108 protein-coding genes, 1 tRNA gene, 1 other RNA gene and 1 pseudogene (2 of these 111 cut by a window edge) are annotated in these 113,608 nt (G+C 59.6%); 47 read left to right on the forward strand and 64 right to left on the reverse strand.

The annotated features are described in order from the left end of the window. A protein-coding gene (gene lgt / locus PAF20_RS11555; RefSeq protein ID WP_271070786.1) for a prolipoprotein diacylglyceryl transferase crosses the window boundary here: on the reverse strand, positions 1–671 show its 5' portion. It extends 193 nt beyond the left edge of the window; the window shows 671 of its 864 coding nt (coding positions 1–671); it begins with the start codon at positions 669–671; its stop codon lies beyond the left edge, outside the window. A gap of 109 nt (positions 672–780) precedes the next feature. On the opposite strand from lgt, the gene PAF20_RS11560 reads away from it, so the two are divergent. Next, positions 781–1,032 (forward strand): accessory factor UbiK family protein, encoded by a 252-nt coding sequence (locus tag PAF20_RS11560; RefSeq protein WP_271070787.1) that lies wholly within the window; start codon positions 781–783, stop codon positions 1,030–1,032. Here PAF20_RS11560 and PAF20_RS11565 read toward each other — a convergent pair. Next, positions 1,023–1,352, reverse strand: coding sequence for a DUF6476 family protein (locus tag PAF20_RS11565; RefSeq protein WP_271070788.1), 330 nt, complete (start codon positions 1,350–1,352; stop codon positions 1,023–1,025). The genes PAF20_RS11560 and PAF20_RS11565 overlap by 10 nt on opposite strands. On the opposite strand from PAF20_RS11565, the gene PAF20_RS11570 reads away from it, so the two are divergent. The 3 genes from PAF20_RS11570 to PAF20_RS11580 are packed head-to-tail and all read left to right on the forward strand — an operon-like array spanning position 1,351 to position 4,414. After that, positions 1,351–2,394 carry an RluA family pseudouridine synthase gene (locus tag PAF20_RS11570; RefSeq protein ID WP_271070789.1) on the forward strand — a complete coding sequence of 348 codons (1,044 nt, stop codon included), beginning with the start codon at positions 1,351–1,353 and terminating at the stop codon, positions 2,392–2,394. The two genes, PAF20_RS11565 and PAF20_RS11570, sit on opposite strands and share 2 nt — an antisense overlap. Positions 2,395–2,413: 19 nt before the next feature. Then, the gene (rpoH, locus tag PAF20_RS11575; RefSeq protein WP_271070790.1) at positions 2,414–3,319 is read left to right on the forward strand and encodes an RNA polymerase sigma factor RpoH; all 906 of its coding nucleotides are present in this window, start codon (positions 2,414–2,416) and stop codon (positions 3,317–3,319) included. Between the two features lie 51 nt (positions 3,320–3,370). After that, positions 3,371–4,414, forward strand: coding sequence for a hypothetical protein (locus tag PAF20_RS11580; protein WP_271070791.1), 1,044 nt, complete (start codon positions 3,371–3,373; stop codon positions 4,412–4,414). Positions 4,415–4,463: 49 nt separating this feature from the next. Here the strand turns inward: PAF20_RS11580 and PAF20_RS11585 are convergent, their stop codons facing one another. From PAF20_RS11585 to PAF20_RS11610, 6 genes are all read right to left on the reverse strand, one after another. Next, positions 4,464–5,510, reverse strand: coding sequence for an SPOR domain-containing protein (locus PAF20_RS11585; protein WP_271070792.1), 1,047 nt, complete (start codon positions 5,508–5,510; stop codon positions 4,464–4,466). A 114-nt stretch (positions 5,511–5,624) separates the two neighbouring features. Beyond that, a complete protein-coding gene (gene upp / locus PAF20_RS11590) occupies positions 5,625–6,257 on the reverse strand; it encodes a uracil phosphoribosyltransferase (protein WP_271070793.1) in 633 nt (210 codons plus the stop codon). Positions 6,258–6,273: 16 nt separating this feature from the next. Further along, a complete protein-coding gene (locus PAF20_RS11595) occupies positions 6,274–7,254 on the reverse strand; it encodes an adenosine deaminase (RefSeq protein WP_271070794.1) in 981 nt (326 codons plus the stop codon). 29 nt (positions 7,255–7,283) lie between these two features. Next, a complete protein-coding gene (locus PAF20_RS11600) occupies positions 7,284–8,462 on the reverse strand; it encodes a phosphopentomutase (protein ID WP_271070795.1) in 1,179 nt (392 codons plus the stop codon). After that, positions 8,459–9,817, reverse strand: coding sequence for a thymidine phosphorylase (locus PAF20_RS11605; RefSeq protein ID WP_271070796.1), 1,359 nt, complete (start codon positions 9,815–9,817; stop codon positions 8,459–8,461). Before PAF20_RS11605 ends, PAF20_RS11600 begins: the two co-directional genes overlap by 4 nt. A 2-nt stretch (positions 9,818–9,819) precedes the next feature. Beyond that, positions 9,820–10,212, reverse strand: coding sequence for a cytidine deaminase (locus PAF20_RS11610; RefSeq protein ID WP_353620589.1), 393 nt, complete (start codon positions 10,210–10,212; stop codon positions 9,820–9,822). Positions 10,213–10,446: 234 nt separating this feature from the next. Between PAF20_RS11610 and PAF20_RS11615 the strand changes: the two genes are divergently transcribed. Together PAF20_RS11615 and PAF20_RS11620 are read left to right on the forward strand one after the other, a co-directional pair. After that, positions 10,447–12,726 (forward strand): NADP-dependent malic enzyme, encoded by a 2,280-nt coding sequence (locus tag PAF20_RS11615; protein WP_271070797.1) that lies wholly within the window; start codon positions 10,447–10,449, stop codon positions 12,724–12,726. Positions 12,727–12,798: 72 nt separating this feature from the next. Then, positions 12,799–14,685, forward strand: a complete 1,887-nt coding sequence (locus PAF20_RS11620) for a propionyl-CoA synthetase (protein ID WP_271070798.1) — start codon at positions 12,799–12,801, stop codon at positions 14,683–14,685. Between the two features lie 219 nt (positions 14,686–14,904). Here the strand turns inward: PAF20_RS11620 and mgtE are convergent, their stop codons facing one another. The 3 genes from mgtE to PAF20_RS11635 form a co-directional block, all read right to left on the reverse strand. After that, positions 14,905–16,353 carry a magnesium transporter gene (mgtE, locus tag PAF20_RS11625; RefSeq protein WP_271070799.1) on the reverse strand — a complete coding sequence of 483 codons (1,449 nt, stop codon included), beginning with the start codon at positions 16,351–16,353 and terminating at the stop codon, positions 14,905–14,907. A gap of 92 nt (positions 16,354–16,445) precedes the next feature. Then, complete coding sequence (gene hisN, locus PAF20_RS11630) at positions 16,446–17,228, reverse strand: histidinol-phosphatase (RefSeq protein ID WP_271070800.1); 783 nt, start codon at positions 17,226–17,228, stop codon at positions 16,446–16,448. A gap of 61 nt (positions 17,229–17,289) precedes the next feature. Further along, positions 17,290–17,649: a helix-turn-helix domain-containing protein gene (locus PAF20_RS11635; RefSeq protein ID WP_271070801.1), complete on the reverse strand. Its 360-nt coding sequence runs from the start codon at positions 17,647–17,649 to the stop codon at positions 17,290–17,292. A gap of 377 nt (positions 17,650–18,026) precedes the next feature. On the opposite strand from PAF20_RS11635, the gene PAF20_RS11640 reads away from it, so the two are divergent. Then, positions 18,027–18,782, forward strand: a complete 756-nt coding sequence (locus PAF20_RS11640; protein ID WP_271070802.1) for a Bax inhibitor-1/YccA family protein — start codon at positions 18,027–18,029, stop codon at positions 18,780–18,782. Positions 18,783–18,861: 79 nt separating this feature from the next. Here the strand turns inward: PAF20_RS11640 and paaZ are convergent, their stop codons facing one another. From paaZ to guaB, 10 genes are all read right to left on the reverse strand, one after another. After that, a complete protein-coding gene (paaZ, locus tag PAF20_RS11645; protein WP_271070803.1) occupies positions 18,862–20,907 on the reverse strand; it encodes a phenylacetic acid degradation bifunctional protein PaaZ in 2,046 nt (681 codons plus the stop codon). A gap of 11 nt (positions 20,908–20,918) precedes the next feature. Further along, positions 20,919–21,668, reverse strand: coding sequence for a Phenylacetic acid catabolic protein (locus PAF20_RS11650; RefSeq protein WP_434802919.1), 750 nt, complete (start codon positions 21,666–21,668; stop codon positions 20,919–20,921). Positions 21,669–21,677: 9 nt separating this feature from the next. After that, positions 21,678–22,754 carry a 1,2-phenylacetyl-CoA epoxidase subunit PaaE gene (gene paaE, locus PAF20_RS11655; RefSeq protein ID WP_271070804.1) on the reverse strand — a complete coding sequence of 359 codons (1,077 nt, stop codon included), beginning with the start codon at positions 22,752–22,754 and terminating at the stop codon, positions 21,678–21,680. 10 nt (positions 22,755–22,764) lie between these two features. Further along, positions 22,765–23,274, reverse strand: a complete 510-nt coding sequence (gene paaD, locus PAF20_RS11660; protein ID WP_271070805.1) for a 1,2-phenylacetyl-CoA epoxidase subunit PaaD — start codon at positions 23,272–23,274, stop codon at positions 22,765–22,767. 1 nt (position 23,275) lies between these two features. After that, positions 23,276–24,121, reverse strand: a complete 846-nt coding sequence (paaC, locus tag PAF20_RS11665; RefSeq protein WP_271070806.1) for a 1,2-phenylacetyl-CoA epoxidase subunit PaaC — start codon at positions 24,119–24,121, stop codon at positions 23,276–23,278. Then, the gene (gene paaB, locus PAF20_RS11670; RefSeq protein ID WP_271070807.1) at positions 24,121–24,405 is read right to left on the reverse strand and encodes a 1,2-phenylacetyl-CoA epoxidase subunit PaaB; all 285 of its coding nucleotides are present in this window, start codon (positions 24,403–24,405) and stop codon (positions 24,121–24,123) included. The genes paaC and paaB overlap by 1 nt, the downstream gene beginning before the upstream one ends. Positions 24,406–24,446: 41 nt before the next feature. After that, positions 24,447–24,794, reverse strand: a complete 348-nt coding sequence (locus tag PAF20_RS11675) for a VOC family protein (protein ID WP_271070808.1) — start codon at positions 24,792–24,794, stop codon at positions 24,447–24,449. 4 nt (positions 24,795–24,798) lie between these two features. Continuing rightward, positions 24,799–25,785, reverse strand: coding sequence for a 1,2-phenylacetyl-CoA epoxidase subunit PaaA (paaA, locus tag PAF20_RS11680; RefSeq protein ID WP_271070809.1), 987 nt, complete (start codon positions 25,783–25,785; stop codon positions 24,799–24,801). Between the two features lie 12 nt (positions 25,786–25,797). Continuing rightward, complete coding sequence (gene pcaF / locus PAF20_RS11685) at positions 25,798–27,003, reverse strand: 3-oxoadipyl-CoA thiolase (RefSeq protein ID WP_271070810.1); 1,206 nt, start codon at positions 27,001–27,003, stop codon at positions 25,798–25,800. A 249-nt stretch (positions 27,004–27,252) separates the two neighbouring features. Beyond that, positions 27,253–28,701, reverse strand: a complete 1,449-nt coding sequence (gene guaB, locus PAF20_RS11690) for an IMP dehydrogenase (RefSeq protein WP_271070811.1) — start codon at positions 28,699–28,701, stop codon at positions 27,253–27,255. Positions 28,702–29,030: 329 nt separating this feature from the next. On the opposite strand from guaB, the gene PAF20_RS11695 reads away from it, so the two are divergent. The 8 genes from PAF20_RS11695 (at position 29,031) to PAF20_RS11730 (ending at position 36,525) form a co-directional block, all read left to right on the forward strand. Next, positions 29,031–30,170 carry an OmpP1/FadL family transporter gene (locus tag PAF20_RS11695; RefSeq protein WP_271070812.1) on the forward strand — a complete coding sequence of 380 codons (1,140 nt, stop codon included), beginning with the start codon at positions 29,031–29,033 and terminating at the stop codon, positions 30,168–30,170. A 96-nt stretch (positions 30,171–30,266) separates the two neighbouring features. Beyond that, a complete protein-coding gene (locus tag PAF20_RS11700; protein WP_271070813.1) occupies positions 30,267–31,166 on the forward strand; it encodes an ATPase in 900 nt (299 codons plus the stop codon). Positions 31,167–31,168: 2 nt separating this feature from the next. Continuing rightward, positions 31,169–32,098, forward strand: coding sequence for a homoserine O-acetyltransferase MetA (gene metA / locus PAF20_RS11705; protein ID WP_271070814.1), 930 nt, complete (start codon positions 31,169–31,171; stop codon positions 32,096–32,098). Continuing rightward, positions 32,043–32,882: a hypothetical protein gene (locus tag PAF20_RS11710; RefSeq protein ID WP_271070815.1), complete on the forward strand. Its 840-nt coding sequence runs from the start codon at positions 32,043–32,045 to the stop codon at positions 32,880–32,882. Before metA ends, PAF20_RS11710 begins: the two co-directional genes overlap by 56 nt. A gap of 30 nt (positions 32,883–32,912) precedes the next feature. Beyond that, positions 32,913–33,806 carry a polyphosphate kinase 2 gene (gene ppk2, locus PAF20_RS11715; RefSeq protein ID WP_271070816.1) on the forward strand — a complete coding sequence of 298 codons (894 nt, stop codon included), beginning with the start codon at positions 32,913–32,915 and terminating at the stop codon, positions 33,804–33,806. Positions 33,807–33,892: 86 nt separating this feature from the next. Then, positions 33,893–34,813 (forward strand): TPM domain-containing protein, encoded by a 921-nt coding sequence (locus PAF20_RS11720; protein WP_271070817.1) that lies wholly within the window; start codon positions 33,893–33,895, stop codon positions 34,811–34,813. Between the two features lie 132 nt (positions 34,814–34,945). Beyond that, positions 34,946–35,986, forward strand: coding sequence for an ABC transporter substrate-binding protein (locus PAF20_RS11725; protein ID WP_271070818.1), 1,041 nt, complete (start codon positions 34,946–34,948; stop codon positions 35,984–35,986). Positions 35,987–36,147: 161 nt separating this feature from the next. Beyond that, positions 36,148–36,525, forward strand: coding sequence for a cytidine/deoxycytidylate deaminase family protein (locus PAF20_RS11730; protein WP_271070819.1), 378 nt, complete (start codon positions 36,148–36,150; stop codon positions 36,523–36,525). A gap of 32 nt (positions 36,526–36,557) precedes the next feature. Here the strand turns inward: PAF20_RS11730 and PAF20_RS11735 are convergent. The 3 genes and pseudogenes from PAF20_RS11735 to PAF20_RS11745 all read right to left on the reverse strand — a co-directional run bounded on the left by PAF20_RS11735 (position 36,558) and on the right by PAF20_RS11745 (position 41,271). Next, positions 36,558–37,561, reverse strand: a pseudogene (locus tag PAF20_RS11735) (transposase). Between the two features lie 97 nt (positions 37,562–37,658). Then, on the reverse strand, positions 37,659–38,519 hold the full coding sequence (locus PAF20_RS11740; protein ID WP_271070820.1) for an ATP-grasp fold amidoligase family protein: 861 nt from the start codon (positions 38,517–38,519) through the stop codon (positions 37,659–37,661). Between the two features lie 160 nt (positions 38,520–38,679). Next, on the reverse strand, positions 38,680–41,271 hold the full coding sequence (locus tag PAF20_RS11745) for a Hint domain-containing protein (protein ID WP_271070821.1): 2,592 nt from the start codon (positions 41,269–41,271) through the stop codon (positions 38,680–38,682). 200 nt (positions 41,272–41,471) lie between these two features. Here PAF20_RS11745 and ssrA point away from each other — a divergent pair. Beyond that, positions 41,472–41,826, forward strand: a transfer-messenger RNA (tmRNA) gene (ssrA, locus tag PAF20_RS11750). A 14-nt stretch (positions 41,827–41,840) separates the two neighbouring features. Here ssrA and PAF20_RS11755 read toward each other — a convergent pair. Next, positions 41,841–43,064, reverse strand: coding sequence for a cation:proton antiporter (locus PAF20_RS11755; RefSeq protein WP_271070822.1), 1,224 nt, complete (start codon positions 43,062–43,064; stop codon positions 41,841–41,843). Positions 43,065–43,199: 135 nt separating this feature from the next. On the opposite strand from PAF20_RS11755, the gene PAF20_RS11760 reads away from it, so the two are divergent. From PAF20_RS11760 to PAF20_RS11790, 7 genes are all read left to right on the forward strand, one after another. Continuing rightward, positions 43,200–43,664: an SspB family protein gene (locus PAF20_RS11760; protein WP_271070823.1), complete on the forward strand. Its 465-nt coding sequence runs from the start codon at positions 43,200–43,202 to the stop codon at positions 43,662–43,664. 171 nt (positions 43,665–43,835) lie between these two features. Then, the gene (gene fumC / locus PAF20_RS11765; RefSeq protein WP_271070824.1) at positions 43,836–45,230 is read left to right on the forward strand and encodes a class II fumarate hydratase; all 1,395 of its coding nucleotides are present in this window, start codon (positions 43,836–43,838) and stop codon (positions 45,228–45,230) included. 221 nt (positions 45,231–45,451) lie between these two features. Next, positions 45,452–46,129: a putative glycolipid-binding domain-containing protein gene (locus tag PAF20_RS11770; RefSeq protein WP_271073319.1), complete on the forward strand. Its 678-nt coding sequence runs from the start codon at positions 45,452–45,454 to the stop codon at positions 46,127–46,129. Positions 46,130–46,189: 60 nt separating this feature from the next. Next, entirely contained in the window at positions 46,190–46,366 is a 177-nt protein-coding gene (locus PAF20_RS11775; RefSeq protein ID WP_271070825.1) for a DUF4169 family protein, read from the forward strand. Positions 46,367–46,376: 10 nt separating this feature from the next. After that, positions 46,377–46,595 carry a ribbon-helix-helix domain-containing protein gene (locus PAF20_RS11780; RefSeq protein WP_271073320.1) on the forward strand — a complete coding sequence of 73 codons (219 nt, stop codon included), beginning with the start codon at positions 46,377–46,379 and terminating at the stop codon, positions 46,593–46,595. 29 nt (positions 46,596–46,624) lie between these two features. Then, a complete protein-coding gene (gene purB, locus PAF20_RS11785; RefSeq protein ID WP_271070826.1) occupies positions 46,625–47,935 on the forward strand; it encodes an adenylosuccinate lyase in 1,311 nt (436 codons plus the stop codon). Positions 47,936–47,992: 57 nt separating this feature from the next. After that, a complete protein-coding gene (locus PAF20_RS11790) occupies positions 47,993–49,039 on the forward strand; it encodes a FliG C-terminal domain-containing protein (RefSeq protein WP_271070827.1) in 1,047 nt (348 codons plus the stop codon). Positions 49,040–49,285: 246 nt separating this feature from the next. Here the strand turns inward: PAF20_RS11790 and PAF20_RS11795 are convergent, their stop codons facing one another. The 3 genes from PAF20_RS11795 to pyrC all read right to left on the reverse strand — a co-directional run bounded on the left by PAF20_RS11795 (position 49,286) and on the right by pyrC (position 52,664). Next, positions 49,286–50,773, reverse strand: a complete 1,488-nt coding sequence (locus PAF20_RS11795; protein WP_271070828.1) for a replicative DNA helicase — start codon at positions 50,771–50,773, stop codon at positions 49,286–49,288. A gap of 173 nt (positions 50,774–50,946) precedes the next feature. Beyond that, complete coding sequence (locus PAF20_RS11800) at positions 50,947–51,618, reverse strand: orotate phosphoribosyltransferase (protein WP_271070829.1); 672 nt, start codon at positions 51,616–51,618, stop codon at positions 50,947–50,949. After that, positions 51,615–52,664: a dihydroorotase gene (gene pyrC, locus PAF20_RS11805; protein ID WP_271070830.1), complete on the reverse strand. Its 1,050-nt coding sequence runs from the start codon at positions 52,662–52,664 to the stop codon at positions 51,615–51,617. Before pyrC ends, PAF20_RS11800 begins: the two co-directional genes overlap by 4 nt. Before the next feature lie 229 nt (positions 52,665–52,893). Between pyrC and PAF20_RS11810 the strand changes: the two genes are divergently transcribed. Further along, positions 52,894–53,109, forward strand: coding sequence for an antifreeze protein (locus PAF20_RS11810; protein ID WP_271070831.1), 216 nt, complete (start codon positions 52,894–52,896; stop codon positions 53,107–53,109). Positions 53,110–53,186: 77 nt separating this feature from the next. On the opposite strand, the gene gap is transcribed toward PAF20_RS11810, so the two are convergent. Continuing rightward, complete coding sequence (gene gap, locus PAF20_RS11815; protein ID WP_271070832.1) at positions 53,187–54,188, reverse strand: type I glyceraldehyde-3-phosphate dehydrogenase; 1,002 nt, start codon at positions 54,186–54,188, stop codon at positions 53,187–53,189. Between the two features lie 514 nt (positions 54,189–54,702). Between gap and PAF20_RS11820 the strand changes: the two genes are divergently transcribed. After that, positions 54,703–55,953: a DUF5930 domain-containing protein gene (locus tag PAF20_RS11820; RefSeq protein ID WP_271070833.1), complete on the forward strand. Its 1,251-nt coding sequence runs from the start codon at positions 54,703–54,705 to the stop codon at positions 55,951–55,953. Continuing rightward, positions 55,943–56,455: a bactofilin family protein gene (locus PAF20_RS11825; protein WP_271070834.1), complete on the forward strand. Its 513-nt coding sequence runs from the start codon at positions 55,943–55,945 to the stop codon at positions 56,453–56,455. The genes PAF20_RS11820 and PAF20_RS11825 overlap by 11 nt, the downstream gene beginning before the upstream one ends. A 48-nt stretch (positions 56,456–56,503) precedes the next feature. On the opposite strand, the gene PAF20_RS11830 is transcribed toward PAF20_RS11825, so the two are convergent. The 4 genes from PAF20_RS11830 to PAF20_RS11845 all read right to left on the reverse strand — a co-directional run bounded on the left by PAF20_RS11830 (position 56,504) and on the right by PAF20_RS11845 (position 59,369). Next, positions 56,504–57,313, reverse strand: a complete 810-nt coding sequence (locus PAF20_RS11830) for a DUF2189 domain-containing protein (protein ID WP_271070835.1) — start codon at positions 57,311–57,313, stop codon at positions 56,504–56,506. A 65-nt stretch (positions 57,314–57,378) separates the two neighbouring features. Next, entirely contained in the window at positions 57,379–57,879 is a 501-nt protein-coding gene (gene coaD, locus PAF20_RS11835) for a pantetheine-phosphate adenylyltransferase (protein ID WP_271070836.1), read from the reverse strand. Between the two features lie 78 nt (positions 57,880–57,957). Then, positions 57,958–58,401: a CBS domain-containing protein gene (locus PAF20_RS11840; protein WP_271070837.1), complete on the reverse strand. Its 444-nt coding sequence runs from the start codon at positions 58,399–58,401 to the stop codon at positions 57,958–57,960. A 50-nt stretch (positions 58,402–58,451) separates the two neighbouring features. Then, the gene (locus PAF20_RS11845; protein ID WP_271070838.1) at positions 58,452–59,369 is read right to left on the reverse strand and encodes a LysR family transcriptional regulator; all 918 of its coding nucleotides are present in this window, start codon (positions 59,367–59,369) and stop codon (positions 58,452–58,454) included. A 104-nt stretch (positions 59,370–59,473) separates the two neighbouring features. Between PAF20_RS11845 and PAF20_RS11850 the strand changes: the two genes are divergently transcribed. The 5 genes from PAF20_RS11850 (at position 59,474) to PAF20_RS11870 (ending at position 64,436) form a co-directional block, all read left to right on the forward strand. Further along, entirely contained in the window at positions 59,474–60,973 is a 1,500-nt protein-coding gene (locus tag PAF20_RS11850; protein WP_271070839.1) for a CoA-acylating methylmalonate-semialdehyde dehydrogenase, read from the forward strand. A 62-nt stretch (positions 60,974–61,035) separates the two neighbouring features. Beyond that, positions 61,036–62,181 (forward strand): acyl-CoA dehydrogenase family protein, encoded by a 1,146-nt coding sequence (locus tag PAF20_RS11855; protein ID WP_271070840.1) that lies wholly within the window; start codon positions 61,036–61,038, stop codon positions 62,179–62,181. Continuing rightward, positions 62,181–63,182 carry an enoyl-CoA hydratase/isomerase family protein gene (locus PAF20_RS11860; protein WP_271070841.1) on the forward strand — a complete coding sequence of 334 codons (1,002 nt, stop codon included), beginning with the start codon at positions 62,181–62,183 and terminating at the stop codon, positions 63,180–63,182. The genes PAF20_RS11855 and PAF20_RS11860 overlap by 1 nt, the downstream gene beginning before the upstream one ends. Positions 63,183–63,191: 9 nt before the next feature. Continuing rightward, positions 63,192–64,067 carry a 3-hydroxyisobutyrate dehydrogenase gene (gene mmsB / locus PAF20_RS11865; protein WP_271070842.1) on the forward strand — a complete coding sequence of 292 codons (876 nt, stop codon included), beginning with the start codon at positions 63,192–63,194 and terminating at the stop codon, positions 64,065–64,067. 84 nt (positions 64,068–64,151) lie between these two features. Next, entirely contained in the window at positions 64,152–64,436 is a 285-nt protein-coding gene (locus PAF20_RS11870) for a hypothetical protein (RefSeq protein WP_271070843.1), read from the forward strand. A gap of 1 nt (position 64,437) precedes the next feature. Here the strand turns inward: PAF20_RS11870 and recN are convergent, their stop codons facing one another. The 9 genes from recN to PAF20_RS11915 all read right to left on the reverse strand — a co-directional run bounded on the left by recN (position 64,438) and on the right by PAF20_RS11915 (position 75,148). After that, entirely contained in the window at positions 64,438–66,078 is a 1,641-nt protein-coding gene (gene recN / locus PAF20_RS11875) for a DNA repair protein RecN (RefSeq protein ID WP_271070844.1), read from the reverse strand. Positions 66,079–66,112: 34 nt separating this feature from the next. Then, positions 66,113–66,961 (reverse strand): outer membrane protein assembly factor BamD, encoded by an 849-nt coding sequence (locus tag PAF20_RS11880; protein WP_271070845.1) that lies wholly within the window; start codon positions 66,959–66,961, stop codon positions 66,113–66,115. A gap of 139 nt (positions 66,962–67,100) precedes the next feature. Beyond that, complete coding sequence (gene lpxC, locus PAF20_RS11885; protein WP_271070846.1) at positions 67,101–68,039, reverse strand: UDP-3-O-acyl-N-acetylglucosamine deacetylase; 939 nt, start codon at positions 68,037–68,039, stop codon at positions 67,101–67,103. 229 nt (positions 68,040–68,268) lie between these two features. Next, positions 68,269–69,867 (reverse strand): cell division protein FtsZ, encoded by a 1,599-nt coding sequence (gene ftsZ / locus PAF20_RS11890; protein ID WP_271070847.1) that lies wholly within the window; start codon positions 69,865–69,867, stop codon positions 68,269–68,271. Positions 69,868–70,088: 221 nt separating this feature from the next. Continuing rightward, positions 70,089–71,423 carry a cell division protein FtsA gene (ftsA, locus tag PAF20_RS11895; protein WP_271070848.1) on the reverse strand — a complete coding sequence of 445 codons (1,335 nt, stop codon included), beginning with the start codon at positions 71,421–71,423 and terminating at the stop codon, positions 70,089–70,091. Between the two features lie 15 nt (positions 71,424–71,438). After that, positions 71,439–72,425, reverse strand: a complete 987-nt coding sequence (locus PAF20_RS11900; RefSeq protein WP_271070849.1) for a cell division protein FtsQ/DivIB — start codon at positions 72,423–72,425, stop codon at positions 71,439–71,441. Continuing rightward, complete coding sequence (locus PAF20_RS11905) at positions 72,413–73,336, reverse strand: D-alanine--D-alanine ligase (protein ID WP_271070850.1); 924 nt, start codon at positions 73,334–73,336, stop codon at positions 72,413–72,415. The genes PAF20_RS11900 and PAF20_RS11905 overlap by 13 nt, the downstream gene beginning before the upstream one ends. 109 nt (positions 73,337–73,445) lie before the next feature. Beyond that, positions 73,446–74,318, reverse strand: coding sequence for an NAD-dependent epimerase/dehydratase family protein (locus tag PAF20_RS11910; RefSeq protein ID WP_271070851.1), 873 nt, complete (start codon positions 74,316–74,318; stop codon positions 73,446–73,448). Next, positions 74,315–75,148 carry a glycosyltransferase gene (locus PAF20_RS11915; RefSeq protein WP_271070852.1) on the reverse strand — a complete coding sequence of 278 codons (834 nt, stop codon included), beginning with the start codon at positions 75,146–75,148 and terminating at the stop codon, positions 74,315–74,317. The genes PAF20_RS11910 and PAF20_RS11915 overlap by 4 nt, the downstream gene beginning before the upstream one ends. 95 nt (positions 75,149–75,243) lie before the next feature. Between PAF20_RS11915 and PAF20_RS11920 the strand changes: the two genes are divergently transcribed. After that, positions 75,244–75,903: a MarC family protein gene (locus tag PAF20_RS11920; protein ID WP_271070853.1), complete on the forward strand. Its 660-nt coding sequence runs from the start codon at positions 75,244–75,246 to the stop codon at positions 75,901–75,903. Positions 75,904–75,912: 9 nt separating this feature from the next. Here PAF20_RS11920 and murB read toward each other — a convergent pair whose 3' ends face one another. The 5 genes from murB to ftsW form a co-directional block, all read right to left on the reverse strand. Then, the gene (gene murB / locus PAF20_RS11925; protein WP_271070854.1) at positions 75,913–76,836 is read right to left on the reverse strand and encodes a UDP-N-acetylmuramate dehydrogenase; all 924 of its coding nucleotides are present in this window, start codon (positions 76,834–76,836) and stop codon (positions 75,913–75,915) included. A 39-nt stretch (positions 76,837–76,875) separates the two neighbouring features. Further along, positions 76,876–77,337, reverse strand: a complete 462-nt coding sequence (locus tag PAF20_RS11930) for a hypothetical protein (RefSeq protein ID WP_271070855.1) — start codon at positions 77,335–77,337, stop codon at positions 76,876–76,878. A 129-nt stretch (positions 77,338–77,466) separates the two neighbouring features. Then, positions 77,467–78,894 (reverse strand): UDP-N-acetylmuramate--L-alanine ligase, encoded by a 1,428-nt coding sequence (gene murC, locus PAF20_RS11935; RefSeq protein WP_271070856.1) that lies wholly within the window; start codon positions 78,892–78,894, stop codon positions 77,467–77,469. Next, entirely contained in the window at positions 78,891–79,973 is a 1,083-nt protein-coding gene (locus PAF20_RS11940) for a UDP-N-acetylglucosamine--N-acetylmuramyl-(pentapeptide) pyrophosphoryl-undecaprenol N-acetylglucosamine transferase (protein ID WP_271070857.1), read from the reverse strand. Before PAF20_RS11940 ends, murC begins: the two co-directional genes overlap by 4 nt. Further along, on the reverse strand, positions 79,973–81,136 hold the full coding sequence (gene ftsW, locus PAF20_RS11945) for a putative lipid II flippase FtsW (protein WP_271070858.1): 1,164 nt from the start codon (positions 81,134–81,136) through the stop codon (positions 79,973–79,975). Before ftsW ends, PAF20_RS11940 begins: the two co-directional genes overlap by 1 nt. A gap of 204 nt (positions 81,137–81,340) precedes the next feature. Between ftsW and PAF20_RS11950 the strand changes: the two genes are divergently transcribed. The 5 genes from PAF20_RS11950 to PAF20_RS11970 all read left to right on the forward strand — a co-directional run bounded on the left by PAF20_RS11950 (position 81,341) and on the right by PAF20_RS11970 (position 84,955). Continuing rightward, positions 81,341–81,538 (forward strand): twin transmembrane helix small protein, encoded by a 198-nt coding sequence (locus PAF20_RS11950; protein ID WP_271070859.1) that lies wholly within the window; start codon positions 81,341–81,343, stop codon positions 81,536–81,538. Beyond that, positions 81,538–82,119, forward strand: coding sequence for a cob(I)yrinic acid a,c-diamide adenosyltransferase (locus PAF20_RS11955; RefSeq protein WP_271070860.1), 582 nt, complete (start codon positions 81,538–81,540; stop codon positions 82,117–82,119). The genes PAF20_RS11950 and PAF20_RS11955 overlap by 1 nt, the downstream gene beginning before the upstream one ends. A 106-nt stretch (positions 82,120–82,225) precedes the next feature. Next, positions 82,226–82,984, forward strand: a complete 759-nt coding sequence (locus tag PAF20_RS11960) for an electron transfer flavoprotein subunit beta/FixA family protein (protein WP_271070606.1) — start codon at positions 82,226–82,228, stop codon at positions 82,982–82,984. Continuing rightward, positions 82,984–83,910 carry an electron transfer flavoprotein subunit alpha/FixB family protein gene (locus tag PAF20_RS11965; protein WP_271070861.1) on the forward strand — a complete coding sequence of 309 codons (927 nt, stop codon included), beginning with the start codon at positions 82,984–82,986 and terminating at the stop codon, positions 83,908–83,910. Before PAF20_RS11960 ends, PAF20_RS11965 begins: the two co-directional genes overlap by 1 nt. A gap of 169 nt (positions 83,911–84,079) precedes the next feature. Then, entirely contained in the window at positions 84,080–84,955 is an 876-nt protein-coding gene (locus PAF20_RS11970; RefSeq protein WP_271070862.1) for a 3-hydroxybutyryl-CoA dehydrogenase, read from the forward strand. A gap of 72 nt (positions 84,956–85,027) precedes the next feature. On the opposite strand, the gene PAF20_RS11975 is transcribed toward PAF20_RS11970, so the two are convergent. The 6 genes from PAF20_RS11975 to PAF20_RS12000 all read right to left on the reverse strand — a co-directional run bounded on the left by PAF20_RS11975 (position 85,028) and on the right by PAF20_RS12000 (position 88,331). Beyond that, on the reverse strand, positions 85,028–85,447 hold the full coding sequence (locus tag PAF20_RS11975) for a DUF2852 domain-containing protein (protein WP_271070863.1): 420 nt from the start codon (positions 85,445–85,447) through the stop codon (positions 85,028–85,030). A gap of 151 nt (positions 85,448–85,598) precedes the next feature. Next, positions 85,599–86,213, reverse strand: a complete 615-nt coding sequence (locus tag PAF20_RS11980) for a TetR/AcrR family transcriptional regulator (protein ID WP_271070864.1) — start codon at positions 86,211–86,213, stop codon at positions 85,599–85,601. A 3-nt stretch (positions 86,214–86,216) separates the two neighbouring features. Next, the gene (locus PAF20_RS11985; protein WP_271070865.1) at positions 86,217–86,495 is read right to left on the reverse strand and encodes an HPr family phosphocarrier protein; all 279 of its coding nucleotides are present in this window, start codon (positions 86,493–86,495) and stop codon (positions 86,217–86,219) included. Continuing rightward, positions 86,492–86,908, reverse strand: coding sequence for a PTS sugar transporter subunit IIA (locus PAF20_RS11990; protein WP_271070866.1), 417 nt, complete (start codon positions 86,906–86,908; stop codon positions 86,492–86,494). The genes PAF20_RS11985 and PAF20_RS11990 overlap by 4 nt, the downstream gene beginning before the upstream one ends. Next, positions 86,905–87,858, reverse strand: coding sequence for an RNase adapter RapZ (gene rapZ / locus PAF20_RS11995; RefSeq protein WP_271073321.1), 954 nt, complete (start codon positions 87,856–87,858; stop codon positions 86,905–86,907). The genes PAF20_RS11990 and rapZ overlap by 4 nt, the downstream gene beginning before the upstream one ends. Before the next feature lie 8 nt (positions 87,859–87,866). Further along, complete coding sequence (locus PAF20_RS12000) at positions 87,867–88,331, reverse strand: HPr kinase/phosphorylase (protein WP_271070867.1); 465 nt, start codon at positions 88,329–88,331, stop codon at positions 87,867–87,869. A 151-nt stretch (positions 88,332–88,482) separates the two neighbouring features. On the opposite strand from PAF20_RS12000, the gene PAF20_RS12005 reads away from it, so the two are divergent. Continuing rightward, positions 88,483–90,081: a phosphoenolpyruvate carboxykinase gene (locus PAF20_RS12005; RefSeq protein WP_271070868.1), complete on the forward strand. Its 1,599-nt coding sequence runs from the start codon at positions 88,483–88,485 to the stop codon at positions 90,079–90,081. A gap of 121 nt (positions 90,082–90,202) precedes the next feature. After that, entirely contained in the window at positions 90,203–91,516 is a 1,314-nt protein-coding gene (locus PAF20_RS12010) for a short-chain fatty acid transporter (protein ID WP_271070869.1), read from the forward strand. 27 nt (positions 91,517–91,543) lie between these two features. Here PAF20_RS12010 and PAF20_RS12015 read toward each other — a convergent pair whose 3' ends face one another. From PAF20_RS12015 to cobS, 3 genes are all read right to left on the reverse strand, one after another. After that, positions 91,544–93,334 carry an aminopeptidase P family protein gene (locus PAF20_RS12015; RefSeq protein WP_271070870.1) on the reverse strand — a complete coding sequence of 597 codons (1,791 nt, stop codon included), beginning with the start codon at positions 93,332–93,334 and terminating at the stop codon, positions 91,544–91,546. Positions 93,335–93,426: 92 nt separating this feature from the next. Next, positions 93,427–95,298, reverse strand: coding sequence for a cobaltochelatase subunit CobT (gene cobT, locus PAF20_RS12020; protein ID WP_271070871.1), 1,872 nt, complete (start codon positions 95,296–95,298; stop codon positions 93,427–93,429). Positions 95,299–95,401: 103 nt separating this feature from the next. Further along, a complete protein-coding gene (gene cobS, locus PAF20_RS12025) occupies positions 95,402–96,379 on the reverse strand; it encodes a cobaltochelatase subunit CobS (RefSeq protein WP_271070872.1) in 978 nt (325 codons plus the stop codon). Positions 96,380–96,522: 143 nt separating this feature from the next. On the opposite strand from cobS, the gene PAF20_RS12030 reads away from it, so the two are divergent. The 5 genes from PAF20_RS12030 (at position 96,523) to PAF20_RS12050 (ending at position 100,458) form a co-directional block, all read left to right on the forward strand. Beyond that, on the forward strand, positions 96,523–97,548 hold the full coding sequence (locus PAF20_RS12030; protein ID WP_271070873.1) for a DUF808 domain-containing protein: 1,026 nt from the start codon (positions 96,523–96,525) through the stop codon (positions 97,546–97,548). A gap of 238 nt (positions 97,549–97,786) precedes the next feature. Then, positions 97,787–98,290, forward strand: coding sequence for a type III secretion system chaperone family protein (locus tag PAF20_RS12035; protein ID WP_271073322.1), 504 nt, complete (start codon positions 97,787–97,789; stop codon positions 98,288–98,290). A 38-nt stretch (positions 98,291–98,328) separates the two neighbouring features. Further along, a complete protein-coding gene (gene proC / locus PAF20_RS12040) occupies positions 98,329–99,132 on the forward strand; it encodes a pyrroline-5-carboxylate reductase (protein WP_271070874.1) in 804 nt (267 codons plus the stop codon). A gap of 87 nt (positions 99,133–99,219) precedes the next feature. Continuing rightward, entirely contained in the window at positions 99,220–100,173 is a 954-nt protein-coding gene (locus tag PAF20_RS12045) for a 2-hydroxyacid dehydrogenase (protein WP_271070875.1), read from the forward strand. Positions 100,174–100,257: 84 nt separating this feature from the next. Beyond that, a complete protein-coding gene (locus PAF20_RS12050; protein WP_271070876.1) occupies positions 100,258–100,458 on the forward strand; it encodes a CsbD family protein in 201 nt (66 codons plus the stop codon). Between the two features lie 419 nt (positions 100,459–100,877). On the opposite strand, the gene PAF20_RS12055 is transcribed toward PAF20_RS12050, so the two are convergent. After that, positions 100,878–101,588: a DUF1045 domain-containing protein gene (locus PAF20_RS12055; protein WP_271070877.1), complete on the reverse strand. Its 711-nt coding sequence runs from the start codon at positions 101,586–101,588 to the stop codon at positions 100,878–100,880. Positions 101,589–101,609: 21 nt separating this feature from the next. Here PAF20_RS12055 and PAF20_RS12060 point away from each other — a divergent pair, with 21 nt between their 5' ends. Then, complete coding sequence (locus tag PAF20_RS12060) at positions 101,610–102,746, forward strand: alpha-D-ribose 1-methylphosphonate 5-triphosphate diphosphatase (protein ID WP_271073323.1); 1,137 nt, start codon at positions 101,610–101,612, stop codon at positions 102,744–102,746. A gap of 115 nt (positions 102,747–102,861) precedes the next feature. Next, positions 102,862–104,811, forward strand: a complete 1,950-nt coding sequence (locus PAF20_RS12065; RefSeq protein WP_271070878.1) for a cation:proton antiporter domain-containing protein — start codon at positions 102,862–102,864, stop codon at positions 104,809–104,811. Between the two features lie 134 nt (positions 104,812–104,945). Here the strand turns inward: PAF20_RS12065 and PAF20_RS12070 are convergent, their stop codons facing one another. Continuing rightward, positions 104,946–106,034, reverse strand: coding sequence for a Hint domain-containing protein (locus PAF20_RS12070; protein WP_271070879.1), 1,089 nt, complete (start codon positions 106,032–106,034; stop codon positions 104,946–104,948). 331 nt (positions 106,035–106,365) lie between these two features. On the opposite strand from PAF20_RS12070, the gene PAF20_RS12075 reads away from it, so the two are divergent. Then, positions 106,366–108,519, forward strand: coding sequence for an esterase-like activity of phytase family protein (locus tag PAF20_RS12075; RefSeq protein ID WP_271070880.1), 2,154 nt, complete (start codon positions 106,366–106,368; stop codon positions 108,517–108,519). Between the two features lie 137 nt (positions 108,520–108,656). On the opposite strand, the gene PAF20_RS12080 is transcribed toward PAF20_RS12075, so the two are convergent. From PAF20_RS12080 to gltX, 6 genes are all read right to left on the reverse strand, one after another. Next, positions 108,657–109,382 carry an ABC transporter ATP-binding protein gene (locus tag PAF20_RS12080; RefSeq protein ID WP_271070881.1) on the reverse strand — a complete coding sequence of 242 codons (726 nt, stop codon included), beginning with the start codon at positions 109,380–109,382 and terminating at the stop codon, positions 108,657–108,659. Then, the gene (gene cysW / locus PAF20_RS12085) at positions 109,372–110,181 is read right to left on the reverse strand and encodes a sulfate ABC transporter permease subunit CysW (RefSeq protein ID WP_271070882.1); all 810 of its coding nucleotides are present in this window, start codon (positions 110,179–110,181) and stop codon (positions 109,372–109,374) included. Before cysW ends, PAF20_RS12080 begins: the two co-directional genes overlap by 11 nt. A gap of 3 nt (positions 110,182–110,184) precedes the next feature. Next, entirely contained in the window at positions 110,185–111,027 is an 843-nt protein-coding gene (gene cysT, locus PAF20_RS12090; protein ID WP_271070883.1) for a sulfate ABC transporter permease subunit CysT, read from the reverse strand. A 74-nt stretch (positions 111,028–111,101) separates the two neighbouring features. Further along, positions 111,102–112,124, reverse strand: a complete 1,023-nt coding sequence (cysP, locus tag PAF20_RS12095; protein ID WP_271070884.1) for a thiosulfate ABC transporter substrate-binding protein CysP — start codon at positions 112,122–112,124, stop codon at positions 111,102–111,104. Positions 112,125–112,385: 261 nt separating this feature from the next. Then, positions 112,386–112,462 (reverse strand) — tRNA-Met (locus tag PAF20_RS12100). 533 nt (positions 112,463–112,995) lie between these two features. Further along, positions 112,996–113,608, reverse strand: the 3' end of a protein-coding gene (gene gltX / locus PAF20_RS12105; protein ID WP_271070885.1) for a glutamate--tRNA ligase. 710 nt of this gene lie beyond the right edge of the window; 613 of the gene's 1,323 nt are visible here — the last part of the coding sequence; its start codon lies beyond the right edge, outside the window; its stop codon occupies positions 112,996–112,998.

Raw genomic sequence — 113,608 nt, forward strand, 5'->3', positions numbered from 1 at the left:
GTGCCAAGTGCCAGTCCCGGCCGTCGCAAACCACCGGCCAGCACAAGTGTAAGAAGCACAAGCCCCAGCAGAAGCCCCTCCAGCCCGGCTTCATACAACTGGCTGGGATGCCGCGCACAAAGCCCCTCGACCCCCGGACAGTTCTGCGCCGCTTCGCCGGGGAAAATCACACCCCAGGGCGCATCCGTCGGCCTTCCCCACAGTTCCGCATTTATGAAGTTGGCGATCCGGCCGAAGAACAACCCGATGGGCGCGACAACCGCCAACGCATCGGCCAGCCTCAAGGGTTGCACGTCATTGCGTCGCGCCCACCACCATGCCGCTAAAACGACACCCGCAAAGCCACCGTGGAACGACATGCCACCGCGCCAGACCATAAAGATTTCCAGCGGGTTCTGCATGTAATAGGCAGGCTGATAAAACAGCACAAAGCCAAGACGCCCGCCGATGATCACGCCGGCTACGATCCATGTCAGTAGATCCTCGACCTTCGCGGCGGGCATCGGCGCGCCGTCGCCCCAGATCCGGTCGGATTTCATCAGCCGCCAGACAGCCAATGCACCCAGAACGAGACCAGCAAGATAGGCAACGGCATACCAGCGGATCGGAAGCCCCTGCTCTCCGATGGGAATCCGGAAGATGTCGGGCGAAATATCGGGAAAAGGGATCATGTCAGTCCTTCAAGCTCGGCGGCACGCTAGTCGCAGAACGACCGGTGTCAACATTGAACCCGGCGGCCCACTGCCCCATATACGACAAAAGCCTGTGCTGGAGTATGTAATGTCTACGCAAAACAAATTCTTCGACGACATGTCACGGATGATGACAAACGCGATGGGGGTTGCCCAGGGCGCGAAAGACGAAGCTGGCAATGCCTTCAATTCCTGGATCGACCGCTGGCTGGCCGAACGTGACCTGGTCACGCGCGAGGAGTTCGACGCTGTGCGCGACATGGCCATCAAAGCCCGGACCGAGAATGCCGAGTTGAAGGCGCGGATCGACGCGCTCGAAAACGCGCAAAATCAGGGCTGAGTCAGCATAACCGACTGCAGGAGTGCGCCTTTCCCGTCATAGACCAGCACCTGATCGCTTTCCGTGAGCACGATCAGCCGGTCTGAGGCAAATGTCACCGCTTTCGCGGTGGCACCATCCGGAAGCGTGACGTCATCAGGCAATTGCGGCAGCTCTGCCGTTCCAAGCCTTACCCAGAGGATCACCACGATGGCCGCAAGGCCCAGTACCATCGCGACAGCCAAAGCGGCGACAAGTGTTTTCAAAAACCGCAGATGGGGGATGAATTCCGCTGACATCGCCTCGTCCTGCCTGTTTTGCTGATCCGAATCGCTTTGCATGGCTGAACTGATCCTGACAATTCCCGACGGTATGACCGAGCGCCTTGATAAAGCGCTTGCCGAACTTGTGCCAGCAGAAGCCGCCCTGTCGCGGTCGCGCATCGCGAAGCTGATCGGCGATGGAGCGGTCAGCGGGGTCGATGGTGTAGTCGGCCAACCCAAGCACAAGGTCGCCGCCGGCGAGACCTACCGGATTTCTCTGCCGGAACCTGAGCCAGTCGAAACGCTGCCGCAGGACATACCGCTTAACGTGGTTTTCGAAGATGATGCACTGATCGTCATAGACAAACCCGCCGGAATGGTCGTTCACCCTGCGCCAGGCAGCCCGAACGGGACGCTGGTGAACGCGCTTTTGCACCATTGCGCCGGCAGCCTCTCGGGGATCGGCGGAGAAATGCGTCCGGGCATCGTGCATCGGATCGACAAGGAAACCTCTGGCCTGCTGGTTGCTGCGAAATCGGACCTCGCACACCATGCCCTCGCCGCCCAGTTTGAGGCCCATAGTGCTGATCGGGCCTATCTTGCATTGGCGCACGGCCACATGGATGCGGCTGACGCGCGTCTGCGTGGCACGCGCGGTGTCAGTTTTGAACCGGGCAGCGTGCTGAAAGTCAGCTCTCGGCTGGACCGCCACCCCACGGATCGTCAAAAGCAGGCGGTTTACTTTGAGGGAGAGCGTGGCCGGCACGCCGTGACGCGGGTGCGTATGCTGGAGAGTTTCGGTAGCCCACCCGCGGCCATGCTTGTCGAATGCCGGTTGGAAACCGGCAGGACCCATCAAATTCGCGTGCACATGGCCCATGCGGGGCTTGGGCTGATCGGCGATCCTGTCTACGGTGGTTCCAGAAAGGCATCCGCGAAATCGCTTGGAGCGGCGGCGGTCGCCGTGCAAGCTTTCCCCCGACAGGCCCTTCATGCCGCACGTTTGGGTTTCCGGCACCCCGTTACCGGCGAACAGTTGGAATTCACTTCACCCCTTCCTGCCGATATGCAGGATTTGCTGACCAGCCTGCGCGGAACTGGTGGTTCACAATCGCGTTGATCTGGCGAGAGGACAGGACATGGCCAATTATACGAATCTTCCCGCCCCAAGTCCCGAACAGGGCCTTAACCGCTATCTTCAGGAAATCCGGAAGTTTCCGCTTCTGGAGCCGGAAGAGGAATATATGCTGGCCAAGGCATGGGTCGACCATGAGGACAGCGAGGCCGCTCATAAGATGGTGACATCGCACCTGCGCCTCGCCGCGAAGATCGCCATGGGCTATCGCGGCTATGGCCTGCCTCAGGCAGAGGTTATTTCCGAGGCCAATGTCGGCCTGATGCAGGCTGTCAAACGCTTCGATCCCGAAAAGGGCTTTCGTTTGGCGACCTATGCGATGTGGTGGATCCGCGCCTCGATCCAGGAATATATCCTGCGATCATGGTCTCTGGTGAAGATGGGCACGACCTCTGGCCAGAAGAAGCTGTTCTTCAACCTGCGCAAGGCCAAGAACCGCATCGGCGCGATGGAAGAAGGTGATTTGCGTCCTGAAAATGTCGCTCAGATCGCCAATGATCTGAATGTGACCGAACAGGAAGTGATCGACATGAACCGCCGCATGGCCGGTTCTGATGCGTCGTTGAACGCAACCGTCGGTTCCGGTGACGGCGAATCTACCGCCCAGTGGCAGGATTGGCTGGAAGATGAAGACGCTAATCAGGCCGAAGCCTATGCCGAGGCGGACGAACTGAATCAGCGTCGCGATATGCTCATGCAGTCGATGGATGTGCTGAATGACCGCGAGAAAGACATCCTGATGGAGCGTCGCCTGCGCGACAATCCGATGACGCTGGAGGAGCTTTCCGAACGTTATGGCGTGTCGCGTGAACGCATCCGGCAAATCGAGGTGCGCGCTTTCGAAAAGCTGCAAGAGCGCATGCGGAACCTTGCCCGTGACAAGGGCATGACGATCGAGGACGCCAGTTGACGCGAAGCCGTCGGACGCACATCCTGTCAAAGGGTTATCTGGCGGGCTGACATGAGATCGACGGCGCTGAAGCAATTCCAACGGCTGGAAGCGCCGGGAAGCTGGCGCTCGTCGCCCGATGAGCAATTGCGCGAGGTGATCGTGTCAATTGGCGAGGCGACGCTGATCCTCAGCGATCCGAAATCGGATGAGCCGCTGACCCATTGGTCACTGCCCGCTGTCGAGCGGACGAACCCTTCGTTGACGCCCGCTATCTACACGCCTGCTGCGGGCGCTGATGATGAGCGGCGCGAGACATTGGAGATTGAAGAGCCTCTGATGATCGAGGCGATCTCGCGGGTGCAGGCCGCGATTGCCGCAAGACGCCCGCATCCGGGGCGGTTACGCAACCGGCTGACATTGCTGGCGTTCGTCATAATGGTCGTCGCGGCACTGATTTGGGTCGTTCCGGCACTGCGTGATCACGCGGCGAAGATTACACCACAGGCGGAGCGCGAAAGGATCGGGCAGGCGATCCTCGCGGATATGGTCCGCTCGACCGGCCAACCCTGCCGTGAGCCCGCAGGCGAGCAGGTTCTGACGACACTCGCGCAGCGGGTCCCAATGCCTGATGGCACGCGCATCGTCGTACTGCCCGACGGGCCCGGCGGCGCGATCGTGTTGCCAGGCAATCTGACGGTGATCGACAGCGCATTGATCACCGGGGAAGATGGGCCAGAGGCTGCAGCGGGTCACCTGCTCACCGCTGCATTGGCAGCGCGGCAGGTGGAACCGATGCACCTTGTCATGCAGAGGCAAGGCTTTCTGGATGTGCTGGGGCTTCTGACCCGCGGGTCTTTACCGGCAGAAAGCTTGCAGGGGTTCGGAGGCGACCTTCTGGCCTCGCCGCCGCCCGCACCGGATGATCAGACTTTGCTGGCTGGATTCGCAAATGCCCGCATCCCCTCGACACCCTATGCCGAAACGCTGGGTGAGGCGGCTGCACGGGCGGTTCCGCTGGTCGAAGCCGATCCGTTCCGATCACAACCCTATCCGGAGATACTTGACGAGCGTGACTGGGTTACATTGCAGCAGATCTGCATCGACCGAGACTGATCAATGTTTTCCTGAATAGGGCGGGCGACCCTTCGTTCAACCGCCATATTCAGCGTGCGATGGCTGATCGGTAACCCAGTTTGCGTAGCGACTCCAACGCGGCCGACAGTTTCCGCGCGTCCTTAAACGGGCCAGCCATGACATATCTCTTACCGTCCACGCCGACCACCTTCTCCCTTACGACCGGGTAGCCCAAGCGGTGCAGCGCAAGAACCGCGATCTTGGCGCCTTCTATATCGAACCGTCCGATCTGGACATATTTCGCGTCTTGCGGGACGTTTGTGGCCGAGTTCTGTTCATCGACCGTCTTGTCTGTGCGATCATTCTTGCTTGATGCCTGATCGACCTTCGTTGAAGATTGCTTGGCCGCTTTCACTTTGGCGCGTTCTTTGTCTGCGGCCTGCCGGGGGGCAGCTTGATCGCCACTCGACCCGGCGGCACCGATTGCCGTCTTGGGCGCGGCTTTTTCCGCCTGCCCGACCGCTTCGTCGGCAACTTCCGCCGAGGCGACGTTACGGCCATCACTCTTTGCCGATTTGCCGCGTGTGGCGCTTTTCGGGCGCGCTATCCCGCTGCAAAGCCCACCGGTGGGGTCTTCCAATGCCGGTCCACCGTCACCACTGGCTGGCTTCAGCCCAAGCAGATCGCACAACCGATCATCGCGCGACCAATCGCCTGCTCTATGCCCCGCAATCCGTCTGCGAAGCGTTAATCCGCGCGTTATTTCGCCGGTGGACATTTCTTCGACGTTCTGCTGACGTCGCTCGTGTTGCTGACTTGCGGGGCGGGCATTGTCCTTCATTTCGGTCCGAACGGCCTGCGTCAGCCTGACGTCTTCGTCAGTCAGTGTTTTCAGCGTCAGCTCGCGCTCTATCGAACCGCCACCCTGCCGTACAATTGGCAGGCTGATACTGTCCTGGCCTCCCCACACTGCACGGCTTGGCGGGAATCCGCAGACCTGTGTCTGATCGTCATCTATCAGGGCTGTCCAACCCCTGTCGTTGCGCAGGAATACACAGCCGGCACTGTCGATATACTGGTTGCCGATAAACCCGTCAGGCGCGGGCTCCGCCGGCTGCAACGTTTGTGCTGCCAACGGCAACGCAACGGCCTGCCACACGATCAATAACCAAAGATGCCGCCGCATATGCCCGCCGAATCGATCCATATGCCGGTTCTAGCGCCAAGGGATTGACGGTCCGTAAACGGCCTACTTCGTGCCGAACATCCTGTCACCGGCATCGCCCAGACCCGGCACGATATAGCCGTGATCATTCAGCCTTTCGTCCAGTGCGGCCGTGACGACTGGCACATCAGGATGGGCTTCCTTCATCCGCGCGACACCTTCCGGCGCGGCCAGAAGGCACAGGAACCGGATATTTGACGCACCAGCCTGTTTGATAAGATCAATGGCCGCCGCGGAAGAGTTCCCGGTCGCCAGCATCGGGTCGACGACAATCGTCATCCGCTCTTCCAAGCCGTTGGGCAGCTTCGAGTAATACTGAACCGGCTGCAAGGTGTCGGGATCACGATAGAGGCCAACAAAGCCCACCCTTGCGGACGGAATCAGTTCCAATATCCCATCGAGCAAGCCATTTCCTGCCCGCAAAATAGAGACAAGCGCCAGCTTTTTGCCCTCCAACACGGGGGCATCCATCGGTTGCAACGGTGTGTCGATCCGCTGGGTCGTCACCGGCAGTTCGCGCGTGATTTCATATGCAAGAAGCAGGCTGATCTCTCTCAACAGCTGACGAAAACCCGCGGTAGACGTGGATTTGTCGCGCATCAGCGTCAGTTTGTGCTGAACAAGCGGGTGTTCGACGACGGTCAGATGAGGGGTCATGGCGTGCTCCGGTTGGTCATGCAAAGGCGGATAACAGCCTGTCGCGGGTTTTTACATCGCAGAAAGCTGCTTCGGCGGCATTGCGATTCATGGCTTCGAATTCCGCGTCACCCCAACCGAAAGCATCGGCAAGGCGATCATATTCGTGGCTGAGGGTCGTATGGAAGAAGGGCGGATCATCGGTCGAAACGGTCACTTTGACCCCGGCATCGGCCAGTCGCGCAATGGGGTGTGCGGACCAGTCGGGGTAGATGCCAAGTGCGATATTCGATCCCGGACAAACTTCCAGAACAATCCCCTGCTCTGCAAGATCGCGCACCAATTGCGGGTCTTCAGTCGCCCGGACACCGTGGCCGATCCGGCTGACCCCGAGGCTCAGCGCGTCGCGAATGGATTGCGGGCCACCCCACTCTCCGGCATGGCAAGTCAGACCCAGCCCGGCTTCGCGTGCGCAATCAAAGCTCCACGCATAATCCTGTGCGCGTCCCACGGCTTCCGCCCCGCCCATGCCGAGTGCGGTGACCCAGCCTGTGCCATCGGCGCTGCCGGTTTCTGCGGCACATATGGCCGATCTGCGTGCCCGTTCGGGTCCGAAATGGCGGATTGGCGTGACAATTGCGCGGCTGTCCACGCCCTGTGCCGCCATTGCAGCGGCGGTTTCTTCCATCGCCGCAAGATAATCACGCCAGGCGGCAAGATCGCCGCCGCCGCAAAATTCGGGGGATACGAACAACTCGACGTAGATTGCACCCTGTTCAGCGCAGTTTTGCAGGACCTCTCTAAGGAGGCGCGCGTAATCCTGCGGGGTCGTAATGACCGAAGTCGCAGCTTCGTAGACCCGCAGGAAATCGTCGAAATCAATGTATTTGTAGTCGCCACGCTCATCAAAAATCGCAGGCAGATCGGCCTGTTTCTCTGCGGCAAGGCTACGGATAAAGGACGGTGGCGCGGCGCCTTCAAGGTGAAGATGCAGTTCAATTTTCTTGATGTCTTTCATCAGAGACTGTCCTAAGCGTTGATCTCGGTTCAAAGAAAACTGGCACCATGAGCCGGCGCGTCCAATCCAAGATGCGCGGCGACACTTGCGCCGATATCCGAGAAACCGACCTGGCCAATCTCGCGCAGCCCTTTCCCCGCCCCCAGAACCGGCACACGCTCTCGGGTATGGTCAGTGCCAGTCCATGACGGATCATTCCCGTGATCGGCTGTGAAGATGATCAGATCGTCTGGTTTCAGCCGATCCATCGCCTGGCCAACAATACCGTCGAACCATTCCAGATGGTTGCCATAGCCGTCTACGTCGCGGCGATGACCGTAAAGGCTGTCAAATTCGACGAAATTGGCGAAGGTCAGGCTTCCATCCTCTGCTTCATCCAAAAGACGTAGCAGGTGATCCGCGAGATCCGCGTCGGATTTGCCCTTGTGCAGCATTGTGATCCCGCGATGGCTGAAGATATCGCCGATTTTACCGATTGCATGGGTCACGCGGCCGGCATTTTCAGCGATATCCAGGATTGTATCGGCAGGCGGCGGCACCGCGTAGTCACGACGGTTCGCGGTGCGCGTGAAGTTTCCGGGTGATCCGACAAATGGGCGGGCGATCACGCGGCCCACACGCATCTTGTGCAGCATTGGCGCAAGGTCTTCACAAAGTGTCAGCAGGCGATCCAGCCCAAATGCCTGTTCATGCGCGGCGATCTGGAAGACACTGTCGGCAGAGGTATAGCAGATGGGCCAGCCGGTGCGCAGATGTTCGTCGCCGAGTTCCTCCAGGATGAGCGTGCCGGAGGCGTGCTTGTTGCCCAATATGCCATCGGTTCCCGCCAGTTCGCAGGCGCGGGCCGTGACGTCTGCCGGAAAGGCAGGCTGGGCGTCAGGAAAATAGTGCCAGTCCCAAGGCACTGGAACCCCAGCGATTTCCCAGTGGCCGGACGGCGTGTCCTTTCCCGGCGAAATCTCTGTCGCCGCACCCCACAGCCCCTGCGGTTGCGTGCCAAGGCCGGGGGCATCCTGGCCGCTCGCAAGCCGGACGGCAGCACCCAATCCTAACCCGTCCAGATTGGGAACATGCAGGCCGCGTTGTTGCGCGATATGCAGCACGGTGTTCGATCCGGTATCGGGCCGGTTGTCATTGAAAAACTCTGAAGCATCGGGCGCACCGCCAATTCCGACGGAATCCATTACAACAAGAAAAGCACGGCTCATTTCGGATTCCAGCGATCCCGCTGCTCCTCAGTATCAGATTGTTCAGCGACAGCGCGGGCACGGATCAGCTTCTGTGGCGCAGGTGCCTTATCGGCAAGGTGATAAGATTTCTGCACTGCCGCTATCGCAATGTCGGCATCAGCCTCTGTCGCGGCATGGACAAGCGCCAGCTGGCCCCCGGTTGCCTCACAGCGACGCCGCAATTCGCTAAGCCCGACGCGGTGGTCGATCTTCTGGCCAGCACGCACCCGTCCCCCGCCGAGCGCGACGACTGCCTGCCCAAGTGCTGTTGTGTCGATCGCCTCGACAAAGCCCGGTGGCGCGGGGACGGGTCGGGTGATCGGCGCGGTTTCCAGATGCGCGGCAGGATTATCCAGTAAATCAGACGGCCCGCCCTGCGCCACGACCATGCGGGCAAGCACCTCTGCCGCGCGGCCGGATTGCAGCGCGTCCGCGGCCAGAGAGTAGGCGTCATCCTGCCCCGTCAGCCGCAATGCTTCCGCCGAAAGGGCAAGGGAAAGTTCACGCAGCGCTGATGCCTCGCCCCGCAAACATCTGATCGCTTCCGCAACTTCCAGAGCGTTGCCGGCTGCACGGGCAAGCGGCTGATCCATATCCGTGATCAGCGCGGATGTGCGGCAACCTGCAGCCTCGGCAGTTTCAACCAGCGAAACGGCCAGTGCCTCGGCCTGCTCTGGCGTACCCATGAATGCGCCGGACCCGGTCTTCACGTCCAGCACCAACGCATCGGGGCCGACTGCTAGCTTTTTGGACAGGATCGACGCGGTGATCAGGTCAATGGACTCAACGGCCCCTGCTTCATCCCGGATGGCATACAAACGCCGATCCGCGGGTGCGAGATCGGCAGAAGCGGCAACAATGGCGCAACCGACCTCGCCGACGGCTTTGCGGAACGCCTCCTCCGTCAGATCGCAGTCAAAGCCCGGAATTGCCTCCAGCTTATCCAGCGTTCCGCCGGTATGGCCCAGCCCCCGGCCAGAGATCATGGGAACATAAGCCCCGCAAGCCGCAAGCAAGGGTGCCACAACCAGCGACACGACATCGCCAACGCCGCCGGTTGAGTGCTTGTCGACGACAGGACCGGGCAGGTCCCATGTCATCAGATCGCCGGAATCCCGCATCGCGCGGGTCAGGGCCGTGCGTCCCTCAGCCGATAGGCCGCGCAGCAGCACCGCCATCGCAAATGCCCCGGCCTGCGCATCCGAAAGCGAGCCATCCGACAACCCAGCCGCAATCAGCCGTGCACCGCGATCATCCAGTTCACCCTCGTCACGAAGGCGCGCGATGATCGGTCGAAGGTCCGTGACCTTCGACGGGCCGCCCGCTTCGTTCATGCTCAGCTGCCCCCCATATGGCCCGCGTCAAAGCGCCCCGGCAGCAACTCGCCAATCGTCGTTGAAAACGTCGCACCAGAGGTTGTCGCCAGCAGAACAGGCGTATCGCTGCGGCCGAACTCTGCCAGCTTCTGCCGACACCCGCCGCAGGGCGGAACGGGTTCGGGACTGCCAGCAATCACCGCGACTTCCGTCAGTTGGGTCTCACCAGCTGCAACCATCGCAGCGATGGCGCCAGCTTCTGCGCAAGTGCCTTCGGGATAAGCGACGTTTTCGACATTGCACCCCCGATAGATCGTGCCGGATGCGCCGCGCACCGCTGCTCCGACCTTGAACGTGGAATAGGGCGCATAAGCTGCTTCGCGCACCTCGCGTGCGGCGTCTAGAAGGGACATAGGCGGCCTCCGGTTGTCATCGGCGGATTCTGCGCGCTGCAGGTGCCGGATGCAAGATGTCGATATATCCTCGCAAAGACTTACTGAGGCGGGAACGGGCGCGACGGCTTGTGATGATCCGCCAAACTAGTTTAACGCTGAACCATGAAGCAGGCACGGTTTCACCCAACCGTAGCACGACATTGACAGCACCCGGCCCGCTCGGCCAGGGACGCCGCATGAAAGGGGGCAACTATGGAAGAGCAGCGCCAAGATAAGGCTCGTGCATCCGCACTGGAATATCACGAGTTTCCGCGCCCCGGTAAGCTTGAGATTCGCGCAACGAAGCCCCTTGCCAATGGCCGCGACCTTGCCCGCGCCTACAGCCCCGGCGTGGCCGAGGCCTGCATGGAGATCAAGGAAAATCCGGCGGATGCGGCGCGATATACGTCGCGCGGCAACCTTGTCGCTGTGGTCTCCAACGGGACTGCCGTGCTTGGGCTGGGCAATATCGGCCCACTTGCGTCCAAGCCGGTGATGGAGGGCAAGGCCGTCCTGTTCAAGAAATTCGCCAATATCGACTGCTTCGATCTGGAAATTGCCGAAGCCGATCCCGAAAAGCTGGCCGCCATCGTGCAAAGCCTTGAGCCAAGCTTTGGCGCTATCAATCTGGAGGATATCAAAGCCCCGGAGTGCTTCATCGTCGAAAAGCTTTGCCGGGAACGTATGAATATCCCGGTCTTTCATGATGACCAGCACGGCACCGCAATCGTCGTAGGCGCCGCCGCGGCCAACGCCCTGCGCGTCGTCGGCAAAAAGTTCGAGGATATCAAGATCGTCTCCACCGGCGGTGGTGCCGCTGGCATTGCCTGCCTGAACATGCTGCTCAAGCTCGGCGTCAAGCGCGAGAATGTCTGGCTCTGCGACATTCACGGGCTGGTCTATGAGGGCCGGACAGACGATATGAACCCCCAAAAGGCAGCCTATGCGCAAAACAGCGATTTGCGCACACTGGATCAGGTCATCGACGGTGCGGACATGTTCCTTGGCCTGTCTGGCCCCGGCGTTCTCAAGCAAGACATGGTCGGACGGATGGCCCCCCGCCCGGTGGTCTTTGCGCTCGCCAACCCGACGCCAGAGATCATGCCCGATGAGGTAAAAGCGATTGCGCCCGATGCGGTTATCGCCACCGGTCGCAGCGACTTCCCGAACCAGGTGAACAACGTCCTTTGCTTCCCGTTCATATTTCGCGGCGCCCTGGATGTCGGGGCGACACAGATCAACGATGAAATGCAGATCGCCTGTATCGAAGGCATTGCCGCACTCGCCCGCGCGACGACCGCCGCCGAAGCAGCAGCGGCCTATCGCGGCGAAACGCTGACCTTCGGCCCGGATTACCTGATCCCGAAGCCGTTCGATCCGCGCCTGATCGGTGTCGTCTCTTCCGCCGTCGCCAAGGCGGCGATGGAATCCGGTGTGGCGACGCGACCGCTGGAGGATATCAACGCCTACAAACGCAAGCTGGATGGATCCGTCTTCCGGTCCGCACTTATCATGCGCCCCGTGTTCGAGGCGGCGGCCACAGCCAGCCGCCGTATCGTCTTTGCCGAGGGCGAGGATGAGCGTGTGCTGCGCGCCGCAAATGCGATGCTTGAGGAGACGACCGATGTCCCTATCCTGATCGGTCGACCGGATGTGATTGCGTCCCGCGCCGAACGCGCAGGACTGCCAATCCGTCCGGAAAAAGACTTTGAAATCGTGAACCCTGAAAGCGATTCACGTTACCGCGAATATTGGGAAACCTATCACGAACTTATGGCCCGGCGCGGTGTCACCCCCGACCTTGCCCGCGCGATCATGCGCACAAACACGACGGCCATCGGGGCCGTTATGGTCCACCGCTCTGAAGCCGACAGCCTGCTGTGCGGCACGTTTGGCCAATATAGCTGGCACCTCAACTATATCGAGCAGGTGCTTGGCCGGGACGGTCTGACACCGCATGGCGCGCTGTCGATGATGATCCTTGAGGACGGGCCGCTGTTCATCGCGGATACGCAGGTGAACAACCATCCGACCCCGGAACAGATCGCCCTTTCGACCATTGGCGCTGCAAGGCACGTTCGCCGTTTCGGGCTGATCCCGCATGTTGCACTGTGCAGCCATTCGCAATTCGGCAACCTTGATACCGATTCCGGCAAGCGAATGCGCGAGGCGATGCGTATCTTGCAAAACAATGAGGTCGATTTCAACTTCGATGGAGAGATGCACATCGACTCCGCGCTCGACCCGGATATCCGTTCGCGCATCTTCCCGGCATCGCGGCTGGAAGGTGCTGCGAATGTGCTGATTTTCGCGGGCACCGATACGGCCTCTGGCGTGCGCAACATCCTCAAGCACAAGGCCAACGGGCTTGAGGTCGGGCCGATCCTGATGGGGATGGGCAACCGCGCCCATATCGTCACGCCGTCCATCACGGCACGCGGTTTGCTGAACATGTCGGCTGTCGCCGGAACGCCGGTTGCACATTACCGCTGATCGCTCAGCCAATTGACGCGGTTGCCGCCGCGCCGTCCCCCGCATATCGTTCGCGTTGGGGGAGGATGAGGCATGGCATATCAGGATATCTACGACGGTTGGAAAGCCGATCCGGAAGCTTTCTGGATGAGGGCCGCGGAAGCAATCGATTGGGTCCGGCCACCATCCAGGGCCCTGTTCGACGATAACGCCCCGATCTACGACTGGTTTTCGGACGGACTGGTCAACACATGCTGGAACTGCGTGGACCGCCATGTCGAGGCAGGGCGCGGCGATGACATCGCGATCTATCATGACAGTCCGATCACACATGCCACCAAAGGCATTACTTTCGCAGAACTGCAACGGCGCGTCGCGACATTGGCCGGTGCACTGCGCGCGCGCGGTATCGAAAAAGGCGACCGGGTCATCATCTACATGCCGATGATACCGCAGGCTGTCGAGGCGATGCTGGCTTGCGCTCGCCTGGGGGCCATCCATTCGGTGGTGTTTGGCGGCTTTGCGGCGAACGAACTCGCCGTGCGCATCGACGATGCTCAGCCCAAGGCCATCATCGCCGCATCCGCCGGGCTGGAGCCGGGGCGCGTCGTCCATTACAAGCCGCTGCTGGATCAGGCCATAGATCAGGCTAGGCACAAACCCGACTTCTGCGTCATCTTCCAGCGAGAGGAAGAGGTCGCGAAGCTGACGGAGGGCCGGGATGTCAACTGGCATGGCTTCCAATATGGCGTGGAGCCCGTGGATTGTGTCCCCGTCGAAGGCAACCACCCGGTCTATATCCTGTATACCTCTGGCACCACGGGTCAGCCAAAAGGGGTCGTTCGCCCCACCGCCGGTCATCTGGTGGCGCTGCAATGGTCGATGACGAATATCTACAATATCGGACCCGGCGACCGTTTCTGGGCGGCATCCGATGTCGGCTGGGTCGTTGGCCACAGCTATATCTGCTATGGTCCGCTGATCGCCGGGGCGCAGACCGTGGTGTTCGAGGGCAAGCCCATCGGCACACCTCATGCCGGCGTGTTCTGGCGCACGATCCAGAACAATCGGATCAAAAGCTTCTTCACCGCCCCGACAGCCATCCGCGCAATCCGGCGAGAGGACCCGGATGGTGAATATATCCGCCGCTACAAGCTGCACGACTTGCAGGCGCTGTTCCTGGCGGGAGAGCGTGCTGATCCGGAAACCATCAGATGGGCGCAGGAACATCTGGGCGTCCCGGTGATCGACCATTGGTGGCAGACGGAAACTGGCTGGGCCATCGCCGCAAATCCGCTGGGGATCGAGGAGATGCCGATAAAGCTGGGCAGCCCGACCGTGCCAATGCCGGGCTATGACGTTCGGGTCCTGGATGAGGGCGGCAATCCGGTGCCACCAGGAACGCTCGGCGCCATTGCGATCAAGCTGCCATTGCCCCCGGGCACGCTATCCGGCCTTTGGAATGCCGAGGACAGATACCGCAAGTCATACCTGTCGCACTTTCCCGGCTATTACGAAACTGGCGATGCGGGCTATCTGGATGAGGATGGTTATCTCTACATCATGGCGCGGACCGATGACGTCATCAATGTGGCAGGTCACAGGCTGTCGACCGGCGCGATGGAAGAGGTTCTGGCGCAGCACAGCGATGTTGCGGAATGCGCGGTGATCGGTGTGAATGACCCGCTGAAGGGGCAGGCCCCGATGGGGTTCCTCTGCCTGAAGAAGGGCAGCCAGACGCCGCACGAACAAATTGTGCAGGACGTTATCAGGATGGTACGTGATGAAATCGGCCCGGTCGCCGCGTTCAAACGGGCTGTGATCGTCAACCGCCTGCCCAAAACGCGTTCCGGCAAGATCCTTCGGGCAACGATGTCAAAGATTGCGGATGGCGAGGAGTTCAAGACCCCTGCCACCATCGAAGACCCGGCCGTGCTGGATGAAATCACCAAAGCCCTCAACAGCCAGGCGCGCGGCTGATCTGTTCAAAAAATGAAGCATCCCGCCCGTGCGATACGGACGGGATGTGCCTGTCCCGTCAACCCTGCCGAAAGCCCGCGATTATCCTGACGGCGTTAGATGGAGCCACCAGATATTGTGTTTTTGGGGTCTGTGCGACCCAACCTGCGGGATAGACTTCCACATATCAAGGTTTTTTTGGTTAACGCGCGCAATTTCCTGTTTACTTTTCTGAGCACGTCAGAGCAGCACCATCTGCGCCAGTCCAAGAAAGGCAAAAAAACCAACCACATCGGTTACGGTTGTCACAAACGTGCCCGAGGCGAGCGCAGGATCGGCCCCGACTTTTTCCAGCGTCAGCGGGACAAGAATTCCGGCCAAAGCAGCGACAAACAGGTTCACAACCATCGCAATCGCGATCACCCATGCCAGAGAAAGCCCGTCAAACCAGATCCACGCAACGACGCCCATCACGACGGCGAAGCACAAGCCATTCAACACGCCCACCACCGCCTCTCGCCCGACGACCCGCCAGACGTTGGACCCGGTCAGGCTTTTTGTCGCAAGCGCCCGCACCGCAACGGTTAGTGTCTGCGTGCCCGCATTCCCCCCCATCGAAGCGACAATCGGCATCAGCACCGCCAGTGCCACGATCTGCGAAATCGTCGCTTCGAACATTGCGATGACAAAGGATGCGAGGATCGCCGTCGCAAGGTTCACGCCCAGCCAGGGCAGACGCTGCCAAAGCGTTTCAACAACAGTATCGGAAATCGAGCTTTCGTCGCCAACACCGGCCAAACGCAGGATATCTTCCTCGTGCTCGTCATCCAGCACCTCCATCGCGTCGTCGATGGTGATGACGCCGACAAGCCGGTCATGCTCATCCACGACTGGCGTCGAAATCAGGTGGTACTGGTTGAAGGCATAGGCCACGTCTGCCTCATTCGCGAAGGCATCAATCGGGCGGAAGCTTTCCTCGGTTATGTCGCGCAGCAGCACTTCGCGCCGCGCGCCCAGCAGGCGGCCAAGTGCCACATATCCGGCGGGGTGTCTGCGCGGATCGACCAGAACGACGTGGTAGAACTGATCCGGCAGATCCTCTTCGCTGCGCAGATAGTCGATGGTATCGCCGACCGTCCAATGTTCTGGCGCCGTCACCACCTCGGACTGCATCATCCGTCCAGCGGAATATTCCGGATATGTCAGCGACTGCTCGACGGCGGCGCGATCCGATTCGTCAAGCGCCGCCAGAACCTTCTTCTGCTCGTCTTCGTCCAGTTCTTCGATCAGTTCGACAATGTCGTCGCTGTCCATCTCGCGGACAGCGTCGGCAAGCGCCGCTTTCGGCATCAGTTCGACGACTTCGTCGCGGATAGACTCATCGATTTCCGAAAGGATGTCGCCGTCAATCTCTCCGGACCAGAGCGACATGAAGACGCGCCGACGCGCGGGGGACAGGTTCTCGATGACGTCGGCGATGTCTGCCGCGTGCATCGGGTCCAGCAATTCGTTCAGGCGAACGGGGTCTTCATCGTCAATCGCGTCGCGTATCTGATCCAGCAGAACGCGAGACGGCGTGAAATCGTCCTCATCATCGTCTTCGGGCGGTTGGGGCTCTGCGGCCTTTTCCTCCGAAACGGCTTCTGGCTGATCGGCAGTCAGATCCGGGCGCTGATCGTCGTCCTGCATGGCCCCCCCTTCTCGTTCTTTGGCGATGGCTGGTGGATCGGGCGGCGGGGCCCAAAGGTGATCTTAAATATCCCTTGTAACAGGGGCAATAATCAGCTGTTCAGCAACGTCAACGCCTTTGCATGAATTTCCGGCGTTGCTGCGGCAATGATACGCCCGCCGTTATGCGCCGGCTCACCCTGCCAATCGGTCACGACACCGCCCGCAGCCTGAACGACGGCAATCGGTGCTACGACATCATAGGCCTGCAGCCCGGCCTCGATCACCAGATCGACCTGCCCGAGCGCCAGCAAGGCATATCCATAGCAATCCAGCCCATAGCGGGTCAGCCGAACCTGCGACGCAACGCGGTGAAACCCTTCGTATTCGTCTGACGATCCGACCTCGGGAAAGGTGCTCAGCAAAGTTGCCTCGTGAAGGGCCACGTCTTTGCGTGTCTCAAGGGCTCGCTCCCCCTCTCGCGTCACAACCCGTGCGCGCCCAAGCCCGCCTTCGAAGCGTTCGCCGGTGAATGGCTGATCGACAATACCAAAGATCGGCCCGCTTTCATCCGTCAGGCCGATCAGCGTACCCCAGCTTGGCGCGCCAGAGATAAAGGCGCGGGTTCCATCGATCGGGTCAAGAACCCAGGTCAGGCCAGAGGATCCGGGCTGGGTCCCGAACTCTTCCCCCAATATCGCGTCCTCGGGACGCCGGTCGGCCAGAATCTGCCGCATCGCCCGTTCACTTTGCCGGTCAGCCTCGGTTACCGGATCGAAACCACCCGCCTGCTTGTTGTCGGGCCGCAAGCCTTCGCTGCGAAACAGAGGCATGGTTTTTGCGCGGGCCGCATCAGCCATCGCAGCAGCGGTGTCGAATATATCGGACCTGTCCATGTCGCCCCCATCGTTTCGCTGGCCTGATAGCGCGAAATCACGGGGGCGAACAGCCGCGCCATCACGCGGCGTGTGACAGAACCCTTGCCAGTTCGAAAATCTGGCGGCGCTGCGCCTCGGGCATCGCATAATATGCACGGATAAGCTGCAAAGCCTCTTTGCTGGCGATGATGTCGTCATCCAGAGAGGTGGCAGCGCGGCCACCGCTTATCCCTTCAAAGAAAAAGCTGATAGGCACATCGAGCGCAAGGGAGATATCCCACAGTCGCGAGGCCGAAACGCGGTTTGCACCAGTCTCATACTTCTGTATTTGCTGAAATTTGATGCCGACCTGATCCGCCAGCTGCTGCTGGGTCATACCAATAAGCCAACGCCGGTGGCGAATGCGCGTGCCCACATGCACATCAACTTCGTGCTTCATAACAATCCTCACCTAGTCTCGTAGAGTCATATACCAATTTAAAAACGCTGGCGACTCGGAATGACACATAACACGTTAAAGTTGACTGAAAGGACAGGCGAAAAATCATCAGAATGCATAAAAACGCCCCTTTCGGCAAAAACCAGCCGAAAAATTGGTACACGTTTTCCGAACTTGTCCGAATCATGCAATGTCCTGCCCAAATCCGCGCTTTTGGGTGGTCATGCGATTTTTCTGCATTCCACGGCACCAGGGCAGACAACCGTCGCAAAGTTGATCATTTTGCTCTTCGCATCCGTTGAAAACATGCGATACTGAGCCAATATTTACCTGTGACAGGCGCATCCGCGCCGCCAACGCCAGTTATGGAGAGTTTGATGGCTGAATACGACACCCTACGTCAGGCCCAGGCCCAGACGGGTGCCGCGACCCGCGCCGAGATTGACGCCGGCCTTCGCGCGTACATGTCGAAGGTTTACGGCATTATGGCAACCGGCATGGCCGTGACTGCCTTCTTTGCCCTAGGGCTGAACATGCTCGCCGTCGGTTCGGACGGTACCCTGACTCAGATCGGTTACGCCGTTTATGCGTCACCGCTGAAATGGGTACTGATGTTCGCGCCTCTGCTGGTGGTCTTCGCTTTCGGTGCCGCCGTTTATCGGCTGTCGACCCAAGCAGCGACGCTCATTTTCTACGGCTTTGCCGCATTGATGGGCATGTCGATCAGCTGGATTTTCCTGCGCTACACCGGCACGTCCATCGCAGCGACGTTCTTCGCGACCGCAGGCGCTTTCGCGGGTCTGTCATTCTACGGTTACACGACCAAGCGCGATCTGTCGGGCATGGGCACGTTCCTGATGATGGGTCTGATCGGTCTGATCATCGCTTCGATCGTGAACATCTTCCTGCAGTCGGGCGCGATGCAATTCGCGATCTCGGTCATTGGCGTCCTGATCTTCGCAGGTCTGACCGCCTTCGATACGCAGAACATCAAGAACACCTACCTGCAACTGCGTGAATCGAACCAGGACTTCCTGGGCAAGGCCGCCATCCTCGGCGCGCTGAACCTGTATCTGGACTTCCTGAATCTGTTCATGTTCCTTCTGCAGTTCATGGGCGCCAGCAACGACTGATCCTGTCGCCGCACTCATACAGAAAGGCCCCGCGATTGCGGGGCCTTTTTCGTTTGCGGGGATGATGTGCCGCCGGTTGTTACGGCCACTCCTTCGCCACCATGGTCAACACGTCATATTGCGCGACAACCTCATCTTTCTGGTTGGTGACGCGGCAATCCCAGCGGACTTCGGCATGTTCGGCATTCTCGCGCGGATTGATCTCCTTGCAGGTCAGCCGCACCTGCAGCGTATCGCCGAAATAGACCGGGGTCAGAAAGCGCAGATTGTCCACGCCGTAATTGGCCAGAACCGGACCCGGATCGGGATCGACGAACAGGCCCGCCGCGAAGGACGCAATCAGATAACCATGCGCCACGCGGTCATCGAAGAACGGGTTCGCCTTCGCGGCCTCTTCATCCATATGGGCATAGAAGGTGTCGCCGGTGAAATTGGCGAAATGTTCGACATCCTCCTCGGTCACCTCGCGCGCATCGGTGACGATCTGATCGCCAAGGCGCAGTTCTTCGACCGACTTGCGGAACGGATGCTTGCCCGTGCTGGTATCGGCACCATCCGACCAGATGCCAGTCACCGCGCTCAGCAGATGCGGGGCGCCCTGAACGGCGGTGCGCTGCATGTAATGCTTCACCGCGCGCATCCCGCCGAGTTCCTCGCCGCCACCGGCCCGGCCCGGCCCGCCATGAACCAGAGGCGCCAAGGGCGAGCCATGCCCGGTCGATGATTTCGCCGACCGCCGGTTCCCGATCAGCACCCGGCCATGCATCGGCGCCATGCCGATGACCATCTCTGCGGCGACATCCTTGCTGTCTGTGAAAACCGATGCCACGAGAGATCCCTTCCCGCGATGGGTCAGTGCCACGGCATCCGCGACATCATCATAGGGCATCAAGGTGACCACCGGCCCGAACGCCTCGACATCATTGGCCACCGCATCGGCCGGATTGTCGGCCAGCAGCACCACCGGATTGATGAACGCCCCTTTTTCCGCATCGCCAGAACTGACATTCACATCACCCGGATCGCCCAGCACGATCTGCGAGGAGGCTTTCAGATCCTCGATCCGTTCGCGCACTTCCTCTCGCTGATCCAGACTGGCGAGCGGTCCCATCCGCGTGCCATCCACCGCAGGATCGCCGGTCACGGTCTTTTCCAGCTTCGCCTTCAGCGCCTCGATCACCGCATCGACATGGGCGCGCGGCACAATGGCGCGGCGGATCGCGGTGCATTTCTGGCCCGCCTTGCTGGTCATCTCGCGCAGGACCTCGCGGACGAACAGATCGAACTCCTCGCTCCCCGGCCCCGCATCCGGCCCAAGGACCGAGGCGTTCAGGCTGTCGGCCTCCATCGTGAAGCGGACCGAGTTTTCGATGATCGCAGGCGAGGTTTTCAGCATCCGCCCGGTTGAGGCCGATCCGGTAAAGGTCACCACATCCTGACAGGTCACATGGTCCAGCAAATCCCCGGCAGAGCCAGATACAAGCTGCAAGGCCCCATCGGGCAGAATGCCCATATCGACGATCCGGCGGACCATCAGCTCGGTCAGGTAAGCGGTCTGGCTGGCCGGTTTGACGATCGTCGGCATCCCCGCAATCAGCGTCGGCGCGATCTTTTCCAGCATCCCCCAGATCGGAAAGTTGAAGGCGTTGATATGGACCGCCACGCCCTGCAGAGGCGTCAGGATATGCTGGCCCGAAAAGCTGGAATCCTTTGATAAAGGCTCAACCGGGCCATCGGGGATGACTTTCGCATTCGGCAATTCGCGCCGCGCTTTCGATGCCAGCGTCAGAAGCGTGCCGATACCGCCTTCGATATCGACCCAGCCATCGGCCCGCGTGGCCCCGGTCCAGAAGCTTTCGGTATAGAAATCCTCTTTCATCTCCATCAGCTTGAGGCCGATTTCCTTCAGCATCAGCGCCCGCTGATGAACCGTCAAATCACGCAGCGCACGACCGCCCTTCTCGCGCCCGTATTCAAGCGCCGCCGCATGATCGAGACCTGAGGCGTCGATCAGCGCCACCACCTCGCCGGTGGCAGCATTCAGCAATTCCTTGCCGTCTTTCGATCCGTTGCGCCATTCGCCGCAGATATAGGATTGCAGCAGTCGAGGGGTTTGCACATTCATCGCATATCCTTTCAGGCCAGCCCCATCGGCGCCAGCAGGTCATTCACCCGCTGCGCCCACAGCTCGCGCAGCTTTTCGTTCTCGGTATGGCGCAGACCGAACCGCGCCTGCGTGTCATAGCGTTTCGAGGCCGACTGCCCGAATGTCGCATCGACCTTCGGCATCCAATAGGCTATGGCATCCTTGGCCTGCGCGCGTCCCTCATCGCTTTCGGCGATCTGGCGCAGCCCGTTCAGACCCAGTTCGACGTGACGCGCCTCTCTGGGCGCGATTTCGCGATAGGTATCGGCCAGGGGCGCATAGCTGACGCGCTTCATCTCATCCATCTGCACGACCGTTGCCAGACCCATCAGCACATTCAGCACCACCGCATCGACATAGCCCTGCAACGGATAGTGAAAGACCGACAGGCGCATATCGTCGCCATGCCGCGCAGCCGCCAGGTCGGCATCGCGATCCATCCGCGCGGCCCAGTCATGGCTGTTGTCATACCGCGCCGTATCGGCCCCGAATTCGCCCATCACCGCGAGGACGCGACCCGCATGATCCAGCTTTTCCTGCGTGATCTTGGCCGCCGCGATCCGGTTCTTGATGCCGGGCGCATCGTTGATCGTATCGGCAAAGCCCGCCGCCCCCGCCAGTTCGCTGTCCACGAATGACGCCATCAGCCGCAGCAACTCGCCCCGGTAGCGCGGCGGGACATTGCCGGGAGAGGTCAGCTTGCCGCCCTGCGCCAGATAATCCTCGATCTTCATATCCATTGCCGCCCCCTATTCGTCATAGCTGACGACGATGCGGTCGGTCAGCGGATAGCATTGGCAGGTCAGCACATAGCCCTGCGCAACCTCGTAATCTTCAAGCGCGTGGTTAATCGCCATCTCGGCCTCGCCTTCCAACACCTTGGCGCGGCAGGTCGAACAGACCCCGGCCTTGCAGGCATAGGGCGCGTCCATATCGGCGGCCAAAGCGGCATCCAGAAGGTTCTCGCCCTGTTTCGGCATCCTGAATGTGCGCGTGGCACCGTCCAGCGTCACTACGGCCTCGGTCGCATCGCCCGACTGCGCGGCATCCTTGCTGACGGCCTTTTTCTTCGCCCGGCCGGGCTGGCTGGAGGCGAAGAGTTCGAATTTGATCTGCGCGTCATCCAGTCCCGCCTTGCGCAGGCTGTCGGCCACGGTCAGCATCAGCCCTTCCGGCCCGCAGATGAACGCCGTGTCGATGCTGGCCGGATCGATCCAGTTATCGAACAGCGCCTGCATCTTCTCGGCATCGATCCGGCCCGTGAACAGGTCGATCTCCTGCCCCTCGGATTTCAGGATATGGATGACCGAGAACCGACCGAGATAGGCATTCTTCAGATCCTCCAACTCCTCACGGAACATGATCGAATTTACGGATCGGTTGGCATAGATCAGCGTGAACCGGCTTTTGGGTTCGCGTTTGAGCGTTGTCTTGATGATCGACAGGACCGGCGTGATGCCCGACCCCGCCGCGACGCCGACATAATGCTTGACCGCCGCGCCATCCAGATCGGTGTTGAAACGGCCCATGGGCGGCATGGCGTCCAGTTCCATCCCGACGGCCAGATCCTCATTCGCCCATGTGGAAAATGCCCCGCCATCGACACGCTTGATGCCGACTCGCAGCGCACCGTCATCGCGGCCTGCACAGATCGAATAGGACCGGCGCAGCTCTTCGCCGTCGAAATCGCGCCGGAAGGTCAGATACTGACCTTGCGTGAAATCAAAGCTGGCTGCGTCTTCCGGTCTTGGTTGCAGCGTCACGACGACGGCGTCGCGGGTGTCGCGGCGCACATCGGTAACCTGCAAGGGAAGGAAGCGGGGCATGGCGGTTCCTCTAATGGCACTTGAAATAGTCGAAGGGTTCCAGACAGGCATTGCACACCCAACTGGCCTTGCAGGGGGTCGAGCCGAACTGGCTGACCCGCCGCGTGTCGGTGGCACCGCATCGCGGGCATGGCACGGTCAGGTTGCCGCCGCCAAGCGCACCGATCCGGGCCATGACATGGCCGTCGGGCGCGGTGCCCTCGATCGGCGGGGCGATGCCGTAATCGCGCAGCTTCTCGCGGCCTTCCTCGCTGATCCAGTCGGTGGTCCAGGGCGGCGAGAGGCGGCGTTCCAGCCTTATGTCCTCGACTCCCTTGCCGCGCAGATGGTTCTCGATATCCAGGTTGATCACCGCCGTGGCCGGGCAACCCGAATAGGTCGGCGTCACCGTCACCACCAGCGTCTCGCCCTGCCAGTCCACATCGCGGATGATGCCCAGATCGGTCAGCGAGATGACCGGGATCTCGGGGTCCGGGACCTCGGCCAGCCAGTCCCATATGGTCGAGACGGCGGGCCGCATCCTACCACTCCGCGCCGGGATAGGCGCGTTGCAGGAACTGCATCTCGGCGAGGATATAGCCCAGATGTTCGGTATGGGTGCCCTGCTTGCCGCCCTTGTGCGCGAATTTGGTATCGGGAACAGTCAGCGTCGCTTCGGCCAGCACGGGCAGCACGATTTCGTCCCATGTCTGGCGCAGCCCCGCCGGATCAGGCGCGATCCCCGATGCCGCCAGCGTCACATCCGTGTCGTCGCTGGAAAACATCTCCAGCGCGTAGGACCACTGGTCATCCAGCGCTGCCTGCATCCTTGCCTTGCTCTCGCTGGTTCCGTCGCCAAGCGCGATGACCTGCTCGGCCGAGCGTTCAAGGTGATAGCTGACCTCTTTCAGCGATTTCTGCGCGATTTCGGCCACGCGGGTATCGCTGGACCGCGTCAGCGCCTGAAGCTGCAGAAAATGGAACGCGTCGAACAGGAATTGCCGCATCAGCGTCGCGCCGAAATCGCCATTCGGGCGCTCGACCAGCAGAAGGTTGCGGAACTCCCACGCGTCGCGCAGATAGGCGAGATCGTCGGCGCTGCGGCCCTTGCCTTCAACCTCTGCCGCCAGACCCAGCCAAAGAGCGGTCTGACCGATCAGGTCAAGCGCCATGTTGGACATCGCAATGTCCTCCTCCAGTTGCGGACCATGGCCGCACCATTCGGAATTGCGATGCCCGAGGATCAGGGCATTGTCGCCCATGCGCAGCAGGAACTCGAAAAACGCATCCTGATCGGCGTCGGGGGTCGGTGCATGGCCGCCCTTGCCGCCATCCTGACGGGCAAGCTCAGCCGCGTTCGGGGTCATGATATCGGGAAGCGACGGCATCACATATGCCCTATTTCTTCGGGAATATCGTAGAAGGTCGGGTGGCGATACACCTTGTCATTCGACGGCTCGAACAGCGGTCCCTTGTCGGAGGGGCTGGAGGCCGCGATATCGACCGATTTCACCACCCAGATCGAAACGCCTTCATTCCGGCGCGTATAGACGTCGCGGGCATGCTTGATCGCGACCTCGGCATCGGGCGCATGAAGGCTGCCGACATGACGGTGGTTCAACCCGTGCTGACCACGGATAAAGACCTCCCAAAGGGGCCATTCGCTGGACATCTGTTCCTCCCTTCCTGCGGCACAACACCGCTGGGTATCGATCAATAAGCGTAAAGTTCGACCCGGTATCCGTCTGGATCGAGCGCCTGCACACGCGCCGGACCACCGGCGCTGTATTCCGTTTCGGTCACGCCATCGGCGCGAAAGCGTTCCCGTAGCGCCTCGACTTCCTCCGCAGTCCCGGCGAGGCTGCCGAAGTGATTGGTGCCCGGCAGCTCAGGTGGCAGATCGCCCTCACTCAGGGCCAGCAGACCGCCGCTGTCATCGGCGAGGATCAGCAGATGGTCATCGTCATGCACGCGCCGGGTCAGGCCGAAATACGCCCCATAGAACCGGGCCGAAGCTTCGCGATCCGACACTGTCAGCGCGACGTGGTTCAGCCGCGGCATCGGGTTATTCCGCCGCCACCGGGCGACGCGCCGCCTTCTTCTTCGCATGGGCGTTCATCGCCTCGCGATACCACGCGCCGTCCTCCCACGCCTTTACGCGGGCGCCGAGCCGTTCCTTGTTGCACGGCCCATTGCCCTTCAGCACCTGATAGAACTCGTCCCAGTCGGGTTCGCTGAAATCATAGCCGCCCTTTTCCTCGTTCCATTTGAGGTCCGGGTCAGGGATCGTCAGCCCCAGATATTCGGCCTGCGGCACGGTCTGGTCGACGAATTTCTGGCGCAGTTCGTCATTGGTGTTCATCTTGATCTTCCACGCCATGCTCTGCGCGGAGTGGACGCTGTCCTTGTCGGACGGCCCGAACATCATCAGCGAGGGATACCAAAGCCGGTTCAGCGCATCCTGCGCCATCTTCTTCTGTTCCGGCGTGCCATTGGCCATCTTCATCATGATCGCGTAGCCCTGCCGCTGGTGGAAACTTTCCTCCTTGCAGATGCGGATCATCGCGCGGCTATAGGGGCCATAGCTGGTCCGTTGCAGCGGCACCTGATTCATGATCGCCGCGCCATCGACCAGCCAGCCGACCGCGCCCATATCGGCCCAGGTCAGGGTCGGATAGTTGAAGATCGACGAATATTTCATATCGCCGGAATGCAGTTTCTCCAGCAACTCATCGCGGCTCACGCCAAGCGTCTCGGCGGCGCAATAGAGATACAGACCGTGCCCGGCCTCGTCCTGCACCTTGGCCAGCAGGATCTGCTTGCGCTCCAGCGTGGGGGCGCGGGTGATCCAGTTGCCCTCGGGCAATTGGCCGACGATTTCGGAATGGGCGTGTTGGCCGATCTGGCGGATCAGCGTCTTGCGATAGCCTTCCGGCATCCACTCTTTGGGTTCGATCTTCTCGTTCCGGTCGATGCGCTCCTGAAAGGCGATCTCTTCGGGCGACATCTCCTCGCGCGATTTGCCTTCGGATTTGACGAGCTGTGCATACATGGCAGTTCCTCCTCAGACGCGTTCGATAATGATGGCGATGCCCTGACCGACACCGACACACATGCAGCATAGCGCATATCTGCCGCCTGTGCGGTGCAGTTGATACATCGCGGTTGTGACCAGCCGTGCCCCGGACATGCCCAGCGGATGACCGATCGCGATGGCGCCACCGTTCGGATTAACATGGGGTGCATCGTCAGGAAGTCCAAGCTCTCGCAGCGTGGCAAGCCCCTGCGAGGCGAATGCTTCGTTGAGTTCGATCACATCCATCTGGTCAATTGTCAGACCTGCCCGCGCGAGCACTTTCTTCGCGGCAGGCGCAGGGCCGATACCCATGATGCGCGGCTCTACACCCGCTGCCGACATTGCGACGATCCGCGCCTTTGGGGTCAGACCGTTCTTCCCGGCCGCTTCCTTGCTGGCGATCAGAAGCGCACAGGCCCCGTCATTCACGCCCGAGGCATTGCCCGCGGTGACGCTTTTCTCGGGTCCGTTCACGCCCTTCAGCTTTGCAAGCTTGTCCGACGTGGTGCCGGGACGCGGATGTTCATCCGTGTCGACGACGATCTCATCGGCCTTTTTCTGAGGCACACTGACCGGCACAATCTCATCGGCGAAAATGCCCGCTTCATGAGCTGCGGCCCAACGCTCCTGACTGCGGGCCGCGAAGGCGTCCTGATCCTCGCGGCTGACGTTGAAGTCCTGGGCCACGTTGTCGGCGGTTTGCGGCATCGAATCGATCCCGTATTCAGCCTTCATCTTCGGGTTGACGAAGCGCCAGCCGATGGTCGTGTCGTAGACCGCATTGGCACGGCTGAACGCCGTTTCCGCCTTTGGCATGACAAATGGGGCGCGCGACATGCTCTCCACACCGCCCGCAATGATCATGTCGCAATCGCCAGCACGGATCGCACGGGCGGCCATGCCGACTGCATCCATCCCCGACCCGCAGAGCCGGTTGATCGTCGTGCCCGGCACATCCACCGGCAGCCCGGCCAGCAGCGCCGCCATGCGCCCGACATTTCGGTTATCCTCGCCCGCCTGATTGGCGCAGCCATAGATCAGATCATCGACGCTGGCCCAGTCCACGCCGGGATTACGCTCAACCAGGGCACGAAGAGGAACCGCCGCCAGATCATCGGCGCGGACTGATGACAGCGCACCGCCGTAGCGACCAATGGGCGTCCGGACTGCGTCACAGATGAAAGCGTCGGCCATGTTTCCCCCTCTCATGGCAGTCAGTCACAAGGCGTAAATTCTTTGACCGACCGTTCGGTTATTTATACGTCGATTCTCTAATCCGGCAAGAAAAATCTTCGCCCGTCCGCGCGCAGGCGGCAAGCACAGCTTTCTGTTTGTACTGTTGGAAGCGGGGCTCTGCCCCGCACCCCGAGGTATTTGCACACCAAAGACAGCGCCGCTGGTTATGCGGTCCTGGTCGGCTGCTGGGGTGCAAAATGTGGTGTGTCAGCCCATGCGGTAATTCGGGCTTTCGCGCGTGATCTGGACGTCATGGACGTGGCTTTCCTTCAGCCCTGCCCCTGTGATGCGCACGAAATTGCATCCGCCGCGCATCTCATCCACTGTGGCGCTGCCGGTATAACCCATTGCGGCCCGCAGACCGCCGACCATCTGATGGATGACCGCGCTGACGGGGCCCTTATAGGGCACCTGCCCTTCGATCCCTTCCGGCACCAGTTTGTCGGTTGCCGCATCCTTCTGGAAATAACGATCCGCTGAACCACGGGCCATTGCGCCCATTGAACCCATGCCCCGATAGGATTTGAAGCTGCGGCCTTGATAGAGGATGACCTCGCCCGGCGATTCGTCTGTCCCGGCAATGGCGCTGCCGACCATCGCGCAGTTGGCGCCAGCCGCAATCGCCTTGGCGAAGTCACCCGAAAACTTGATACCGCCATCCGCGATCACCGGAATGTCGCCTGCGGCCTCTGCGACATCCATAATGGCGGTCAGTTGTGGCACACCCACACCGGCAACGATCCGGGTGGTGCAGATGGAGCCCGGCCCGATCCCCACTTTGACGGCATCCGCCCCGGCGTCAATCAGGGCGCGTGCGGCCTCTGCCGTGGCGATATTGCCGGCGACGATCTGAATATCGGCGGAGAAGTTGCGCAGCTTTTCGACCGCGATGGCTACGCCCTCCGAATGGCCATGCGCCGTGTCGATCACCACCATATCCACGCCCGCGTCGATCAGCGCCTTGCTGCGTTCGAACCCTTCCTCACCAACGGTAGAGGCAGCGCCGACGCGCAGGCGGCCCAGATCATCCTTGCAGGCCAGCGGGTTCAGCACTGCTTTTTCGGTATCTTTCAGTGTCAACAGGCCGGTCAGGTGGCCGCTGCCATCGGTGACCAGAAGCTTTTCGATCCGACGCTCTTTCATCATCGCGATGGCCTGCGCGCGATCTGCAGGCTCTCGCAGGATGGCAAGGTTTTCCGCGGTCATCATCGCCTTGACCGGGGTCTTATCGTCGCTGGCAAAGCGCATGTCGCGATTGGTCACGATTCCCACCACCCGGCCGGCGTCATCGACGACCGGGAAGCCGGTCACGTTATAGCGCTCCTGCAGGGCTTTTGCATCAGCGAGGGTCTGATCCGGCCGCAGCGTGATCGGCTTGTAGACGATGCCGGACTCAAAGCGCTTCACGCGCCGGATCTCATCGGCCTGCTGGTCTGCGGTCAGATTGCGATGCACGATCCCCATCCCGCCGGCCTGAGCCATGGCAATGGCCATACGGCTTTCGGTGACTGTGTCCATGGCAGAGCTGAGCAGCGGGATATTCATCTGGATACCGCGTGTCACCCGCGTCCTGACATCTGCCGTTGACGGCATGACGCTTGAGGCCGCCGGAACCAGAAGAACGTCGTCAAATGTGAGGGCCTCACGAATCTGCATGGCAGCAATCCTTTAGGGGTTCGTTTGGCAGTTCCCCTTTTCACCTCAGGCGCGCTTTGTCTACCCCATTGCAGGCGCATATCGGCTTTGCGCGCTTTCGCTGACTGATTCGGCCCGGTTCGGAGCAGAAAAACCGCCCAGCCGATCACGATGCCTTCGGCCTGGGCGCGCGGGTGTCATCTAACCGTTGCAACAGTGACACGGTGACGCGTGGGCACCCGCATGCGACGCCACGTCATCGCGGTGGCGCGATTGATTCGCGCAACCGTCGATATAGCCTGTCCTTCGAACATTTGCGGCGTCTTCGGGGCCGCGCCAGGGAGGAAAACATGAAGAGAACACTAATAGGCACCGCTGCGTTGCTTCTGGGTACTGCCCCGGTCTTCGCAGGTGGTATCGAACGCTCGACCCAGTCTATCGGAATCTTGTTCGAAGAGGGCAATTACGTCGAATTTGGTGCCCAGATCACCAAACCGGACGTTGATGGCAAGGATCTGGCGATATATGGCGGTCGTGAGACCGGCAATGTCGCCGACGACTTCAATGTCGTTACCTTCGGATACAAACACCAGTTCACCGATCAGATTTCGGCCGCACTGATTGTTGAACATCCTTATGGCGCCGACATCGCCTATCCCGACCTTGACGTAACGTCACCTATAGATGGCTCTTATATGCTCGGCGGGACGAAGGCGAATGTGGAAAGCGCCCATATTTCGGCCATCCTGCGTTACAAGTTCAACGACAGCTGGGGCATTCATGGCGGCTTGCGTGCAACGAAGGCCTCGGGTGATGTGCGTCTGCAGGGGGCGGCCTATGGCGCGGCATCGGGCTATCGCGCGAAACTCGCAGATGACACAGCGGTGGGCTGGCTTGCTGGTTTCTCGTGGGAGCGTCCGGATATCGCGGCACGAATCGCGCTGACCTATTATTCCGACATCGACCATGACTTCGATACGAAGGAATTCATCGGTGCGACGCAGGTCGCCGAAGGCTCTACCGAAGTCTCGACGCCGTCGGCAATCGCGCTTGATTTCCAGACCGGTGTCGCCACCGATACGCTGGTATTTGGTCAGATCCGGCATGTAAAATGGTCGGAATTCACTGTGACGCCGGACTTTTTCGGTACCGCAGTCGCCGCTGACGGGCTGGTCAGCCTTGACGACTCCACCACCTATACGCTGGGTGTTGGCCGCAAGTTCACGGACAATTGGTCTGGCAGCGTGGCCTTCACATTCGAGCCGGAAGGTGACGATGATCTGGTGTCGCCCCTGGCACCGACCAATGGGCGCAAGGCGATCACGGTTGCCGGTATCTACACGATGGATAAATGGAAATTCACCGGCGGCATCAACTACACCAAGGTCGGCGATGCCAAGGCCGAAACCGGCACACCGGATGCGGCACGCGCCAACATGACGGATAACGACGCCGTCAGCCTCGGCCTGCGCATCGGTTATCGTTTCTGATCCGATCGAAACGCAATGATCCGGAAAGCCCCGCCTTTAGCGGGGCTTTTCTATTTCGACCGCGCTACTTAGATTGCGCGGACGGAAGGACAAGCGATGATCTATTCAAGCGGACAGGAATGGACGAACAGCAGCCGCAAGCGTGTGCTGCTGTTCGGCATGTCGGGCCTTGGCAAGACCTATCTGTCGAATATGCTGCGCGCATCCGGCGAGTGGTTTCACTACAGCATCGATTACCGTATCGGCACCCGTTACATGGGAGAGTTGATCGCCGACAACTTCAAGCGCGAGGCGATGAAGGTGCCGCTTCTGCGCGAATTGCTGATGTCGGACAGCGTCTATATCGCCAGCAACATCACTTTCGACAATCTGTCGCCGCTGTCGACCTATCTGGGCAAGCCCGGATCGGAGACGCGCGGCGGGTTGAATTTCGACACCTATACAAAGCGCCAGAGAGAGCATCGCGCCGCCGAAATCGCAGCACTTCTCGACACACCGCATTTCATCGAACGCGCAAGCGACATCTATCGCCTGCCGCATTTCGTCTGCGATTCCGGTGGTTCCATCTGCGAGGTTGTTGACCCCGACGATCCTGACGATCCCGTGCTGTCGACGCTGGAGCGGCACACGCTTATGGTCTGGATAAAAGGCTCTGACGCCCACACGGCCGAGCTTGTCCGGCGCTTCGACCGCGCACCAAAGCCAATGTATTACCAGCCCGCGTTTCTGGAACGCGCCTGGGTCGACTACCGCATGGAAAAGGGTCTGCGCGAAGAGCAGGTGGATCCGGATGACTTTATTCGCTGGACCTATGCCCGCGCGCTTGCCCATCGCCAGCCCCGCTATGAGGCGATGGCGCGGCGCGGTGTTACCATCACCGCCGAGGAAGTATCTGAAATCCGCTCCCCTGACGACCTCACCGCACTGATCGCATGCGCCATCGACCGCGAAGCGATTGTGCGCAGCGACCTGAATTCCAACCGCAAGGAAGCCTGAGAATGCCCATTACCCTGCCCAATGACCTGCCAGCCTTCGACATCCTGTCGGAAGAGGGCGTCATGGTCATGTCGCCGGGCCGGGCCGCGATGCAGGATATCCGTCCCTTGCGTATCGGGCTGCTGAACCTGATGCCGAAGAAAATTCAGACAGAAAACCAGTTCGGTCGTCTGATCGGTGCCACGCCCTTGCAGATAGACTTTCAGCTGATCCGTATGTCCGATCACGAAAGCCGGAACACGGCGGCGGATCACATGCAGTCCTTCTACCGCAAATTCTCGGAGGTGGAAGCAACCGGAGAGAAGTTCGACGGTCTCATCATCACCGGTGCCCCAATCGAGCAACTGCCGTTCGAACAAGTCACCTATTGGGAAGAGCTGACCCGCGTTTTCGAGTGGACGCAGACCAATGTGCATTCGACCTTCGGCGTCTGCTGGGGAGCGATGGCGATGGCGTGGCATTTCCACGGGCTGCCAAAGCATGATCTGCCGGCTAAAGCGTTCGGGTGTTTCCGGCATGAAAACCGTGCACCCTCTTCCCCCTTTCTGCGCGGCTTTTCCGACGATCTGCTGATCCCCGTCAGCCGGTGGACCGAGGTGCGGGCCGAAGATGTGGCCGCGCGCCCCGCGCTGAACACGCTCGTCGCCTCGGACGAGGTCGGGCCGTGCCTTTTACAGGATGAATCACACCGCGCGCTCTATGTCTTTAACCATTTTGAGTACGACTCGACTACGCTGAAGGACGAATACGACCGCGACGTCGAAGCGGGCAAGGCGATCAACGTGCCGGTAAATTACTATCCTGACGACGACCCCTCACGTACGCCGTCAAACCGCTGGCGCAGCCATGCGCATCTGCTTTACGGAAACTGGATAAATGAAATCTATCAAACGACGCCTTACGAAATTTCTGAAATCGGAAGGCCCGATTGAGCCTGTTCCGGTCGGCTCTGGAGCGATACCGGACGGGGCGGAGCACTTTTATGGACGCATCGCTGATGGCGTGGAACTGTACAGGGCATTCGATGCAGTGCCGACACGATACGCAGTGCATGGTGAGCGTTCGACCGGTACCAATTTCATCAACGCTATAATTGAACAAAACACCTCGCTTGAAAAATTTACTGCACTGGGCTGGAAGCACGGCATAATGAACTCACCGAAACTCGATGAATCGGTGCTGATCATCGCTATCGTCCGTGACTGGCAAAGCTGGTTGCCGCGCATGTTCCGAAAACCGTGGCATTGTTCCGACGAGATTCACGACCTCAGCTTTCACGATTTCCTGCGTGCACCCTGGGAAACGTATTACTACAAAGTGGGCAACGGCATTCAGATCGACACGAATTACCCACTGCAACCGGATCGGCATCCGCTCTCGGGCCGGCCTTTCAACAACATCCTGCAAATGCGCAACATTAAGCACAGCAATCTGCTTGGCCTGCGCAATCGCGGCTGCAACTACTGTCTCGTTCAATACGAATGGCTTGTACAACATCCACAAAAATTTCTCGATCTGATGGAAATGATCTTTCAGATACCCACGACCAGCTACACAGAAATCAAATCAGCGTTTGCAAAGAACTATCGACGCCAACCGCTGCGTGGACAGCCCAAGGATGACGAGTTTCAGGCGGAAAAAGCCTATATTCTGGAGCAGCTCGATCCCTCCATCGAGGCAGAACTTGGCTATCCAACGACGCCGGTCCGGACATAAGTTCAGTAGCACAAGAAACGGAGTGTAAGCATGGCCAAATCCAGCAAGTCCCCCCATCCCCTGCCCTATGTCGGCGAGATCACGAAATTTCTTGAGAACGACGCGCCGAAGGACATTCGCAAAGCAATCGAGAAGGGCGGCAAGGACGACATGCTCGACCCCGGCTACCCCTATCCCGAAGAAATGGACAAGGGTAGCTACGAAGACCACATCGACAAGTTGCAGGTCGAACTGGTCAAAATGATGCATGATATCACACTGACCGGGAAACGGCTGGTTGTCGTGTTTGAGGGCCGTGACGCAGCCGGAAAGGGCGGCACGATAGAGCGTGTGCGCGAAAACCTGAACCCGCGCTCTGCCTATATCGTAGCACTGCCCAAACCCACTGATAGAGAAGCGCGGCAATGGTATTTCCAACGCTATACCGACTGGCTGCCCGCCGACGGCGAAATCGCCCTGTTCGACCGCAGCTGGTATAACCGCGGCGTGGTCGAACGGGTATTCGGCTTTTCCACGGACGAACAGCGCGCGCGTTTCTTTGAACAGCTTCCCATGTTCGAAGAAATGCTGGTCGATGATGGCACAATCCTTGTGAAGCTGTGGCTGAATGTCGGACGGGCAGAACAGCTCAAACGCTTCCTGGACCGCGAAAAGGACCCGCTGAAACAGTGGAAACTGTCATCTATCGACGTGGAAGGGTTGGGGAAATGGAACGAATATACCGACGCCATCAAAGACACGCTGAAACGTTCCGACACCAAGCTGGCGCCTTGGACCGTCATCCGCTCTGACGACAAGAAACGCGCACGCATTGCGGCAATTCAGACGATCCTGGGCGCAGTCGATTACGCCGGAAAGGATGAGAAAGCCATTGGCGAAGTCGACAGTAATATCGCGGGCGGGCCAGAGATGATAAGCCGCTAGCCGGACCTGATCGTTCAGCCGTGCTTGACCTCTGCTGCTCAGCTCGCTGCGCCCAGTATTTTAACGAACGCAAAGGTATTCGAAATATGTTCCGCGCCATTCTGCTGTGGTTAGTCCTCGCCCTTCCAGCAACGGCCCAATCGCTGCCGGATTGGGACTACACATCAGTTAACGACTTCGCCCAATTGCTGACGAATGACGACACGCGCGTCATTGATCAGGCGCTGATCGCGCTGAATCAGGATACCGGGGTTGAGGGCACGGTCGTGACGCTGGCAAATCGCGCCGATCATGGTGGCAATTCCGGGCTGGAAAACTTTGCGACGCGCCTGTTCAATTACTGGGGCGTTGGCGATAAGCGCAAGAATGACGGCTTCATGGTCATGGTGCTTCGCGACGATCGAGAGGCCCGGATCGAACTGGGTGCCGGGTATCCTGCCGCTTTCGACAGCGTCGCTCAGGACATCATGGATGATGAGATGCTGCCGGAATTCCGCAACGGCGACTACTCCACCGGCCTTCGCAAGGGCACACTGGCGGTTATCGAACAAATTGCACGCCCCCATGCCAGCGGTGTCGCCCCCCCGCCACCGCCGGAACCCGGCTGGGGAGAGCGTAATCCCTTTGCCATTTTCATGATCGCATTCGGCGCAATCGCATCGCTCCCCCTGACTGTCGGCGGCTACCTGCTGTGGCGGCGCGGTCGCTGTCCGGAATGTGACAAACGCGATCTGGTGGAAATACAGGAACCCCTGCGCGAGGATCTGGACGATGGCGGCTGGCGCGTCGAACAATATTCCGTCAAACGTGTCTGTCAGCAATGCGGGTGGAGCAACACGTTCACCCGATCCTACAACTATACTGATACATATGCGGACGACGGAAGCTATCTGGGGCGGACGCATCACCGCAGCAGCAGTTCATCCAGTTCCAGCAGTTCAAGCAGTTCCAGCAGCGGGTTCGGCGGCGGCTCTTCCTCGGGCGGTGGTGCATCGGGCCGGTGGTGAGCAGTTGTTCAAAAGGCGGTCCCCTTCCTGAAATGCACTGACAACCTGCACGCTGCGCCTCAATCTGCTTGCGCGGTTTTCTGCCACCCGCTAGCGTCGGTAAGCTGACCCTTAACCGAAAGGCCATCGCATATGACCTTCCTGCGCTCGACCGCCATTGTCGCGGTTCTCGCCACCCCCGCATTCGCCGCCGATGACGAACTGACCGTCTTCGACTGGGCCGGTTTCGAAGAACCGATCCTGTTCCAGCCTTATATCGACAAACATGGCGACAGCCCGACCTTCGCGCTTTATGGCGACGATGATGAGGCATTCCAGAAGATCGCCTCGGGCTTCAAGGCGGATGTCGTCCATCCCTGCAGCCAGATGGTGTCGAAATACCGCGATGCCGGGCTGATCGAACCCTGGGATGTTTCGAAGATCCCGGCTTATGAAGACCTCGACCCGCAGTTCAACAGCTCCGAGGTGTTCCACGATGACGAAGGTGTCTGGTATATCCCGACCGATTGGGGCGCCACCGCCATCGCCTATAACACAGAGAATGTGCCGGAAGAGGATGTCTCTACCCTCGGCATTTTCACCAATCCCGACTATGCGGGCCGCACGTCGCTGCCGGACAGTTCCGACGATGTCTGGGCACTTGCCTACCTGGCCACCGGCGTCACCGATTGGACCGAGGTATCCGACGAACAGTTCCAGGCCGCCGCCGACTGGCTGCGCGAGGCACATCAGAACGTCGCCGCCTACTGGTCCGACCCGTCCGAGCAGGCGCAACTCATGGCCTCTGGTCAGGTCGATGTGGCATGGTCATGGAATGACGGCGTCGTCTATCTGCAAGAGGACGACTATCCGGTCGGCTTCCAGAGAGCGCCCGCGGAAGGTTCTTCAAACTTCATTTGCGGCTTCATCAATATGAAGGACGGCCCCGGCAATGAAGAAAAGGTCTATGACTTCATCAATGCATGGCTCGCGCCGGAGTCGGCCAAAGGTCTGCTTGACACAATCGGCTATGGCCCGACCACCGTCGCGGGGATGGAAACGATCAAGGACGAAGAAGCCGTAAAAACCGGCCTAGGTCCCATCGACGCACCAATCCTGAACCAGACCCCGAACGATCCGCAACTGCGCGAGCGTCAGCTTGCAGAGTTCGAGAAGATCAAGGCGGGCTTCTAAGCGCGCGAACGAGGATACGCTTCGCCCGAACCCTGGACTTTCGTAATCCGGAAACGGGCGAGGCGTGTTCACGCACCTTGCGCGCGACTACAATCGCCGCTTAGCTGTCAGGATGGAGCACAACCTTTCCCCTCAGCGATACCGAATTGGCCGATGCGCGGATGTCGGCGCTTGAAAACGACGTACTGCCCTTGACGCGTGAAGGCGTTGCTGCCGGGAACAAGATTTTCGGTGCTGTGCTGCTGCGCAAATCCGATAGCGGTGTCGTGCTCGCCGAAACGAATAACGAAACCGAGAACCCGTTGTGGCATGGCGAGGTGCATCTACTGAAGCGTTACCGCGAGGTGCAGGGCCTGCCGCCAGAAGAGCCGATCTTCCTTTCCACACACGAACCCTGTTCGATGTGCCTGTCGGCAATCAACTGGGCGGGGTTCGATAACTTCTTCGACTTCTTCACGCATGAGGGCAGCCGCGACAGCTTCGCCATTCCGCATGACCTCAAGATACTCAAAGAGGTATTTAGAGCGTTTTGCATTTAATCTGAGGCATATCCGGCAGCTTTGAGGGAACTTCAGCATTTGTCTGGCTGGAACATGTCACAGATGTCGCCAAGGGCTTCGAGCAAGGCATCAAAGGTTCTGGTGCCGATGCGCCGCAGGTGGGCTTTGAGTTTGGCGAAAGCCATCTCGACAGGGTTGAGATCGGGGCTTTAGGCGGGCAAGAACAGGAACCCGCAGCCTTGCTTGCGCATGGCTTCGGCGGCGCGCGGGCTTTTGTGTGCAGACAGGTTGTCGAGGAATGAGGAGGGTCAGGAATTGATCCGGGGGATCAATTCCCCGACGAATGACGCTTCCGGGATCGAGAGCCTGGCAAGCTGCGTCTCGATGTAGGTGTCGAAGGCCGACCTGTTCATTGCGCCTTTGATCACCCAAGGTGCGATCAGGGCGTCTTGCGTCTGCCCGGCGATGAAGGTCTGGGTCCCCCACTTGCCGAAAGGTGCCGTGCCATAGAGCCGTTCCCCGACCCGGGGCGCGCCCGCGCAGCCGCGTGAGGTTGGTCTTGACCGCGTGCGGCGTGGCCCTCGAACCGGTGGCGGGCTCACGCCTTACCGTCGATGAAGACCAGCCTGTGCGGCTCCTGTCGCATGCGGGGCTGACGATGCGTGATCCGGTCTCGGCGGGCCTGGCGCAGCGCGGGCCGATCACGTTCCGCCGCGATCAGTCCTTTTTTATATGATAGCCCCGCCCGTTCGAGAGCGCGGTGCAGCGAAGAGAGTTGAACATCTACGCCACATGTTTCCGACAGGGCGGCGGCGAGTTCCCTGAGCGTGATGTCCGGTTCGGCCCGCACGATCTCCAGCAGAAAATCCCGATGCGGTGCCAGCTTGCCGAACTGACCAGCCGGGCGACCTTGAGGTTTGGGGCGTGCAGCACCGTGGTCTCGATGCTCCGCCGCGAACCGAACCGCCGTCGCGGCGCTCACCCCGAAAAGCCGCCCTGCTGAATGGGCCGAGTTGCCCTTGGCAACGTAAGCGCAGATCCGTTCCCGAAGGTCCAAAGAATAGGGGTTGCCCATGATCAACCTCCCGGAAGAAGTGAATCAGAAAATCGGCACCATGTGAATCTCCGTCCGATTCAGATCAAACGCAAACCGCTTTAGGAGGTTGAATACCTCATTGCTTTTGGTCAGACAGAAACAGCGAGTCCCGAATTCTGGAGGGCGGAAACCCAGCCACCATAGGAATATCCCATCCCCTTTTGCGATATCCGTCGATCTGGTATCCGCCAAGCTGCCAGTCAAGAGTTGGCGAAAAACGGAAGAGGCCGTCGTAGTATGGTCCACCCGGTCCTGGTGTCAGTTCTCCCACGATCACGTCGGCTGCGGTAGCATAGCAATCGACGCTGATAAACGGTCTGTCGATTTCCTTCTGAACTGATTGCGCAACCATGAGAAGCTGCTCGGCCTGTTTCGGAACGATTGGTCGGCCGGGTATCGCGTAATTTTCATTTACCCGGACAATGTCTGTCCCCAAAGGTTCAAACTGTCCGTTGAAGAAACATATTTCGTCGGGAGCAGTATTTCTGTTGAACTGGATAATCAGTTCGACGCCGCTGTCGAAGGTATAGAGCTTGTAATCGTATGGTATTTCAACCTGACCATTTTCACCCGTCACAAACTCCTCGACCATCACGCTGCTAAGTTGAGTGCCAATAGCCCGGGTCAGTTCAGCGATTACTTCTGTTTCGGACAGAAGCTTCATGCTGAAAAGATCGAGGAACCGGTCGCGTACTCGGAAAAGGACGAACACGCCCTTTTTCGAACACAAATGAGTCGGTTTGATGACAAAGGCATTGGGCAAATTGGCGAAATCGACTTCGTTAGGGGATCTGGCCAACTGATACAATTGTGGAAGTCGCGCACCTGCGGCCGCAGCAATGCGCCGGGTTTCCTCCTTGTCGATCGAGATGCGGTGAGAATCCGTTTTTTCAATATGAGCTTGGATAAAATCGGTAAACCGCTCAACAACTCTCATTTCGGGATTCACTCCTCACTTTATTATAGCCATACATGACGGCTTTCGCGCGGTTATACTGGGTCATTTCTTAAGGTTTCGTTAACGTATGGAGGGATAAGCAACGGCTGAACCGCAAAGAAAAAAGAAGGCCGGGCTGCTTACCCGGCCCCTTTTCAGATCAGCACACCAGAGGTCTGCTTTTCCGGATGTGGCGAACCGCCATTTTGCGGCCTTGCCTGCCAGAGACCAACAGGCGAGCAGGTGAGCGTTCGACACCCTCGCGAAGCTGGGGGAAGATCGTGAAAATTTCTTCCAATGCGGCCGGACCGACAGCTTTCAGCGCCTCGGGACCGGTAAACAGCGACTCGCTCTCGGCGCCGTTGGCGATCACCACCTGATGCTCCTCGAACAGGAAATGCACATAGGTCACCTCTGCCAGATCATAGGCAATGTCGATTCCCTCGACCTGCAACAGCTGCTTTGCCGCGACAAGCACCTCCATCGCGCCAAACATTCGCAGCGCAATCTTTGAACGCAACAGCATCCGGTGCTGAGGAGACACGATCAGGTCGGAGGCCGGAATACCTTCACCAAGTGCGCCAGCTTTGATACGGATCGGACGAAGGTTAGGGTTTTCGTGCAGCACCTGCGAAGTGAGCTTCCGCTTACCGATCCAGCGAATAGCCTGCTGGCCCGCATCTCGCGTGACGACCATATCGCCGACTTTCAGATCGCCAGCAGCGACCTCTCCGTCGGCTGTCAATATAAGCGCATCCTCACCGAAACAGACAACGGCGGTGTTGTCCGTGGTCAGATCCATCGCGGCTGTCGTATCCGCGCCGCTCAGGATCGTCATCGAGAACTTGGAGTCAAATGCTTTGTCGATGCTGATATCGTCTAGCTTACCGTCGTCGGCCTGATCGCCACGTAGCCAGTCCAACGGATGATCATAGGGGGCCAGACCGGCGTCTACGCGCGCCGCGTTGATAATCGCCAGATTGGCCATGTTGTAGTGGCCCGACAGGTCAACGAAGTCGTTATTGGCGCGCACGCCGTCGTTGAAGTCCTGCCCCGCTGCAAGGTTGAAGTCGCGGATGATGTCGCCATCGCCTGCGATGAAAGTATCGAAACCCTCGCCGCCCGTCTGGTCGTCAGCACCGCGTTGGCCGTCGTGATAGTCGTTCCCATCGCCGCCGACCAGCGTGTCATCGTCCACCCCGCCATACAGGGTATCGTCGCCGGTGCCTGCATCGACGAGGTCGTCGTCGTTCATCCAATCTTTTTCGTGGGTATGTCCTGCGTCGATGTAGTCATTCCCATCGCCACCGAATATCGTATCGGCTCTGACACCGCTATAAATGGTATCGTCGCCCGCGCCCGCATCTACATAGTTGAAATCCTGCAGACCGGTTTTCTCAAGCGCCTGCGCAAGGATGAGGTCGTCACCATCTTCGCCATAGATGGTGTCAGATCCATCATGACCCCAGATCGTATCGTCACCGACGCCCGCTTCCACATAGTCATCGCCATAATAGCCATCGATCCTGTCAGCACCGGCACCACCATAGAGCGTATCGTCATCTTCGCGGCCAAGAAGGGTGTCGTCGCCTGCCCCGCCGTCAATCTTGTCGTCGCCTGCGTCGCCCTGAATATGGTCGTTTCCGCCGTCGGTCCCTGAATGAGAGCCATTGTCGCCAGCCAAGACGTCGTTACCATTACCCCCATGGATGGTATCGTCGCCCAGTCCACCGACCATATCGTCACTGCCAGCCAGACCGATGAGAAGGTCATTGCCTTCATCGCCGCGAAGCAAATCGTCTCCGCCCTCGCCATGAAGCGTATCGTTGCCCTCTTGCCCTTCTATCGCATCATTCCCGTCGCCACCCAAGAGAAGATCGTTGCCAGTTCCACCGATCATACTGTCCCAACCGGAGCCGCCTCGCATGGTGTCGTCACCAGCCTGTCCGAAAAGGGTGTCGTTTTGGTCGGGCAACGTCGAATCGGTGATTTCATCGCCCGAAATCAGGTCGTTGCCTGCGCCGCCGAGAATCCAATCAGCGTCGGCATCGCCATGCAGTGTATCGTCGCCGTAGCCGCCCTGGATCGTGTCCCGACCGCGGTCACCGTGTACAAGGTTCGCATCACCAGAGACTAAATCAATATAAGCGCCGGCTTCGATGCTGTCGTCGCCTGCCCCGCCGTGGATCGTGTCGTCGTGGTCATGGCCCCATATGGTGTCATCGCCATCGTCGCCATAAATCAAGTCAGTGCCGGTGAGACCGTCCAACTGGTCATTACCTGCACCGCCATGCAGTGTATCGTTGTCTCCGAGACCGAGGACGGTATCGTCTCCGACGCCGCCAATCAGGCTATCGTCACCCAGGCCACCCTGGACATGGTCGTCACCACCTTCAGTCGGCGAGTTAATATGGTCATCGCCATCTATGACATCATTGCCAGCATAGCCCCATACAACATCATCGCCGAGACCACCAAACAGCGTGTCGCCCTCGTCAATACCGTCGAATTCATCATAGCCGATAACAGAGTCATTGCCGTCGCCGCCATGAAGCCAGTCGGCACCTTCCTGACCCCGAAGCGTGTCATTGCCGCCATCACCCAGCAGGGTATCGTCGCCGGTCTGCCCTGCAAGCTGATCGTTGCCGAGTTCTCCTTCAAGCCGGTCGTCACCCGCCTGACCTTTCAGGGTATCGTTTTCGACGGTGCCGATTAGCGTGTCGGCCTGCGCGGTGCCTTCTTCAAATGCCATGATGACCTTCTCCATACGTCGCGATTAACATAGAGCAACTTTTGGTTGCGGAGATGGCGGTTACATTACTTTAAAGTGTGTTAACAGTGCTTGCCGGAAAGTTTTCGCGAAAAAATGCAACTTTGCCGCTAGTAGTAGATAGATCTGCCACTGGTAGCTGTGCCAACGCGCTCTTCTACCTTCGCCGCGCCAGACACAAGGCCCTTGCAGCGCCTCGTCGGCGACCCTATGTTCGTTTGGTCCGGTTCGCCGGACTATGGACATAAACGCGCTCGTAATAAGCGGATCGGACCCGGGGGCGGTACCCGGCGGCTCCACCATAATTCGCCTTCGTTGGGGGGATCTGGGGCCGAAACAGGATCGACGAACGTGTAAAGGGGATGGCTTTGTCTCGGTGAGCTACCACCGTTATCGGTGCAAAATGTACAGTTGCCAACGACAACCGTGCTCCGGTCGCTCTGGCTGCGTAAGCAGCTCGGGTAACCGAAACTTAACTCCTTGCGCTTAGCCGCGTAAGGCGGGGCCCGCAGGAGCCTTGCAACAGAATCCTGCACCTTTTCCCAATATTGCTATTTGATCTGGTCCTCGGCGTCCGCACCGCGAATGATTGCGGGTGCCCAAATGCCATGCAGCACAACTGAAATCAGCACGATCAGCGCAGAGATCGCCCAAAGCTGGCGGCCAACATCAATATTGAAGTCGGCGTTGTTGAGCGCGTAGGACAAATAGTAAAACGTGCCGATGCCGCGTATCCCAAGAACAGAAATCGCAACCCTCTGACGTTGTGAGACATCTGTTCCGATCAGCCCGATCCAGCCGCACAGCGGACGGATCACCGCGATCACCAGCACCGCCAGCAATATCATCGGCGCGGTCAGTTGGGCCAACAACCCTTGCGCCACCGCAACGCCAAGCATCAGCAGCAGCAGCGCGAGGAACAGCATCTCTATCTCCTCGCCGAAGTCGTGAAGGATGACGTGATAATCATGCTCTCTTTCATAATCGCGGAAAGTCAGTGCGGCGACAAAAACAGCCAGAAAGCCGTAACCCTGCGCCAGCTCGCACAGCCCATAGGCGGTCAGTGTCAATGAAAGCGCGACAAAACCCTGCGCGCCCTTCACCGGATCGACCAGCACAAAGACCAGCCGTGCAACAACTGCGCCGACCAGCAGACCCATTCCGATGCCACAGGCGATTTTCCACAGCACAGACACGGTCAGCCAGTGCTGAATAGCGCTTGCATCCAACCCTTCCGTCGCGGCAGCAATCGCCAGATAAACGAAGGGAAAAGCAAGACCGTCATTCAGCCCGGCCTCACTGGTCAGGGCAAAGCGTGTCTCAGGCTCATTCCCCTCGCGCGGCTTGCCAACCTGCACGCTGGCCGCAAGAACTGGATCGGTGGGCGCAATCGCCGCACCCAGCAACATCGCTGCGGCCAGAGGCAGGCCCGCCAGCCAGATGCCGCCAAGCGCCACCATCGCAATGGAAAGCGGCATGGTGATCGCCAGCAGGCGCCAGGTGGTCGCCCATGAGCGCCAGCCGACCCTTCGGTCGATTTTCAGACCCGCTCCGGTCAGGGACATGATCACCGCGAACTCTGTCAGCTTTTCAATGAAAAGGCCCAGCGAGATGACATCGATGGCCGGGAAATTCGGCAGCGCGAACGGCAGCAGCAGGCCTGCCCCGACAAGCACCATCGGCAGCGATACAGGGACATTCTTCAGAAAATGCGGCAGGATCGCGGCCAGCAAGGTCACGATCCCCAGCAAGGACAGAAACAGTTCGTAGTTCATGGGTCTCCTTTGCCGGGACAGCCCTTCTTTTGCCGCCCCGTCGTCACAGTCGCCCCCTTTTCATGGCTGGTTCAATCCCTATACTCGACACGATCACGGCACCAATGCCGGGTAAAAACGGCGAAGGGGACGGGCATGACGCGCGCAATCGATTATGGCGGATTGATGCATCGGGCCATGCAGGGGCTGATTTCGGATGTTCTGCAACGCGTTGCCGAAAACGGCCTGCCCGGAGAGCACCATTTCTTCATCACCTTCGACACGCGGGAAGAAGGCGTCGAAATCGCCGACTGGCTGCGGGAACGTTACCCGGCCGAAATGACCATCGTGATTCAGCACTGGTACGAGAACCTTATTGTTGAAGATGACCGGTTTGAAGTGACTCTGAACTTCGGCAACTCGCCAGAGCGGCTGATCGTTCCCTTCGATGCCATGCGCACCTTTGTCGACCCGTCGGTCGAATTCGGTCTGCGTTTTGAGACGCAGGAAAGCGAAGACGAAGAAGACGATGGCGCCGAAGGCGTCATTGAAGAAGCTCAGGAAGTAGACATCCCGAAAGAAGGTGGCGAGGTGGTCAGCCTCGACAAGTGGCGGAAGTAGTCTCCGTCAAAAGCCCCAGATATTCCATCTGCGCGCAGAGTGGAGACGAGGTTCGCCCAGACGTCTCGACACTGCCCTGCCTTCAGAGCCAGCTTCGCATACTGCCGCATACCATTTGCGAATCCTCCGCCCTGCCGCTAAAACCCACGCAAAATCGCGAGGGAGCCGCAGATGACCAAAACCCGCACCGAGACCGACAGCTTCGGCCCGCTGGAGGTTGACGCCTCCAAATACTGGGGCGCGCAGACGCAGCGTTCGATCATGAACTTCCCCATCGGCTGGGAACGCCAGCCCGTGGCGATCATCCGTGCGCTTGGTGCCATCAAGCTGGCGGCGGCGCGGATCAACATGCGCGAGGGCAAGCTGGACGAGAAGATCGGCGGCGCGATGGAACAGGCCGCGACCGAGGTCTTCGAAGGCAAGTTCGACGATAACTTCCCGCTGGTGGTCTGGCAGACCGGGTCCGGCACCCAGTCGAACATGAACGCGAACGAAGTCGTGTCGAACCGCGCGATTGAGATTCTGGGCGGCGAACTTGGGTCGAAAGACCCTGTTCACCCAAACGATCACGTGAATATGGGCCAGTCCTCCAACGACACCTTCCCGACCGCGATGCATGTCGCCATCGGCATGATGGCCCGCGACACGCTGCTGCCCGGTCTGGAAAAGCTGGCATCGGCGTTGGAAGCGAAGTCCGACGAATTCAAGGACATCATCAAGATCGGCCGCACGCATACGCAGGACGCGACACCGCTGACGCTGGGACAGGAATTCGGCGGCTACGCCCATCAGGTCCGCATGGGGATCGAGCGTGTGAAGCTGTGTCTGCCGCAGATCTATGAACTCGCGCAGGGTGGCACGGCAGTCGGCACCGGGCTGAACACCAAGAAGGGCTGGGACAAGGACATCGCCGCCGAGATCGCCAAGATCACCGACCTGCCCTTCGTCACCGCCCCGAACAAGTTCGAAGCCCTGGCCGCGCATGACGCCATGGTCTTCTTCTCGGGGGCGCTGAAAACCATCGCGGCAAGCCTCTTCAAGATCGCCAACGACCTGCGCCTGCTGGGCTCTGGCCCGCGTTCCGGTCTGGGCGAGTTGATCCTGCCCGAGAACGAGCCGGGGTCCTCGATCATGCCCGGCAAGGTCAACCCGACCCAGGCCGAGGCGCTGACCATGGTCTGCGCCCATGTCATGGGCAATGACGCGGCGGTCGGGATTGCCGGCTCGCAGGGTCATTTCGAACTGAACGTCTATAACCCGATGATGTCCTATAACGTGCTGCAGTCGATGCAATTGCTGGGCGACGCGGCGGGATCCTTCACCGACAATATGGTCGCCGGAACGCAGGCAAACACTGCCCGGATCGACACGCTGATGAAGGAATCGCTGATGCTGGTGACGGCTCTGGCGCCGACCATCGGTTACGACAATGCGACCAAGGTCGCCAAGACGGCCCATAAGAACGGCACCACGCTACGCGAGGAAGCCGTCGGCATGGGCTTTGTGACCGAGGACGAATTCGACAAGATCGTCCGGCCAGAGCAGATGATTGGGCCGTCGGACTGATCCTGCCATTAAATGAGTTGAAGGCGCGTCCGGTGGGCGCGCCTTTCTCTATTTTACCGTCTCTCGCATCGTCATCCAACAGAGGGCAGCGTCCGACCGCGGGCTGCCGCTGCCAAGGTTGCCGCTTTGCACTTTATGGCGCATCCCCGCCGCCCATCTGTTCAGTGCAGACCGGACCGAAGCGGCCGCCCATGGGCGGTCGGCCGCTGCCCGGCGGCGCAATGCGCCTTGGATTCCGGGCAGTATCCCGGAAACGATCCTTGGCTTTACGCTCGCCTTTCCGACCGATAGCCTCGCCGCAGGTTTCGCGCAGAAGTGGAGGAACGGCTTTGGCGACTGCAAGATGGACAGATTGGAGTGGTCAGGGCCTTGAACACTGTCAGCTCAGCAAGAGCGCAGAGGGTGGTCACCGACTCGAGGGTGCCGTAGCTGGAACAAGACATGGGCTATATGGCGGACACTATGTTGTGCTAGCCGATGAACAGTTCCGAACGCGTGAGGTCCGCATGGACTATGTAGGCGGCCCGTCCCTGCATGTCGCATCTGACGGAAAAGGAAGCTGGCACGACCTGCTAAGCGACAGCCCGATCCCGACCTTGGAAGGGTGCATGGACATCGATATCGGGATCACGCCCGCGACGAACACGCTGCCGATAAGGCGTCTAAGGCTCGCGTCACAGCAGAGCGCAGACATTTTTGCGGCCTATGTACCCCTGCCCGATCAAATCGACGGATGCTTTTTACCCATGCGGGCCGAGCAGCGATATACCTGCCTCATTCCTGGCAAACGCTATCGCTACGAGGGGTTATTTCGCAACTTTACCGCTGATCTGGAGATTGATCATCACGGTCTCGTGCTTGATTATCCCCAGACATTTCGCCGGGTTGCTGAGCTTTGATCATCGATGAAGCCATGCAATGCTGGGATTTAGCGAACGTTTTTCAGTAACCCAATCGACATGACCCAAATCACCAACCTCAACCGCTTCCGCAAGCAAAAAGCCCGCGAGGACGCCCGGCAACAGGCCGACGCCAATGCAGCCAAGCATGGCCGCACAAAGGCGCAAAAGCTTGCCGAGAAGGCCGACAAGGACCGCGCGGCAAAGAATCTCGACGGGGTGAAGCGTGACGATTGAGCTGCCGCCGATGGATGCGCCGGCGAAGCGCTCGGTTTCTATCGACGGGCATCGCACCTCGGTCAGTCTGGAGGATGCGTTCTGGCGGGCGCTCGACCGGATCGCCAAAGCAGGCGGCATCACCCGCGCCGCGCTGATCGCGGAAATCGACCATGCGCGCCCGCCCGAGGTGGGTCTCGGTACCGCCTGTCGTCTGTTCGTGCTGGCAGAATCCGGGAAGGGACGCTAAGTCACCCCTGACGAATTCAGGAGGCCCCGATGATCCCGCGTTACGCCCGCCCCGAAATGACCGCCATCTGGTCGCCGGAAACCAAGTTCCGCATCTGGTATGAGATCGAGGCCTATGCCTGCGACGCACAGGCCGAACTGGGCGTCATCCCGAAGGAGAATGCCGAGGCCGTCTGGAAGGCGAAGGATGTCGAATTCGACGTTGCCCGAATTGACGAGATCGAGGCCGTCACAAAGCATGACGTCATCGCCTTCCTGACCCATCTGGCCGAACATATCGGCAGCGAACAGGCGCGTTTCGTGCATCAGGGCATGACGTCGTCCGATGTGCTGGACACCACGCTGAACGTCCAGCTTGTTCGCGCGGCCGATATTCTGCTGGCCGATATGGACAAGCTGCTGGATGCGCTGAAACGCCGCGCGATGGAACATAAGGACACGGTGCGGATCGGTCGCAGCCACGGCATCCATGCCGAACCGACGACCATGGGCCTGACCTTCGCCCGCTTCTACGCCGAGATGGACCGGAACAAGCGCCGTCTGGAAGCCGCGCGGGCCGAAATTGCGACCGGCGCGATCTCGGGCGCGGTCGGGACATTTGCGAATATCGACCCCTATGTCGAAGAATATGTCTGCGAAAAAATGGGCCTTCGGCCCGAGCCGATCAGCACGCAGGTCATCCCCCGCGACCGTCACGCCATGTTCTTCGCGACACTTGGCGTCATCGCCTCCAGCATCGAAAATATCGCCATCGAGATCCGCCACATGCAGCGCACCGAAGTGCTGGAGGCCGAGGAATTCTTCTCGCCCGGCCAGAAGGGATCAAGCGCGATGCCGCATAAACGCAACCCGGTGCTGACCGAAAACCTGACCGGGCTGGCCCGGCTTGTCCGCATGGCCGTGATCCCGGCGATGGAGAATGTGGCCCTGTGGCATGAACGCGATATCAGCCATTCCTCGGTCGAACGCGGGATCGCCCCGGATGCCACGATCACGCTGGATTTCGCGTTGAACCGGCTGGCGGGCGTGGTCGATAAGCTGGTCATCTATCCCGACAATATGCTGGCAAATATGAACAAGTTTAAGGGTCTGGTGATGTCGCAGCGGGTGTTGCTGGCGCTGACGCAGGCCGGTGTCTCGCGCGAGGATGCCTATCGCCTCGTCCAGCGGAACGCCATGAAGGTCTGGGAAGAAGGCAAGGATTTCAAGGAAGAACTGCTTGCCGATCCAGAGGTGACGGCGGCGCTGTCCCCGGCTGAGATCGAGGAGAAATTCGACCTCGGCTACCATACCAAACATGTCGAGACGATTTTCGGTCGCGTCTTCGGCGAAGCCAGCTAACAGGCGCTTAAGCTTTCCCTGTCATATTTGCATCTGCGAATCACAGGGGAAGCATCGATGCAGGCACTGGCGCTTACGTCACGACAAAAGGCTGCCGTGATTGTCCGGTTGCTGCTGGCCGACGACGAAATACTGTCGTTGGAGCGTATCGCCCCGGCTGCACAGGCCGCCCTCGCGCATGAAATGGCCCGGATGGGGATCGTCGACACCACAACCCGCGATCAGGTGGTGGCGGAATTCTGCGATTCACTTGAACAGGTCGGACTGACCTTTCCAGAGGGTCTGGCTGATGTGCTCGACAGTCTTTCCGGCGCATTTTCGCAGGACATCACTGACCGCCTTCGGCGCATGGCCGCAATGGCCGGGGATGCCGACCCTTGGGAACGCATCTCAACCATGCCCCCCAAACAGCTGTGCGAGCTTGCAAAGTCCGAGGCGGTGGAGATCGCGGCAGTCATGTTTTCGCGCCTGCCCGTTGCCAAAGCTTCCGAGGCATTCGCGATGATGCCGCAAGATCAGGCGCGAAAGATCGCCTATGCCATGTCACTTACCGGCGGCATAGAAGAGGCTGCATTGAAGCGGATCGGCATGGCATTGCTGTATGCTGCCGAACGCCTTGCACGGCCTGCGCTCGATGGCGGACCGGTTGAAAAGGTTGGCGCGATACTGAACTTCACGCCGGCCGGAAAGCGCGATGCCGTGTTGGATGGATTAGAGGCGGACGACGCCGATTTCGCCCGCGCTGTGCGCAAATCCATATTCACATGGGCCAATATCCCGCAACGTATCGACCCAAGGGATATTCCACGCATCCTGCGCGAAGTCGACTCTCAGGTATTGACCCGAGCAATTGCTGGCGCAAAGGACAAGAATCGTCCCAGTGCGGAATTCATACTAAGCAGCTTGGCGACGCGCATGGCTGAAACCCTCCGGGAAGAGGCGGACGCCATGACACGGCTGACCGAGGATGAGGCGGAAGAGGCAATGGCCGAAATCGTCTCTACCATCCGGCGCATGGAAAGCTCTGGCGATCTGTTCCTCATCGCGGGTGAAGAAGAAAACACCGCCACCGCTGAAATCGCCGTCGCGACTGCCCAAGAATAGTGTTGCTGGAAGATTAGCTGGGAACTCAAGCCCCTCACGACGCTGACGACAGGTCTGCGTTTTGGTTCCCGATCGGCGCTGACGCCGGCCAGGAATGTCGACGAGGTTTAACAGGGCCGCGTGTCGGGACGATTTCGAGCAAGCGAGGGGCCACACAAGGCAGATTTCCGGTCATCTGCCCTGCTTCGCACTATTGCCAGATAAGCCACGCGCCAACAAGACCCAGGGGTATCGTCAACTGCGCGCTCAATCCCATTCGGACTGGCGTGATTTTTCCAGATTGCCGAAGCGGGTAAAGCGGCCCTCGAAGGCCAGCTCGACGGTGCCGATGGGGCCATGACGCTGCTTGCCGATAATAACCTCTGCCTTGCCGTGGACAGAGTTCATGACCTCCTGCCACTTGGCCAGCTTCTCAAGCTCATGATCGGCGGGCTTTTCACGTTCTCGGTAATATTCTTCCCGGAACACAAACATCACGATGTCGGCGTCCTGCTCGATCGAGCCGGATTCGCGCAGGTCAGAAAGTTGCGGGCGCTTGTCTTCGCGGCTTTCCACCTGACGCGACAGCTGAGACAGCGCGATCACAGGAATGTTCAGCTCTTTCGCGATGGCTTTCAGCCCCTGCGTGATCTCCGAGACCTCGTTCACACGGCTGTCCTTGGCACTGGCGGCCTTCAGAAGCTGCAGATAATCGACGATAACCAGATCAAGCCCATGTGTCCGCTTCAATTTGCGGGCGCGTGCGGCCAGCTGGTTGATCGGCAATGCAGGCGTATCGTCGATGTAAAGAGGACAGGATTGCAGGTCATTTGCGGCCTGCACGAAACGCCGGAATTCCTCTTCCGACATATCGCCAGAGCGGATCTGGTGGCTGCCGACTTCGGATGCTTCCGACAGAATCCGCGCAGCAAGCTGTTCGGCCGACATCTCCAGCGAAAAGAAGCCGACAACGCCGCCGGACACTGCGCCGATTGTCCCGTCGGCCTTTTCGCCTGATTTGTAGGCCTTGGCGATGTTGAAGGCGATGTTGGTCGCCAGCGAGGTTTTCCCCATCGAGGGGCGGCCAGCGAGGATCAGCAGGTCCGAATTGTTCAGCCCGCCCATCTTCCGATCCAGATCGACCAGCCCGGTCGGGATGCCCGAAAGCTGTCCGTCGCGCTGATAGGCAGCGGCAGCTGCGTCAACGGCACCTGTGACCGCCTTGAGGAACGACTGAAAGCCGCGTTCGGCCACGCCCTGCTCGCCCAGCTTGTAAAGGGTCTGTTCAGCTGCCTTGATCTGCTCTTCCGCATCATCTTCCACGCGCACCGACGCCGCGCGGGCGGAAATATCTTGGCCCAGCGTGATCAGGTCGCGGCGCAGCGCGAATTCGCGGATCATCTGGGCATAGTCGCGCGCCGCATATGCCGAAATAGCAGCCGCCGCGATCCGCGCAAGATAAGCCGGACCACCCAGATCCTTCAGCCCGCTATCGCCTTCCAGAAACGCTTTCAGGGTCACAGGGCTGGCAAGCGCGTTCTTGCGGATACGCTCTGCCGCGATCTCATAGATCCGCGTATGAACCGGTTCATAGAAATGTTCAGGCTTAAGCAACTGGCTGATGCGGTCGAATACATCGTTGTTCGTCAGCAATGCGCCAAGAAGCTGCTGTTCTGCCTCGATGGAATAGGGAACGCTTTGTTCTTCCGAATCAGATGCGACCTGAGCTGGTTGCAACGCCCTGATCTCGTTCATGACCTGTCCCCGTTTATTCTTATGAAGCTGCCTCTATGCCACAATATATGCCGAATCTGAACGGGGCGGCACGAAAATCTGGTGGGAAAGTTTGGGGATAGGCTGTGGATAAGCTGCGACCCCGCCACTCTGCATGGTTGCAGGCAGCGGCAAAATCGCAGCAAAATTGGCGCTCAGCTATTCTTTTCCTGCCAGCCGCGCGGGTCGTTCAGGAACGCCTCGACCTCTGTCAGGGTGGCGTTGTCGAAGGAGGCCTGCGCTTTGGCTTCGGCCAGCACATCCCACCAGGTGCACAGGTGATGCAGTTTCACGCCATGATCCGCCAGCCGCTGCGTCGTTTCCTGAAAGATGCCGTAGTAAAAGATCACCGCGGTATGGCCACATTGCGCGCCCGTCGCGCGGATCGCATCCACGAAGCTGAGCTTGGAGCCCCCATCCGTGGTCAGATCCTCGACCAGAAGGACACGGTCGCTTTCATCCATCCGCCCCTCGATCCGGGCGTTTCGGCCATATCCTTTCGGCTTCTTGCGGACATAACTCATCGGGAGACCGAGCCGCTCGGCCACCATTGCACCGAAGGGAATGCCCGCGGTTTCACCGCCCGCGACATTGGTGAAGGCTTCGAAACCCGCGTCGCGCATTGCGGTCGCCGCCAGAAAATCCATCAGGTTCCCGCGCACACGTGGGAAAGAGATAATGCGGCGACAATCAACATAGGTCGGACCTTTCAGGCCGGACGCGTAGGTAAACGGCTCTGCCGCGTTGAAGTCTACGGCTTTGATTTCCAGCAGCGCGCGCGCGCTCAGCCGGGCGATTTCCTCGGGCGTGGGAAAGGAAAAGCTCATGCGGGCTCCGTTTGCCAGAAAAGTGGGAAACCGGGGTCGAAGATGGTGACGGTTTCGTCGCCCGCCGCGATTTCCGTTGGGAAGCTGACTTCGGTTTCTTGCCGTGTCAGCCGAATGCGATCCTCATTTGGTGGCATCGCGTAGAAAGCAGGGCCATTCAGCGAGGTGAAAGCCTCCAGCCTGTCAAGCGCGCCGTCTTCTTCGAAGACATGCGCCAGGATCGACATGGTATTGGGCGCCGTAAAGCAACCCGCGCATCCGCATGGCTGAAGCTTCGCACTGTCCGGATGCGGGGCGGAATCCGTGCCGAGGAAGAACGGACCCTCCCCTGACATCGCCGCTTTGCGCAGGGCCAGACGGTGGCTTTCCCGCTTGGCGACCGGCAGGCAATAATAATGTGGACGGATGCCGCCCGCGAGGATCGCATTGCGGTTGATGACAAGGTGATGCGTCGTGATCGTGGCGCCCATCGCCCCGCCGGAAGCATTCCCGCGAACGTAGTCCACACCATCCGAAGTGGTCACATGCTCCATCACGACGCGAAGGCCGGGGGTCGCACGCCGCAGCGGGTCAAGAATGCGGTCGATGAAAACCGCTTCGCGATCGAATATATCGACCTCGGGGTCGGTGACCTCTCCGTGAACGCACAGAGGCACACCGGCTTCGGCCATCGCCTCCAGCACCGGACGAACGCGGTCAAAATCCGTGACGCCGCTGGCAGAATTCGTGGTTGCCCCGGCGGGATACAGCTTCACAGCCGCGATCAGCCCATCAGCGTGAGATGCGACAATATCTGCCGGATCGGTCGTTTCCGTCAGATAAAGCGTCATCAGCGGCCGCAGCGCGGCACCATCGGGAAGCGCCTTCATGATCCGGTCGCGATAGGCGCGCGCCTGATCGCCGGTCACGACGGGAGGCACCAGATTCGGCATGATGATCGCCCGACCGAATTCGGCGGAATGCGGGGCCACGGCGCCCAGCATGGCGCCATCGCGCAAATGCAGGTGCCAATCGTCGGGGCGGCGAAGCGTTATTGAGTTGGTCATGGCCTTCCGATTATACCGGCTGGACGCGCGATGAAAGATCGTATCCGGGGTTGTAATTTGAACGGGTTGTCATTTTCTCTTCGCAGGTGCAGCATATAGCGCCTATAGAAAGGTCAGTTTAAGTATGGGTTTACTTCCAACCGGTATGGCAGAGGCGACCCGCCTTTGGGCTCAAGTAGCTCAAATCGCTATCGAATCGCAAATGGTCATTAACCTTCGCCTTGCAGGAATGATGGGTATTTTGCCGCAAAGCAGAAATGAATCGCATCGGATGGTGCAGGAAAAGCTGGATGCCGCGCAAGAGGCAGGGACAGCGGTGATGCGTGCGGTGACCCGTGGTGCGTCGGCGGATCAGGTCATGACAGCCGCCTTAAAGCCCTATGGCCGCCGGACAAAGGCCAATGCCCGGCGCCTGAGCAAGTCATCGACCCGCAAGCGGCGTTAGCCTGCCCTCGCCTGCAACTTACAATGAAAAAGGCCTCCGTCTCGCGGAGGCCTTTTCGCATTCAGATATCAATCCGCTCAGATCAGCTTGCCGATTGCGACAGCCGTATCCGACATGCGGTTCGAGAAACCCCACTCATTGTCGTACCAGGTCAGGATACGAACCATCCGCTTATCCATCACCTTGGTCTGATCCAGAGCAAAGATTGACGAATGCGGATCATGATTGAAATCGATGGAGACATTGGGCTGATCGGTATAGCCCAGAATGCCCTTCAGCGGACCGTCAGCGGCAGCTTTGATGGCATCATTCACCTCTTCAACCGTGGTGTCGCGGTCGGCGATGAAGGTCAGGTCAACGACCGAGACATTCGGCGTGGGCACGCGGATGGCCACACCGTCCAGCTTGCCGTTCAGTTCGGGCAGGACCAGCCCAACCGCCTTGGCAGCGCCGGTCGAGGTCGGGATCATCGACATGGCCGCAGCGCGTGCGCGGTAGAGGTCCTTGTGCATCGTATCCAGCGTCGGCTGATCGCCGGTATAGCTGTGGATGGTGGTCATGAAGCCCTTTTCAATGCCGATGGCATCGTTCAGGACCTTGGCAACCGGCGACAGGCAGTTCGTGGTACAGCTGGCGTTGGAAACAATCAGGTCGTCTTTGGTCAGCGTGTCGTCGTTGACGCCAAACACGATGGTCTTATCGGCCCCTTTCGACGGCGCCGAGACCAGCACCCGGCTGGAGCCATTTTCAAGATGGACCTTCGCCTTTTCAGCATCGGTGAAGATGCCCGTGCATTCCAGCACGACGTCAACGTCGCCCCAAGGCAGATCAGCAGGATTGCGGATGGCGGTTACCTTGATCGGGCCACGACCGACATCAATGGTGTCGCCGTCAACCTTCACCTCGCCGGGGAATTTGCCATGCACGCTGTCAAAGCGGATCAAGTGGGCATTCGTTTCCACCGGCCCGAGATCGTTGATCGCGATGACTTCGATATCCTTACGGCCCGATTCCACGATGGCGCGCAGAACATTGCGCCCGATCCGACCAAACCCGTTGATTGCCACCTTCACAGCCATGATGAACCTCCGCAGACTGAATTCGCAGTGCTTATGAGGCTTTTTGCAGGGCGTTGCAAACCCCGTCGGGCTTGTTAGCGCCAGAAGCTGAGATATTCGACCAAGGCGACAAATTCCCGGCCGACCAGCAGCGGAAGATTCCATTGAAACCAAAAGGCATCAACTACAAGAAGCGTGAGGAGTAAAACAGCTATCGTGATCACATTGCTTGTCGACACGACCTTGCCTTCGCTTTCTGCTTCCGTTTCGCTCGGTCGTAGTTACCGGCCAATAGAAGGCGCGGCAAGCGGACAGCACATGGTTCCTTAACAGTAGCAGATTAGCTCATGATCGGCGAAAATCCGCCGCAACTGGCGGGTTCTTGCCACTGGGACACACCATCAGCGCAAACAAGTTGAAACTCTAAGCACTGTCCTGTTTACGAACATTATGCCGTGTCACCGCCTGCTGGGTGCACATGTAAAAACACGCTTAAAACGGCGTTGAAACAATAATTTATCCGGGGACAGCTGCTTTGCCCAACCGTCTGAATGCTGCGCTTGAACAGGTCATTCCTGAAAAACGTATCTTCCTGAAAAGCGAGAACGCCACACGCGTCATCCATCTGCGACCAATGACGCAGCTTGGCCTGATCGGTGGGACGGCGCTGCTGATCGGTTGGACGATCATTTCGGGCGCGATATTGGCCTATGATCGCATTGGCGGAGCGCAGGACAACGACGCGCACAGCACCAAAGTGGCCTATGAAACCCGGCTGAATGCACTGGCAAAGGAACGCGACGCCCGCGCCACCGAAGCGCAGGAAGCGCAGCTTCGATTCTCGGTCGCCCTCGATCAGGTCGCGAAATACCAGAAAAAGCTGCTGTCTGCGCAAAAAGAAAATCGCGAACTCTCAGCGGGGCTGGATGCAGTTCAGCAGAAGCTGGGCACGGCCATGGCTGCAATGCCTGACGCGGCGGCGGTCAATGCCCCTGAAAAAGATCTTGCCCTCAGCGCCCTGAACGAAAAACTGCGTGTTACCGCCGAAGCCCGCGAAGCCGCGGATGAAGCTGCGCGACTGGCCAAGGCAGAGGCTGCGACCGCGAAGGCCGAGCAGAAGCAGCTTGTGGCCCGCAATGAAGCGATATTCAGCCAGATCGAAGATGCTGCCGTTGCCGCTGCCCTGCCCTATCAGGACATGTTCGCAAAGCTGAGCCTCGACACAGACTCGCTGCTGGCCTCGGTTGATGACGAATATTCCGGTCAGGGTGGTCCGCTGACGCAGGCGACCGTATCCACCAGCGGGAACGCAGCCATTTCAGAAACAGAGGCTCGCGCCAAGGAAATCGTCGTCAGTCTGGATCAGGTGAACCGTTATCGCATCGCCAGCAACAAGCTGCCGCTTGATATGCCGGTTAAATCCGCATTCCGCTACACGTCCGGCTTCGGGCCACGTTGGGGCCGCGTGCACAAGGGCATTGACCTTGCAGGTCCGACCGGTACACCCGTTCTGGCTACGGGTGACGGGGTTGTGAAATTCGCCGGTCGTCAAAGCGGATATGGCAACATTATCATCGTAGAGCATGCGCTTGGCACCGAAACGCGCTATGCACATTTGTCAAAGATCCGTGTTCAGGCAGGTCAGAAGGTATCGCGCGGCAGTCAGATAGGTGATATGGGCAATACAGGACGGTCGACCGGCCCGCATCTTCACTATGAGGTTCGGGTAAACGGTGAAGCCGTTAATCCCATGAGCTTCATCAAGGCGGCACAAAATGTTTTCTAAATCTCGCGTGACCGAAACACCGAACCGCAACCCTCAATCTCCCGCGGCAGAGCCGGAAACGGCGGTTGTCCCTGCGGATGCGCCGAAGGAACAGCCCTCTGCTGCGCCGGCGCCGCAAAAACGCTCTGCCCCTTCGGTCCTTTCCTCGGATTTGACGATCAAAGGTGATCTTCAGACTGCAGGCGATGTCCAGATCGAGGGCAATATCGAAGGAGATATCCGCGCGCGTCAGTTGACCATCGGCGACACGGCCACCGTCCGCGGCGAAGTGCTTGCGGATGAGGTCATTGTAAACGGTCGCGTCATTGGCCGTCTGCGTGGTGTGAAGGTGCGCCTTTCCTCTACCGCTCGCGTCGAAGGCGACATCATTCACAAGACCATCGCCATCGAATCCGGCGCCCATTTCGAAGGATCGGTCCAGCGTCAGGAAGACCCGCTCGCGCAGGGCGGCACCAAGAAACTTGCTCCGCCTGCGAACAACTTCTCAAAAAACGACGACTGACGCCAATCGTTTTTACGCACGAAGATAGGGGCCACTCGGCCCCTTTTTCTATCGGATCTCGGCATCCGGCATCAGGTGGCGATACATGTGCCAGCTTGCGTGACCCAGCACCGGAAGCGCGACGAACAGACCCAGGAACAGCGGCAGGATACCCAGAAACAGGGTCACGGCGATCAGCGCGGCCCAGCACAGCAGAACGGCAGGATTAAGCGCGACCGATCTGACAGACGTGATAATGGCGGTGATAAAGTCAACTTCCCGATCCATCAGAAGGGGCAATCCAACAACCGTGAAGCTGAACAGCACCGCCGCAAATCCAGCCCCGATGATTGTGCCGACCACTAGCATTACAAGCCCCCTGCCCTGTAGTAGCGCGTCCGCTGATGAGGTGATGTTGGTCAGCGCGGAAACGCCCATGAACAGCGCGAATGTGGTATGCGCGACGAAAACCCAGAACATGAACAGCAACAGAATGACCATCGCCATTGAGGGCAACTGCCTGTCCTTCTGAGCGAAAACCGTTCCCATCACCTCGCGCCAGATCAGCGGCTTGCCGAATTCGATCCGTCGGCTGACCTCATACAATCCGACAGCCGCAAAGGGCGCTATCAGCGGGAACCCCACAACAAAGGGCATCAGCCACCACTCCTGACCAGAGGCTGCCGCAACAGTCAGCAGAACAAGACCGCCCGCCACATAGAACGCAGAAAAAAATAGCCCGAAGGCGGGCGCACGCATGAAATCGGACCAGCCTGCGCGCAGGCTTTCACCGATTGCAGCCATCTCGATCCGCGCAGGATCCGGAATTTCATCCGGTCCGTCACCGGCAATATGCAGATCGGTATCATGTTGCGGCATCAGCGATCCTCCCTCATCAGCAAGAGGCTAGGACGCCCTGCATAGAGCAATCAACCGAAATGAAATCAGCTTTTGCGATGCAACTTTTCGATCAGCGCTTCATGCACGGGAGGCGTCACGAACTTTGACACATCACCTTGCAGTCTCGCGATTTCTTTCACGAGCTTCGATGCGATCGACTGGCGTTGCGCATCTGCCATCAGGAAAACGGTTTCGATGCTGGAATCAAGCGCGCGGTTCATGCCGACCATCTGGAATTCGTATTCGAAATCAGCGACTGCGCGAAGCCCGCGAATGATGACGCGCGCACCGACATCACGCGCGCAGTCAATCAGCAGGTTTTCGAACGGATGGACAAGAATTTCACCGCCGGTCCGTTTCACCACCTGATCGCATTCGTGGCGTACCATTGACACGCGCTGTTCCAGATCGAACATCGGCCCCTTGTCGCGGTTGATTGCAACCCCGATCACCAACCGGTCAACAAGCGCCATCGCGCGTTCGATGATGTCGATATGACCGAGCGTGATCGGGTCAAACGTGCCGGGATATAGCGCTGTCCGCATGGGGCCATCCTTCTGATTACCCGCAACAACCCATCTGAAAAGTGCGGCAAAATCAAGATATCTGCGCTATATTCGCGATCAGGACCCCATAATCATGCCCGTAAGCGCTTCCTTTTCGTCGTTCAGCTCTTTAAGGCGGGCTGACACCGCGTCGCCGATCGAAACGATGCCCAGCATATTGCCAGCCTCATCGACGACGGGCAAATGGCGAAACCGGCCTTCGGTCATGCGTTCCAGCACGGCAAGCGTGTCCTCTCCGGTCGAACAGGTAGATACGTTGCGCGTCATCAGACCGCTGATAGGTCCGCTCAGAACCGCGGCACCCTGCTTGCTCAGTTCGCGCACAATGTCACGCTCTGACAGAATGCCGACGGGCTTTTTCCCGTCATCGCTGACAACCACAGCACCGATGCGCTTCTCTGCAAGCAGTTTTGCGGCTTCTTCTACGGTGGCTGTCGATTGGATCGTCACGATACCCGATCCACCGGGGCCCTTCAGGGAAAGGATCTGATTCACCAGCATTCTGCTCTCCATTCGGTTACGTCATCAGTCTGTCGTAACCACGCAGGACGTCAAGCCCCGTGATGTGTGGCCACCTCTGCCTCCAGCCGGGCGACCTCGGCACGCATGCCTTGTGCAATACGCTCTGCTAACAGGTTGAGGCGTTCGGAACGGCGGTCATCAGCGTGGCGGATCATCCAGAAACTGCGCTTCAGACTGAACTGACCGGTCAGCAGACGCTGGACGCCGGGCGCGAAGGGAATCGCGAAATCATGCACAATGCCAATCCCCGCGCCGGTGCGTATGGCCTGCATCTGAACCGAAACGGAGTTCGACGTCAGTCGCGCCGGGTCGGCACCGCTGCGCCCAAGCAGGGATGACAGGTAGTCAAGCTCGCGGTCGAAAATCATATCGGGGATATAGCCGATCAGGCGCATATCACCCAGATCGGCCAGCCCGTTCACCGGCCCGTGCTGTGCAAGGTAGTCCCGATGAACCGCCAGATGCAGGTGATAGTCGCACAGCCGCTGCACGACCAGACGCCCGCTTTCAGGTCGGCTTACGGCAATAGCGAAATCCGCCTCTCGCTTCGACAGATTGAAAACACGCGGCAGGGCAACGATCTGGATTTCCAGCCCCGGATGCGCATCGCACAGCTTCGCGGCCACTTGCGGCAGCAGATAATTGGCGCAGCCGTCTGGCGCACCGATGCGAAGCTGGCCCGTCAGTTCGCCCGCCTGACCAAGCGCACCTGCCGCGCCCGTCAGCGCACGCTCTGCCGCTTCGGCATGGGGCAGCAGCCGCGCACCTTCCGGCGTCAACGCATAGCCAAGCGGGGATTTCACGAAAAGAGCATGACCAAGGGCCGATTCCAGCCTGCCGATCCGGCGTCCCACCGTGGACGGATCCATAGTCAGACGTTTCCCGGCCCGCGAAAGCCCCTCATCACGCGCCACCGCCAGAAATACCCGCAAATCGTCCCAGTCCACGCGATCACCCCTTGCAAATATGCAAAACCCCTTTGCCGAACTTTCGCTTTTCGGCTGCATTTTCGCAATATATCCTTGAGTGGAAATTTGGGCTGGAGGAAGTGATGAAAAATATCGGTCATTGGATCGACGGCAAGGAAGTCGCGGGCTCCTCGGGGCGAAGTGCTGACGTGTTCAACCCCGCCACTGGCGAAGTTCAGGCGAAGGTCGCGCTTGCTTCTGACGCAGAAATTACCGCGGCCATCGAAAGCGCAGCACAGGCGCAAAAGGGATGGGCTGCAACCAACCCGCAGCGACGCGCCCGCGTGATGATGGAGATGGTGCGCCTTATCAACCGCGACATGGATAAGCTGGCAGAGGCCTTGTCATCTGAACATGGCAAGACATTCCCCGACGCCAAAGGCGATGTTCAGCGCGGGCTTGAGGTGATCGAATTCTGTATCGGTGCGCCCCATTTCATGAAGGGCGAGTTCACCGATGGCGCAGGGCCAGGCATCGACATGTATTCGATGCGCCAGCCGCTTGGCGTCGTTGCAGGCATTACGCCGTTCAACTTCCCCGCGATGATTCCCCTGTGGAAGATGGGGCCTGCACTTGCTGCCGGGAATGCCATGATCCTGAAACCGTCCGAGCGTGATCCCTCGGTTCCGCTGATGCTGGCGGCACTGTGGAAAGAGGCCGGGCTTCCTGACGGCGTTCTGCAAGTCATCAATGGCGACAAGGGCGCGGTTGACGCCCTGCTGCAAAGCGAGGTCATTCAGGCTGTGGGCTTCGTCGGCTCTACCCCGATTGCGCAATATATCTATGAAGAGGCCGCGAAGACCGGCAAGCGCGCGCAATGCTTTGGCGGTGCGAAGAACCACATGATCATCATGCCAGATGCCGATCTGGATCAGGCGGCAGATGCCCTGGTCGGGGCAGGCTTCGGCGCTGCCGGCGAACGCTGTATGGCCATTTCCGTGGCAGTTCCGGTAGGTGAAAAGACCGCCGACGCGCTGATCGAACGGCTGGTCCCCCGGATCGAAAAGCTGAAGGTTGGCCCCTGGACTGCGGGCGACGATGTGGATTACGGCCCAGTGGTCACCAAGGCCGCGAAGGAAAATATCCATCGCCTCGTGCAAAGCGGCGTCGATCAGGGTGCGGAGCTGGTCGTTGATGGCCGGGACTTCAACCTGCAGGGTTACGAGGATGGGTTTTTCGTCGGCCCGCACCTGTTCGACCGAGTCACGCCCGACATGGAAATCTACAAGACCGAGATCTTCGGGCCTGTTCTGTCCACCGTTCGCGCCGAAAACTATGAAGAGGCTATCGGCCTTGCGCTTGACCATGAATATGGCAACGGCACAGCGATCTTCACCCGCGACGGCGACACCGCCCGCGACTTCGCCAGCCGGATCAATATCGGCATGGTCGGCGTCAATGTCCCGATCCCGGTGCCGCTGGCCTATCACACCTTCGGCGGCTGGAAAAAATCCGGTTTCGGTGACCTGAACCAGCACGGACCGGACGCTTTCCGCTTCTATACGCGCACGAAGACCGTCACCGCCCGCTGGCCCTCGGGCATCAAGGAAGGCGGCGAATTCAACTTCAAGGCAATGGACTGATCAGCGCGCGGGGGGCAAGCTGCCCCCCGTTCGTTACGGGACCCACAGGGAGGGAGGACCCTATGGATTTCGCGCTTAGCGAGGAACAGCAGGCTATTTTCGATATGGCGCGCGACTTCGGCGCCGAACATATCGCACCCCATTCGGAGGAATGGGAAGAACAGGGCACCATCCCGAAGGAACTGTGGAAACAGGCAGCGGAACTGGGCCTTGGTGGCATTTTCGTGTCCGAGGAATATGGCGGCTCCGGCCTGTCGCGGCTGGACGGAACGCTCATTTTTGAAGCATTGGCGATGGCTGATCCATCGGTCGGCAGCTTCCTGTCCATCCACAATATGTGCGGCGGGATGATCGACAAGTTCGGCTCGGACGAGGCTAAGGCAAAATTCTTGCCCGAGCTTTGCAGCATGGAGAAGGTCTGGTCCTATTGCCTGACCGAACCCGGCTCTGGCTCTGACGCGGCGGCGCTGCGTACCCGCGCGGCAAAGGGGAATGAGGGCATCAAGCTGAACGGCACCAAAGCCTTTATCTCTGGCGGCGGATATTCCGACTGCTATCTGACGATGGTCCGCACAGGCGAGGATGGGCCCAAGGGTATTTCAACCGTTGTGGTTGAGGATGGCACGCCGGGCCTGAGCTTTGGCGGGCTGGAACGCAAGATGGGTTGGAAGGCGCAGCCAACAGCGCAGGTCCAGTTCGACGATTGCCTGATCCCTCTGGAAAACCAGATCGGAGAGGATGGGCGCGGATTTTCCTATGCGATGTCCGGGCTTGATGGCGGAAGGTTGAATATCTCTGCCGGGGCGCTTGGCGCGGCGCAATCCGCGCTTGATAAGACACTGGCATATATGGGTGAGCGGAAGGCGTTCGGCAAATCGCTTGATCAGTTTCAGGCGTTGCAATTCCGGTTGGCAGAGATGGAGACAGCGCTTCAATCAGCGCGTATCTTCCTGCGGCAGGCGGCGTGGAAACTTGATCGCGGCGACCGAGACGCGACCAAGTTCTGCGCGATGGCGAAGCTGAATGTCACGGATCGCGCATTCGAGGTCGCAAATGGCTGCCTGCAACTTCATGGAGGCTATGGCTATCTCGCCGATTACGGGATCGAAAAGCTTGTCCGCGACCTGCGCGTTCACCAAATCCTTGAAGGCACAAACGAAATCATGCGCCTGATCATCAGCCGCACAATGCTGGCGGAAAGAAGTTGATGGACGATCTGAAAATCCGCAAGGACGGGCGCGCCGGACGTATCACCTTCTCCCGGCCAAAAGCGCTTAACGCGCTAAGCCACGACATGGCGAAAGCGCTTCATCAGGCGCTGATCGAGTGGAAGGAAGATGACGAAGTCGAACTGGTCATCATTGATGCAGAAGGTGAACGTGCCTTCTGCGCGGGTGGTGACATCGCGGCGGTCTATCAAGCGGCAATCAATGGTAACCACGTCGAGGGCCAGCAGTTCTTCTTTGACGAATACCGCATGAATGCCGAGATCGCCAATTACCCGAAGCCAGTCGTTTCCTTCATGCAGGGTTTTGTCATGGGCGGCGGCGTCGGGGTCGGTGGCCATGCCAGCCACCGCATCGTTGGCAATTCGACGCGCATTGCCATGCCCGAATCCGGGATCGGCCTTGTACCCGATGTCGGTGGAAGCTGGCTGTTGGCGCGCGCGCCGGGCAATATGGGCGAATACCTGATGCTTACCGCTGATCGAATGGGTCCCGGTGACGCGATCAAAGCCGGCTTCGCGGATACTTTCATCCCCGAAGCCGAATGGCCCGCCTTGATCGAGCAGCTTGTGCAATCCGCCGATCTTTCGATCCTGAAGGGGCAGACCCCACCGGAAGCACCGCTGTCCGAAGGGGATTTCTCGGCCTATGCCGGCGCGAACACCGCCGATATTGTGTCGGCGCTAGAGACCGCCGGGGATGAGGCAGCGCTGAAAGCAATCCGTCGCAACTCACCCCTTTCAATGGCAGCGGGGCTTCGTCTGGTCAGAGAGGCGCGGCACGACAGCAAGGTCGAGGAAAGTCTGGCGCGAGAGTATCGGTTCACCCACCGCGCCACGGAAAAAGGCGACTTTGTCGAAGGTGTGCGTGCGCAGGTCATCGACAAGGACCGCAATCCGCAGTGGAAAGCGGACGCATCACCAGTGGCGGTGGATGACATATTGGCTACGCTCGGCCCGGAAGAGCTGCATTTCAACGCATAGGGGAACGCGATGAAGATTGGATTCATTGGTTTGGGAAATATGGGCCTGCCTATGGCGGTCAACCTGGCAAAGGCGGGACATGAGGTCGTTGGCTTCGACACCGCGGCCCCCGCGACGCCACCATTGGCCGCGGCTGCATCTGCCGCCGAAGCCGCGAGAGAGGCGGATATCGTTATCACGATGCTGCCGAATGGCGATATTCTGCGTGCGGTCGCTTCTGATATCATACCGGCGATGAAAAAGGGGGCGGTTTTCTGCGATTGCTCTACCGTCGACGTCGCGAGTGCGCGCGACGTGGCTGAACAAGCCCTGGCATCCGGCCTCGGCGCATTGGACGCGCCAGTCTCGGGTGGTGTTTCCGGCGCTGCGGCTGGCACGCTGACCTTCATGGCGGGCGGTAGTGACGCGGATTTCGCAACTATGCGCCCACTTTTCGACATCATGGGAGGCCGCGCCATCCATTGTGGCGACTCGGGCGCCGGACAGGCGGCCAAGCTGTGCAACAACATGATCCTAGGCGTCACGATGATTGCCACTTGTGAAGCATTTGCACTGGCCGACAAGCTGGGATTGGACCGGCAAAAGCTGTTCGACGTCGCGTCAACCTCGTCAGGCAGCAGCTGGTCGATGAACACCTATTGTCCCGCGCCGGGCGTTGGCCCCCAATCACCGGCCGATAATGACTACCGCCCCGGCTTCGCTGCTGATCTGATGCTGAAAGATCTGAACCTGTCACAGCAGGCGGCTGAGCGTGTTGACGCTGATACGCCGATGGGCGAATTGGCCATGCAGCTTTATGCGCGCTTCGTCGGTGAAGAGGACGGCAAGGGCCGCGATTTTTCCGCAATGTTGCCAAGATTCGAGCAACGCAGCAGAAAAAGTTGACCCAACGTCATTTTCTTTAGAAAGGACGGAACCTGAACGGTCTGCCGGCGTTGCACAGGATTAAAGCATAACGCCGGAATCCACGTGTCTTTATCAGGTACCATAGTCAGTCTTCTCGTCGCCGCGATACTGGTTTCCGTAGCCGCCGCCACCGAAACGGTAGAGGCAGGTAACGGCACCCCGGTTGAGATCGGCGAAGTTATTCCGGCGGAAAACCTGCAGATCGTTAAGGAGCCCGGCAGATACGGGTTGGGGCCGGGATTGCCTGGTAGCCACTATGCGGTGGTCGGCGACCTTTTGATCCGCATCAACGCCGAAACGGGTGCGGTCCAGTCAATTATCCGGAAAGTTCAGGAAAAACGGAGATAAATCATCCGATCAGCGTGCGCGCTGCGTCGCGCGCCGCATCGGTAATATGTTCGCCTGACAGCATCCGTGCAATCTCCTCTACACGCTGTGACTGATCCAGTGCATCGACCACGCTGGTTGTCATCCCGCCGGTGACTGATTTGGAAACCCGGAAATGGGTAGCGCCCAATGCCGCAACCTGGGGCGAATGCGTCACCACCAGAACCTGCGCAGTCTCGGACAGGCGGGCGAGCCGACGACCGACCGCGTCCGCAGTCGCGCCACCCACACCACGATCTATTTCGTCAAATATAAGCGTCAGCGCGTCATTGCCGCGTGCCAGGCTGACCTTGAGCGCCAGCAGAAAGCGGGACAATTCGCCGCCTGAGGCGATCTTGTCCAACGCGCCGGCAGGTGCCCCCGGATTGGTGGCGACCGTGAAGGTTACGCTGTCGTGGCCCTCCGGACCCGCTTCTCCCCGCCCCAGCTCGGTCGTAAAAATCGCCCGCTCCATCTTCAGCGGCGCCAGCTCTGCGGCCATTGCAGCATCAAGTTGTCCTGCCGCCACGCGACGCGCCTGCGACACCTCCGCTGCCATCTGGTCATATATCTGCCGCGTCTCCGCCAACCGTTTTCGCAGACCTTCCAGCTTTTCATCGGCTGATCCTATATCGACCTGCCTGTTGCGCAGTTCCGCAGCGAGCTCGGCCAGATCGTCGCTCTGAACATCATGCTTACGCGCCAATGCACGCAGGGCAAAAAGGCGTTCTTCTGTCCGTTCCAGCTCCGAAGGATCAAAATCCATCGCCTCAACCGCGGATTCAACGCCGCCGGTAGCGTCGCCCAATTCGATCAGCGCACGGGACAACGCATCCAAAGCGCTGTCGAATCTACCCTCGGCATGTTCAGCGGCACCTTCCAGCCAACGCGTGGCATCCAACATCGCGCCCTCTGCACCCTCCGGGCCAAGGGCAGCCATCGCGCGGTCCACATCGCCGCGTATGCGTTCCGCCACCTGCATGTTCCGGCGCTGTGTATCAAGTGCCGCGTCTTCGCCCGGCTGCGGGTTCAACGCGTCGATTTCTGCCAAAGCATGGGCCAGAAATTCGGCCTCTTTCTCGCGGGCGTCCTTGTCGGCTTCCAGCAATTCAATTTCAGCCTCTAGCCGCCGAAATTCGCGCCATGCGCTGCGGATGGGATCGAGGTCGATTACCGCGAAGGAATCCAGAAGCTGACGATGGCCGCGTGGGTTCAGCAATCCGCGATCATCATGTTGACCATGCAGCTCAACCAGTGTTTCCGATAGCGCCCGCAGCACTTCACCCGAGGCTCGGCGATCGTTGATCCACGCGCTTTTGCGACCATCCGTGCTGTTGACCCGACGCAGAATAAGCTCTGCCTCCGGTTCGATCCCGGCATCGGCCAGAACCGTTCGCGCAGGATGATCAGCGGGCAGGTCGAAAACGGCAGTAACCTCGCCCTGTGTTGCACCTGCCCTGACGAGTTCCGCACGCCCACGCCAGCCAAGCACGAAGCCAAGGCAATCCAGCAGGATCGACTTGCCCGCACCGGTTTCGCCGGTCAGCACATTCAGGCCGGCACTGAAATCAAGTTCCAGCCGGTCGATCAATAGAATGTCGCGGATATGCAATTCGCGCAGCATCGCCCCACCCCGCAGGGTGCGCTTTAGCGCACCGTTACAGCCATTTGCCCTGAACGACCTGACGGTAAACGTTGGTCAGCCAACTGCTGCCGCGCGCCGCAGGTTCCAGCCCACGACCGCGAAGCTGGTTGTAAGCGTCCTGATAGAAGGGCGAAGACTGGAAGTTATGGCCAAGAATCGCGCCCGCTGTCTGTGCCTCATCCGTCAGGCCCAATGCCAGATAGGATTCCGTCAGGCGCATCAACGCTTCTGGTGTGTGCGTCGTCGTCTGGAAATCTTCGACAACGACACGGAAACGGTTGATGGCCGCGGTATAGTGACCGCGCTTCAGATAATAACGCCCGATCTCCATCTCCTTGCCGGCGAGATGGTCGAAGGCCAGATCGAATTTCAGAATCGAGCTGCGCGCGTATTCTGTGTCGGGATACTCCTCAATCACTTCGCGCAGGGCCTGAAGCGCCTGGAAAGTCAGGCCCTGATCGCGGCCGACCTCGTCAATCTGATCGTAATAGGACAGCGCGAGCAGATATTTTGCATAAGCAGCGTCGTCATCGCCCGGATAGGTATCAATGAAACGCTGTGCCGCACCACGCGCCTCTTCGTAATTCTTGGCCTGGTGGTAGCCGTAAGCCTGCATGATCAAAGCGCGCTTCGCCCATTGCGAATAGGGATACAGACGCTCGATCTCAGAGAAATAATATACTGCGTTATCCGGCTTGCGGTTATTCTCAAGCTCATACTCGCCGCGCTTGTAGATTTCTTCTGCCGTAAAATTGTCGACAGGCAACCTGCCTCCATTCGCCTCTCGCCCCGCGCAACCGGCAAGAACAGATCCCGCCACAATCAGCGCAATCAGGGATTTGGACGAAACGAAGCGGACCATCGGAACCTGCCTGTCAGAACTTACACGCCTAATAAACGAGTCGGGCCCGTCACAGCCCGGTCGTCCTAGCACAGAACATCAGGGGGCGCAAAATGGCAATGTGGTGAATTTACGGGGGCTTGCAGGATGACCTGCAAGTTCACGCAACAGCGATAAGTGACGGCGCGTTGACCGGGCCATAGGCGGCAACGCCGGCGCCCGGAAGCCGGCATTCCAGATCAGACGCGCAGACTTCCCATTCCCATGCATCTGGCTGGTCAAACAAAGCCCGCAGCAGCCTGTTCGTCATCGCATGTCCGGCCCGCGTTCCCGTGTAACGCGCCAGCAGTGGTGCGCCAGCAAGGGCAAGATCGCCCATCGCATCAAGCATTTTATGACGAACAGCCTCGTCCCGGTGACGCAGTCCGCCCGGCGACAGAACCTTGTCACCGTCTACGACAACGGCGTTCATATATGTACCACCAAGCGCCAGACCATTGGCACGCATGGTTTCGACATCAGACTGACGGCAGAAGGTGCGGCTGTCCATCAACTCGCGCACGAATGCACCATTGGCCATATCCAACGCCTTGTCCTGACGCCCGATCGCCTGATCCGCAAAGTCGATATGAAAGTCGATTTCAAGGTGATCCGCCGGCTCCAGCCGGGCGATGGCTTCGCCCTCGCACACTTCCACCGGACGTTTCACGCGGATTGCACGCTGGACGCCGTTCTGGACGCGGATGCCGACATTCAGGATGCCGGACACGAATTCAGCAGCCGAGCCGTCAAGGATCGGCACCTCCAACGCGTTGATGCGAATCAACACGTTGCGGATACCGGTGCCAGCAAGCGCAGCCATGATATGTTCGATCGTCGAGACGCGGGCACCGAATTCATTTTCGACCAGCGTGCAGAGCTTCGAGGGAACAACGTGATCCCACTGTGCAGGAATCCGGTTCTCACCGGTGGGCAGGTCAGTCCGTTCGAAAACGATACCGTGATCGGCAGGCGCCGGCACAAGCTCCATCCGGACGGCCACACCGGAATGAAGTCCGACGCCCCGAAACTCTGTCACTTTCGCAATGGTAGCCTGCATGGTCTTGCCTGTTTCTTTACGACGGACTTTTTCTTTGCCCGCTTCTATCAACTAGGTGCAGGGGTGGCTGCGCTCAATTAACGTTTTGTGACTCTCTGTAACAATGCAGCCGGCTGAAAATATTGGAATATCGACATATTCCAGTATTTCCACGCAAAAGGGCCGCCAATGGCGACCCTTTCCCAAATCAATTCACACGTGGCCGTTACCGAGCCCTACAGGGCTGTGATCAGTTGGCCTGCCGACGAAGGAATGCCGGTATCTCGGAACTGTCAGCCTGCGAATCGTCTGCGAGATCGTCGAAATCCGCGTCCAGATTACCCTGACGGCGTGCAGAGAGGCGCTCGTTGACGCGATCGGCGATGGATGCCGCAGACGGTTTGTCGCCGCCGTGACCTGCCATCCGCTCGATCATGCGGCCAAGACCGGCCATCCGGCTTTCGCTGTTCCGCGAAGGGGCAGCGGGTTCTGCCTTGCGCGGCGCGGGCGAAGGCGCGCGCGACGCGGCACCCGGTTGGGCGGCTGCCGCACGGCGCATACGCTCCAGCACATCGGCGGGTGGTGTTCCGCGCGGGGCTGCGCTGCGCGGCGCGATGAAGTTTTCTGCATCGTCGCCGATCGGATCGGCAGGCGCTGCCGCGCGGGCCGGTTCTTTCGGCTGATAGGCAGGCGCCGGCATTTGATCCTCGACATGGTCAACCGGTTCCGAAGCCTCAACCTGCGCTGCTGGCGGCGTCGCACGGCGCGGTGGGACATCTTCGTATTCCGCACGCTGTGCCGGAGCAGGTGCAGGTGCAGGTGCAGGTTGCTGGGCCACGGCCTCTACCCGGCGGCGCGGCGCGGGCGGAGCGGCTTCTTCGACCGCCGTATCGATGCCGGTCGCCACGACGGAAACACGGATCGTGCCTTCCATATTCGGATCCAGCGTCGAGCCGACGATGATATTGGCATCGCCATCGACCTTGTCGCGAATGATGTTCGCGGCCTCGTCCAGTTCGAACAGCGTCAGGTCGGTGCCGCCGGTGATGTTGATCAGCACACCCTTTGCACCGTTGAGGCTGATTTCGTCCAGCAGCGGGTTGGCAATCGCCTTCTCGGCAGCCTGAACGGCACGGTTTTCGCCATTGGCTTCGCCCGTGCCCATCATCGCCTTGCCCATCTCGTCCATCACCGCGCGGACATCGGCGAAGTCGAGGTTGATCAGGCCCGGCCGCACCATCAGGTCGGTCACACCCTTGACGCCCTGATACAGAACGTCATCGGCCATTGCGAAGGCTTCGGTGAAGGTGGTTTTTTCGTTGGCCAGACGGAACAGGTTCTGGTTCGGGATGATGATCAGCGTATCGACATGCTTTTGCAGTTCCGACACGCCCTGATCGGCCTGACGCATCCGCTTGGAGCCTTCGAACTGGAAGGGTTTCGTCACAACGCCGACGGTCAGGATACCCATCTGACGGGCAGCCTGCGCGATGATCGGGGCCGCACCGGTTCCCGTGCCGCCGCCCATCCCAGCGGTGATGAAACACATATGCGCACCCTGAAGGTGATCGACGATGTCTTCGATCGTTTCTTCGGCAGCGCGGGCGCCGACTTCTGGCTTCGCGCCTGCACCCAGGCCTTCGGTCACTTTCGGACCCAGCTGGATGCGGCTTTCCGAGGACGACTGCTTCAACGCCTGCGCATCGGTATTGGCGACCACGAAGACGCAGCCCTCAAGCTGCTGTTCGATCATGTTGTTGACCGCGTTGCCGCCTGCACCGCCGACACCGAATACAGTGATGCGCGGCTTCAGATCGTCGTCGTCGTTCATCATCAGATTGAGGTTCATGGTTTCCGCCTGTTGTTTTGATACGTTTCGGGTCTGACGCCCCGTCGAATCCCCCGTATTCATCAAACTCTACCGAAGCCAGGGCCAATCGTCACCCGAAAAACACGATTCAACCGCAAAATCTTGTGGGTAATCCATATGATCCCGGCGGTATCTTGCCGACACCGCAGGATATAGCGGAGACACCGGACCCCGCCACCACCAATGATTTCAGTCGCCTGTCACCAGTTGTTGCGAAACCAGCGATAGGCCCGGCGCAGACTGCGTGCCGGATAGTTTTCGGCGGGCATTTCGAAATCCCACCACTCGTCCTGCGGGTGAGCGGCAAAAAGCGCCAGCCCGACGGTCGAGGCGAAGTTGGGCCCGGTCAGCTGATGCGGCAATCCGTGGATGCGCAGCGGACGACCGATGCGGACATTCCGGCCCAGCATCCTGGCGGCCAGCCCGTCCAGCCCGGGGATCTGGCTGCCGCCCCCTGTCAGCACGACCTGCTGGCTGGGCATATGGTCGAAACCGGCGGCATCAAGGATCGCGCCGACTTCTTCCAATATCTCTTCCACGCGCGGTCGCATGATGCCGATCAGATCCGCGCGGCTGACCGTGCGCCGATCCGTCTCCCAGTCCCCGGTGTTCCCGCCAAGTTCGATCAGGTCACGGTCATCGCGCCCGGTCGCCTCGACCCCGCCATTCAGGGTTTTCAGCCGTTCGGCGACAGCCATCGGCACCCTCAGTCCCTTGGCGATGTCCTGCGTCACCAGATCGCCGCCCATCGGCACGGCGTCGGCGAAAATCATATGCTTGCGCACGAAGATGGAAACGCCGGTCGCCCCGCCGCCCATATCAATGCTGGCCGCACCAAGTTCCTGCTCATCCTCGACCAGCGAGGAAAGCGCGGACATGTAAGAGCCGGAAGCTACCCCGGCCAGTTCCATGTCGCAGCGGCGGATGACATGGATCAGGTTGTCGATGGCATCACCGTCGACTGTCAGCACATGCATATCAACGCCGAGCGTCTGGCCCGAGTGATCACGCGGATCCAGCAGCCCGGAGCGTCCGTCAACGGTGAAGTTGACGGGCTGGGCATGAAGCACCTGACGCCCACGCCCGAAATTCGGCACCTCGCAGGACGCAAGCGCCTGTGCAACGTCACCCTGTCCGACCTTGCCGTTCTTCAGCGCAATCTCTCCATCCAGCCCATAGGATGCCGGCCGGGCACCGCTGATGCAGGCAATCGCGTGATCCACGCGCACGCCCGCCAGCTTCTGCGCAGCCTGCACAGCCGTGCGGATCGCGCGTTCGGTTTCGGCCATCGTTTCGATTTCTCCAAAGCGCACCCCGCGGGAGCGCGTCGTCGCGGCACCAATCACCCGAAAATTGGACTGACCAGCCATCGGACCGACGCCGTCCGTCTCACGGTAGATGCCCGGACCATCGAATTGCAGGACAAAGCAGGCGACCTTGGAACTGCCGATATCCAGCACGGCGATCACACCACGTTGCAGCGCAGCCTGTCGCATGTTCCGCATTGCGCGTTGCTGTTGATAGATATCTTTCATCATACGCCCTCGCCCTCAGCCCTGCTTTTCGTCTTTTGGAAGTTCCTTGCCATTGCCATCCAGCAGGGGCTGGCCCCGGACAGCGCGAATCTCGTTTTGCGCATTGATGCCAATGCGCGCCACAGGCCTGCTGCCGTCGCGTAAATCGACGACAGAAACATCGCGGGCCAACAGGTCTTCCGCCCCGTTCAGCGCGATCAACCGTTCGAGAGCGGTAACTGCGCCGTCAGACGGCAGAAGGATGCGCTGACCACGATCGAGAACCACGTCCCAACGCCGCTCCCCCACACGCTGAAGCCCGCGCAACCGCGGTAGCAGTGGTCCCGCCGCGCTGAACAGGCGGATTGCCTCGGCACTGGCCTTGTCCGCGCCCTCACCCGCGATCAACGGAAGTTTCGCGCGGACAGAGCGCTCGGTGACAGAGGCCACACGCTGACCCTGATCGTCCAGCATCTCGATCCCGCGTGCGTGGCGCCACAGCATAACCGGCTGCCGCTCGACCACACGCGCGGCAAGCACCCCATCGGGCTTGATCCGCAGTTCGACATCCTTGACGGCATCCAGCATCAGGATATCGCTGCGCAGTTGGTCCAGGTCGATATCAAAGCTGGAGGCCGGAAGATCGACCGGCAGCATCATGCGAAGCGCCTTGTCCACCGGCTCGGACGCACCGTCGATTGTCATCACCTTTACCATGAACTGCTCACGGTTCTGCACGGCCTCGACCATCCCGGTCAGACCGCCGGCCAGCGATGCACGCCGGTTATCGTCCGACAGCCAGAGCAGCGCAGTAAAAGCCAGCAGAAATGCGGGAATACCGATACGAGTCAGGCGGCGGAAATAGGGCGTCAGCCACATCCGGTGCAGGCGATAAGCCAGCCGCGAGGGCGCGGGATCACGTTTCGGCCTCTCTGCCGGGCGCTGCGGCCGTTTCCAGCCCTTGCGCGGCGGGGTCGGCTGCGGGGAAAATCCCTGCATGTGATCGCGATCTACGCCCTGCATAGCGCGTCCTCCACCAGCCATTTGCACAAGGCGGGGAAGTCGACACCCGCCGCGGCCGCCTGCTCTGGCACCAGCGAGGTCGGCGTCATGCCGGGCTGGGTGTTTGTTTCCAGCAGATAAAGCCCGGCCAGACCGCGCGCCTCGTCCCAGCGGAAGTCGGTGCGGCTGATGCCCTTGCAGCCAAGCGCCCGATGCGCCCGCAGCGCATAGTCCAGACAGGCGGCAGTAATATCGTCGGGAATATCCGCCGGGATCACATGGCGCGAGCCGCCTGTCTTGTATTTCGCGTCATAGTCATACCAGCCATCGGTGATGATGTCGGTCACGCCAAGCGCACGGTCGCCCAGTACGGTTGTCGTCAGTTCACGCCCCGGCACATAGGTTTCGACCATGACCTCAGCCGGCATGTGATCGCCGATCTGCGCCGGCCCGTTCGCACCGTCGCGCACGATGTAAATCCCCACGCTGGAGCCTTCGGCATTCGGCTTCACCACATAGGGCGGCGGCATCGGATGTTCTTTGCGGGCAGTATCGGTCGGAACGATGACACTGTCGACGACCGGAAGCCCTGCGGTCCGGAACACCTCTTTTGACCGGGTCTTGTCCATCGCCAGTGCAGACGCAAGCACACCTGAATGCGTATAGGGGATAGCCAGCCATTCCAGAATGCCCTGCACGCAGCCATCCTCGCCCCAGCGGCCATGCAGCGCGTTGAAAACGACATCTGGCGCAACCTCGGCAAGACGCGCGGGCAGATCACGCCCCGCATCAATTTCGATCACTTCAAAGCCCGCCTGCCGCAGCGCGTTCGCGCATTCGGCCCCAGAGGACAGTGACACCTCGCGCTCTGCCGAGGGGCCGCCCTTGAGGACTGCGACTTTCGGGGCTGTCCTGCTCGACTCGCCCGCCAATTTCGCCTTTCTGCCCGGTTGAGATCCGGGTCCGGTTTTCGTCGCCCGGTTTTCCGGGTCATGCCTGTATCGGTGATTCTAGCGAAGCGAAGCGAATCAGGGAAGAGGCTTATGCGCCCTTGGGCAAAATTCCTGCCTGTTCAGCGATTTCGCGCAGCGCCGAGCGCAGCCACTCGATGCCGCCCGGCCAATAACCTGTCTTTTCCAGTTTTTCCGTGCTCATCCGGCTGATCGCACTTGCATCGGCGCGATCTGGCAGGCGCCCGTCAATGCCGGTCACGGCTCGCCATTCCTCCAGCAGGTCACGACGGTCAAGCACAATGTCAGAGACGTTGTAGATTCCATCCGCCCCGTCCAAGCCCCGCCCGACTGCGATGGCAAGACAGTCGCCGTGAACCTCTGTCCCGACGCGCGGCGCAATCCGTTTCCCCGCTGCGAAATCGTCGAAAAGGTCGGCCCATTTGTGGCGCTGACCCGGACCAGGAGGTCCGTAGACCCCCGTCACACGCAGCACGGTCGCCTGTTGCCCCGAGGCAAGCAGCGCCTTCTCCGCCTGAAGCTTGGCCTTCCCGTAAAGCGTGTCGGGACGACATACCATATCTTCAGTCAGCATGCCGTTTTGAGGGCCGTAAACCGCGCGCGTAGAGATAAAGACCACCCGGCGCCCTGCCTCGGCAGCGGCATCAAACAGACGCAGCGAGCCGTCAAGGTTGCGCCGCAGGAAGCCTTCTGGATCATCGCCCTCGCCGCCGCGATAGCGACCCGGCACATGATCGAAGGCGGCGTGAACGATTGCGTCCAGCCGCTTAAGATCCGGCACGTCAGCATCCAGATCATAGAACTGATGCGCCGCATGCTTCGCGAAAAAATCAGGCAGCGGCGGGCGGCGGGTCATCACGGTCACGTCGTGACCCTCGCGTAAGAGATCGTTGACGATAAAGCGCCCTACAAGCCCCGTGCCACCCGTGACCGCGACCCTCATGCCGGGGCCGGAAGGCTGGCCGGATCAAGTCTTGGCCCCTGCCCGGCAAAGCCGCGCCAGATGTCGATCAGCGGGCGAAGACGGTCGGCCTTGTCATGGTCCTGCCACGGCTTTTCGTATTGATAGTGCAGGATATGAATATCGTCCCAGGACCAAAGCTCGGGCATATTGAACCAGACATATTGCAGCATATTGAAGAAAACCGGCAGCCCGTGCCAGTCGGGGAAGAAGTCCTGCAAAAAGGTCTGATCCGTGCGCCGCCAGAATACACCGGGTTGATCCAGCCGATCCAGCATCTGCGTGAATGTCGCCTCTGATGGGCGCGCGGTGAACACGCCAGAGTTCAGACGGTGAAAATCGGCAAGGCTCTCATAAACATTCGGCGCGGCACAAAATTCCGGATAACCGAAAAGCTTGTCGCAATTTTTCAGGACGATAGCGTCGGCGTCGATGAACACCACGGCTTCGTATTCAACCAATTGCCAAAGCCGCAACTTCGCGAAATTGTCCAAAGGCGTATGAAACGGTGGCTTGTTGCCTTTGGTGAACGCAGCCCTTGCGTGCAGCGCATCACGCGCATGGGTCGCGTTAAATTCGGCAGAGGTATCCAACAGGTCCGTCGCAATCAGCCGCGCACCCGCATCACGCAGCGGCTGCAATGACGCTTCCGGCACCGATGTGTGCAGAACGACGCAATCCGCCGAAGTCCCTGTCGCCCTGATGGAATTGACCAGAGCCAAAGCGCCAAGCGCGTAATCGGCATTTGTCGCCAGCGTGACATAGGCATGGCGATTGTTTGCCACCTGCTCTGCGCGAAGACCTTCGGACATGTGATCATCCTTTTATCGACAGGTCTTGCGATACGTCACTGGCCGTTGGTACATCAAGGAGATATGTCCCGCCACTTCCCTGGCAAAGGAACCGAATGGATCTCAGCGCTATATTTCGCGAGTTCATCACGCTCTTTGTGGTGATCGACCCCATCGGGTCCGTGCCGGTTTTTCTGTTTGCAACCAAATACGTTCCACGCACGCTTCACCGTCGTTTCGCGATCCGCGCAGTGGCCGTCGCGTCTGCGGTTCTGATCGGTTTCCTGCTGTTCGGTCAGTTCGTGCTGGAAGCGATGGGCCTTCGCCTCGGCTCTTTCCAGATCGCGGGCGGGATCGTGCTTTTCATTTTCGCCATGACCATGATCTTCGGCGAATCCAAGCCCCAGCGAGAGATCGAGGAGGCGGAGCGGGATCACCTGGAAGGTGCCGTCTTTCCGCTGGCAATCCCGTCGATCGCATCGCCCGGCGCGATGCTTGGGGTCGTGGTGCTGACAGACAATCATCAGAACTCTTTCGGGGCTCAGATGATAACGGCGGCGGCACTGCTGGTTGTGCTGGCGATTACGCTTGGCCTGCTGCTGGTCGCGACAAAGGTGTATAAATATATCGGCAATACCGGGGCGAATATCATCAGCCGAGTCATGGGGATGCTGCTTGCGGCGGTCGCTGTTGATGCCATCTTGGGCGGCATGGATGTCATGGGCCTCGCCACCGTCGTCGGCGGCGCGGGCGAGATGCTGTCGGGCAATCGCTAGAGACGCCGATCAGGCCGGGTCTCCGATCCGGATGACCTCCCACTGCAACTCGTGACCGGAGGTTTCGCGCACACGGTCGCGCACGAATTCGCCCAGTTCTTCCAGCTCTGACGCTGTTGCGCCGCCTGCGTTAAGCAGGAAGTTCGGGTGCTTTTCCGACATCTGCGCACCGCCAAGCCGATGACCACGCAGACCCGCATCCTCGATCAGCTTCCACGCCTTCAGCTCATGCGTGTCGTCGGCACGACCGGTAGAGCTGAAACCGGCGGGGTTGCGAAAGGTCGAACCGGCTGTGCGGTCCTTGGTCGGCTGGGTGGCGTCGCGCTTGGCAAGCTGTTCTTCCATGCGGGCGTGTAGCTGCTGGGGCTCACCGCGCCCCGCCCGGAAGCGAGCCGAGGTCATGATCCAGCCCTCTGGCAGCTCGCTGTGACGATAGGCGAAGCGCAGGTCGTCGGGCGTCACCGTGACGATGCGGCCATCGCGGGTGATGGCCGTGACGTCGATCAGGTGGTCGGCGACATAGGTGCCATAACATCCCGCATTCATGCGGACGGCCCCGCCGATGCTACCCGGTATGGTGCGCAGAAATGTCAGATCGAGGCTCTGATCCGCCGATTTACGGGCGACATGCGCATCAAGGGCAGCGGTGCCGCAGGTGACAACATCATCTGCAAAATCAATACCGTTAAAGCCCCGCCCCAGCCGCACGACGACCCCACGGATACCACCATCCCGCACGATCAGGTTCGATCCGACACCCATCGGGAATACAGGAATTGCCGGATCAAGCTCGCGCAGGAATGCTGCCAGATCGTCCTGATCGGCGGGCTGGAAAAACCAGTCGGCAGGACCACCCACGCGCAACCATGTCAGGCTGTCAAGCGGACGGTCGGCGGTCAATGTGCCGCGAGGGCTGGGCATGTTCTGGGTCATGGCATGCGAAGTAGAACGCGCGAGGCGATGCGTCAATATTTACGCGCAACGGCGTCGTTCGTTGCCAGCTGCAAAAGGTCCGCGAAAAGGACGGCTCAGAGTGCGCTTACCCTTCTGACCTTCTGCAAGCCATTTCTCCATGACGCTGAGGATGAACGCGACAGCGGCCAGACCGTAGACCACAACCGCGTCGAAAATCCGAACTTCCGGTAGATGCTCCGGCGGAGCGTATTCCCGCAAAGCGCGCGCGACCGCCCCAAAAAGGCCGCCAAGAAACAGTCCGCCTGCTACACAAAGCATGATGACCGCAGCAAGAATCCCGACGATCCCGGCAAGGTAGGCACCCGTCTTATTGCCGCCAGTGATCCAGCACAGCGCGGCAGAAATCAGGCAGGCACCTATCATGAAAAGAAGCGGGACGTAGGAACCGCCCCATGCACGCATAAACCCGACAATCGCGAAGATCACGACTATGCCAATCATAATGAGCGACGCGTTCATTCAAACGGCCTCTACCAGCTACAAAACATGACGGATTGCCATCGCCGCACCGCTACCCAAAGTTTGACAGCAAGCATACAATCCCTGGCCCGGCCCGACGAAAACGCAATCGTCGACAAAGCGACGATTTCAGGCCGCTTTCTCGGTCAGCCGTTCGGGCAGCGCATTGGCCCAGGCCGAGATCGTCCCCGCACCCAGGCAAACCACCATATCGCCCGGTCGGGCCTGCTCGCGGACAAGGCGGGCAAGATCTGCCTCATCAACGACGGCGCGGGCATGGCGGTGGCCATGCGCAATCAACCCGGCGACCAGATCATCGCGGGATGCACCGGGGATCGGGTCCTCGCCCGCCGCATAGACCTCGGTTATGCCAACCACATCAGCTTCGTTGAAGCAGGTGCAGAAATCCTCGAACAGGCTGGAGAGACGTGAATAGCGGTGCGGCTGGTGCACAGCGATGACACGGCCCTTGGTGGCCTGACGTGCGGCCCTCAGCACGGCGGCGATTTCGACGGGGTGGTGACCGTAATCGTCGATGATGGTGACGCCGTCCACTTCGCCGACACGGGTGAAACGACGGCCAACACCGCCGAAACCGGCCAGAGCCTCGCGGATTTCAGCGCGCTTCATGCCAAGATGGCGGGCGACGGCAACCGCAGCAAGCGCGTTGGAGACGTTGTGATCGCCGGGCATGGGCAGGGTACAGTTTTCAATGACCGGCATGTCGCCGTCGTTAATGTCCGCCTCTCCCTGCAGGGCAACGTCGAAATGCGCGACCCCGTTTTCATAGGAAAGATTGACCGCTCGCACATCGGCCTGCGCGTTGAAGCCGAAGGTCACGACGCGGCGGTCAGACAGTCTGCCGACGAGCGCCTGAACCTCGGGATGGTCGGTGCAGCAGACGGCCAGGCCGTAGAATGGCACCGAGGATGCGAAGTTATAGAAACCCTCGCGCAGTTTATCGAAATCGCCCCAATGCTCCATATGCTCGGGGTCTATATTGGTGATTACGGCGATGGTCGCGGGAAGGCGGTTGAACGAACCGTCGCTTTCATCTGCCTCCACCACCATCCATTCGCCTTCACCCGCGCGGGCGTTGGACCCGTAGGCGTGGATCACGCCGCCATTGATGACGGTCGGGTCGAATTTGCCATAGTCCAGAAGCGTGGCAACCATCGTCGTCGTGGTCGTCTTTCCATGCGTGCCGCCAATGGCGATGTTGGAACGAAGGCGCATCAGTTCGGCCAGCATCTCGGCGCGGCGGACGATGGGAAGGCCACGGCTGCGGGCTTCTTCCAGTTCCGGATTGCCCCTTTTGATGGCGGTAGAGATGACAACCACGCCGGCCTCGCCGATATTTTCGGCCTTCTGACCTTCGAAGATGCGCGCGCCAAGCGATTCCAGACGGTCAGTGATCTTGGACCGTTTCGCATCCGAGCCCTGCACGTCATAGCCAAGCGTCATCAGCACCTCGGCAATGCCGGACATGCCAATCCCGCCGATCCCGACGAAATGGATCGGGCCAAGCTCTCCGGGCAGTTTCGTGGCTGCGTTCATGCGGCAATCTCCGTTACGATTTCATACAGACGCTGCGCGGCATCGGGACGGCCAAGTGACAATGCAGCAGCGGCCATGCCCGCCGCGCGATCCGGGTCGGTCAAGACCGCAAGCATGTCGCGCGTGAGCGTTTCGGGGTCAAGTATACTTTCAGGCAGCATCAGCGCCGCGCCCGCATCGGCAAGGGGCCGCGCATTGGCGGACTGGTGATCGCCCGTGGCTATCGCCAGCGGTACGAGGATGGAGGGTCGGCCAATGACGGTAAGATCGGCCGCGGTCGAGGCACCCGAACGGGCAACGACAAGCTGCGCGTCAGCGAAAAGTTGCGGCACATTGTCAAAAAAGGGACGGATTTCGGCGTCGATCCCGGCCTGTTCATAAGTGGCAGCAACGCGGTCGTGATCCTCGGCCCGCGCCTGATGGGCGACCCGTAGCCTTGCGCGAAGATCATCAGGCAGGATCGCTATGGCAGCCGGAACGACATCCGACAAAATGCGTGCGCCCTGACTGCCGCCTATGACGACGATGTTCACCGCCCCGTCACCCGGCGGAAGATATACCGCCCCGGCCTGTTCTTTCACGGCAGCGCGAACGGGATTGCCGGTATGGATACCTTCGACACCGTCCGGCAGCTCTGTCGGCCATGTCCCGCAAGCCACCTTGTCAACGCGCTTGGCAAACAGGCTGTTCACCCGGCCCATGACACCGTTCTGTTCGTGGATCATCCGCGGAATGCGCAGCATTCCGGCAGCGGTCATGGCCGGAACAGTCGGATAACCGCCAAAACCCACGACGATATCGGGCCGGTCAGCACGAAAGGCGCGCCGCGCGGCCAGCACACCGGCGGCAATCTTGAACGGCGCGGCCAGCTGTTGCAGATGCCCGCCCCGCGCAGTGGTCGCAGAGCTGACGATTTCACGCTTAACCTGATCCGGAAAGCCCGAGGCATATCGGGCACCGCGATCATCGGTAGACAGGCTGACGCGCCATCCATTGGCCAGCAGCACCTCTGCCAGTGCCTGCGCGGGAAACATATGGCCGCCGGTGCCGCCGGCCGCGATCAGTGCATATTTGGCCATCAGCGGCCCCGCCCGATGACGTCGGAAATCTCACCCTGCGGGCGATGGCGCGTCAGCGCCAGCAGCATCCCCACCGCAATGCCCGATGCAATGACAGACGATCCGCCATAGCTGACAAAGGGCAGCGTCATCCCCTTCGCAGGCAGCAGACGCACGGCCACACCCATATTGATCAGCGCCTGAACGCCGAAGGCACAGGCAAGCCCCGTCCCGGCGATACGCGCGAAGGGGTCCCGCTCTCGCAGCAGCCGCATGAGCGAGCGAAAGACGATGGTCGCATAAAGCGCGATGATCGCCAGCACCATGACCAACCCGTATTCCTCGGCGGCGACGGCGATGATGAAGTCGGTATGCGCGTCCGGCAGAGACCATTTCACTGTGCCTTCGCCCACACCGACGCCGAAGAAGCCGCCTTCCTGAATGGCGTTGGTCGCATAGCCGATCTGGGTGCGAGGGTCGATTTCAGCGGTCAGGAATCCGTCGATCCGGCGGGCAAAGTGCTCGGACGAGCCATATGCCAGAAAGCCGCCGAACACGGCCAGCCCCGCCACCACGACCAGCAGGATCATCGGTGCGCCTGCCACGAAGAACATCACGCACCATGAAAACAATACCAGCGACGCCTGCCCGAAATCCGGCTGCCCGACCAGCATCAGCACCACCGCTGCGGTGATGGCAAAACTGATCGTCTTGCCGGGCGGTCCGCCGACCTCCTGGCTGGCGGCCATGCACCATGCTACGGCAGCGACAAAGCAGGGTTTCAGGAATTCCGATGGCTGGACCGATGCAAAACCAAGGCTGAGCCACCGCGTCGCGCCTTTGCCGAAATCAGTGCCGATAAACGGCAGGGCGGCAACGACCAGCACAGATGCGAAGAAGCCGACAACGCCGATCCTGCGGATCTGATGCGGGCTGAGCAGCGAGATCACAAACATCGCCACCAGCCCCATGCCACCGAACACCGCCTGACGGGACACATAATAGAACGGCGGCAGGTTGTTCTTTTCCGCCAGCGGAACCGAGGCGGCGAGACCAAGCAAAAGCCCGATCGCGAAAAGGCACAGAACCGCCATCAGCGACCATCGGTCGACCGTGCGCCACCATCTGGGAAGAATCGGATCACCAACCCGCACTGGGGTCGCGCCAAAGACCATCTCGGTCATGGAAATACCGCCGTCACTGCCTCGAACCTGTCGCCCGTTTTCCGGGTCTGATGGGGCAGCATAACGCGATAATGCGTGCCGCGCTACAGGTGATTCGCTTTTCGAATGGGTCTTCAGCGGTCGCTTGCCCACACATTGCGTCGCAAAGCTGGACCTGCCAGCCTGTGACAGCTAATGTCCCGCCAACAAGCCAGAGGCGCTGCCATGACCGACGATCCGCTTTATTTCCTGATCCTGATCGCGCTTCTGGCGGTATTCGTCATCCTGATGGTCGGCATCGGCGGCTTCGGCGCGGGAGGAGAGTTCAACGCCAAGCACGGCAACCGCATGATGCGTTGGCGGATCATCGCACAAGCCGTCGCCATCGCACTCGTGCTGTTATTCGTGGCAGTGCGCGGCTGATGGTCGTACTGAACCGGATCTACACACGCACCGGCGATGCGGGCGAAACCGCACTGTCCGATGGCAGCCGCGTGTCCAAAACCGATCCGCGCGTCGAAGCCTATGGCACGGTCGATGAGCTGAATGCCGCGCTTGGGCTGTGCAGGCTGCATGGCGCCACAATGGCCGATGCTCTGGCGACCATCCAGAATGAGCTGTTCGATCTTGGTGCCGATCTGTCACGCCCGGACATGGCCGCGGACAAAGATGCGCCCTACCCGATCCTGCGGATCATTGATGCACAGGTGGCACGGCTGGAACGCGAAATCGACGCCATGAATAGCGGGCTGGAACCCTTGCGCAGCTTCATTCTGCCGGGCGGCTCAGACCTGGCCGCGCACCTGCATCTTGCCCGCACGATTGCGCGCCGTGCGGAACGCCATGCGGTGGCACTGGGCGCCACGGCGGATGTGAACCCTGTGGCGCTGCGCTATCTCAATCGGCTGTCGGATTGGTTGTTCGTTGCGGCAAGGGTTGCAAATCTTGATCGGGGCGGCGACCTTCTGTGGCAGCCAGGCGCAAGCCGGGGGGAGGCTGATTGACTTATTCGCCAACGCAGCGTCATCGGATTTTTTGCTATCCACCCGCGCACGGCGCCGCTATCAAATGCGACGAATTGCTAGAAGCAGTGAAAGGGAGAGAGTGCCGATGAAGGTTCTCGTGCCGGTAAAACGGGTGATTGACTATAACGTCAAGGCGAAGGTGAAGTCTGACGGTTCTGGGGTTGATCTTGCGAATGTTAAGATGTCGATGAACCCCTTTGACGAGATTGCCGTGGAAGAGGCGATCCGTCTGAAGGAGGCAGGCAAGGCCGAAGAAGTCGTGGTGGTTTCCATCGGCGTGAAGCAGGCGGCGGAAACCATCCGCACGGCGCTTGCGATGGGCGCGGACCGGGGCATTCTGGTGGTGGCCGCCGATGATGTGCACACCGATATCGAGCCTCTGGCCGTCGCCAAGATCCTGAAAGCCGTGATCGACGAAGAACAGCCCGGGCTGGTCATCGCGGGCAAGCAGGCCATCGACAATGACATGAACGCGACCGGCCAGATGCTGGCGGCATTGCTGGGCTGGGGTCAGGCGACATTCGCCAGCAAGGTGGAAATCGAAGGCGAGGCCGCGAAGGTCACCCGCGAAGTCGATGGCGGCCTGCAAACCATCGAGGTCAAGCTTCCGGCCATCGTCACCGCCGATCTGCGCCTGAATGAGCCGCGCTATGCCTCGCTGCCCAATATCATGAAGGCCAAGAAGAAGCCGCTGGAGGAAAAGACCGCCGGTGATTACGGCGTCGATGTCAGCCCGCGCCTCGAAATCACCAACACCGCCGAGCCAGAGGGCCGCAAGGCGGGGATCATCGTCGGCGATGTCGACGAGCTTGTGTCGAAACTGAAAGAAGCGGGGGTTGTGTGATGGCTGTTCTGCTGCTTGCTGAAGTCACCAATGGGGAACTGAACGCGGATGCCACCGCCAAGGCGGTCAACGCGCTCAAGGATCTGGGCGATGTGACGGTGCTCTGCGCCGGGTCCTCGGCCAAAGCCGCCGCCGGGGAGGCCGCGAAGATCGACGGCGTCGCCAAGGTGCTGGTCGCCGAGGATGATCTTTACGGTCACCGCCTGGCGGAACCCACCGCCGCGCTGCTGGTCGAACTGGCCGGCGATTACGACCACATCGCCGCACCGGCGACGACGGATGCCAAGAACATCATGCCGCGCGTGGCGGCTTTGCTGGATGTGATGGTGATCTCGGATGTGTCCGAGGTGGTGGATGCCGACACGTTCAAGCGCCCGGTCTATGCCGGCAATGCCATCCAGACGGTTAAATCGAAAGACGCCAAGAAGGTCATGACCGTGCGCACCGCCAGCTTCGATGCGGCGGGGATGGGCGGCTCGGCTTCGGTCGAAGATCAGGCCAACGGGTCTGACCCGGCACTGTCCAGCTGGGTCTCCGATGAGGTTGCCGAAAGCGACCGGCCGGAACTGACCTCGGCCGGGCGCGTCGTCTCCGGCGGTCGCGGCGTGGGCTCGGAAGAAAACTTCGAACTGATCGAAAAGCTCGCCGACAAGCTTGGCGCCGCCGTCGGTGCCTCCCGCGCAGCCGTGGATTCGGGCTATGCCCCCAATGACTGGCAGGTCGGCCAGACCGGCAAGATCGTGGCACCGGAACTTTACGTGGCCATCGGCATCTCCGGCGCGATCCAGCACCTTGCCGGGATGAAGGATTCCAAGATCATCGTCGCCATCAACAAGGACGAAGAAGCCCCGATCTTCCAGGTCGCCGATTATGGCCTCGTCGGAGACCTCTTCCAGATCGTCCCGGAATTCACCGAAAAACTCTGAGCTTCTTCATCTAAATACCCATATAACGCCCCGGAATCGCTCCGGGGCGTTTCTCATTTCGGCACAGTTCTCCGGGATCGCCACAGGACGCGGGTTGACGACGGGATTTCCATTGAACGCTCCACCCCCTTCGCCTTATCGTCGCAGCGATTATTGAAAGGGGCTTCGAATGGCAATTCAATCCGTTGGTGTGGTCGGTGCTGGGCAGATGGGCAATGGGATCGCCCATGTGTTTGCGTTAGCTGGCTATGATGTGCTTCTGACCGACGTGGATCAGGCCGCGCTTGAAAAGGCTGTGGCACTGGTGGGCAAGAACCTCGACCGACAGGTCAAGGGTGAGAAAATTTCCGAAGCCGACAAGGATGCCGCACTCGGCCGCATTTCCACCACGCTCTCGCTGCCGGATCTGGGCCGCTGCGATCTGATCATCGAGGCGGCGACCGAGAAAGAGGCCGTGAAGCAGAAGATCTTCGAAGAACTGCTGCCTCATCTGAAGCCGGAAACGATCCTGACATCAAACACGTCTTCGATCTCGATTACGCGATTGGCCAGCCGGACCGACCGGCCGGAAAAATTCATGGGTTTTCACTTCATGAACCCGGTGCCGATCATGCAGTTGGTCGAACTGATCCGCGGCATCGCCACCGATCAGGAAACCTATGACACGCTTGTCGAGGTGGTGGAGCGGATCGGGAAAACCTCTGCCACCGCAGAAGATTTCCCGGCCTTCATCGTCAACCGCATCCTGATGCCGATGATCAACGAAGCGGTCTATACGCTTTATGAGGGCGTTGGCTCTGTCAAATCTATCGACCTGTCGATGAAGCTGGGCGCAAATTGGCCAATGGGGCCGCTGGAACTGGCTGATTTCATCGGGCTTGATACCTGCCTGGCAATCATGGGCGTGCTTCATGACGGGCTGGCTGACACGAAATACCGCCCTTGCCCGCTGCTGGTCAAATATGTCGAAGCCGGCTGGCTTGGCCGCAAATCGGGACGGGGTTTTTATGATTACTCCGGCGAAACGCCGGTGCCCACGCGCTGATTAACGCCGCGACCAAAGGAAAATGGCCGGAGGCGTTGCCCCCGGCCATTTTTATCTGGATTTGTCTGCCGATCAGAGCTTCACGGGACGATCAGCCGCTTCGCGCCGCTCATTCAGGAAGGCGTCGAATTCCGTTTTGTCACGGGCTTCGCGCAGACGCTTCATGTATTCCATGAATTCACGATGCTCGTCTTCCAGACGCTTCAGCGTTTCGTCGCGATAGGAATCGAAGGCGGTGTTGCCTGTCGATTGGCTGGTGAAATGCGAGCGTGCCGAGTTGCGGCGTTTTGAACAGCTGAACATCCGATTGCTCCCGATCATGTAGAAGAGTAGCGCCAGACCCACGGGCCAGACGAAGATGAATGCGGCGATCATGGCCACGAGCCAGGCAGGTTTGCCACGTTCATCGAGCCAGTCACGCGCCTGTACCAGTAAACCGTTAATCCGGCTGAACAGGCTGGGCCGGTAGGTGGTGGTCGCGCCGTATTCCATATCTAGGTTTCCTTTGCTTGCTATGTGAATACTATTCACATTACCAGAGATGGTGCAAAAGCAGACCTTTATCAAGTGCCAGCCAACTAAAATCGTACGTAAATCGGAAAAAAGCTCTAAATCGTGGTCAGGGGCGCAAGCGCCGAGTCGATCAGTGCGCGACGAGGTTCAGGCCACGCAGGTAAATCAGCACCGCCGAACCGAGCATATCCTCGGGCGAAACAGGGGTTCGGGAATAGTTCTTGTTGCGGGCAAAAAGCTCCACAACACCGTGGCTGAGCGCCCATATATGGTTCGCCACCATGCGCGCGGGCGGACGTTCCTCTATCGGAAGACGTTCCGACAGACGCTCGGCACCACGGACCAGTACGCTGAAGGCACGTTCCGAAGTTTCCCATAGATCGGGGTTAGAGACGACGGCAATGTTGCTTTCGAACATCGCCGTATAATAGCCGGGGCTGTCGCTGGCGAATTCCAGATAGCAGTTGCCAACCCTCGCAAGGGCGACAAGCGGATTTGGCGTACCGTCAGCCCATGCGGCATTGACCTTTTCGGCAAATGCAACAAATCCGCGACGGGCGACTTCTTCCAACAGATCGTCCCGGCCCTTGAAATGCCGATACGGGGCCGCTGCCGAGACACCTGCACGACGTGCGGCCTCGGCCAGCGTGAATGCCTGCGGGCCACTCTTCTCGATCAGATAAACTGCGGCCTCTACAAGCGCCTCACGCAGATTGCCGTGGTGATAGGACTGTCGCTCCGGCACCGGTCAACTATCCTCGCCAAAGCGATTGGCGACCAGCTCGGCCAAAGCATCCGCAAGTTCATTGGCCTGTGCGCCCGAAACGGCTATCGCGATCTCGCTGCCTCTGCCCGCGGCAAGCATCAGAAGACCCATGATCGAATCGCCCGACACAGTCATCCCTTCGCGCGTCACCTGAACGTCCGCGTCGTATCGCTCGACCATTTCGACGAACTTGGCCGATGCGCGGGCATGCAGGCCCTTTTCATTAACGACAGGAAGAACTCGACTTACAGGCTGGTTCATTGTGCGACGTGGCGCGGGGCCAGTTCCTCATGAACCGAGTAGCTGTCGATGTATTTGCGCCCGGCCGCGACGGCATGGGCAGCGGCCTGATCGGCCGGTAGGTGACGCAGTTTCGCAAGCTTAACAAGCATGGGCAGGTTTGCGCCGTAAAGAATGACGCGGTTTCGGACGGAACAGGCCGGAAGCGACAGGTTAGAGGGCGATCCGCCGAAAATATCGGTGACCACGACGACGCCGTCGCCGTCATCTACATCATCCGCAGCCCGACAGATTTCGCGGCTTTTGGCGTTGCGATCGTGCTCATCCTCGATAGTGATTGTGCGCACGCCGGATTGCGGCCCAACCACATGCTCCATCGCGGAGAGATATTCCCGTGCCAGACCGCCATGCGCCACGATGACAATTCCGATCAAATCTGCGTTCCCTGAGAGGTTGAACCCGAAACAGCCAAACGCGGCTTTTCAGCATCGCGACGTTCAAGTTCTCTGTGACGTTTCGACACCTGCCAACCATGTTCGGCAAGCGCTTTTGACATAATTTCTGTCAGAGTGACAGAGCGATGTTGCCCGCCGGTGCAGCCAAAGCCGATGGCAAGATGCGTTTTGCCCTCGGCAAGATGTGCGGGTAGCAGGAAAAGAATGAGGTCACGGACCTTTTGCAGGAATTCGTCGAAGCGCGCATCCGACCTGACGAATCGCTGCACCGCGGCGTCCCGACCGTCCAAGGCACGAAGCTGGGGATTCCAATGCGGGTTTTCAAGGAAGCGGCAATCGAACATCATGTCGATGCCCCGCGGCACCCCGCGCTTGTACGAAAAGCTCTGCACCGATACCGCCAGTCTCGCATCCGGGTCGGTATCGAAAAAGCGCGACAATTCGGCCTTCAGATCGTGGGGCGACATTTCGGACGTATTAACCAGCACATCAGCGCGCACCCTGATTGGCGCCAGCAAATCCATTTCCGCCAATATCCCATCCAGCGGAGCCCCGTCATGCGCCATTGGGTGACGCCTGCGGGTTTCATTAAAGCGTCGGACCAGAATCGTCGAATCGCAATCGAGATAAAGAACCTCGGGCACGTAATCGGGATGACGGGTCAGACGGTCGATCAACTCGATCACTGCAGATGCAGAAAAATCGCGGTTCCTGACGTCGAGACCAAGCGCCAGCGGCGTCGGACGCGCGGGGCCGTCCAGCAGTCGAGGGACCAGCGACAAGGGCAGGTTGTCGATCGCTTCAAAGCCCAGATCTTCCAGTACGTTGATTGCCGTCGAACGCCCAGCCCCAGAGGGGCCGGTGACAAGCACCAGCCGTGTCGTGGGACTGTCCACCGCCGCCGGATTGGTGGCGTCGCTGGGGGTCATGGCTTCGTTCATGGCTTGACCGGCAACAACTCAACGTCGGGTACAAGGTGACCGCCCTGCAACAACAGGAAGATCGTATTTGAAAGATGATCCGATAATGGCCCAAGAACAAGAGGTAGTAACACATGCTTGACATGAGTGTTGCGATTAGGCGGCAGGCGTTCTGTTTCGTTTCGGCCAAGATCGACAACCAAATCTATGCTGCCCGGCTGGTAGGGAAGTCGCATGATCCCGATACGCCGCGCTTCTATCAGTCCAGCCAGTTGATCGGGCGGCTCTGCGAAAATCGCATTGCCCCGCCGGCACAGCCTGATCCTGTCATCCGCGATAAGTGTGGCGCCCAAGGCGATCAATCGCACGCAGAGGCTGGATTTACCGCTGCCGGATGGTCCGAGAATCAGCACGCCTCTGCCGTTTTGCTGCACTGCAGAGCCATGAATGGTTTCGCTTTCAACCACTTCGCTAACCAGCAAACACTTTTGCGGGCTCGATAACGCCCCTGTTTGCGCTAAACATTCCTGATTTCGCTAACATGGACCAATCCCCTCTTTTTTCACATAACTGCCATGTTATAGGGCTTTGGCAGACGTGCCTGTCCAGACTTTCAGCGGAGTTATTCATTCAATGTCGCAGTCCCGTGTAAACCCGAATTTCAAGCTAGAAGATCAGGGAATCAAAGGGGCCGGGTCCGTCTATTATAACCTTCTGGAACCCGCATTGATCGAGCATGCCATCTCGCGCGGCGAGGGCAAACTTGGTCTGGGCGGCACGTTTCTGGTGTCCACCGGAAAGCATACCGGCCGTTCGCCCAAGGACAAATTCGTTGTTCGCACAGCCGATGTCGAAGACACCATCTGGTGGGAAAACAACAAGCCGATGGACCCTGCCGCCTTTGATCGGCTGTACGAGGACATGCTGGCCCATATGAGGGGCAAGGATTACTTCGTTCAGGACCTTTATGCCGGTGCCGACGCCGAGCAGCGCCTTGATGTGCGCGTCGTGTCCGAACTGGCTTGGCACAACCTGTTCATCCGTCACCTGCTGCGCCGCCCGGCCGCGGACGAGCTTGCCGGGTTCGAGCCGGAATTCACGATCATCAACTGCCCCAGCTTCAAGGCTGATCCCAAACGCCACGGCTGCCGGACCGAGACGGTCATCGCGCTGAACTTCGAAAAGAAGATGATCCTGATCGGCAACACGGAATATGCGGGCGAAAACAAGAAGGGCGTGTTCACCCTTCTGAACTACATACTGCCCGGTCGAGGCGTCATGCCCATGCATTGCAGCGCGAACCATGCCCCCAAAGATGACAGCGACGTCGCTGTTTTCTTCGGCCTTTCGGGCACCGGAAAGACAACCCTTTCCGCCGATCCTTCGCGGGTGCTGATCGGCGATGATGAGCATGGCTGGTCGGACAAAGGTGTCTTCAACTTTGAAGGCGGGTGCTACGCCAAGACGATCAACCTGTCCGAGAAGGCCGAGCCCGAGATATTTGCAACGACGCGCAAATTCGGCACGGTTATCGAAAACATGGTTTACGATCCCGATACGCTGGTGCTGGATTTCGAAGACAGCTCGATCACCGAAAATATGCGCTGCGCCTATCCGCTGGACTATATCTCCAACGCGTCCGAGACCGGGACAGGCGGCGTGCCGAAGAATATCATCATGCTGACCTGCGATGCCTATGGTGTTCTGCCGCCTATCGCGCGTCTGTCACCGGCGCAGGCGATGTATCATTTCCTGTCCGGCTTCACGTCCAAGACCCCGGGGACCGAGGTCGGCGTGACGGAGCCGACGCCGACATTTTCGACCTGCTTCGGTGCGCCCTTCATGCCGCGCCGTCCGGAAGCTTATGGCGAACTGCTTCAACAAAAAATCGCCGAAACCGGCGCGACCTGCTGGCTCGTGAATACCGGCTGGACCGGGGGCGCCTTCGGCACCGGTTCGCGGATGCCGATCAAGGCGACACGCTCACTGCTGACGGCGGCACTGGATGGATCGCTGAACGATGCGCAGTTCCGAAAAGATGCGAATTTCGGGTTCGAGGTTCCGGTATCCGTTCCCGGCGTATCCGATGTCCTTCTGGACCCGCGCCGCACATGGGATGACGGCGCGGCATATGATGTGCAGGCGAAAAAGCTGGTCGAGATGTTCTCGGACAATTTTGCGCAATATATCGACAAGGTCGACGATCAGGTCAAATCAGCCGCCATTGGCTGAGTCCTTATTGCAACGCCGCTGAAAATGCCGGCTCAATCGGGCCGGCATTTTCACATAGGGAAGTTTAACGGCCTTCCGATATATGCCAGTCTCTGCACACAAAAAAGATTGGGAGGACAATATGCTTAGATTTTTATCCAGACCCGCCACACGATTGATGGAGCGATGGCTGCCCGACGCCTTCATCTTCGTGCTGGTGCTGACAGTGATTGCCATGCTGGCCGCGCTTGGCATTCAGCGCACGAACCCGGTGGAGCTGATCAATATCTGGGGCACGGGCTTCTGGGCTCTGCTGCAATTCTCTATGCAGATGCTGCTGGTGCTGGTCACGGGCTATATCCTGGCGACATCCCCGCCGGTCAAACGGCTTCTGTCGGCCCTGGCAAAGCAGGCCAAATCACCCGGTGCCGCGATCATTATGGTTACGCTGGTGTCGCTGGCAGCGGCGTGGATTAACTGGGGCTTTGGCCTTGTGGTCGGGGCCATCTTCGCGAGAGAGCTGGCGAGGCATGTGCGGGTCGACTATCGCCTGCTGGTTGCTTCTGCCTATTCCGGCTTCGTGATCTGGCATGGCGGCTTTTCTGGTTCTATCCCGCTGACGGTCGCGACAGAGGGGCATTTCACCGCCGATCAGATCGGGGTTATCCCTACATCTGAAACCATCTTTTCTTGGTGGAACCTGATGATGGTTGCAGTGATCGTCGTCGTGCTGCCCTTCGCCAACCGCATGATGATGCCCCGCGAAGAGGAAACCGTCCTGGTCGATCCGGCCACACTCGGCAACGACGAAGAACTGCCCCCACTGCGTTCTGACGCCACCCCGGCTGAGCGGTTGGAGAGTTCGCGCATCCTGATGTACCTGATCGGCATTCCGGGGATCATCTGGCTGGTGCTGTATTTCGCGGGCGGCGGCGGGTTGAACCTGAACGTCGTTAACTTCGCCTTCCTTTTCGTCGGCCTGACGCTTCATGGAACGGCACGCAGCGTGCTCGCTTCGCTTGACGATGCGGTAAAGGGCGGCGCGGGGATCGTCATCCAGTTCCCCTTCTATGCCGGGATCATGGCAATCATGACCGGCACGGGGCTGGCCGCAACGATGTCGGAATGGTTCGTGTCAATCTCGACGGCCACCACCCTGCCCTTCTGGAGCTTCATATCGGCCGGTATCGTCAACATCTTCGTGCCATCCGGCGGCGGCCAGTGGGCCGTTCAGGCCCCCATCATGCTGCCCGCGGCAGAAGCGCTTGGCGCAGATATCAGCAAGGTGATCATGGGCGTCGCATGGGGCGATGCCTGGACCAACCTGCTTCAGCCGTTCTGGGCACTTCCGATGCTGGGCATTGCCGGGCTGAAAGCGCGTGACATCATGGGCTTCTGTGTGGTCCTGCTGCTGATCACCGGCGTGATCATCGGCGGCATCCTCTGGTTCATCTGACGCAGCCGTGACAAACTTCGGCGCCGGTCAGACCGGCGCCGTTGCCTTTTCCAGCCAAGCCCGCGTTTCGCCATCGACGGCGGGGCCGATCTTTTCCAACACTTCGGCATGATAGGCATTCAGCCAGTCGCGTTCGGCTGGAGAAAGCATTTCCGTCACGATCATGCGCCGGTCGATCGGGGTAAAGGTCAGCGTCTCGAAGCCCAGCATATCGCGCCCATCCGGGCTTTCGGCGGGTGTCACAACCAGCAGGTTCTCGATCCGGATACCGAACGCCCCTTCGCGGTAATATCCTGGCTCATTCGACAGGATCATACCTTCTGCCAGCGGAACTTCAGATACACGGGAGATCCGCGCCGGACCTTCATGCACACACAGCGCCGCGCCGACGCCGTGGCCTGTCCCATGGTCGAAATCCAGTCCGGCCACCCAAAGCGGTGCCCGCGCGACGGCATCAATATCCCGGCCCGAGACGCCCTTCGGAAAACGCAATCGCGAAATCCCGATCATACCCTGCAGAACACGGGTAAAGGCGTCGCGCACCTGATCCGGCATATCACCGACCGCCACCGTGCGGGTAATGTCCGTCGTGCCGTTTTCATATTGTCCGCCAGAGTCCACCAGAAGGACCTGACCATTGGCAAGCGCCAGATTGCTTGCCTCTGACACGCGATAATGCGGAAGCGCGGCATGGGGTCCAACGGCGCTGATCGTCTCGAAACTGATGTCGAGGATACCGGCCTCGCGCCGCAGATCCTCCAGCTTTCGGGCCACGTCTATTTCTGTCAGCTCGCCGGGCGCATTGGCATCCAGCCAGCAGAGGAAGCGCGCCATGACGGCCCCGTCCCGGACATGCACCTCTCGCATTCCGTCAATCTCGGCAGAGTTCTTGCGCGCCTTCGGCAAGACGACAGGGTCATCCTCTGCCGCGATGGTAATCCCCCGTTCCTCCAGTATCTGGAAAACTGCCTCTGGGGCAGAGGCCGGATCGACCCGCACCGGTCCCGACAGATTGGCCAGTGCCGCCTCGAAACCATCGGGGTGAATGATTGAGACTTCATTGCCAAGCTGCTGACACAGGTCGGCCCCGAACTTCTCAGGGTTGGCAAACACCTGAACAGAGCCATTTTCGTCAATGACCGCGAAACCAAGCACGACCGGGTTACGCGGGATATCGCTGCCACGAATGTTAAGCAGCCAGGCCAGAGAATCCGCCAGCGTCAGAACCGCCGCCTGCTGCTGATTTTCGCGCAGCACCTCCGCAATACGGGCGCGTTTCTGTGCCGCGCTTGCACCAGCGATCTGATCGTCATGGATGCGGACTTTGCCTTTAGGCGGATCGGGCCGGTCGGGCCAGATTTCATCAACAAGGTTGGTGACCGGGACAATTGCGATATTATCATCTTGCAGCTTCTCACGAAGCTCCGCGATCTCATGATGGGTATGCAGCCAAGGATCAAACCCGACCCGGCCACCTTCCGGCAATGCATCCCGCAGCCAGCCTGCGGGGCGGTTCTTCGGAAAATCAACCGGCTGGAAATGGTCCAGATCCAGCTGCGCCCGCGCCTGAACCGTATATCGGCCGTCGACAAACACACCGGCCCTATCCGCTGTTATCGCCGCCTGGCCCGCGCTTCCCGAAAAACCGGTCAGCCATCGCAGGCGGGCATCTGCATCGGCCACATACTCGCCCTGATGCGCATCCGCGCGCGGAACCAGAAAAGCGTCAATGTCCCGCGCCTTCATCACCTTGCGCAGCGCCGCCAGTCGCGGCGGATGATCGGATGGGTTGCCGTCGTTTGAGAAGGATTGAAACATGCGGGCCTCCTGCGAGAATATCTTTATTTGTCGCGGTTTAGATCAGGCTGACCGACTTGCGCAACATATCTGCGCAAGCCCTGCCCGGCAATTTAACCAACGCGCCTGGGCGCGCCCCGTCCCATGACCCGCGCCCGCTGGCGGGGATCGGATTCGAACAGGCCGGCAAGCTGCTCGGTCATTGCACCGCCAAGCTGCTCTGCATCGGTGATCGTGACCGCGCGTTCGTAATAGCGCGTCACATCATGGCCGATACCGATCGCCAGCAATTCGACCTGACGACGCTTTTCGACCATTGCGATGACATCGCGCAGATGCTTCTCCAGATAATTCGCCGGATTGACCGACAGGGTCGAATCGTCCACCGGTGCCCCGTCAGAGATCACCATCAGAATCTTCCGCGCCTCTTGGCGCTTCACCAGCCTGCGATGCGCCCATTCCAGTGCCTCACCGTCGATATTTTCCTTCAGCAGGCCCTCTTTCATCATCAGACCCAGATTGGGCCGGACACGTCGCCAGGGCGCATCGGCCCCCTTGTAGATGATGTGACGCAGATCGTTCAGGCGTCCGGGAAGTGCGGGACGATTGTCTTTCAGCCATTGCTCCCGGCTTTGGCCGCCTTTCCACGCGCGGGTCGTGAAGCCAAGAATTTCAACCTTGACCTGAGAGCGTTCGAGCGTCCGCGCCAGCACATCGGCACAGATCGCCGCGATGCTGATCGGCCGGCCACGCATGGAACCGGAATTGTCGATCAGCAGGGTCACGACGGTATCGCGGAACTCCATATCCTTCTCGACCTTGAAGCTCAGCGGCGTGGTCGGGTTGGCGACAACACGGGCAAGACGGCCGGCATCCAGAACGCCTTCTTCCTTGTCGAATTCCCAACTGCGGTTCTGCTGCGCCTGAAGTCGGCGCTGCAACTTGTTCGCCAGACGACTTACGGCACCACGCAGCGGTTCGAGTTGCTTGTCCAGATAGGCGCGCAGCCGTTCCAGTTCCGCAGGCTCTGCCAGGTCCTCGGCCTTGATCTCTTCATCGAAGGCCTGCGTGAACACCTTATATTCGGCAGAGGCATCGCTGACGGGCGGCGGCAGTTCTTCCGGCATTTCGCCGTCAGGCATCTCGCTGTCTTCGGCAAATTCCTCTTCCGCGGAATCGTCAAGGCTGACCTGCGCCTGTCTTTCGTCCTGCGTGCGTTCCTGACTGCGCTCGGGGCTGCTTTCGCTGTCCTCACTGTCATCCTGATCGCGGGCCTGATTATCGCCCGCCTCGGGATCGGGTTCGGCCTCTTCGCTGGCATCGTCTTCCGGTTCGGCATCCGGGTCCTCGCCAAGCTGATCGCCATAGCCCAGATCTTCGATCATCCTGCGGGCGAGCCGTGCAAATTCGGCCTGATCCGGTGAAGCCTCACGGGCCGCTTCCAGCACATGGCCCGCCTGCTGGCTGACAAAGGGCCGCCACAGATCGGCGACATGCGCGGCTGCGGGCGGCAGCTTCCGCCCGGTCATCGCCTCGCGCAGGATGTAACCGGCAGCAACGGACAGCGGCACATCGGCTGGCTGCTTGACCTCTGCATATCCGCGACGCTCTGCCTCTGCCCCCATCTTTGCGTCGATATTAGACAGCGCGCCGGGCATTTCCCTTGCACCCACGGCCTCGACACGGGCTGTTTCCACCGCCTCGAAAATTTCCCGCGCCATCGGTCCGGCAGGTGCATATTTCGCATGGGTCGCTGCATCATGGTGGCGCAGGCGCATCGCAAAGGCATCCGCCGTGCCCCGCGCCTGCACGATCTCATCCCGGCCCATCCTGCGGCTGATCTGCGGCAGCCGCATTGTATCGCCCGCCACACCGGACGGATCGGCGGTAAAGGTCACGTTCAGCTCTGCCTCATCGGCAAGCGCGCGCGTCGCCTCGGTCAGGGCTTTCTTGAACGGATCGGCGGGGTTGTCGTTGGGTTTCATCCGGAAATCTCCCGAAGGACATCATAACGTCGATGTCGCGGCTTCATAGTCCGGCAGTGCACGAACGGCGCGGCGCCGCCGGACCGAGCAGCGCAAAAGCCGATCAACCCGCCTTCGCCGCCGCACTCTCCGGCAGTTCTTCGTCGAAGAGCCGCTGATAGAACTCCGCCACTGTCTGGCGTTCCAGCTCATCGCATTTGTTCAGGAAGGTCAGGCGGAAGGCATAGCCCACATTGTCGAAGATGCGTGCGTTCTGGGCCCATGAAATTACGGTGCGCGGTGACATGACGGTTGACAGATCGCCCTGCATGAAGGCCGTCCGCGTCAGGTCGGCCAGCGTCACCATGCGAGAGATAACGTCGCGGCCCTTTTCATTGTTATAGTTCGGGTTCTTGGCCAGAACGATCGCAGCCTCGGCGTCGTGGGACAGATAGTTGAGGGTGCTGACCAGCGACCAGCGGTCCATCTGGCCCTGGTTGATCTGCTGCGTGCCGTGATAGAGCCCGGTCGTGTCGCCCAGGCCGACCGTGTTCGCAGTGGCGAACAGACGGAAATACGGGTTCGGCGTGATGACCTCGTTCTGGTCCAGAAGGGTCAGCTTGCCGTCGGCTTCCAGCACACGCTGGATGACGAACATCACATCTGCGCGGCCCGCATCGTATTCATCAAAGACAATCGCGGTCGGGTTGCGCAGCGCCCAGGGCAGGATACCTTCGTGGAACACGGTGACCTGCTTGCCGTCCACCAGCTTGATCGCATCCTTGCCGATCAGGTCGATCCGGCTGACATGGCTGTCGAGGTTAACGCGGACGCATGGCCAGTTCAGCCGCGCGGCGATCTGTTCGATATGGGTGGATTTGCCGGTGCCGTGATAGCCTTGGATCATCACGCGACGGTTATAGGCAAAGCCCGCAAGAATGGCGAGCGTGGTGTCGGGATCGAATTTATAGGTGCTGTCCACATCGGGCACGCGGTCGCTCCGCTCTGCGAAGCCCTTGACCTTCATGTCGCTGTCCAGCCCGAACACCTCGCGCAGGTCGATTTCCTCGGTCGGTTTTGCGTTGGCGTCCAGATCGGCCATTCTTTTGCCCTTTCCCATTTGTCGCTGGTGTGATGAAGGATTCCCACGGCTGGTGCAAGCGCATCAGCACAGGTTTACGCAAGGCGGGATGGAACCTTCGCGCATCGGCGCTATTATGCTTGCGCAGCAGGAAAGGATGACGAATGGCCGGTTTGATAGCACTTCTTGATGACGTCGCGGGTATCGCAAAGGTCGCTGCGGCCTCAATCGACGATGTCACCGGCATGGCAGCAAAAGCCGGGGCAAAGGCCGCCGGGGCGGTTATTGACGATGCCGCGGTGACGCCGAAATACGTTCACGGCTTCGACGCCAACCGAGAGCTGCCTATCATCTGGAAGATCGCCAAAGGGTCCATCTTCAACAAGGTCGTGATCCTGCTGCCGATTGCACTGCTGCTGTCAGCCTTTGCGCCCTGGCTGATTTCCCCGCTGCTGATGCTGGGCGGGTCATATCTGTGCTTCGAAGGCGCCGAAAAGGTCTATCATGCGATTTCGCCGCATGACGATCCGCATGACCATTACGAAGGCGGCAAGGGCGACCCTTCCAAGCTGGAAGAAACGAAGGTCGCGGGCGCCATCAAGACCGATTTTATCCTGTCCGCCGAAATCATGACAATCGCACTGAACGAGGTGACGGCGCTGATGGCTGGCGGCGCCTTGGTGGGTGCGGCGAAATACGGCACGGAAGCTGGTGTGCTGTTCGTTGTTGCACTGGCGATCACGGTTATTGTTTACGGCTCTGTCGCGCTGATCGTGAAAGCGGACGATGTCGGCGTCGCCATGGCCAAACGTCAAACCGGGTTCGTCGCTGCACTTGGACGCGGAATCGTTCGGTTCATGCCGGGCTTTATGAAGGCCCTGACAATCATTGGCACCGCCGCAATGATCTGGGTCGGCGGCAATATCATCGTTCACGGCCTGCATGAAATGGGCTGGCACGCGCCATACGAATGGATCCATCATCAGGCCGAAGCCGCAGCGCAGCTGGTGCCGCAATTCGCCGGTATCGCCTCTTGGGCCACGACGGCGTTCTTCGATGGTATCCTTGGCCTGATCTGGGGGCTGATCCTGATCCCGCTGTCGGAATATATTATCGTCCCGCTGGCCAACGTGACGATTGTGCCGCTGTTCGCTGCAGTGAAGTCGATTTTCAAGCGAAGCGAGGCCTGACACGGCCTTGTTTCGCCGAAATCTTTGCGACCCACAAACCCCTAGCTTATAACGGGCGATATGGTAGTTTTGTGAATTTCATCCACAAGATTTTGGCTAAATTAACGAATTTTTCCTTTACAGCGGCGCCCTCCTGCCACAACCTGATCTTGTAGGAAGCAACGACGAAACCACATTTTGTCGTGGTCCTACACGAAACACGGTGGAACCCACCATCGGAACACAGGGGACAGCAGGCATGGCGCAGGCGGACAGCTTCATCCACAGCAGCGAAATCCACCCGATCGATATCGTTGAAACGATAGCGACCCACCATGAATGGGATTTCGACCGGCTCGCAGACGATCAGATCGCCATGGCGGTCGAGGGTCAGTGGCGCAGCTACTCCATCACCCTCGCCTGGTCGGGGGCCGAAGATATGCTGCGGCTGATATGTACGTTCGACATGGACCCGCCTTCCAACCGAATGGCCGATTTCTATGAAGCGCTGAACATTGCCAACGATCAGGTCTGGGACGGGGCCTTCACCTTCTGGCCGTCGCAGCGGATGATGGTCTGGCGCTACGGCCTTTGTCTGGCCGGGGAGTCCATCGCCAACCCCGAACAGATCGATCACATGATCCGCAATGCAGTCGAGCAGGCAGAGCGCCTTTATCCTGCATTCCAGCTTGTCGCATGGGGTGACAGCACTGCCGAGGCTGCCATGGACATCGCAATGGGCGCTGCCTACGGGCGCGCCTGACCAGTACCACCGCCGCGCTAGTGCCGCAGGATAGCAGCATGGATTTTTCTGAAATCAACACACGCGGCATCGTGCTTGTCGGCTGCGGTCGTATGGGCGGGGCCATGCTGAAAGGCTGGCTTAAAAACGGCATCGCCCCAGAGGCCGTGACCGTCATTGACCCGCACGCTGCGGCCGAATGGGCCAATAAGGGAATACGCCTGAACGAAGAGGCGCCGGAAAATCCGGCCGTTCTGGTGCTGGCGGTCAAGCCGCAAATGATGGCCCAGGTGCTGAACGATCTTTCGGCGACAGATGGCACACTGATCTTGTCGGTCGCGGCGGGCGTCACGCTTTCGACCTATGAGCGCGCCTTCGGTGGCGCTGCGATTGTTCGTGCCATGCCGAACACACCCGCCGCGATTGGTCAGGGCATAACCGCCATCGTCGGTAATGAAGAGGCCGGAAAAGGATCGCTGGATGTTGCCGAGCGACTGCTCTCGGTGGTCGGACAGGTCGTCAGGCTGGAGGACGAAACCCAGATGGACGCGGTAACGGCGGTTTCCGGTTCCGGGCCTGCATATGTGTTTCACCTGATCGAATGCCTGACCCGTGCCGGCGAAGAACAGGGGCTTTCCTCTGATCTGTCGTTGCAACTTGCAAAGGCGACCGTCGCAGGTGCCGGCGCTTTGGCCATTGTTGAGGACGTACCGCCCGCCGCCTTGAGAGAGGCGGTTACCTCGCCCAATGGAACGACGGCTGCAGGGCTTGCGCAGTTGATGGACAGCGAGACCGGACTTGCGCCATTGATCGGGCGGACAGTCGCGGCAGCGGCTGACCGCTCTCGCGAGCTGGGGCAATAGCTGGCTTCGGCGGTCAGCCGGATAGAAATCGGGTCCGCAAACCTGCTAGGCTCTCATTGATTGTCCGATTGGCGGAGGGAGGCCCCGATGAAACTTCTTGTCACACGTCGTATGACCCCAGCTGCAGAGGCCGCGATTTCTCAGCGCTTCGAAACAACCTTCCGCGACAGCAATACGCCTTTGACGGAAGCCGAAGCAGCACAAGCATTGGCCGAATATGATCTGATCCTGCCGACCCTCGGCGATGGCTTTCGCGGGGATGCTTTTAAACAAGGAACAATACGGACCAGGCTGCTCGCCAATTTCGGCGTCGGCTTCAATCACATTGACATCGATGCCGCGAAGGCCGCCGGGATCGCCGTGACCAATACACCCGAGGTGGTCACGGATTCGACGGCCGAACTCGCCGTGACCTTGCTGTTGATGACCGCCCGCCGCGCCGCTGAGGGCGAAAAGCTTGCCCGCAGCGGTCAGTGGGAGGGCTGGCACCCGACGCAAATGCTGGGATCGCAGGTGTCGGGACGAACCCTTGGCATCATCGGCATGGGCAGGATCGGCCGCACAATCGCGAAAAAGCTGCACCACGGCTTTGACATGCGCGTCGTCTTTTTCAACCGCTCCAAGGTCTCATCGCTCGATTTCCGGGCTAGGCAGCTGCCCTCGGTCGCGGAGGTTATGCAGAATGCCGATTTCGTGGTGATTGCCGTTCCGGGCGGAACCAGCACGCACCATCTCATTGACGCTGCCTCATTGGAGGCGCTTGGCCCGGATGGCATCCTCATCAATATCGCCAGAGGCGACGTGATCGACGAAACGGCCCTGATCGAGGCGCTGTCGTCCGGAAAGATCCGCGCCGCAGGCCTGGACGTTTACGAACATGAACCCAAGATTCCGCCGAAGTTGCGTGCATTGGACAACGTGGTTCTGCTTCCCCATCTTGGCACCGCGGTCGAACAGACGCGTACCGAAATGGCGATGCGAGCGCTGAACAATCTGTCCGCTTTCTCGTCAGGTGATCCCCTGCCCGATCAGGTCGCCTGAGCACGACCCTTAATTTATATCAACCGAACTTCGGAGGGTTTCTGGCGTTATCGAGTGCAATTTGAGCAATCGAAAGGATACGCCATGAATTGGGATGTCGTCGAAGGCAAATGGGACCAGTTGAAGGGCTCTGTTAAGGAAAAATGGGGCGACCTGACTGATGACGAACTGACGCAAGCCGGAGGCAAGAAAGACAAGCTCTCGGGCAAGCTTCAGGAGAAGTACGGCTGGACCAAAGAAGAAGCAGATAACGAACTGGACAACTTCTTCCGCGACAAGAGCTGATCGGAACAAAATTCCGACAAAAAGAAAGGACGCCGTTAAGGCGTCCTTTTTCTTTTTCCTTAAAGCAGCCGCGGCTGTGCCTTTCGGCACAGCCGCCACGCAACCAAGTTAACTCACTACACAATGTGAATGTAGCAAACATCGGTGGGGGAGAGCACTAGCAAATTTAGCTCGAACCTGTCTTTTTCGTTAGCTTTAGACAAAAAATTACGTGAACAGACGCCAATTGCCCAATATTTTGAACGCCGTTCAAGTTGCTGGCCATCTGCCGAACGAATCACCCTCCAACACCGGCAAGCAACTTAAACGTTTGCGCAGGGCGAAAATCGCATACGATTGCCCTTAACATTTGCGCCGCTGCCGCAATATTCTTTTGCGAAACTTGTCGACCAGCACCAGACCTTACGTAAGGTCACCTATTACCGGCTTTGAGCACGCCAGATCCCTTCCGGTTCGCCCAGTTGAAACCTTGCTAGTTTTTGGAAGCGACCATCGCGCCGCTCGCCCACGATACAGATTGACTGGATCGGAAAAGGCACGGGTATCACCCCTAATAGCGGCCTCAATACCGCTTCGACCCGCTCCAGTTCCTCGTCTGTCAAGGCCCCTGTCAATGTCATATGAAATCTGAATTCATCCCCTACATAAGGGTAGCCCCACCGATCCAGATAATCCGTTTGAAGTTTCGACAAACCTTCCGGCCTGCGGCGGGCACGCTCGGCCTGTGTCATCGGTGCGCGCAGGTGATCCAACTTCTCAACCAGCGAAAACGCCAGATCGTGCAATGGAACATTATTCCTCTCAGGCGTCAGTGCGAGGAATGAGCCTATTCTGGTAAGCCTCAGCGATTCCAGCATAACTGGCTGCAAATTCACCGCCGTTGCGGCCGCCGTTTCGCGAAGGTCTTGCTGCGTCACACCATCCGCCAGGCGGAACGGGGCCTTAAGGGTCGCATGAAAGCCATATTTCCGGGGCGTCGCGGTGACCGCAGCAAGATCGATCTCTGGATGGAATGGCTGCGCAACCTCGCGGCCGGCGGCAATATCCCATCCGAGCCACTCGGCACCAAAGCGCGCAAATGCACCTTCGGGCGGGGTGTAATAGATGGCGTATCTGCTGTATTCGGACATGCCGACAGACCTTTGGATATGATGATGCAAGAAACCGTTCTGGCCAATGCGACGCTGATCCTGCCCGATCAATTGACGAAAGGCCATGTCGTCATCCGCGAGGGGCTGATCGCCGAAATCGGGGAAGGTGGTGCACCACCATCAGCGATTGACTGCGACGGCGATTTCATCGCTCCCGGCCTGATCGAACTGCATACCGACAATCTGGAGCGCCACATCCAGCCACGCCCGGGCGTGAACTGGCCTCATGCAGCTGCAATCTATGCCCATGACGCCGAGCTTGCCGGCTGCGGGATCACATCCGTTTTCGATGCGATGCGCGTTGGATCAATCCCGGATCGCAAGGATTACGCACCTTATGCCCGCCAGTTGGCGTCCGAGCTTTTGACGCAAAGGGACAACAACGCCCTGCGGATCAGCCATTTTCTACACCTGCGGGCCGAAGTCTGCTCGGAGAGTTTGCTGGACGAAATGGCAGAGTTTACCGAAGCGGACAGGGTCGGCCTTGTCAGCTTGATGGACCATACCCCCGGACAGCGCCAGTTTCGCGACACCACCGCCCTGGAAACTTATCTGCGCGGCAAGGTTCAGATGACGGATCGCGAGATCGGTGAATATTTTGACGAGCTTTGGGATATATCAGCACGAAACCGGACCAAGCACGAGGCAGGCATTGTCGGTTTCGCGCAAAGGGTTGGCGCCGTCCTTGCCAGCCATGATGATTCCACGGTCGAAGAGGTCGCCCGTTCGGCAACCCATGGCATCCGTTTGGCAGAGTTCCCGACCACCCTCGCCGCTGCGCAGGCCTGTGCGAAAAACGGTATACGAACGATCATGGGCGCGCCGAACCTGATCCGCGGCGGCTCTCACTCCGGCAATGTGTCGGCGCGCGATTTGGCAGAGGCTGATTTGCTGGACATTGTCAGCTCTGACTATGTGCCATCCGCGCTTCTGTCAGCGGTCGCCATGCTGGCGGAAATCTGGCACGATTGGCCCAAGGCGGTGGCCTGCGTGACGCGGACCCCGGCTATGGCGGTTGGCCTTGCGGATCGCGGATGCCTACAGGCCGGTTTACGGGCCGATCTTATCCGGTTCCGTATGGTCGATCGGACCCCGGCCCTGCGCGAAACTTGGGTGCGCGGCATCCGGGTCGCCTGAGCCACAGGGCATAGTTTTTGCGCCGCAACACTGGACGCGGATCAGGTTCGCTGCGAATCTTGATAGTGTATATGACCGACGGCAGCGCCGCCGGAACTTTCAAAGGTATTTGACAATGACCGGCTTCCTCATGCTCGCCACGATATTCCTTCTGGCGGGAATTATCTCTGTTCCGCTTGCCACGCGCTTCGGCCTTGGATCGGTGCTTGGCTATCTTGTGGCCGGTATCGTCATTTCACCGCTGCTTGGTCTGCTGCATGTCGACGTCGTATCAATACAGCATTTCGCAGAGTTCGGCGTCGTCATGATGCTTTTCCTCGTCGGGCTGGAGCTGGAACCGAGGATGCTGTGGCAAATGCGCGGCAAGTTGCTGGGACTGGGCGGATTGCAGGTCGGCGTCACCACGCTGCTCGTAGCGGCGGTTGGAATAGCGATGGGTCTTTACTGGACCATAGCACTGGCGCTCGGCATGGTTTTCGCATTGTCATCGACCGCTATCGTTCTGCAAACGCTTGGCGAAAAGGGGCTGATGAGATCGGATGGCGGGCAGGCCTCTTTCTCTGTCCTGTTGTTTCAGGACATCGCCGTCATTCCGATGCTGGCCTTTATCCCCCTGCTGGCAATGCCCGGTCTGATGGATCCTGCGCCGGTCGCAGAACATGCAGGCGAAGCCAGCCATCAGACCCTCAGTCTGGTCGAGGGCCGTCCGGGCTGGCAGGTCGCCCTTATCACGCTGGCGGCTATCGCCGCCGTTATCGCCGCCGGAATATACCTGACACGCCCCGTTTTCCGCTATGTCGCCCTCGCCAATCTGCGAGAGATATTTGTCGCAACCGCATTGGCTTTCGTGGTCGGTATTGCGCTTCTGATGTCGGTCGTCGGACTTTCGCCCGCCTTGGGCACATTCCTCGCCGGTGTGGTGCTGGCAGGCAGCGAATACCGGCACGAGCTTGAATCCGACATCGACCCGTTCCGGGGTCTGTTGCTGGGGCTTTTCTTCATGACCGTCGGGGCCAGTATTGATTTCGGGTTGCTGCTGGAAAACGCGTTCATGGTGATCGGGCTGACGGTTGGCCTGATGATCCTGAAGGCGTCGGTGCTTTACGTTCTTGGCTGGGCATTCGGCGTAACCGGCAGCAACCGCTGCCTGTTTGCGCTTGCTCTGGCGCAGGCGGGTGAATTCGGCTTCGTGCTGCTGTCGTTCACTGTCGCAAGCGATGTCATACCGCAAAGCGTCGCCGATATCGCGCTGCTGATCGTGGCACTTTCCATGCTGCTGACGCCCGGTTTGTTCATCCTGTATGATCGCGTCATTCAGCCGATGTTCGTCGACAACCAGCAGCGAGAGGCGGATCGCATATCGGAACCCGGCAAGATCATCGTGCTGGGTCATGGCCGTTTCGGCGGCATCGTGGCGCGCATGATGCGCGCCCTGGGCAAGCAGATCGTGGTCGTCGATTTCTCGTCCAAGCAGCTGGAAATGCTGCGTGCCTTCGGCGTGCAGGCCTATTTTGGTGATGCAACGCGACCCGATCTGCTTCATGCGACGGGCATTGAAGATGCAAAGGTGCTTGTGGTGGCGATTGACCACAAGGATCAGGCGACCGAGATCGTACACTACGTCCGTCAGAACTATCCCGATGTGCATATCGTCGCGCGGGCCTTCGACCGTATGCATGTATATGAGCTTTATCAGGCGGGTGCGCATGACATTATCCGCGAAACCTTCGACAGCTCGCTTCGCGCAGCACGCTCTGTGCTGGAGGCACTCGGCCTGACGCGACCCGAGGCGGAACAAATCACAGACGGTTTCGCTGCCGCAGATCAGGTGCATATGCGCAGGCTGGCCGAAAAATGGCGTCCCGGCATCACAGCGCATGAAGATCAGGAGTTTGTCCAGAACGCGCAGGCCGCAACCGAAGAACTTGAGGCAGAGGTCCGCGCCATCGGCGTCAGGGTCAGGGAGGCGCGGGAAGCGTCGGGCCAGACTGCTCCGATCAAGGATCATCCTGTCGATGCGGCGCCGCAGTCTCATACGGGCGACCCGACGACTTCAACAAGCTGATCGAACCACCCACAGATCGCCGCAGCACCATGAGATTACCGGCCGCAAGAAAAAAGAGACGGCCGGGATCTGCCCGTCCCGCGCCGTCCAAGTCGATACATATCGGCAGGCCTGTTTAGCCCGACCGTTACTCGTTACAGCAGAAGTGGCTGATGGTTGACATTATGTCGTCTTGCCAGCGTTCGGCCATGACTGCCGTTGACAAAAATCCGTGCCGGTTCGAAGGGCTCGCCGCCCTCGAAAATCTCCGGGAAAATCTGCTGAAGTTCGGTAAGCGCAGCCTCGCCCAGCCCGTTAATGGCCTCTTGCCCGGTATAAAGGCTCTCTACACTTGCATCGTTCGCGTAAATTATCTCATGACGCGCAAAGAGGATGTGGAAATATTCGGCCTCATCGACATCCCAGGCGATCTCGATACCGGCGACCTGAATAAGATGCTTTGCAGCGACCAGTATTTCGTCCGCACCGAACATACGTCGTGTGATCTTGGAACGAACAAGAACGCGATGCTGCTGGCTGACCAACAGATCGGTCTTGGGAAGATCGTTACCCAATGCGCCCGCCTTGATCCGCACAGGGCGCAGATTAGGTTGCGTCGTCAAACGCTCGGGACCGATCCGCGCCGAGATGATCATCAAGATCGGCTGCGGACCGTTATCAGCCGTCATGACGAGATCACCCGTCTTCAATGTCTCAACGGGTTTGGCGCCGTCCGGCGTCCGGATCATCGTGCCACGCACGAAGCATGGCGGCGTCAGCTTGCCCGGAAGGAATGGATCAAAATTGCCCTTCCCGCCTTTGTAACCACCATCAATAGTCTCAGCCGTAATTGGTTCAAGTGAGATAATGACCGCCTTTTTAGACGATTCAATACCGCTTCCGTCAACCGCGAGGCCAACCGAAGCGGAATCCGGCGTCGATGGGTTGCCGTCCTCGTCAATCTGATCCGTCCCGAGATAACCTGAATTATCTGGAAATTGGTATGTACCGTCATAGCGCGCCATTGCCTCGCGCAACTCATCTGCATCCACCAACTTATCCCCGCCGGGCTCGTCGATTATATATATATCGTATTGGTCCTGCTCTGTTGACGGTAAAGCATCCCATTCAGATTGTTCACCGAACCAAACGAGTACTTCTGTCGAAGTTCCTTGCACGGTCCAAGGATCATTTCCGTGTGCACGAGTAACATCCGTAAGATACCAGGTAACTTCTTGAGCCATTTCTTATCCCTCACCAGACGACCGCAATGGTAATCATTTCCGGTCAATCGCATAGATAGCTCCGCCAAATGGCCCGAAATGATTCGCGCCAAAATCTTGATACTGATCATAAACATTTATCACATTTAACATTAGTTATATATTTTTAATCTTCTAATGTTAACCACTATTTAACATGCCTAATAGAAGCTGATCGAATCCGATGATCTAGACTATTTTTATATGATTTATACTCTCATGGCTGATTTTCATATTTTCGTCGCGCTATCGCCACCAAATCGTCATCCTTTCGCGCAATGCATGCCGGGTCCTAAACCATCAAGGTGAACCCATGCTCTGCCGCTTGACGCTGACATCATCTCTGGCCATCGCAGCCGCCCTTCCGGCCCTTGCCGAACCGACCTTCAACCGCATTTCCAGCTTTGCCACCGCCGCCAATATGGCCGAGGGCGAAAACCGCGCGCGCGAAACTTCGGCCGAGATCATGGCGGTGACGGAAGACGGCAATCAGCTGATCTATTCCGACAGCCCGCTTGGTGTGATCGGCATGGTTGATATCACCGATCCAAAGATGCCGAAGCCGCTTGGCAACATCGCAGTGGATGGTGAGCCGACGACAGCGGTTGTCGCGGGAGACATGGCTTTTGTTGGCGTCAACACCTCGGAATCATTCACCGAACCTTCCGGCACGCTGCGCAGCGTCGATCTGACAACGAAGGAAGTGGTGGCAAGCTGCGATCTCGGCGGTCAGCCCGACAGCGTTGCCATCTCTGCCTCGGGCGAAATGATCGCCGTCGCCATCGAGAACGAGCGGGATGAAGACATCAACGACGCCGCACTGCCCCAGATGCCCGCCGGCTTCGTCGTGCGCCTGCCAGTCGTCGACGGTGCGGTCGATTGCGAAGCGAAGCAGGTGGTAGAGCTGACCGGCCTTGCAGATGTCGCGCCCGAGGATCCGGAGCCTGAATTCCTGTCCTTCAACGAGGCCGGCGAACTTGTCGTGACCTTGCAGGAAAACAACCACCTTGTCGTTATCGGTGCCGATGGCAACGTCAGCGCCGATTTCAGCGCCGGAAGCGTCGATCTTGAAGGCGTTGATATAGAAGATGACGGAAAAATCGATCCAAGCGCCAATCTGACCGCCGTCCCGAGAGAGCCGGATGCCGTGGCCTGGATCGACGCGGATCATTTCGTCACCGCCAACGAAGGCGACTGGAACGGCGGCAGCCGCGGCTTCACCATCTGGAACAAGGATGGCAGCGTCGTCTACGACAGCGGCACGCTGATCGACGACGAACTCATGCGGATCGGCCACTATCCGGACAAACGCTCGGACAACAAAGGTGGCGAGCCGGAGGCCGTCATCACCGCTCAATATGGCGAGCAGCCGCTGATCTTCGTCGCATCGGAACGTGGAAGCGTCGTCTTCGTCTTCGACGCCAGCAATCCGGCGGAACCCACGCTTCTTCAGGCGCTGCCGTCGGGCATCGGTCCCGAAGGGCTCGTCGCCATACCAGAGCGGAACCTGTTCGCAACCGCCAACGAGACCGATCTGGGTGAGGACGGTGCCGCCCGCGCCCATGTCATGATCTATGAGCGCACCGAAGACGCCGCCAGCTATCCCACGCTCGTTGCAGGCGAAGGCGTTGTGGGCTGGGGCGCCCTGTCTGGCCTGACGCTGGACCCGGCGAGCCCGTCCACGCTCTACGCCGTCAGCGACAGCGCTTATGGTGCGGCATCGGCAATTTACACGATCGACACAACCACGACCCCCGCGACGATCACCGCCAAAACGGTTGTAACCCGCGACGGCGCTCCGGCTGAGAAGCTGGACCTTGAGGGCATCACCACCGATGGCGAAGGCGGCTTCTGGCTGGCATCGGAAGGCAACACTGAAAAAGAGACCCCGCATGCCGTCCTGCATGTCGATGCGTCGGGCGCGATCACGCAGGAAATTGGCCTGCCAGAATCGCTTGCAGCAAACGAGAAGCGCTTTGGCTTCGAAGGTGTCGCACTGTCCGACGGCAAGCTGTGGCTGGCCGTACAGCGCGAATGGGGCGACGACCCCGAGGGCCAGGTCAAGCTTCTGCAGCTTGATCCGGCGACAGAGGAATGGGCCGCCGTCCGCTATCCGCTGGAAAGCGGTGAGGGTTGGGTTGGCCTGTCAGAACTGGCTCTTAACGGCGACCACCTTTACCTGATCGAACGCGACAACCAGATCGGAGAGGCGGCGAAGCTTAAGGCCGTCACTCGTGTCGCGCTCAGCGAACTGACACCTGCCGCACTGGATGCGGAACTGCCGCTCGTCAGCAAGGAAACCGTCCGCGATCTGATCCCCGATCTGCAGCAGTGGAACGGTTACGTCCAGGACAAGGTCGAGGGCATGGCCATCGCCGAAGACGGCACCGTCTGGATGGTTTCCGACAATGACGGCGTCGACGACGCATCCGGCGAGACCTACTTCTGGTCCTTCAAGCTGGACTGATCAGCACACGAAGCTCAGACGCAACTCAACGCAGACGCGCGCCCATGAAAAGGCGCGCGTTTCTCATTTCCTGCTTCTGCGAAAGTACCATTGGGCCGGCCAACCCGATGCGGCGAAACCTCGGTCATACCGTCAGATCACTCCAGACCTTCGACCAGGGAACGGACCGCATCATTCGCAGGTCGTTCGCTCAGCACCTCTGGCTGATCGAACTGGGCGATGCGACCGTGATCCATAACGGCGATGCGATCTGCAAGCGCCCATGCCTCGCCCCGGTCATGTGTCACCATGATCGCCGCTACACCCGCCTTGCGCTGCAACTCGCGGACAGAACCGCGCAGCGAATGGCGCACCTGCGTATCCAACGCGCTGAAGGGTTCATCCATCAGCAGCAGGCGCGGACGGATCGCGAGCGCACGTGCCATCGCAACCCGCTGCCGCTGCCCGCCTGACAGCTGCGCGGGATAGCGGTCAGCCAGATCAGGCAGCCCGACCATCTCCAGCAGATCGTCGACCCGCGCGGCGATTTCCTTTGCCGACGGACGCGCAGCGCCTTGCATGACCTTCAGGCCAAAGCCGATATTCTGGGCGACGGTCATATGACGAAACAGCGCATAGTTCTGGAAAACCATGCCGAAATGGCGCTTGCCCGCTGGCAATGTCGTAATGTCCTGCCCATCCATGATCAGACGCCCCTGATCTGCATGGGCAAGCCCGGCAATGATGTTCAAAAGCGTTGTCTTGCCCGAACCAGAAGGTCCCAGCAGCGCCACGAACTCACCCGCGCCGACGCTCAGCGAAACCCCTTTCAGGATTTCGGTATCACCAATCGACTTGTGAATGTCCTGAACCTCAAGTGTCATGGCTGACCTCTCTTGCCGGGCCGAAACGGTTCAGCACACCGCGTATGATCAGCGTGACAAATGCCAAGGCTGTCAGGACAGTGGCGGCCGCAAAGGCACCGGTCGCATTATAATCGTTGTAAAGAAGCTCGATCTGAAGGGGCAGCGTCATCGTCCGCCCGCGTATCGCGCCAGAAACCACACTGACGGCACCGAACTCTCCCATCGCGCGGGCCATTGTCAGCATGGTGCCATAGGCCAGACCCCATGAGATATTCGGCATCACGACATGGCGGAATATCTGCCAGCCATTCGCGCCCAATGTCAGCGCCGCCTTTTCCTCATCCTCGCCGCTGACCTGCAAGACCGGCAGAATCTCACGGACAACGAAGGGGCAGGTAATGAACAGCGAAACCAGCACGATGCCGATCAGATTGAACATCAGCTGGATTCCATAGGGTTCCAGGAACGCGCCAACCGGGCCATATGCGCCGTAAACCAGCAGAAAACACAGACCGACCACGATAGGTGACATCGCAAAGGGCACCTCGATCAGGATCAGAAGCGCTCGCCTGCCCCAAAAGCGGTACCGCGCGACCAGCCAGGCGGCGGCAACCCCGAATACGATATTGACCGGCACGACGATCAGCGCCGCAATCACCGTCAACCGTATGGCGGCCAGCGTTTCCGGGTCCATGATAGCTGCCGCATAAGCGCCGATCCCGTCGGCGAAGGCCCGGTGGAAAATGGCGATGACCGGCAGCACGACCATGATGGCCAGAAATGCCAACGCCAATGCGATCAGAAGGCTGCGCAACATCGCTCAGACCTCCGTTCGCAAATAGGATTGCAGACGGTTCTGCATGAAGTTGATCAGCACCAGCAGCACCAGCGAAAGCCCCAGCAATGTGCCCGCAATGGCCGCGGCCGCCGGATAGTCGAACTCATCCAGCCGTATCAGGATCAGCAGAGAGGCAATCTCTGTCTCATAGGGCATGTTCCCGGCGATAAAGATCACCGCGCCGAACTCTCCCAGTGAGCGCACGAAGGACAACCCCACCCCGGTCAGGATCGAGGGCAGCATCGGACGCAGAAACACGTGCAGGAACAGTTGCGGACGGCTGGCCCCAAGGGTCAGCGCCGCAGACTCTTCATCCCGGTCCAGCTCTTCAATCGCGGGCTGTATGGCCCGCACGGCAAAAGGGATAGAGGTAAAGGTCATCGCAATCACGATGCCCCACCATGTATAGGCGACCTGAAGGCCCATGCTGTCCAGCAGCCCGCCCAGCCAACCGGATTTGTCGTACAGCGCGACAAGCGCGATACCAGCAACAGCCGTCGGCAGGGCAAAGGGCAGGTCGACAAGCGCATCCGCGATACCGCGACCCGGAAAGCGATACCGCGTCAGGACCCACGCAATGATGACACCGAACACCCCATTCAGCGCCGTCGCGACGGCAGCTGCCGTGATCGTCACACGCAGCGCGGTCAGAACCCGCTCTGACCCCATCACGCGCACGTAGTCACCCGGACCAAGCTGGGCCAGTTGCCACAAAAGCCCGCTGATCGGCAAAAGCACGATCAGGCACAGAAACAGCAGCGTGATCCCCATGGACAGGGAAAACCCCGGCAGGATACGTGGCTCTCGGCGTGCGATACTGGCCATCGGGCGGCGTCCTTGAAAAACGATGTTCCCGCAAGCCGATGCCTGCGGGAACAAATTTGTTCATCAGCGCTAGATCAGTTCCGGAACACCTTGTCGAGCGTGCCGCCATCGCTGAAGTGGGTTTCGTTGGCTTCTTCCCATCCCCCGAATACATCTTCAACCGTCACCAGACGGACTTCCGGGAATTGCTCTGCGGTGGCCTCGACAACCTCTTCATTATGAACGCGGTTGTTGAATGATGCGATGATCTCCTGCGCTTCCTTGCTGTACAGGAAGTTCAGATAGGCTTCAGCCACATCTGTCGTCCCGCGCTCATCCGCGACCTTGCGGACCAGGGCGACGGGAAACTCGGCCAGCAGCGACATGGACGGCACGACACGTTCATAAGCGCCTTCATCCTCTGCCGTGCGGATGTTTTCCACCTCGGCCTCGAAGGTGATCAGCACATCACCGATCTCGCGCTCGACAAAGCTGGTGGTGGCACCACGCCCGCCCGTGTCGAACACAGCCACATTGCCCAGAACCTTGCCGACAAATTCCCGCGCCTGTGCGTCATCGCCGTCGAACTTATCCAGTGCATAGGCATAGGCCGCCAGATAGGTATAGCGCGCATTGCCGCTGGTTTTCGGGTTCGGGAAGACGATGGAAACATCTTCACGCGCCAGATCGTCCCAATCCTCGATGCCCTTCGGGTTGCCGCCACGAACAAGGAAGGCGGGCAGAGAGTAATAGGGCGAGGCGTTGTTCGGCAGGTCCTGCTGCCAGTCCTCATCGACGAATCCGTTATCGGCCAGGATCTGCACATCCAGCACCTGGTTGAACGTCACCATATCCGCCTTCAGCCCCTGAAGGATGGCCCGCGCCTGTTTGGACGAACCGGCATGACTTTGTTCGATGGTCAGGCTCTCACCGTTATCGGCCTGCCACTTCTCAGCAAAGGCCGGGCTGAGTTCGGCATAAAGCTCTCGCGCGATGTCGTATGAGACGTTAAGAAGCTCGCGATCCTGAGCATTGGCGCCTCCGACCATACCGGCAAAGGCGATGGCCGCGACACCGATGCTGCGGCTCACACGACGAGGGATTCCGAAATTAGACATTGCTGAGTCCTTAAAAGCGGCACTGTTTGGCCGTAATTGGTGATATTTTCCGCAAAATTGCAAGAATGCAGACCAATTTAGGGACACATTATCTGTCTAAAAAGAAGGAAGAGAACAATATCCCAATCAACGCGCCTGCGCCTCAACGAATTCCACACCGTCGAACGCAGCCGAATTGCAGCCAAGCGACAGCCGCCGCCCGCGGCAAAGCTGCGATCCGCTAAATCATATTCATGAAAGGATTTTAACCTGCGAAAGGTCTGGTAGCGGAGGAGGGACTTGAACCCCCGACACAAGGATTATGATTCCTCTGCTCTAACCAACTGAGCTACTCCGCCCCGATTACCTCGTGGGGTGGAGGCGATGTAAGGGAGGGCACGGGAGGCGTCAAGCCGATTCTGATGGTTTCTTCACGACGATGAACCCGGCGCCCTTCACGCGGGATTAACCCGACGTATCTCCGGGAACGAGATCAGGGCCGAAGGCGTGATCATCGCCACATCTCCCATCGTCTCCAAGCATTCTGTGGCCGTATTCGCATTGGGGACAGCCCATAATTCTTCCAGTTCTCCAGCAGCCGGTCACGAAGCTCTGGTCAAGGCGCGCAGACGCACCGCCTGTCCAAGCGTCACGCCAAATCTCTCTGCCGCCTCGAATGGCAGTTCGGAAGTGTGACATGCCCTATCGCCGAACAGGACCGGAGACTATATTCGGCACCATAGACCCGAAACGGCGCGTCTCATCGAAAGCTCCACCAGCGTTGAAGCCCCTATCGCAATGGCCTTGCTCACGTGAACCTATGGCAACAGCCGCCCCAACTGCTCGCCTAAGTGATCGCATGACCAGGCAGCACGGCGACTGCTTCCGGGGCTCAACCTCTGGCCTTCACCACCTGCACCAGCGGCATCACGTCGGACATATCCGGCCCATGCGCCTGCCCGGTCACGGCCTTGCGCAGCGGCATGTACAGGCCCTTGCCCTTACGGCCCGTCGCCTCTTTCACGGCAGAGGTCCACTCGCCCCATGTCGCGTCCGTATAAGGCGGTGGCGGCAGCAGCTTCATCGCCTCGGCAATGAACTCGCGGTCTTCCTCGGCGATGTCGGGCTCCGCCCCCTTGCTGAAGATGTCCCACCACTCGGCCAGATCGTCCAGCTTGGTGATGTTCTGGCTGGCCACGCGCCAGAAGCGTTCGGCCTGCTCATCCGGCACGCCCAGCCCGGCAATCCGGTCCTTCACCGCGTCGAAGGGCAGCGACTGGTTCTGATGGCGCGTCAGCGGCCACAGGTCTTCGGCGTCGAATTTCGTGGGCGAGGCCCCGAAATGCGACAGATCGAAGCTTTCCGCGATTTCTTCGAGGCTCAGCAGTTCCACCGGCTGCGACGATCCCAGACGCGACATCATCGACACAAGCGCCTCTGGCGCCACACCCGCATCGCGCAGATCCTTGATCGCCAGCGAGCCAAGACGCTTCGACAGTTCCTCA

It is taken from the genome of Paracoccus albus, from assembly GCF_027913035.1.
GTDB classification, from domain to species: Bacteria; Pseudomonadota; Alphaproteobacteria; order Rhodobacterales; family Rhodobacteraceae; genus Paracoccus; species Paracoccus albus.

Excerpts from the sequence above, each read along its gene's own strand:
- proC (WP_271070874.1), top strand. The coding sequence starts at position 98,329 with ATGGATTTTTCTGAAATCAACACACGCGGCATCGTGCTTGTCGGCTGC.
- upp (WP_271070793.1), bottom strand. The coding sequence starts at position 6,257 with ATGACCCCTCATCTGACCGTCGTCGAACACCCGCTTGTTCAGCACAAA.
- PAF20_RS11605 (WP_271070796.1), bottom strand. The coding sequence starts at position 9,817 with ATGAACGAAGCGGGCGGCCCGTCGAAGGTCACGGACCTTCGACCGATC.
- PAF20_RS11900 (WP_271070849.1), bottom strand. The coding sequence starts at position 72,425 with ATGCAGGGCGTAGATCGCGATCACATGCAGGGATTTTCCCCGCAGCCG.
- paaZ (WP_271070803.1), bottom strand. The coding sequence starts at position 20,907 with ATGAATGTGCAAACCCCTCGACTGCTGCAATCCTATATCTGCGGCGAA.
- PAF20_RS11600 (WP_271070795.1), bottom strand. The coding sequence starts at position 8,462 with ATGAGCCGTGCTTTTCTTGTTGTAATGGATTCCGTCGGAATTGGCGGT.
- PAF20_RS11830 (WP_271070835.1), bottom strand. The coding sequence starts at position 57,313 with ATGCCGCAACATGATACCGATCTGCATATTGCCGGTGACGGACCGGAT.
- PAF20_RS11975 (WP_271070863.1), bottom strand. The coding sequence starts at position 85,447 with ATGGAATACGGCGCGACCACCACCTACCGGCCCAGCCTGTTCAGCCGG.
- rapZ (WP_271073321.1), bottom strand. The coding sequence starts at position 87,858 with ATGACCCCCAGCGACGCCACCAATCCGGCGGCGGTGGACAGTCCCACG.
- PAF20_RS11620 (WP_271070798.1), top strand. The coding sequence starts at position 12,799 with ATGGCATATCAGGATATCTACGACGGTTGGAAAGCCGATCCGGAAGCT.
- PAF20_RS11790 (WP_271070827.1), top strand. The coding sequence starts at position 47,993 with ATGCAGGCACTGGCGCTTACGTCACGACAAAAGGCTGCCGTGATTGTC.
- PAF20_RS12075 (WP_271070880.1), top strand. The coding sequence starts at position 106,366 with ATGCTCTGCCGCTTGACGCTGACATCATCTCTGGCCATCGCAGCCGCC.
- PAF20_RS11800 (WP_271070829.1), bottom strand. The coding sequence starts at position 51,618 with ATGAGCTTTTCCTTTCCCACGCCCGAGGAAATCGCCCGGCTGAGCGCG.
- PAF20_RS11740 (WP_271070820.1), bottom strand. The coding sequence starts at position 38,519 with ATGAGAGTTGTTGAGCGGTTTACCGATTTTATCCAAGCTCATATTGAA.
- PAF20_RS11565 (WP_271070788.1), bottom strand. The coding sequence starts at position 1,352 with ATGCAAAGCGATTCGGATCAGCAAAACAGGCAGGACGAGGCGATGTCA.
- PAF20_RS12015 (WP_271070870.1), bottom strand. The coding sequence starts at position 93,334 with ATGTTTCAATCCTTCTCAAACGACGGCAACCCATCCGATCATCCGCCG.
- ppk2 (WP_271070816.1), top strand. The coding sequence starts at position 32,913 with ATGGCCAAATCCAGCAAGTCCCCCCATCCCCTGCCCTATGTCGGCGAG.
- cobS (WP_271070872.1), bottom strand. The coding sequence starts at position 96,379 with ATGGCCGATCTGGACGCCAACGCAAAACCGACCGAGGAAATCGACCTG.
- PAF20_RS11970 (WP_271070862.1), top strand. The coding sequence starts at position 84,080 with ATGGCAATTCAATCCGTTGGTGTGGTCGGTGCTGGGCAGATGGGCAAT.
- PAF20_RS11595 (WP_271070794.1), bottom strand. The coding sequence starts at position 7,254 with ATGAAAGACATCAAGAAAATTGAACTGCATCTTCACCTTGAAGGCGCC.
- cobT (WP_271070871.1), bottom strand. The coding sequence starts at position 95,298 with ATGAAACCCAACGACAACCCCGCCGATCCGTTCAAGAAAGCCCTGACC.
- PAF20_RS11965 (WP_271070861.1), top strand. The coding sequence starts at position 82,984 with ATGGCTGTTCTGCTGCTTGCTGAAGTCACCAATGGGGAACTGAACGCG.
- gap (WP_271070832.1), bottom strand. The coding sequence starts at position 54,188 with ATGGCTGTGAAGGTGGCAATCAACGGGTTTGGTCGGATCGGGCGCAAT.
- mmsB (WP_271070842.1), top strand. The coding sequence starts at position 63,192 with ATGAAGATTGGATTCATTGGTTTGGGAAATATGGGCCTGCCTATGGCG.
- ftsW (WP_271070858.1), bottom strand. The coding sequence starts at position 81,136 with ATGACCGAGATGGTCTTTGGCGCGACCCCAGTGCGGGTTGGTGATCCG.
- fumC (WP_271070824.1), top strand. The coding sequence starts at position 43,836 with ATGACCAAAACCCGCACCGAGACCGACAGCTTCGGCCCGCTGGAGGTT.
- PAF20_RS11910 (WP_271070851.1), bottom strand. The coding sequence starts at position 74,318 with ATGAGGGTCGCGGTCACGGGTGGCACGGGGCTTGTAGGGCGCTTTATC.
- PAF20_RS11920 (WP_271070853.1), top strand. The coding sequence starts at position 75,244 with ATGGATCTCAGCGCTATATTTCGCGAGTTCATCACGCTCTTTGTGGTG.
- PAF20_RS11650 (WP_434802919.1), bottom strand. The coding sequence starts at position 21,668 with ATGGATATGAAGATCGAGGATTATCTGGCGCAGGGCGGCAAGCTGACC.
- hisN (WP_271070800.1), bottom strand. The coding sequence starts at position 17,228 with ATGGACAGGTCCGATATATTCGACACCGCTGCTGCGATGGCTGATGCG.
- pyrC (WP_271070830.1), bottom strand. The coding sequence starts at position 52,664 with ATGACCAACTCAATAACGCTTCGCCGCCCCGACGATTGGCACCTGCAT.
- PAF20_RS11810 (WP_271070831.1), top strand. The coding sequence starts at position 52,894 with ATGATGGGTATTTTGCCGCAAAGCAGAAATGAATCGCATCGGATGGTG.
- PAF20_RS11710 (WP_271070815.1), top strand. The coding sequence starts at position 32,043 with ATGAAATCTATCAAACGACGCCTTACGAAATTTCTGAAATCGGAAGGC.
- PAF20_RS12080 (WP_271070881.1), bottom strand. The coding sequence starts at position 109,382 with ATGACACTTGAGGTTCAGGACATTCACAAGTCGATTGGTGATACCGAA.
- murC (WP_271070856.1), bottom strand. The coding sequence starts at position 78,894 with ATGAACGCAGCCACGAAACTGCCCGGAGAGCTTGGCCCGATCCATTTC.
- mgtE (WP_271070799.1), bottom strand. The coding sequence starts at position 16,353 with ATGCAGGACGACGATCAGCGCCCGGATCTGACTGCCGATCAGCCAGAA.
- PAF20_RS11880 (WP_271070845.1), bottom strand. The coding sequence starts at position 66,961 with ATGGTCCGCTTCGTTTCGTCCAAATCCCTGATTGCGCTGATTGTGGCG.
- paaA (WP_271070809.1), bottom strand. The coding sequence starts at position 25,785 with ATGTATGCACAGCTCGTCAAATCCGAAGGCAAATCGCGCGAGGAGATG.
- PAF20_RS11950 (WP_271070859.1), top strand. The coding sequence starts at position 81,341 with ATGACCGACGATCCGCTTTATTTCCTGATCCTGATCGCGCTTCTGGCG.
- rpoH (WP_271070790.1), top strand. The coding sequence starts at position 2,414 with ATGGCCAATTATACGAATCTTCCCGCCCCAAGTCCCGAACAGGGCCTT.
- PAF20_RS11570 (WP_271070789.1), top strand. The coding sequence starts at position 1,351 with ATGGCTGAACTGATCCTGACAATTCCCGACGGTATGACCGAGCGCCTT.
- cysP (WP_271070884.1), bottom strand. The coding sequence starts at position 112,124 with ATGTCTAATTTCGGAATCCCTCGTCGTGTGAGCCGCAGCATCGGTGTC.
- PAF20_RS11985 (WP_271070865.1), bottom strand. The coding sequence starts at position 86,495 with ATGAACCAGCCTGTAAGTCGAGTTCTTCCTGTCGTTAATGAAAAGGGC.
- PAF20_RS11640 (WP_271070802.1), top strand. The coding sequence starts at position 18,027 with ATGGCTGAATACGACACCCTACGTCAGGCCCAGGCCCAGACGGGTGCC.
- PAF20_RS11700 (WP_271070813.1), top strand. The coding sequence starts at position 30,267 with ATGATCTATTCAAGCGGACAGGAATGGACGAACAGCAGCCGCAAGCGT.
- murB (WP_271070854.1), bottom strand. The coding sequence starts at position 76,836 with ATGACCCAGAACATGCCCAGCCCTCGCGGCACATTGACCGCCGACCGT.
- pcaF (WP_271070810.1), bottom strand. The coding sequence starts at position 27,003 with ATGGCCGACGCTTTCATCTGTGACGCAGTCCGGACGCCCATTGGTCGC.
- PAF20_RS11775 (WP_271070825.1), top strand. The coding sequence starts at position 46,190 with ATGACCCAAATCACCAACCTCAACCGCTTCCGCAAGCAAAAAGCCCGC.
- PAF20_RS11745 (WP_271070821.1), bottom strand. The coding sequence starts at position 41,271 with ATGGCATTTGAAGAAGGCACCGCGCAGGCCGACACGCTAATCGGCACC.
- recN (WP_271070844.1), bottom strand. The coding sequence starts at position 66,078 with ATGCTGCGCGAATTGCATATCCGCGACATTCTATTGATCGACCGGCTG.
- PAF20_RS11675 (WP_271070808.1), bottom strand. The coding sequence starts at position 24,794 with ATGCCGCGGCTGAACCACGTCGCGCTGACAGTGTCGGATCGCGAAGCT.
- PAF20_RS12010 (WP_271070869.1), top strand. The coding sequence starts at position 90,203 with ATGCTTAGATTTTTATCCAGACCCGCCACACGATTGATGGAGCGATGG.
- PAF20_RS12005 (WP_271070868.1), top strand. The coding sequence starts at position 88,483 with ATGTCGCAGTCCCGTGTAAACCCGAATTTCAAGCTAGAAGATCAGGGA.
- PAF20_RS11720 (WP_271070817.1), top strand. The coding sequence starts at position 33,893 with ATGTTCCGCGCCATTCTGCTGTGGTTAGTCCTCGCCCTTCCAGCAACG.
- PAF20_RS11755 (WP_271070822.1), bottom strand. The coding sequence starts at position 43,064 with ATGAACTACGAACTGTTTCTGTCCTTGCTGGGGATCGTGACCTTGCTG.
- PAF20_RS12050 (WP_271070876.1), top strand. The coding sequence starts at position 100,258 with ATGAATTGGGATGTCGTCGAAGGCAAATGGGACCAGTTGAAGGGCTCT.
- PAF20_RS11770 (WP_271073319.1), top strand. The coding sequence starts at position 45,452 with ATGCGCCTTGGATTCCGGGCAGTATCCCGGAAACGATCCTTGGCTTTA.
- guaB (WP_271070811.1), bottom strand. The coding sequence starts at position 28,701 with ATGCAGATTCGTGAGGCCCTCACATTTGACGACGTTCTTCTGGTTCCG.
- PAF20_RS11730 (WP_271070819.1), top strand. The coding sequence starts at position 36,148 with ATGTCGGCGCTTGAAAACGACGTACTGCCCTTGACGCGTGAAGGCGTT.
- ftsA (WP_271070848.1), bottom strand. The coding sequence starts at position 71,423 with ATGAAAGATATCTATCAACAGCAACGCGCAATGCGGAACATGCGACAG.
- PAF20_RS11840 (WP_271070837.1), bottom strand. The coding sequence starts at position 58,401 with ATGCTGGTGAATCAGATCCTTTCCCTGAAGGGCCCCGGTGGATCGGGT.
- PAF20_RS12060 (WP_271073323.1), top strand. The coding sequence starts at position 101,610 with ATGATGCAAGAAACCGTTCTGGCCAATGCGACGCTGATCCTGCCCGAT.
- PAF20_RS12055 (WP_271070877.1), bottom strand. The coding sequence starts at position 101,588 with ATGTCCGAATACAGCAGATACGCCATCTATTACACCCCGCCCGAAGGT.
- PAF20_RS11825 (WP_271070834.1), top strand. The coding sequence starts at position 55,943 with ATGTTTTCTAAATCTCGCGTGACCGAAACACCGAACCGCAACCCTCAA.
- PAF20_RS11635 (WP_271070801.1), bottom strand. The coding sequence starts at position 17,649 with ATGAAGCACGAAGTTGATGTGCATGTGGGCACGCGCATTCGCCACCGG.
- PAF20_RS12030 (WP_271070873.1), top strand. The coding sequence starts at position 96,523 with ATGGCCGGTTTGATAGCACTTCTTGATGACGTCGCGGGTATCGCAAAG.
- purB (WP_271070826.1), top strand. The coding sequence starts at position 46,625 with ATGATCCCGCGTTACGCCCGCCCCGAAATGACCGCCATCTGGTCGCCG.
- cysW (WP_271070882.1), bottom strand. The coding sequence starts at position 110,181 with ATGTTGCGCAGCCTTCTGATCGCATTGGCGTTGGCATTTCTGGCCATC.
- PAF20_RS11930 (WP_271070855.1), bottom strand. The coding sequence starts at position 77,337 with ATGAACGCGTCGCTCATTATGATTGGCATAGTCGTGATCTTCGCGATT.
- cysT (WP_271070883.1), bottom strand. The coding sequence starts at position 111,027 with ATGGCCAGTATCGCACGCCGAGAGCCACGTATCCTGCCGGGGTTTTCC.
- PAF20_RS11725 (WP_271070818.1), top strand. The coding sequence starts at position 34,946 with ATGACCTTCCTGCGCTCGACCGCCATTGTCGCGGTTCTCGCCACCCCC.
- metA (WP_271070814.1), top strand. The coding sequence starts at position 31,169 with ATGCCCATTACCCTGCCCAATGACCTGCCAGCCTTCGACATCCTGTCG.
- PAF20_RS12065 (WP_271070878.1), top strand. The coding sequence starts at position 102,862 with ATGACCGGCTTCCTCATGCTCGCCACGATATTCCTTCTGGCGGGAATT.
- PAF20_RS11955 (WP_271070860.1), top strand. The coding sequence starts at position 81,538 with ATGGTCGTACTGAACCGGATCTACACACGCACCGGCGATGCGGGCGAA.
- paaC (WP_271070806.1), bottom strand. The coding sequence starts at position 24,121 with ATGCCGTCGCTTCCCGATATCATGACCCCGAACGCGGCTGAGCTTGCC.
- lpxC (WP_271070846.1), bottom strand. The coding sequence starts at position 68,039 with ATGCAGGCTACCATTGCGAAAGTGACAGAGTTTCGGGGCGTCGGACTT.
- paaE (WP_271070804.1), bottom strand. The coding sequence starts at position 22,754 with ATGCCCCGCTTCCTTCCCTTGCAGGTTACCGATGTGCGCCGCGACACC.
- PAF20_RS11940 (WP_271070857.1), bottom strand. The coding sequence starts at position 79,973 with ATGGCCAAATATGCACTGATCGCGGCCGGCGGCACCGGCGGCCATATG.
- PAF20_RS11915 (WP_271070852.1), bottom strand. The coding sequence starts at position 75,148 with ATGTCCGAAGGTCTTCGCGCAGAGCAGGTGGCAAACAATCGCCATGCC.
- PAF20_RS12045 (WP_271070875.1), top strand. The coding sequence starts at position 99,220 with ATGAAACTTCTTGTCACACGTCGTATGACCCCAGCTGCAGAGGCCGCG.
- ftsZ (WP_271070847.1), bottom strand. The coding sequence starts at position 69,867 with ATGAACCTCAATCTGATGATGAACGACGACGACGATCTGAAGCCGCGC.
- paaD (WP_271070805.1), bottom strand. The coding sequence starts at position 23,274 with ATGCGGCCCGCCGTCTCGACCATATGGGACTGGCTGGCCGAGGTCCCG.
- paaB (WP_271070807.1), bottom strand. The coding sequence starts at position 24,405 with ATGTCCAGCGAATGGCCCCTTTGGGAGGTCTTTATCCGTGGTCAGCAC.
- PAF20_RS11615 (WP_271070797.1), top strand. The coding sequence starts at position 10,447 with ATGGAAGAGCAGCGCCAAGATAAGGCTCGTGCATCCGCACTGGAATAT.
- PAF20_RS11580 (WP_271070791.1), top strand. The coding sequence starts at position 3,371 with ATGAGATCGACGGCGCTGAAGCAATTCCAACGGCTGGAAGCGCCGGGA.
- PAF20_RS11560 (WP_271070787.1), top strand. The coding sequence starts at position 781 with ATGTCTACGCAAAACAAATTCTTCGACGACATGTCACGGATGATGACA.
- PAF20_RS11780 (WP_271073320.1), top strand. The coding sequence starts at position 46,377 with ATGGATGCGCCGGCGAAGCGCTCGGTTTCTATCGACGGGCATCGCACC.
- PAF20_RS12035 (WP_271073322.1), top strand. The coding sequence starts at position 97,787 with ATGGCGCAGGCGGACAGCTTCATCCACAGCAGCGAAATCCACCCGATC.
- PAF20_RS11960 (WP_271070606.1), top strand. The coding sequence starts at position 82,226 with ATGAAGGTTCTCGTGCCGGTAAAACGGGTGATTGACTATAACGTCAAG.
- PAF20_RS12070 (WP_271070879.1), bottom strand. The coding sequence starts at position 106,034 with ATGGCTCAAGAAGTTACCTGGTATCTTACGGATGTTACTCGTGCACAC.
- PAF20_RS11760 (WP_271070823.1), top strand. The coding sequence starts at position 43,200 with ATGACGCGCGCAATCGATTATGGCGGATTGATGCATCGGGCCATGCAG.
- coaD (WP_271070836.1), bottom strand. The coding sequence starts at position 57,879 with ATGCGGACAGCGCTATATCCCGGCACGTTTGACCCGATCACGCTCGGT.
- PAF20_RS11695 (WP_271070812.1), top strand. The coding sequence starts at position 29,031 with ATGAAGAGAACACTAATAGGCACCGCTGCGTTGCTTCTGGGTACTGCC.
- PAF20_RS11795 (WP_271070828.1), bottom strand. The coding sequence starts at position 50,773 with ATGAACGAGATCAGGGCGTTGCAACCAGCTCAGGTCGCATCTGATTCG.
- PAF20_RS11850 (WP_271070839.1), top strand. The coding sequence starts at position 59,474 with ATGAAAAATATCGGTCATTGGATCGACGGCAAGGAAGTCGCGGGCTCC.
- PAF20_RS11855 (WP_271070840.1), top strand. The coding sequence starts at position 61,036 with ATGGATTTCGCGCTTAGCGAGGAACAGCAGGCTATTTTCGATATGGCG.
- PAF20_RS11610 (WP_353620589.1), bottom strand. The coding sequence starts at position 10,212 with ATGTCCCTTCTAGACGCCGCACGCGAGGTGCGCGAAGCAGCTTATGCG.
- PAF20_RS11860 (WP_271070841.1), top strand. The coding sequence starts at position 62,181 with ATGGACGATCTGAAAATCCGCAAGGACGGGCGCGCCGGACGTATCACC.